The organism is Salinigranum salinum, assembly GCF_009176545.1.
Taxonomy (GTDB): Archaea; Halobacteriota; Halobacteria; order Halobacteriales; family Haloferacaceae; genus Salinigranum; species Salinigranum salinum.
In genome coordinates, this window is record NZ_VTOJ01000001.1 from 904,486 (window position 1) to 1,018,201 (window position 113,716).

The following is a 113,716-nucleotide window of genomic DNA, read 5'->3' on the forward strand; positions in this document are numbered from 1 at the left end:
CGCGGTCTCGAGGGTGTCGGCCGACTTCAGCCCCCGTCCCTCGACGAGCGCGGTGGTCCCGTCGGCACAGATCCGGACGACGGGCGCTGCGGGGGCGTTCGTGACCACGGCGCCGAACTCGTCGACGAGCGCCCGCGTCATCGACGCCGGCGCGACGGCGTAGTACCAGTCGAACTCGTGCGAGTCGAGGTGGTCGCGGACCCGTGCCGCGTCCTCGTTCGGATCGACGTTGATGCTGATCGCCACGAGGTCGTCCATCCGATCGACGAGCGTCGCGACCTCCCGCTGCTGGTTCGTACAGACGGGACACCAGACGGCGAAGAACTCCACGAGCACCGGCCGTCCGCCGAACCCCGCGACGGTGAACGACGTCCCCGTCTCGACGTCGGTCAACTCGACCGAGCGCCAGTCGTCCGCCGCGTCTGCCGTGGCCGCCGTATCTGTCGTGTCCGCCGTGGTCGTCCCCGACGATCCGTCGTTCGCGGGCCCTTCGGTCGTCGACGCGGTCGTCCCGTCGTCCCCCGTGGGGCGCGATCCCGACGTACAGCCGGCGAGGGCGGCGAGGAACACGCCCGCACCACCCTGGATCACGCTCCGCCTCGACCAGTTACCGGTCCCTGATACCATCACCGAGCAGACGCTTCCGATCGGTATAGCGGTTTTTCACACTCTGTTCCAAATCTCACTCGACTCTTTCGGATCGCGCGCGTCGCCGGCAGACGCCTCCGTCGCTCGGGGAGCTTGCCTCGGAGAACGAGTCCGCGTGGCGGACGATCCGGGTTCGATCGTTCGGCACGGTGGACGTACTGGACCGGACTGCGGCTCCGATCGGCCGACGGCGTTCGTCTACTGGCTGACGAACGTGTCGTGTCGGTAGTCACACACTTCACAGAAGAACTGAGCGAGGCCAGCGGGCTGGGTGCCGCTGAACAGCATCTCGGTTCCGCAGGAGGGACAGTGCTCGGGAGGGACGTCGCCGGGCCGTTCGATCTTCATGTGTGGTAACCTCTTGCGAACGCCCCTATTAAATCCTGTCTATCTTTCGTAGGATTATCGAACAGCAGGGGAACATTTTTTATTCAGTCTCGTGCGGTAAAAAGAGACACGCGCAGTCGTGACTGTCTGCCCTTTTTCACCGTCGTCCGTTCGAGATAGTCGGCTCTCCGTCCTCTCGGATCGACGTTGACGTACGCCCGCCCACGCCCGTCCACGGGGGCGTGAGATTCAAATCCACCCGTGACGAGTCGCACGTATGGACGAGACGGCCGCGTCGGAGTCGGCTGGGACGTCACCGGGTGCGGCCGGTGACGACGCCGGTCCCGGGACGGAACGCGAGGGGTTCGACCGGACGGCTCTCGGCTACGCGCTCCTGTTCTCCGTCCCCGTCTGGATCGGCGTCACGATGGCGATGCTGAAGGTGACGGGTGGCCGCCCGCTTTCGCTGGTGCTCGCCCCCGGTCTCGTGCTCGGTGGCGGCGTCTTCGCGTTCGTCGTGCTCGCGACCCGCGGCGGGTACTCGACGGCGTGACCGTCGGGCGCTCCACCCCGTCCCCTGGCGGCGGTTCGACCGTCTGTCACCCGGTCCCGGTTCCGTGACCGGGCTGGTGGCACTGTCGACCTCGCTGCCACCCGCCCGGCGACATCACAGCTGTGGCTCGGTTCGGAGACGAACCTGGTCGGTCGTGATCCGTTCGATGGCACCCACGTCGAGCGGCAGTCCCTCCTCGTCGCCGACTCGCTGCCAGCTGAGAGCCGACGTCACCTCACGCACGACGTCCGAGTCGAGGTCGACGTACGGTACGCCCTCGTTGACCGCACTGACCGTCCCCAGCACGGTTCCACGCTCGTCGACGACGTGCTTGCCGACGTCGGTGAGTGAGGGTCTTGGTCGTCTCATCACGAACTACTGTCGTCCCGTGTCCGAGTCGTCGTTCTGCTTGCACTCGCGCGACGCGATGGACGAACCCGACCGTGGCCCGGTGAGCTGAGCGAGCCCGGTGCGCCGGCATCGACGACACGGACGGCACACGACCGCGGTGGGCGGTCGCAGCCGACGCTCGTGGGGGCGAGGGTTGGTCGGCTTCGAGTAAAAGAACGGCCTGCTGGCGTCTGTGCGTCCCGTCCGCACCACGGCGAGACGGGCGGACGTCGAGCGTCCGGGTGCTCGAATTCGGCCGAGTCGTCCGAGCGCCCGTGCTCGTGCTCGTCGCCCGTGTCACCGTGGAACGCGCGTTCTGTCGTCCAACATCGGGCTAGACGTTCCGTGTCGCTTCTCTCGCAGGCGGGGGTGGCCGACGCCGGATCCGGATTACAGATCCGATCGGAGCCGAACCTGGTCGTCGGTGACCGTTGCGACGGCCTCCTCCTGGAGCGGGTAGCCGTTCTCGTCGTCGATGTTCTCCCAGCCGAGGGCCGTCGTGATCTTCGTGGTGATCCCGGGGTCGGGATCGATGTACGCCGTCCCGTGTTCGACTGCGCTGATTATTCCCACTTCGGCACCCTCGCCGTCGACCACTGTCTTGCCGACGTCACTGTCGGTGAACTGTGTCGTTTGCATCGCACCTCGACGTAGCGGTTCTGTTCATCTTCCCCTGTTGCTTGCCTGTGCGCCGGGCGGTCGTTCCGGTCGACGTTTCGGGCACGCTGACTCTCACCACTCCACTCACTGGTGTTTATCTGGCTCTGCGCAGATGCCACTTCTATGCCACCATTCGACCCTGAATTAGCGTCCGGCGACGCGAGCCAGCTCGATCACACGCGAGGCGACGAACTCGCTCGTTCCAATCACGACAGCCATTAAACGATTCCACGTCACCCCACACACGATGCCAACTATCGTATCCGGGAGGATCCCGGCGAGCGAGTTCGCGCTCGACTACTCGCTGGAGACACATCCGGAGCTGATCTTCGAGACCGAACGGATCGTCACCAGCGGTGACGAGGCGATAATGCCGCTGCTGTGGGTCCGCGGGGCGTCTCAGGAGGAGATTCAGGAGACGCTCGAGAACGACCCGACGGTCGACAACGTCACGCTCCTCGGCGACTTCGAGGACGAGTGGCTCTTCCAGATGGAGTGGGTCGGCCACGTCGATCTCATCGTCCAGATGTTGATCAACAGCGAAGCGACCATCCTCGACGCCGTCGGGCACGAAGACCAGTGGAAACTGCGGGTGTTGTACCCTCGCCGGTCGCTCTTCTCGGAGACGCACGAGTTCTGTGACGCACACGGCCTCAACTTCGAAGTCGAGTCGATCCGCGAACTCGACAGCGAACCGGCCGGTCGCTACGGTCTGACGGCAGACCAGTACGAGGTGCTCTCGACGGCGGCCGCGAAGGGGTACTTCGAGGTCCCCCGTGCGGTGACACTGCAGGAACTCGCCGAGGAGTTCGACGTCTCCCACCAGGCGGTCTCTGAACGCCTCCGCCGGGCGACGGACGCGCTCGTCGAGGACACGCTGTTCGTCGGACTGAACGAGTCCGACTTCCAGTGATCCGTCGCGTCGCGCCCGCCCACGCCACGCCGAACGTTTAATACTGGGGCATGGTATCGTCTCTCGTATGGCCGAGAACGCACTCGTCCCACTGGTCGGTGCCTCCGTGGGTGCCGTCGGGCTGGCGACCGTCCTCTTCATGCTGTACAGCCGTTCCCGTCCGAGCCTGCTGCAGGGGCCGCTGACGATCGGCGTCTCGCTGTTGACGATCACGGCCGGCGTGCTCGTCCTCTTGGTGGGTGAGGCGGCTCACGGTGCCGGGTCGCTTGTCTACGTCGGTGGCGTGGTCGCGCTCGTCGGCGTCGGCGCGCTCACCGGCATCGTCGCGTCGGTACCCCACCCAGAGGGCGAGGCGGAGTCCGGGCACTGAGCTCACCCCGCGAGACTGAACGCGATCACCGCGGAGATGATAAAGGCCGCGTACAGCGCGCCGAGGGCGAACATGACTTTCAGGTGGTAGACGAACAGGTCGTCGGACTCCTCGTCGGAGACGGCCTCGTACCGCTCTCGTTCGGCGTCGGTCGCCCGGTCCGGGTGTGCCTCCACGACGTGCAGCACCGCGTGTCTCTCACGGGCGAACGGCCGCTCACAGTACGGACAGGTCGCCGCGGGCGTCTCGTCGGGCGGGACGGCGGTGTCGGGAACGACGCGGGCGCGCGGTGGTGTCGATCTGTCCGTGGTCATGGTCGTGGCAGTGGGTGGTGGTGTCTGCGTGGTTCTACGTGATCGGCGCGGTGAACGGCTGGGCGACGATCCAGAGGCTCGTCATCGTGTAGACGATCATAACGACGACGAACGGGTACTGGCTCTGGATGGGCTGTAACCGCCCGGGGAACAGCTCGAACGCCCGGGCGTGGGCGATCCAGACCGCGAGGAGGTGGCCGGCGACGACGAACCCGAGCTGGAGGCTCCCGAACCACCCCGGCAGGGTGACGAGGGTGACGCTCGCTGGCGGGGTTACGGGCGAGGCGAGCACCCCCGCCAGCGCCGGCGCGAGCGAGAGGAAGTAGCCGAGGAAGTGCGCGACGTGGTAGCCCGCGGCGATGGGGACGAGCGCGGGCGCGAACCAGCCGGCGACGAACGGCGTGGTGACGTACGTCTCGGCCGTCCGTCTGACGTACCGCGTCGACAGCCGATACACCCCGAGGAAGAGGCCGAAGCCGACGACGACGGTGACGAGATGGGTGAAGAGCGGTGGGACGACGCCGGCGAGCGCGCCGACCACCCCGTTCCAGGTCGGGGTCGAGACGAGGCCGTCGTACGACGTCACCCAGAGGAGCGCGACGACGAACGCCACGTCGTCTCCGTCCATCGCACCCCGGTACCGGGCGAGCGCCGTCCCCGGCACCGAGAGCGTGGGCGTCGGTTCGTCTGGACCGCCGTCCCTCTCCTCGCTCTCGGCCGCTGACTCGCTCTCGGTCCGGGCTGTCACCCCGCGCGTCGCCGCGGAGTCAGCTTCGGACGCCGCGCGCTCCCGCGGGAGTTCGACCCCGCCGTCACCGGCGGCGACGTCCCGGTGTCGGCTCCCGCCGACCGTGCCCTCGCCGGGGTCGACCGCCGTCGGATCGTCCCGCTGGACCGGGGCCATGAGGCCGTACAGACGGAACACGCGGGCCACGGGGTCGACCCGCTCGAACCACGCCTCCCCGTACGCCGCCGCGCCGACGAGGGTGACGACGGTGTAGACGAGGACGACGACCGCGAGCGTGGTCGGGCGCTCGCCCACGGGGCTCACGACTTCGAGCCACACCAGCGTGAGGAGACCGATCACGCTCGGCCACGCGCCGACGGTGTCGGGAAGCGACCGCCCCTGGCTGGGAAGGAGCGACGCGAGCGTCCGCCAGGGGTTCACGAGCCACCAGCTGTCGGCGACGAGGTACGCCGACATGGTGTACCCCGCCCACCAGCCGACCCAGACGGTGAGCACCGCGAGGTTCAGGAGGGGATCGGACGGGCCGACGAGCCCGACGACCACGACGGCGACGAGGCCGACGACCCCGGCCACTCTGACGAGCGGAACGAGCCGACGGAGCGCGCCCACCGGCAGCACGAGCCGCCGGTCGTTGACCGCGCGGATGGTCTCGTGGTCGGTCACGAGCGTCGCGAAGAGGAACGAGGCCGCGACGATACCGCCGCCCGTGACGACGACGAGCCAGAAGGGTGCCTGGACGGAGCTGAGCGAGCCGCTGAGCGAGCCGGCGTGGGCGACGGCGGGGCGGGCGAACAGCGCGAGGCCGATCACCGCCCCCAGCAGGGCGACGACGGCGCGCGTGGACGGACGAGGGCCGGGACGCGTCGGTGTCATGTGGGTCTCGGTGGCGGGTTCACGGGCGTGAGTCGAAGCCGGGACGGAGCGCGAGCAGGGCGACGCTGGCGACGAAGACGGCGGTCGAGACGTCGACCGAGAGCGCCGAGAGCGCGGCGGCGACGCCCGTCCCGCCCGCGAGCCCGGCGGCGAGCGAGCCGACGATGGGGAGGCAGCTCAGACAGGAGCCCAGTCCCAAAAGGCCCGAGAGGGCCGCGCTGGCGAGATCGAGCACGGCCGCGTAGACGAGATACGCCAGCGCGAGGTAGCCGACGACGCGGAACGGGACGAAGTTGAGCGTGAGGACCGACCCGGCGTAGCCGACGCGCGGCCCCCAGCCCGGGGCGCTCATCGTCACCTGGAGGCCGTGGACGTGCGCGTGCGAGTGGCCGTGTCCGCTCCCGAGAAGCGCCGCGAGGTCGACGCTGATCAGGCCCGAGAGCAGACCGAGGACGACGAAGTAGCCCACGGCGACGGCTGCGGCGACGAATCGGGCGCGACGGTCTCCGCTCGGCGGCGTCACGTGGACGACGGCGAGCACGCCCACGTTGATCCAGACGAACGGGTAGAGCACGTATCTGACGGCCTGCACGCTGGCGTCCGTGAGCGCGAAGTAGCCGACGAGTCCGGCCGCCTCCACCGTCAGGAGGACGACGAGCCACCGCAGTTCGGGTCGGTGGAGCCAGTCCGTCCCGCCGATCGACCGCGTCTGATACCCCATCGGCGACGGCTCAGATCATCCCCATGAGCTTCACCACGAGGACGAGGATGAACGCGAGGCCGAGCACCCACGACCCGAGCATCGCGGCGGCGGCGTTGCCGAGACCGCGCCCGCGAGCCGCCATGAACGTCCCGAAGAAGAGATAGCCGATCGCCACGAGAGAGCTCGCGACGACGAGGACGACGCCGGCGGTCTGGACCACCGACTCGGGGAGCCCGGTGCCGCTGACGAACGCCACCGTCGCCCCACCGAAGACGAAGATCGCGGCGAGGAACGCGACGACCCAGACCGTCGGGTTCCCCGCTGCCGCCGACAGCGTGGAACTGTCGGGTCGGGACGAGCCGAATCCGAGCGTGGCCGGCGTGTACTGGCGCCACTCGCGGGCGTTCAACAATACGACGAGCGCGACGAGCACCGCCCCCGTCAGCAAACTGAGTAGGAACATCGACTGAGCCATGTGAACAACCCTCTCTGTCGATTGATTATTGCATACCAGGTCATAAATGGTTCGCTCGAACGCCGACAGTCGTCAGCCGTCACCGGCGGAGCTATGATCGACCGTGACCGGAGGGATCGTCCGTGCGCCCATCCCCGCCGACCGACCATCGAAACTCAAAGACCGGGTTGAGCTATGGACCGACTTTTCGGACGCGTGGCCGAACGTAGACGTATGCGGATCGAGGTCAACGGGAAATCGATCGTGGTAGCGGCGACGCGGGTGTACGCGCTGTTCGGCCTCGCGGTCAGACGGACGGTCGGCGTGGCGAGCAGATCGGTCTCGCGGCTGCTGTCGTGGGTGACGCTCGCCGGTCTGCTCGTCGTCTCGTCGGCACGGGACACGCTCGACTGGGCGACATCGGCGTACAGCGACGCGCCGATCCGCGAGACGTCGCGGCTCCTGTGGAGCGGACTCCTCGGTCGCCGTCCCGACGTCTCACTCCTCGTCGTCCTGCTCGCCCTCCCGCTGGCGCTCGTGACCAACTACTGGGCGGTCGGCGTCGGATACCCCCGGATCGATCGCTGGGTTCGCGGCACCTGGTTCGGCACGAACCCGCAGCTCGTCGTCTTCGTCGCGCTGGGGGCGCTCGTCGCGCTGGCTGTACTCAGCGCTGCGCTGAACTCGGGGCTGGTTCCGACGACGGTGCTCGTGACGCTGCCCCTGTTCGGGGTGGCGTTCAGTCGCTACGGGCAGACGCTCGAACCGTACGGGACGGTCGGCCTCCCGAACGCGGTCGGCGTCGGAGTGCTGCTCGCCGTCGGCTTCGGGGTTCCTATCGCCTGTGCCGGCTTCGCCCTCGGCATCGCTGCTCGACGAGTGACAGACGTGTTTCGGGGGCGGACCGACGAGAACGCGTGGACCGACGGTGGGCACGCACGCCGGTGACACGACCACCGCACGGTTCACGACGTCGGCGCATGCGCGAGCCACGCGGAGACGCGTTGCCGGCCGACGTCACGACCGACCTCCGCGCCCGTCTTGACGCGTCGCCGGGTCGTCGGTGCGACACGACGAGGTCGTGTGTCCGACCGACGAGCGGCTACTCGGTCACTTCGAGCGTGAAGTGGAACGTCGGCAGTGTCCGTCCGGGGTGGTCGTCCCGGTAGGAGAGCCGCGGCTCGTTGTCGCAGCTGGACATCGAACTCTCGTCGATCCCCCGGTAGACGGCTGGGTAGGGATCGTCGTGCGGTCGCTCGGCGCGCCGGCCGCCCGGAGCGGGATGGTCGCGTCACCCTGCGAATCGAACCCGCAGAGGTAACACTGATGAACGAACGTCCGGTCATCCCGGTCGACGGTGACTCTGCCCGCGTCGACGTCGGAGACCACGCCACGAACGGTCCACCGAGCGGACGCATACCTCTTTGGGCGTGCCGCTCCACCGGCTCTCCATGGCACTCCCACCCTCAGTACACCTCCTCCCGCTCGAGTTCGAGCACCGGGGCCGACCCGCGACGCTCTCCCCGGTCGCCATCGAGACCGATCGGGGACTCCTCCTCGTCGACACCGGGCTCGACTCGACGGTCGACCAGCTCGAAGCGCGGCTCGACGACGCGGGGTTCGGCCTCGAGGACCTCCGGCTCGTCCTCCTCACCCACCAGGACGTCGACCACGTCGACGCGCTCGCGACCATCACGGACCGGGTCTCCCCCGTCGTCGTCGCCTCCACGCACGCGGCGCAGATCATCGACGGACGCGAGGAGCCGCGTGGCGGTGTGGGTCGCGGCCGTCCCACACCCGTCCCCGTCGACGTCGAACTCGACGGGTGGGGGACGATCGACACGCGCGCCGGCCCGGCACGGGTGGTTCCGACGCCCGGACACACGCCCGGACACGTCTCGTTGTACTTCCCCGACGAGCGACTGCTCGTCGCCGCGGACGCACTCACGGCCGACGGCGGCGTCCTCCAGGGGCCGCGTCCCGAGATGAGCGAAGAGATGGAACTGGCGCTGGAGTCGGTCGGGCGTCTCGCGGAACTCGACGTCGACCACGTCGTCTGCTACCACGGCGGCTCCGTCGAGGCGGGGAGCGATCGCATCGCCGAGATCGCCGCGGGCGAGTAGGCTCAGGTCGCCGGCTACGACGTCTCGAGAGGGACACGGCGGCGTTCCACGGCTTTCGTCACCGAGTAGACGTGGAGGAGCGTACTGATCGGCACCAGGAAGAACGGCACGAGACCCAGAGGCCACCCCGTCGACGTCACGATTCGAAAATTGAAGTGAAGCTCGACGACGGCACGGTCGCCGCCGAGAGCCAGCGTGCCGAGATCGCAGAGCGGTGGAGGATCTGGGCGAGGAGAAAGCCACCCGACGAGGTGAACCCGGTGTGATCGTCCGCGCGGTGGGTCCGACGCCGACCGAACGGTGTGACTGCTGTGCCGTGGGTCCGACTACACGATGGACGACCGCACGACGTGACCGTCCGCGTGGCGTGATCGGTGCAGAGCCGGTGGGACCGACCACACCACCAGCGCTCTATTTACCGCGTCGGCGTCGACGAGTCGTATGCTCGTGGACATGAGCCTCCCACTCGAGGACGGGATGATACTGTTTCCCGGTCTGCCCCCGTTCGAATCCGAACGCTCGGTCTCGAGCGAGACGGGCGCCGTCACGCACCGCTTCTCCTCGAACACCCATCAGGGCACGCACGTCGACGCCCCCCGTCACTACGTCGACGACGGCGCGACCGTCGGCTCCTTCGCGGTCGACCGCTGGGTCGGCCCCGCGCGGGTCGTCGACCTGCGGGACCATCGGGGCGAGCCGATCGACGCCGACCTGCTGGAGCGCGCTGGCGACGACGTCTCTTCCGGCGATCGAGTCGTCCTGTTGACCGGGGACGTCGACCATCGCTTCGGCGACGCGGACTTCTTCGACGAGGCGGCCCACCTCACCGCCTCCGGCGCGGAGTGGCTGGTCGACCGCGACGTGGATCTGATCGCCAACGACTTCCTCACCGAGGCGCTCGACGATCCGGCGCGGCCGGTCCACAGGACGCTCCTCGGCGCCGGCATCCCCATCGTCGAGTACCTCTGCGAGGCCGACGCGGTCGCCCCGTTCGACCGCGTCGACTTCACCTGCCTCCCGCTCAGCATGCCGGCGTTCGAGGCCGCACCGGTCCGGGCGGTCGCCCGAACGGAGCCGTGACCGACGACTCCAGCCGGGACCGATCCCCGTGCCGGCCCCGGGAGCCACCGATCGCCGACGGCGGGCAGCCTGGCCGAGCGGATTCTGGGGACGCCGCGCTGGGCGTCCTGCTGCTCGACACGGCGTTCGACCGGGTGCCGGGCGACGTCGGCAACCCTGCGTCGTACGACTACCCGGTCTGCCTCGAGACCGTCCCGGGTGCGGATCCCGAACGAGTGGTCCGGGCGGGCGACACCGACCCCGCGCTCGTCGACCCCTTCGTCGACGCGGCGCGCCGCCTCGTCGACCGTGGGGCCGTCGCAGTCGTCACCAGCTGTGGCTTCCTTCTCCCGTACCAGACGACGCTGGCCGAGCGAATCGAGGTCCCGCTGTTCACCAGCAGCCTCCTCCAGCTCCCGCTGGTCGCGTCGACGCTCGCGTCCGACCGACGGATCGGCGTCCTGTCGGCCGACGAACGCTCGTTCGCGCGGCTGTCGCACCCGGTGCTGTCCGCACACGCCGACCGGCTGGTCGTCGAGGGCCTGGCCGAGAGTCGCCCGTTCCAGCGCGTGTTCGTCGAAGAGCGTCGCGAGCGCCCCGACGAAGGGGCGGTCGGTGACGACGTGGTCGCGGCCGTCGAACGGCTCCTCGACCGGGACGTCGGCGCTCTCCTCTTCGAGTGTACGAACCTCCGGCCGTACCTCGGTCGAGTGCGGGACGTGACCGACCTCCCGGTGTACGACTACCTCACGCTGGCGGATCTGGCCTGGCGTGCGGCCGGCGGGCACCACGGCTGAGCCGCGTTCGCGCTCGTTGGTCGAGCTCCGACCTACGGGAGCCGCATCCCCTCGCTCTTCGGCGTCAGCCGAAGTGTCGTCCCTCGACCACGCTCGCGGGCGCGTTCGTACACCAGGTGGGCGGCGGCGATGGTCTCGATCCCGGTGCCGCCCATGTCGAACACGGTCACCTGCTCGTCGTCGGTTCGGCCGGGGGCCGTCCCCGCGAGCACGGCCCCCAGGTCGGCGTGGACGTGCGACTCGTCGACCGCCCCCTCGGCGATCGCGCCCAGCAGTTCGCCCGACATCTCCAGCGCCTGCGCCCGCACGTCGGGCACGTAGCGACTCTTCGCGACCGTCGCCGCGTCGAGTTCCCGCCGCGTCGGGTGGGACTGTCCCATCGCCGTGACGTGGGTTCCCGGTGCGATGTCGGCCGCGTCGACGACCGGCTCGTGTGCCGTCGTCGCTGTCACGACCACGTCGGCGTCCCGGACGGCGGCGCTCGCGGTGTCGACCGCGACGACGTCGACACCGAGCGCGTCGGCCATCCGGTCGGCGAACGCCTCGCGGTTGGCCCGCGTGGGCGAGAACGCCCGGACCTCGCGCAGGTCGCGGACCGTCGCGATCGCCAGGAGCTGCGCGGCCGCCTGCGGGCCCGTCCCGACGATCCCGACGACGCTCGCGTCCGCGCGAGCGAGGGCGTCGACGCCGACCGCCCCGGTCGCGCCCGTCTTGTACGGGTTGATGCCGACGCTGTCGACGAGCGCCAGCGGCGCGCCCGTGTCGGCGTCCGCGAGCACGGTCAGGAACCACGCGTCGTCGTCGCCGAACCCACCCCAGTACGTGAACGTCCCCATCACGCCGGCACCGACGAGGATCGCCCCGTAGTACATGAGCATCCCGTCGGGCGACTCCCGGAAGAGTTTCACCTCCGACCCGAGCCGGTCCGCCTCGCCGAACGCGCGGTAGGCGTCGCGGACGGCCCCGACGACGGTCGGCACGTCGACCAGGTCCGCCACGTCGTCGCTGTCCAGGTACAGCAGCTCGGTCATACCAGTGGGTCCCCTGACGGGAGAATAACGCTGTCGCTCGCTCGGGTGTCGGTCTCGATCGTCGCCTCGGTTCGATTCGAGACCGGCAGTCAGGCCATCCCCTCGGGGTCGATCCGGTCCGTTCGCTCGAACCGATCGAGCGCGAGCTGGTCGACGTCGAACCGGTCGGTGCTGCCCGTCGCGAGCAGGTCGGCCATCGCCGCGCCGACGACGGGCGACTGCTGGACGCCGTGACCGGAGAAACCGCAGGCGACGTGGAACCCCTCGACGTCGGTCGGCCCGAGGATGGCGTGGCCGTCGGGCGTGTGTGACTGGACGCCGCCCCACCCGTTCACCACGTCGAGGTCGGCCAGCCCCGGGAGCAGGCGCTCGACCTTCTCCGTCGTCCGGAGGTAGTAGTCGTAGCCCACGGACCCCTCGGTGGCCGTGTCGGGATCGGCGACGTCGTGGACGTCCTGCGCCGTGTCACAGACGAGCAGCGAGCCGTTGCGTTCGGCCTCGACGTAACACTCCCACTCGGGGTCGATCACGAGCGGGCCGCTGGCCCCCTCCATGGGGCTGGTGACCATGATCCGCCGCAGGAAGAAGGACAGCGGGAGGCCGACACCGACCATCGCCCCCACGCGGGCGGCCCAGGGACCGGCGGCGTCGAGCACCGCGCCGACCGCGTACCGCCCGGCCTCGGTCTCGACGGCCACGACCGCGCCGTCCTCCACGACGACGTCGGTCACGGCGGTCTTGGTGTGGATCGTCGCACCTCGATCGACCGCCGCGCTGGCGAACCCCTGCGTCAGCGAGTGTGGGTCGACGTGTCCGCAGTCCGGGCCGTACAGCGCCCCCTGGATCGCCGCGGCGTCCAGTCCGGGGAACGTCTCGGCGGCGTCCGCGGCGGAGCGGATCTCGGCGGTGACGCCCTGCTCTCGGAGGTCGACCGCGAGGTCGCGCCAGCGGGCGGCCCACTCGTCGGTGTGGTACAGGTACATGTAGCCGTTCTGCCGGAAGTCGAGCGGCTCGCCGACGCGCTCCTCGAACGTCTGGAAGTAGTCGATCGCCCGGTTGCCGATCTCGACGTTGAGCGGGGTGGTGTACGTGTTCCGGACGCCCCCCGCGGCCTTGCTGGTCGACCCGGAGCCGAGCTGACCCTTCTCGAAGAGGACGCCGGCGACGTCGTGTTGTTCGGCGAGGTGGAACAGCGTGCTCGTGCCGACGGCACCGCCGCCGACGATGGCGACCGGCGCGGACGCGTCTGACATCGGTGTCCCAACGGACGGGGTGGTAAAGACGCTTTCCACGGTCCCGTGAGCCGGTCGGATCGGGTGGCGTCGACGCTCGGCGTGCCCGGTGACGACCCGTCAGCCGCGTGGATACATTGACGACCCGTGTGACCGATGTGCACACCATGCCAGACGGAGCGACACAGCTGGTCCGGAGCCTCGCAGCCCACGACGTCTCTCACGTGTTCGGCGTCTGTGGCGACACGAGCGTCGGCCTCTACCACGCACTCGCGGAGACCGACGCCGGGAGCGAGATCACCCACGTCCTCGCCCGGGACGAACGGGCCGCGTCGTTCATGGCCGACGCCTACGCCCGCCTCTCCGGTCGGCCCGGCGTCTGCGAGGGTCCGAGCGGCGGCGGCGCGACGTACCTGCTCCCCGGCCTCGCGGAGGCGAACGATTCGTGTGTGCCCGTCGTTGGCCTCAACACCACGACGCCGGTCCGACACCGCGGCCGTGGCGTCCTCACGGAACTCGATCAGACTGCGCTCTTCGCCCCCGTGACCAAGTGGAACGCCTCGGCCGACCACCCCGACCGGGTACCGGGACTGGTCCGCGAGGCGTTCCGCCGGGCGACCGCCGGACGACCCGGTGCGACCCACCTGGCGCTCCCGATGGACACGCTGGCCGACGAGTCTGACAGCGAGGTGTACGCGTCGGATCGGGCGACGCGCTGTCCGGTCACCCGCCCCCACCCCGTGCCCGAGTCGCTCGACCGGGCGGCCGACCGCATCCGGGCGGCCGACCGCCCCGTGATCGTCGCCGGTGGCGGCGTCCACACGTCGCGTGCGTGGACCGAACTCCGGACGTTCGCCGAGACGGCCGAACTCCCCGTGGCGGAGACGCTGACCAGCGTCGGCTGCATCGGCGACTCGCCCTGGGCGCTCGGGGTCGTCGGCGAGAACGGCGGCCGCGACTACGCCACCGACGTGGTCGTCGAGGCGGACCTCCTCCTCCTCGCCGGGACGGCCGTCGAGAGCGTCTGGACGGCGAAGTGGTCCCAGCCGCCGGACCGCGCGACCGAGATCGTCCACGTCGACGTCGCCCCCGAGTCGATCGGGAAGAACTACGAGACGACCGTGGCCGTCGCGGGCGACCTGCGCGTCGCGCTCGACGGCCTCCTCGACCGGATCGACGGCCCCGTCGCCGCGTGGGACGCCGACGATCTCCGTCGGCGCGACGAGGCGTGGCGTACACCCTACGTCGAGCGGTTCGACGCCGACGACTTCCCCCTCCGGCCCGAGCGACTGGTCGCCGGCGCGAACGAGGTCCTCGGCCCCGACGCGGTCCTCGTCTCCGACCCCGGCACGACGTGTCCGTACTTCGCGTCGCTGTACGAGTTCACCGAACCCGGTCGCCACTGGCTCACGCCACGGGCGCACGGGGCGCTCGGCTACGCCGTCCCCGGCGTCGTCGGGGCGCACTACGCACGCCCGGACGCCACCGTGGTCGGACTGACCGGCGACGGGAGCCTCGGGACGTGTCTCGGCAGTCTCGAAACCCTCGCCCGACTGGACGTCCCCGTCACCGTCGTCGTCGTCAACAACGACTCCTTCTCGTGGATCGAGGCGGGCCAGCGCAACTTCGCCGACTTCTCCTTCGGTGTCGACTTCGGGAGCGCCGACTACGCCGCCGTCGCGGCGGAACTGGGACTCGCGGGGTTCCGCGTCGACTCCGCCGCGGGGTACGAGGAGGCTCTCGCCGAGGCGGTCGCCTACGACGGGCCCGCGCTCGTCGACGTCCCCACGATGCCGCTCCCGGCGATCGACGACGTGCCCGTCGACTGGCTGGAACCCGGCGAGTGAGCGGGTGTTCGGTGTCGAACTGGGGCGGGACCGATCGACGGGTCGTGACGACACGAACAGCGGCGGGGGAGGAACGCGGTCGACGGCGGGAGGGGCCGCCCCAGTTTCGTCAGAAGACCGCGCCGCAACTCGGACACGTGCCCGCCTCGCGCCCGATCTCCGACTTGCAGTTGCTACAGTACCGCCTCGATCCGGTTCTGAGCCGTCGGCCGACTGGACGCTCGTCCTCGGGTCCGAGTTCGGCCCCGCACTCGCCGCAGTAGTTCTGCGCGTCGTCGTGCTTCGACGAACAGGTGGGACAGACGCGGACCCGCTCCGATTCCGGTTTCGGCTCCGCCGCCGCCTCCTCGTCGACCGGGTCGTCCGTGACCAGGACGACTACGCCGTAGACGATGGCCCCGAACAGTCCAGTAACGAAGGTCAGGACGGCCCAGAAGCCGCCGTGCCGACCGCGTCTGCTCGCGTCGATAGCGACGGCGAACGCGACTATCGCCCAAACGAACACGACGAGGACTAGCTCGCCGGCCATGATCGCCCTTCACGACGACGGGCAAAGGATCTACTCTCGACGAGTCGCCGGCAAAGAGTTATACCACGCTCGTCGGTGAGTAGGGACATGACCGACGACAACGAGATCGCCGTCGCCGACCCCGAACGTGCTGTCGAGGAGTGGTTCGCGGCGCTCGGCCGCTACTGTGCCGCCGTCGACTACGACTCGGCCCACGCCATCTTCGCCGACGACGTCCGGTCGTTCGGGACGAAGGCCGAGATCGTCAGCGGCCTCGAGAGGCTCCGACACAACCAGTGGGAGGGGATCTGGCCGAACATCGAGGGGTTCGGGTTCGATCTCGACGAGGTGGTCGCGTTCGGTGCGGACGACCACGCGTGGGGGGCCGCGGTGTGGTCGTCGACCGGCTTCGACGAGGACGGCGAGCCCTTCCACCGGCCCGGTCGGGCGACGGTCGTCCTCGAGCGGCGCGACGGCGTCTGGCTCGCGGTCCACACCCACTTCTCGCTGTACCCTGGCACGCCGCAGTTCACGTACGGCCCGTCGGGGCGGTCCGACTGAGCGGTCGCGGCCGTCGGTCGTCACGCCGGCACGCCTGTCGACCACACCTCGGTGTCCGTAGTGAACGTCCCGCGCGTTTCCGTTGCTGCGTGCGGGTGTCGTGTGGTCCGAGCAGCGACACTCACCGCGTCCCCAGTCGGCTCTGTTCGACCCGTCGGACGTCGGACGAATCGCCGTCATACCCGAGTCGACCACGGGTCCCGACGAGCAACACGGCGACGACCATCCAGAGGACGACGGTCGTGACGACGAGTATCGTCGTCGAATCGCCAGCACTGACGACCTCGAGCGGGAGTGGGACGAGCGTACTGTTGGCCGTGTTGAATCCGGTGTGCGCGAGGATGGCGAGCAGGACGCTCCCGGTCGCGTTGTAGATCCACGTCAGGACGAACGCGACCCCGACGATGTTCAGGATGCGGATCGCGGTCGTCGGTGCGAGCGCGACGAACGACGCCAGCCCGTGAAACTCGGTGGTGCCGGTCGCCAGCAGCGGGAGGTGCCACAGCGCCCAGACGACGCCGAGGACGAGCGTCGCTGGAACGGGCGCGTACTGTTCCTGTAGTTTCGGGAGTGCGAGCCCCCGCCACCCGGGTTCCTCGTTGCCGCCACCGACGAGTGCGATGCTCACGAACGAGACGAGGGCGAGCGAGACCCGACCGGGAAGCAGTCCGGGGTCGACCGAGCTGCCGAGGACGGCGAGTCCGACGCTCGTCAGCGCGACGACGAGGAGCGGGACGACGATCGCAGCGAGATACCACCGCGGGGCGACGCGCCAGTCGACGATCTGGCGTGCCCAGGCCCGGACCGAGTCACTCCCGAGCCAGGTGACGACGAGTGCTGCGAGGAAGGGACCGAACCCACCGACGACGAACCCGAGCGTCCCGAGCGGGTCGGCCAGGTCGAGGATGGGACCGAGCCACGCCACCCAGGAGATGGCGTAGGCGAGCACGAAGAAGGCTGCAACCGGGTGCGCGTCGACGGTTTCGCGAAGCTGCCGTTTCATGGTTCGATACTCTGACGGTCGAGTGGTGGGACTGAATACATGATCGTCGTCTCGAGTGCTACAGGGGGAGGACCCGGAGCAGGTACAGTTGCCAGGCGAACAGGAGCGCGAGGAGCGTCACAACCGAGTAGTGCACTCGGATGATTCGAGTCCAGTACTCCTGGTGCCACGCGAACCCGGTCGCGACGACGGCACCGACCGTTCCCACGAGGGCGACGTACCGGAGGACTTTCGCACTCTGGAGTGCCAGCGACGGCGAGGCCGCTTCGGCGTTGAAGTTGATCCAGGCGAACAGGAAGATCACCAGCACTCCCAGCCAGAGCAGACTCGTCGCGCCGAGGAGTCCGCGGGCGAGTCGCTCGCGACCACTCGGTGGCTCTCGGTCGCGTACTCGCCGCAACACGAAGCCACCGAGCCACACGAGGAGGACGGAGACGAACCCGACTACACCTGCACCGAGGCTCGCCTGCAGCACTACCAGGCGCTCGTACCACGGCACGCGTTCGTAGGTCGCCGGACCGAACGCGTGTCGGAACAGGTGCGTCGCACGCCCGCTCTCGTCGAATCCGAAGACGAGGAGGTCGCTCCCCCCGACTTCCTCGTAGACACCCGGTCGGCGTTCGACCCACGTCCCGGTTCCCGCGCCGACGGAAGTCGTCGTCAGATACCCCTCGTCGGTCGCCCCGACGGTGTACGTCCGTGTCATCAGGCCGAGGACGCGCTCCCACGAGGACTCCGAGACGGTCAGCGACCGGTAGTCACCGGTCAGTGCACGCGCTCGCTCGACCGCACCGTCCGGTGGCACCACGACTGGCGTGTCCGACCGTGGGTAGTACCGGTCGGTGAACGCCTGAAGGAGCTCGAACCGGGCGGGGCCGCCGCCGGGGCTGTTGTAGACGACGAACAGACCGACGTCGCGCTCGGGGTAGAGTGCGAGCAGGCTCTTGAACCGCGGGGTGTCACCCCAGTGGCCGACGATGCGCTCGCCGTTGCGGTCCATCTCGATGAACCCGTAGGCCATCCCGTTGAGTTCGGGGGCCTCCTGGGACTTCGTGAACTGTCGACTGTGCATCTCTTCGACCGTCTCGGCGTCGAGGATACGCTCAGAGCCGTCCCGCTCCTCGTTCAGGTGGGCGAGCATGAACCGTCCCATGTCGGCCGCGGTCGTGCGGAGCGACCCGCCCTCTGGCGGAAGCGTCCATATGACCGGGTCGTGTGGCGTGTACGCCCCGTTCTCGAACGTGTAGCCGACAGCACGCCGGGGTTCCAACTCCGCGGGAAGCGGCTGGGCGTAGGTCGTACTCTCCATGCCAAGCGGGGTGAAGATTCGCTCGTCGACGTACGCGGTGAACGGCGCGTCGGACTGCTCGGCGAGGACGTGTCCTGCCAGCGCCGTCCCGTAGTTCGAGTACGCGACGAACTGCCCGGGCGGTCTGACACGCGCTGGCTGGTGGGCGGCGAGAGTCTCTTCCATGGAGCGGATCTCGTCGGGACTGTCGGCGACCATCCCGACGAAACTGTCCTCGAAGCCCGCCGAGTGGGTACCGAGGTGTTTCAGCGTGATCGGCTCGGGATAGGTCTCCGGGACTGTGACGGCGGAGTCGGTCAGGTAGTCGTTGACGTCGCGGTCGAGTTCGAGTCGTCCGTCTTCGACACCTTGCATCACGGCCGTCCACGTCACGAGCTTGCCGGTCGAGCCGATGCTGAAGACGGTCTCGTTCGCGACGACCGGGCGCTGGGACGCGAGGTCGGCGTAACCGTACCCCTTCGCGAGAGCGACCTCGCCGTCCCCGACGACGACGACGGCTGCCCCCGGCACGTGGTGTCGTTCCAGCTGATCGGCCATCGTCTCGTCGAGCCAGCGCTCGAACTGGTCCCCGTCGGATAGGTCGGTCGGTTCGATCCGCTCGGCGGAATCGACCGAGTGAACGGTCGGCGTGGCGGCCGTCGCGATGGGCGGCGTACTCACGAGTACGACGACGAGCGCCAGCACGATGGCGGTGTGAGTCGAGGGGTGCTTCATGCGGGGGTCTCGTGGGGGCGATGGGTGGTCGGGAGTTTCGCCCCGGAACCGAGCGGACAGGGCGATTCTGGCACGGGACGTCGTGCGGGGTCGGAGCGCTTCCGACCGGGAGGTCAGATAGAGCACTCACGCAGCGGGCTGGGTGGGCATGTCTGCTCCCTCGCTCTTCGCGAGCAGGTAGCCCCCGAAGGCGACCAGCCAGAGCATCACGGGGTAGACGATCATCCGCTCGGTGCCCCCGTGACCGAGGGGTCCGAACGCCGACGCATTGCCGGCGTCGCCGAGCGCCATCAGCACGACGAAGACGAGGCCCACGCCCCCCGCGAAAGCCGACAGGGCTCGCATCGCACCGTCCAGGCGAGTGGCCGTCCCGAGCGCCTGGACGTTGAAGAACAGGAACGCCAGCAGCGCGAACAGGCCGTGGAGTCCACCGGTGTCGAGCGGGAAGAGCCCGGCACCGATCGCGCCGACTCCGGCGAGCGCGAAGACGGTCAGGAGCCACCGCTCGCCGTGGGTCCGATAGAGGAGGTACCCCCCTGCGAGATTCAGCAGACCGACGAGTACAAGTGAACCGTTAAACAGGAGCGCCGTCTCGGGGAACGTCCCGAGGTCGCTGATCGCAGCGCCCCGGAAGTCGTAGCCGGGGACCATCGCGGCCGCGAGCATGATGACCGTCACGAACCCTGCGGCGAGGACGAGGAAGGACGTCCCCGCCAGCTTTCGGCTGTCGAGCGCCAGCCCTCGAATCGAGAGAGTGGTTCGCTCGCGGGCGTCGAAGTGCGTCATGGGTGGCTCACGGGTTCTCGGACGTCCGCTGAGGAGATATACCGGCCCGTCAGTTCTCGTGGCACGGGAACGCCCTTCCGTCTCTATTGGAACCCTCGATCGGTGAACGGTCCCATCGTCCGTGCGACACACCGGGCGTGTCTGCCTCACGCCCGGAAGCCACGGACACGACTTCATCGTGTCTCCTCTCACCACTGTGAGCTACGGCCGGTATCTACGGCGTGTTCACGAACTCGCTCCAGACGTTCGGAATCACCCCACTGAGACGTCTCGTGCTGGCGCTCTCGATCGTCGTCCTCGGGACGTACGTGGGAGGTCTTGTCTGCAAGGAGGTCGGGGGGATGCAACCGAGCCGTACCCCCCTCAGATCCGCCCACCAGATTCCGAGTCACACCTCGTCGTGGACCAGCTTGGCGTCCGACGGCTCGACGACGATGCTGACGTCCTGCCCTTCGTCGAGCACCGGCTTGTCGGTCTTGCACTTGAACCTGATCTCGCCGACGTCGATGATGTTCTGGGTGAAACTCCCGCGGTAGAACTGGTGCGAGACCGTCCCATCCCAGCGGTTTCGCTCGTCGGCGACCGTCGCCCCGTCGGTGTACGCACCCGGTCGGACGTCCTCGGGACGGATGACGACGATCGGGTCCTTCAGCACCGACTCGTCTTGGAAGCTACACTCCATCTCGATCGTGGTGCCACCCGAGCGGACCTCACACTGCGCCACCCCCGCTGCCGCGTCGACGTCCCGCGCGGTCGCGTCGAACAGGTTCGCCTCGCCGAGGAAGTCCGCCACGAACGGCGACGTCGGGTTCTTGTACAGCTCCTGGGGCGTCCCCTGCTGAGCCTTCTGCCCGGTGTTCAACACGAGCGTCTCGTCGGAGATCTCGAACGCCTCCTCCTGGTCGTGGGTGACGTACACCGTCGTGATGCCGACCTCCTGGAGCATCTCGAGGAGGAGCCGTCGCATCCGTCGGCGCTGTTTGAAGTCCAGGTTGCTCAACGGTTCGTCCATCAACAGCACCGACGGCTCGTAGGAGACGGCCCGGGCGAACGAGATCCGCTGCTGTTGGCCACCGCTGAGTTCAGAGGGGTACCGCCCACCGATCTCCGGGAGCCCGACGAGTTCGAGCACTTCCTCGATCCGGTTCTCCCGGTCGTTCTTCGGCCAGTCGCGAGCCTTCAGCGCGTACAGGATGTTCTCCCGGGCAGTCATGTGCGGCCACAGGGCGTACGACTGGAAGACGAGACCGATGTCGCGGTGTTCCGGTTTGGTCGACTGCTTCGGTGTCGCGACCGTCTCGCCGCCGATCGATATCGTGCCGCCGTTGATCTGTTCGAGGCCGGCGAGACACCGGAGCGTCGTCGTCTTCCCACAGCCGCTGGGTCCGAGCAGTGTGAACAGTTCGCCCTGTGTGGCCTCGAAGCTGACGTCGTCGACCGCGACGACCTCCTCCTGGCCGCTGGAGTACTTCTTGGTGAGGTTCTCGACGGTTATCGTCATGGGTTGTGGGTGCGTTGCATGTGTGTAGATGACTCACATTCATAAACAGTCGGATACGGCCGCCCGAACTTGCCATTGTCCGCAGGGCGAACGAACCGCGACGGACGCGCGTGACCGCGTCCGCGTGGCTCACATCCGGGCATTGTACTTGCCCGCCCCGATGGACTCGTAGAAGAGCACGAACACGAGGATCATCAAGAACAACATCATCGACCCGGCGGCGACGGTCGGCAGTGCGCTGGCGTCCTGGCTGTACATCTGCAGGAGCAGGTTCGTGAGGACGTTGTTCCCCGCCGTGATCAAGAGGACGACCGCCCCGAGTTCGCGCATCGATCCGATGAACGAGTAGAGGAAGGCGTTGGTGACTCCGCCCTTGATCAACGGGACGATGACCTTCTGGAACGTGGTCGTCCACGACGCGCCGCTGATCGACGACGCCTCCTCGAGTTCGTCCGAGATCTGGATGAGGTTGCTGGTGATCATCCGGGTCCCGTGCGGGAGTCGCGTGAACACCAGCGCCAGCACCAGCGGGATGATGGTTCCGTACGTCGCGCTGACGCCCGGGAGGAGCAGCACGAGCCAGAAGATCGCCAGCCCGTAGACGATCGGTGGGAACCCCAGCGGGATCGTCGAGACGTAGTCGCCCAGACCGGTGAACCGATCGTACTTGAGGCTGGTGTAGGCGATGAACGTCGCGAGGATCGCCGTCAGCAGACCCGCCGCGAAGCCCGCCACGAGCGTGTTGACGACGACGTCAGTCAGCGACGGGATGCTGAACAGTTCGGCGTAGTTCGCGAGGGTGAACTGGAGGCTGAACATGGCGCTGATCCGCGGCGTCAACGACATGAACAGCATCCCGAGGAACGGGGCGACGAACGACAGCCCCCAGAGGGTGAGGCAGATGGCGATGGCGAGGTACTTCCACCGGCCGAGGTTGTGGACGGTCTGGCGTGATCCGCCCGACACCGTCTGGTACTTGTAGGACTTGCGCGTCGTCAGCCAGTAGATCGTGATCGCGATGAACGCGATCAGGACGTACACCAGGCTGTAGATGCCCGCGACGTTGTACTTGGGGATCGGCGTCCCACGGATCACCGCGAAGATCTCGGTCGCGAGGGTGTCGATCCCACCCTGCGACGCCCCCAGCAGGAACGGGTAGTCGAAGTTCCCGAGCGAGAAAATCATGACGAGCATGAACGTCGAGAACATCGCAGGGAACAGCAGTGGGAGCGTGACCCGGACGAACGTCCCGAGGAGTCCGCGGCCGGCGATCCGGGAACTCTCCTCCAGGCTCGGATCGATCGACCGCACGGCGGGCTCGGTTATGAGGAACGCCAGGGGCAACCCGCCGAACCCGATCGCGAAGATGATCCCCCAGATGGAGTAGATGTCGAACAGGATGAAGCCGAACGTCTCCCTGAAGAAGACGTTGACTATCCCGAACTGCGGGTTCAATACGGCGATCCAGCCGATGCCTTTCACGATGAACGGCATCGACAGTGGGAGGATGACGATGATCCTGAACAGCCGTGCGCCGGGCATGTCGGTGCGGATGACGAGCCACGCGTAGATGGCCCCGATCGCTGCCGAGATCGCTCCCGCACCGATCCCGATGGCGATCGTGTCCCGGATGATGATCGCCGTCTCGACGTTGAACAACACCTCCTGGATCTGCGCGAGCGTGATCCCGGTGTCCTCGCCGATCCCGAACAGCGTCGTCCCGGCGAACAGCGCGACGACCGTGGCCAGGAAGATGACCAGAAACCCCAGTGTGACGTACAGCGGGATCCACCGGGGATCCGCCGCCTCTCCCAGCCGTGAACGAATCTGATAGCCGTGTTCGGGTTGAAGGCTCACACTGCGCACCTACGGTTCGAGTCTTCGATCAACTATCTATAGCTGACGGATGTTCCCGACGAGATCGGCGTGAAATGAACCCCCGTTCCCCTCCTCTCCGGCGGAACCGCGCCGCGAAACGCCGGAGCAGTCAACCGAGCCTTCCGGAGCGAGACGAGCCAGCGAACCAGACGAGTCGATGGAACAGGTGAATCGAATCGGCGGACCAGACGAATCGGTGGAACCGATGAGTCCGTGGTAACATATCTTTATATAGATGCCTTCTGCAACACGTTATGTGAAATGGTATCACTAAACAGGAGGCGACTGCTCGCGTTGCTCGGGTCGACGGCCGGAACGGCAGCGCTCGCCGGATGCACCGGCGGCGACGGCGGCGACGGCGGTGACGGCGGCGACGGTGGCAGTGGTGACGATAGTGGTGGTGACGGCGGAAGCGGTGACGGCGATAGCGGCGACGACAGCGGTGACGGCGGTGAAGGCGGCGATGGAGGCGGTGGCGACGGTCTCGAAGCCCGTGCCCGCGAGGAGGGCTCGATGACGTTCTACTCGGTGATCGACGAGGCGGGGATGCGGAACACGATCCTCCCACCCTTCCGCGAGACGTACGACTGGATGGAGTTCAACCTCGTCTCGCAGGGCCCCTCGAACATCGCGTCGAGCATGTCGACGGAGTACCAGACGGGCAACGTCCAGTCCGACGCCGCGATCAACACCCAGGGGACGATGTCGCCACTGGTCGACGTCGGCGTCTTCCGGGAGCCCGATCCGGACGGCGAACTGATGCAGTTCGTCACGGAGAACTACCCGGACGACAGCTACACGCTCCCGGCGATCCCCGGCTACCTCTTCCCGATCCAGGTGATGTACCACACCGAGCGCGTGAGCGAGGACGAGATCCCGACCGGCTACGAGGACTTCGCGTCCTCCGCGCTCGAAGGACGCATCGCGATGGACAACCCGGCGATCCTCAACGTCTCCGGCGGCCAGCTGGCGACGCTCCGCGACATCTGGGGGGCCGACACGTGGCGGGAGAACCTGACCGCGATCAATGAGAACAACCCGGTGCTCACGGAGAGCTCCAGCGAATCCTCGCGGCTCCTCGTCCAGGGCGAGGTCGACGTCATCATCGGGTCGCTCAGCGACACCCTGGCGCTCCAGGAGGACGGCGAACCCGTCGAGGGGCTGTGGCTCGAACCGACGGTCGCGCTCAACCTGCCGATCTACCTGAGCGCGGACAGCGAGAACCCCAACGCCGCCGAACTGTTCGCCACGTGGTTCCTCAGCGAGGAGGGCCAGCGGGCGGTCGCCGAGACGGGACGGGTCCCGGCACGAGGGGACATCGCGGCCGAGGAGTTCGAGGGGACGATCCCCTCCGAGGTCGAGATCCTCCCCGTGGCGTACAACGACCAGTCGTACTACAACGACCCGGAGACCTGGATCGAGCGGTACGAGGAGATCTTCGGCTGAGCGCCGGGCCGTCGCTCGCTTGTCGGCCCGTCGTTCGTCCGAGTCGTCGGCGACCTCGGCCCCGACAACGACTGCGCGCGGTCGGGGTCAGGAACCGCCGACGGGTTCAGAGCACGGACCGGGACGATCCGCCCTCGATCAGTAGCGACTCGCCCGTGACGTAGTTCGCCCGCTCCGAACAGAGAAAGGCGACGACCGAACCGAACTCGTCGGGATCGCCCATCCGTTCGAGCGGCACGTCGTCGACCAGCGACGCGAGTCCCTCGTCGTACGATGCGTACGACCCGCGCTCGACCCCATCTTCGACGTGCGATCGGATTCCCGCCGTCTCGTGGGGCCCCGGCAGGACGACGTTGGCCCGCACGTCCGGCGCGAGCTCTCGCGAGAGGCTCTTGATCAACCCGGCGACACAGGGCCGCACCGAACTCGACAGCACCAGCGACTCGTGCGGCTCTTTCACGCTCCGCGAGCCGATCGAGACGATCGTCCCACCGCCGTCTTCGAGGTGTGGGATCGCCGCGCGAAGCAGTCGTACGACGCTCAACACCACCCCGTCGAACGCCGCCTGCCACTCCGCGTCCGAGAGCGACGTGAACGGCCCCGAGGGGATCCCACCGCTGTTCGTGACGACGTGGTCGAGGCCGCCGAACGAGTCGACGGCGGCCGTCACGAGCTCGGTCGCGGCTGCCGGATCGGTGAGGTCGGCCGCTACCGCCGCGACGCCGCCGCCCGTCGACATCGATTCGAGTTCCGTCCGTGCCGCGTCGAGCTTCGTCTCGTCGCGTCCGTTGACCACGACGTTCGCGCCCTCGCGGACGAACGCCCGTGCGACACCGTATCCGAGTCCGCTCGTCGACGCCATGACGACGGCCGTGTCGCCGTCGAGATCGAGATCCATCGTCCTCGATACGAGCGCAGGGACAAGGTTCTTTCTGCGGTCGGACGGTGCCGTGACCGGAGACGCCGAGCTACGCGTCGTCGGGTGTCGGGGAGTCGTCGACGGCGTCGCGAACGAGCGCCTCGAACTCGTCGGCCGCGATCTCGTAGACGGACCGCCCCTCCTCGTTTCGGACCCGCTCGACGTGCGCCACGGGACTGCGATCGACGAACAGCGTCCAGCCCTCGTCCGCGTCGCTCGTGATCCGTTTCCGCAAGCGGATCTCGACGCCCAGCTCGGATTCGAGCGTCTCGACGCGTTCGGGGAGCACCGTCCCGTCCGCGAACGTCGGGGGGCGGTACGGTCGCATCTCGTGATCGCGGAACGATTCGAGGTTCTGCCGCCACCACGACGGGAGGGCGTCGACGTCCGTGTCGGCGTAGGGGTCCTCCTCGTCGAAGCCGGGTGGGTTGTTCGCGAGCCGGGAGACGGTGTCGTCGGCGTCGGTGCTGTCGTCGGCGTCGGTCATCGGTTCTCGGGTCACTCCCTGACGACGTAGATCTCGCCGTCTTCGACCTCCGTCTCGAACGTCGGCACGCGGTACGTGGCGTCCCGGATGTTCTCGCCGGTCTTGATGTCGAACTTCCAGTTGTGCCACGGGCAGGTGACCACCCGCGGCTCGTCGTCGTACTGCCAGGTGAAATCCGGTGGCTCGGCCACCATCTTCCCCAGGAGGGCCCCCTCACACAGCGGTCCCGACTGGTGGACGCAGTAGTTCAGGACGGCGTGGTACTCCCCGCCCGTGTGGAACACGGCGATCTCGGCCCCGCCGACCTCGACGATGATCCGCTCGTTCTCCCCGATGTCGTCGGTGGAGGCGACTCTGTGCCTGACCATTACACGTCGATCCCGAAGACGTCGCGCGCGGTCTCGCCCATCATGCCGCGGACCTGGTCGTCGGCCAGTTCGCCCTTGATCGGCGTGAACAGCTCCTCGGGCGTGTCGAAGTCCGAGTGCGGGATGTCGGCCGCGTACATCAGGTTCTCCGGGCCCGCCATCTCGGCCAGCTGGGCGACGTGTTTCATCTCGCGGTCGGTGTGGCCGACCGGCTGCGTCGTGAAGTAGAAGCGTTCGTCGATGTACTTGCTCGGGAGCTTGTCGAGCATCGGCATCTCGTCGCCGAGCCCGAGGTGGTACCGGTCGAGCCGCATCCTCCAGTACGGGATCCACCCGATTCCGGCCTCCTGGATGACGAACGTCAGGTCGGGGTACCGCATCGGCACTCCCTCGTAGAGGAGCTTCACGAGGTTCCACATCTGCGAGAACGGGTGGGCGACGACCTTGTCCTGTGCGAACAGCTCGTGCCAGCGGTGTTGCAGCGGGAACCCGTGGCCGATCGCCGGGAACGAACTGTGGTACGTCACGGGGAGGTCCTGTTCCTGGGCGGCCGTGTAGATCGGGTCCCACCACTCGTGACTGACCGGAATGCGGTGGCCGGTCGCGCCGAGCTGGACGGCGACCACGCCGTCCTTCCCCCCCCACTTTCTGATCTCCTCGGCACCCATCGTCGGGTCCTGGCCGGGAACGACGATCGCCATCGACAGCCGGTCGGACTGGGTGACGAACGTCTCGTACACCCACTCGTTGTACCCCTGCGTCAGCGCCGCCGCCGCCTGCGGGTTGTTCACCGTCGGCAGCGCGACCATCAGCGTGGGGTTGATGATGCCGTGGTCGATGTCGAACTCGTCCAGCCGGAGCAGCTTCGTCTCCAGCTTGTCCTCGCCCTGTTGCATCACACCGTCCGCGCCGCCGTAGTTCGACGCCATCGCCGTGTTCGAGAACGGCGGGAGCGCCGTCGTCACGGAGAACAGCTCGCGCCAGGGCTCGCTCGACTGTTCGATGATCCGCTTGATCCCGCCGTATCGGTCCTCGTCGATGTACGGCAGGAAGTCCTCGACCGCCTCGCTCACGTGCTCGTCCGAGCTGACGATCACGTCGAGATCGCTGACGCGCTTCAGCGTCCGTTCGCTTGAGAGGGACATGCGTGTGAGAGCTATTCGCATATGCGTACTTATACTCTCGGGGGTGACGTCCGGCGACTGCAGGCGCGGCGAACCGGCCGCTCCGGTGGTACGCCTGCTCGTTTCGGTGACCGGCTGTCGCCGCCCGGATCGCGGCATCGCGGTTATTTTAGACGCGTCTAATTTATGAGTTTGTTCAGTAGCATTCTTATGTTGTCCTCTCTTATGTGACCGTGAGCATGACCGACGCGGAACCGTCGCCGACGCGACGACCTCTCTCACGACGGCAGGCACTCGCTGCCGGAACCAGTCTGATCACAGCCGGCCTCGCCGGCTGTACTGCCGGTGGGCGGGTCGAACAGGGGAGCAACGCCACCGCGGACGCGACCGACGACGGGGGGGGCCCGGTCGTCGTCGCCTCCTTCTTCAGCTTCTTCGACTTCGCCCGCACGGTCGCGAGCGACACGCCCGTCCGAGTGCGGAACCTCGTTCCCACGGGCCTCCACGGACACGGCTGGGAGCCCAACGCGAGCATCACGAGGGACATCATCGAAGCGGACGCGTTCGTCCACGTCGGCGAGAACTTCCAGCCGTGGGCCGACCGCGCCATCCAGACGCTGAAAGACGACGGCGTCGACACGCAGCTCATCAACGTCCGCGAGGGTGTCGAACTGGTCGACCTCGCCGCGAGCCTCGACCCGGAGGAGGAGGGCGTCGGTGAGGGCCGCGGGCAGGACCCGCACTTCTGGCTCGACCCCCAGCGCGCCAAACAGTCGGTGGACAACATCACCGAGGGGTTCGTCGAGCTCGCGCCCGAACACGCGGACACCTTCCGCGCGAACGCGGAGACGTACAAGACCGACGTGCTGGACCGGATCGACCGCGACTACCGGGCCATCTTCGACAGCGCTCCGCGGAACGTCGTCCAGCTGGCGGCCCACAACGCGTTTCAGTACCTCGGCGTCCGCTACGGCGTCGAGATGCGCCCCCTCGTCGTGAACCTCGCGGCGAGCGGCGACGTCAAACCCTCGGACATCACCGAGGCCAAACGCGTCATCGAGGAGAACGGTATCCGGTACATCGGTGCCGCGGTGTTCGAGACGCGCCGCCCAGCCCAGCAGCTGATCGCCGAGACCGACGTCGAGGCGTACTACCCGGTGACCCCGTACGCCGGCGTCCGGGAGGACTGGGTCGAGATGGGCTGGGGGTACGAGGAGATCGCGTACAACATCAACATGCCGACGTTCGAGGTCGTGCTCGGGAACAAGCCGCCCGAAGAAGCCGGCCCCGACGGCTGGGACGCGCAGTGGAGGAACTTCGAATGAGCGCCGCAGGGAGTCGGGAGAGGGACGTCACGGCCGGCGACGGCGCCGTGGTCGAACTCTCGGGAGTGGACTTCGGCTACACCGCCACCCCGGTCGTCGAGGACGTCTCGCTGCGGATCGATCCGGGCGAGTACGTCGCCGTCGTCGGCCCCAACGGCTCGGGGAAGTCGACGGTGATGAAGCTCATGCTCGGGCTGCTCCGCCCGGACGAGGGCACCGCGCGGCTGTTCGGCGAGCCCGCCCACCGGTTCGACGACGGCGCTCGTCTGGGGTACGTCGCCCAGCACGCCAGCGCGTCGAAGGAGATGCCCATCACCGTCCGCGAGGTGGTTCGGATGGGCCGATTCCCGCACGTCGGCTTCGGCCGACTCTCCCGCACGGACCGACGCATCGTCGACCGCGCGCTCGACACCGTGGGGATGACGGCGTTCGCCGACCGCCGCGTGACGCAGCTGTCCGGCGGCCAGCGCCAGCGCGCGTTCATCGCCCGGGCGCTGGCGAGCGAGGCCGACCTGCTCGTCCTCGACGAACCCACGGTGGGTGTCGACGCCGAGTCCGTCGAGGCGTTCTACGAACTGCTCAAGACGCTCAACTACGAGGGCATCACCATCGTGCTCATCGAACACGACCTCGGCGCCGTCACCGACCACGCCGAGCGGGTAGTCTGTCTCAACCGCGAGATCTACTTCGACGGCCCTACCGCGGAGTTCGTCGAGAGCGACGCGCTCGCACGGGCGTTCGGCACCGCGGCGTCGTTCCTCGGAGGGTCGCGATGACCGGGATGGCTGTCGGGGTCGAGTCCGACGCCGGTACCGGGACGAACGCCCTCGCCGTCGCGCTCCAGTCGGGCGGGAGCCCGCTCGACGCGCTGTTCGCCCCGCTCTACTGGCTGCTCTCTTGGTGGTCGGACGCCATGTTCCGGCTCGCGCGGCTGACCGGTCTCGAACTCCTGCAGTACCAGTTCATGCACCGGGCGATACTGGTGGGGCTGTGTATCGGGGTGATGGCCCCCCTCATCGGGACCTTCCTGGTGCACCGCCAGCTGGCGCTCATCGGCGACGCGCTGGCGCACACCGCCTTCGCCGGCGTCGCGGTCGGGCTCTTCCTCAACGCGGTGATCGATCTGGGCGTCTCCCCGTACCTCACGGCGGTCGTCGTCGCCATGATCGCGGCGCTGTTGATCGAACTCATCTCGGAGGTGACGGACGCGTACAACGACGTCTCGATGGCAATCGTGCTCTCGACGGGCTTCGCGCTCGGGACGACGCTCATCAGCATCAACGCCGGCGGCCTCGCCGTGGGGATCAACCAGTTCCTCTTCGGCAACCTCTCCACCGTCTCGGCGGAGAACGCCGCCATCCTGCTCGTCCTCTTTTCGGTCATCGTCGCCACGGTCGCGGTGACGCGAAACCAGCTGCTGTACGTCACGTTCGACGAGACTGCCGCCGCCGTCTCCGGCATCCCCGTCAAGTGGTACAACCGGATGCTCGTGATGTTGACCGCGATGGTCGTCGTGGGTGCGATGCAGATCATGGGCGTCATCCTCGTCGCCGCGATGCTCGTCGTGCCGGTGGCCGGCGCGGCGCAGGTGTCGCGCAGCTTCTCCGAGTCGATCGTCGTCTCCGTCGTCCTCGCCGAACTCGCCGTGCTCCTCGGCATGGGCGTCTCGTACTACGGCGAGGCCACCGCGGGCGGCGTCATCGTCCTCGTGGCGGTCGCCATCTACGTCGTCGCGGTCGTCGTCGGGAAGCTACAGACGGCGATGGGCGAGGACGCGACCCTGGAGATGGGACGGATCGCCCCCGACGAGACCGAGTCGCCGTCGGACTGAGACCGGGCAGCGTCGACGCGTCGACTCGCCTGCGATCCACCCGATTCCGTCGGTCGTGCGTCTGACGGAGCTTCAAGTAGCGGTGAGCGCTACCTCTCCGCACGCGGCCGAGGTAGACACACGATGGGTATTCTCGCACGACTCAAGTCCGCCCTCTTCCCGGATCCCGCACAGGTCCCCGCGACGATCGGGCTGTACGGGCCACCGAACGCCGGCAAGACGACGCTCGCCAACCGCATCGCTTCGGACTGGGCCGACGTCACCGTCGGCGACGCGAGCGAGGTCCCTCACGAGACCCAGCACGCCCAGCGCGCCGACGGGATCGAGATCGAACACGACGAGGGGACGGTCACGGTCGACGTCGTCGACACGCCCGGCGTCGCGACCGAGGTCGACCACGCCGCCTTCCGCGACCACGGGTTGAGCGAGGCCGACGCCCGGGAGCGGGCGCGCGGGGCGACGCAGGGGATCGGCGACTCGATACGCGTCCTCCGCGAGGAGGTCGGTGGCGTCATCTACGTGCTCGACGCGACGCGCGACCCCCACGAGCAGGTCAACGGGATGCTGCTGGGCATCGCCGAGAACCAGGGGCTCCCGCTCGTCCTCGTCGCCAACAAGATCGACCACGCCGACGCCGACACGGAGCAGGTCGCCGACGCGTTCCCCCACTACGACGTGGTTCCCGTCTCGGGGCTCACGGGCGACAACGCCGACGCGCTCTACGCGGCCATCGCCGATCGGTTCGGGTAGCGACCTCCGTTCTCGGGTGGGGTGGTCTCGCCGCTCCCTCCGACCGGGCCCTCGTTCTCGCGCTCGTCCCATCGAGGGCCCGCGGCGAAGCGGTTACGGGACGTCGGGGCGAACGTTTACACCGTGCCCTCCACTCGTTCGCGGATCGACTCGAGGACCGACGACGTGACGCCGCCGACAGACGACGTGACGCTTCCGGACGGCCGCACCCTCGCGTACGCGGTCGCCGGCGACCCCGATGGGACGCCGGTGCTCGTCCACCACGGAACGCCCGGTTCGCGACTGTTCGCGGCGCTCCTCGCGGACGCCGCCTCGGCAGTCGGGGTCCGACTCGTCGTCCCGGACAGGCCGGGGTACGGCCGTTCGTCGCCACCCCCGATGGGGTGGACGTGGGCGGACTGGCGGACCGACTGCGAGCGACTCCTCGCGGCCGAGTCGGTCGACCACGCGGCGAGCCTCGGCTTCTCGGGCGGCGGCCCGTTCGCCCTCGCGGCGGCGACGAGCGACCGGACGACGCGGCTGGGACTCGTCAGTGCCGTCGTCCCACCGATCGACGGGTGGCTCGCCACCCTCGCGCGGCTCCCGCTCGCGCTCCGTCTCCTCTTCGGCGTCTCGGACGCCGTCGCGCGGGTCGGCGGCCCGGCACTCGTGGTCGGCCAGTACACCGACCGGGACGTCGCGGACCCGGTCGCTGACGCGGTCGCGGCCGACTTCCACGAGGCGCTCCGTCAGGGGGCGCGAGCCCCGGCCCGCGAGAACCGTCTGTTCGCGGCGGATGCGACCGAACCGACCGTTCCGTCCGTGCCGATCCACGCGTGGCACGGCACGCGGGACGCGAACACTCCCGTCGACCCCGTTCGCCAGTTCGTCCGACACGCCGGCGGGCGGGTGGCGACCCGGGACACGGACCACCTCGGCACCCTCCTCGACTGCCGGCGGGACGCGCTGGCGTGGCTCGTCCACGACTGAGCCGGCGCGCGCGACGGGCGTCCCGCGGTGTCGGGGGGACACCGTCGACGGAGATGACCCGTTCGGGGCCGATTACCACGGTCGACGACCGCACGCGGGACGAACCGGCGATCGGCGTCGGAGTTATATATGATACGTGGTGTCTAGTCACACATGGCCCGAATGCACACGTCCGCGGACGTCGAACTGGGCGAGCACGGCGCTCCGCTATGCGACTGTGGGGCCGAGATGGAGCCGTTCATCGCGGGCACCCGGCGGACGGGTGGGCTGTTCAGCCCGCGCGTCGAGTACCGACTGTTCACCTGTCCGCGCTGTGGCGACGGCTGTCGACTCGAACGCGACCGCGGCGAGACCGAGTGGCACCGACTGACGCACGTGTCGACACCCGACTGACGCGCGTGTCGACGCCCCCCGGCTGATCCGACTACGCCTCGACCCACACGGAGTCGACTGACGCACCGTTTCCGTCCCTTCTCCCGCCCCTCCCGTCACGCAACTCGCTCTCGATCGTGAGCCAGCACCGCGTCACCGCCACACGAACAGCGCCGCGACGAGGAGGCTGGCCGCGAGGCTGCCGAACGCGAGGGTGTAGCCGGCGTAGGTGGCGACGATGCCGACGTACGCGGGGCCGACCGCGCTCGCGGTGAGGAACAGCGCACGTGCGGCTCCGAGGTCGGCCCCCATCCCGTCGGCGGGCGCGTCGTCCATCACGATGGCGTCGGCGAGCGGGAACTGCGTCTTGTACCCCAGCGCGAGGACGAGCGTGCTCGCCCAGACGACGAGCGACGAGTCGGCGACGACGATCACGGCGAGGGCGACCGCCGCGACGGCGAGCCCCGCCGCGGAGACGTCCTGTCGACGGAAGCGATCCGAGAGGCCGCCCGCCACCGGCTTCGTGGCGAACCCGACGACGAAGACGACCGCGAACGCGACCGACGCGAGGCTCTCGGAGAACCCCTTCGCCTGGGCGAGGTACGTCGGGAAGAAGTTGATGAAGCCGCCGACCATGAAGTAAAAGAGCGCGAAGGCGACGAGCGTCCGGCGCTGGTCACCGGAGGCGACGAGGCGGCGAACCGTGGTCGACACGTCGAGGCTGGCCGGCTCGACACGGTACGGTTCGTCCGACAGGCCGACGAAGACGACCGCCACGACGGCGAGCGCGACGGCGACGGGGACGAACGGGGCGTGCCACGTCGCCGACGCGAGGACGACGACGGCGGCGGCCGAGGCGAGCAGGCCGCCGACGTCGGTCCCGGCGGTGAAGACGCCCAGCGCGCGGCCGCGCCGCTCGACGTACAGGTCGGACACCAGCGCGCGCGAGGGGATGGCGAACAGCCCCTTGCCGAGGCCGATCACCACCGACGCGAGCACGAAGGGGAGGTACGACTCGACACCGCTCAGGAGGGCGAAGCCGACGATCATCACGACCAGTCCGGGGACGATGAGTGTCGCCCGCGACCACCGGTCCGAGAGGCGACCACTGGGATACTGTGTGAGCGCGTACACGCCGCCGAGCGCGGCGAACGCGATGCCGGCCGTCGCCTCCGTGATCCCGAGGTCGGCGATGATCGCCGGGAGCAGCGGCGAGAGGACGAACCGTCCGCCCTGGACGACCGCCCACCCTATCGAGAGCGTCACGAGCATCCGCCCGGCCCGGCCGCTCGTCAACCGCTCGCCGTCCGCCGACGTCCGTCCGTGACTGTCCACGCCTCCGCTTGGGCCGAGGGGGTTTTGACTCCGTCTGATCTCCGCCGATACCGTGTCGACGCCGACACTGCTACCGTGCCGACGCAGATACAGTATCGACGCCGACACCGTGTCGACGCTGACACCCTCGCGGTGATCTTCTCGCCGCACGAGAATGTCAACTAGTAATTATGTTGCTGCGGGTGTACCGTTCGAACATGTACCGACTACTCGTTCCAGTCGACCGCGACATCGGGCGCGCCGTCCACCAGTCGCGGTACGTAAACCGACTCGCGGAGACCGTCGAGGACGTCGAGGCGACCGTCCTCTTCGTGGTGACGCCGGAGACGTTCGGCCGCGCGGAGGACGTCGAGTTCGAGGAGGTCGACGCCGCGGTGGAGGCGGCCGACACCATCGAGGCGGCGGGGGTCGACGTCCGCCGGGTCGTCGACGACGGCGGGGCCGCCGAGCAGATCGTCCGCACCGCGGACGACCACGACGTCGACGAGATCGTCGTGGCCGGTCGCGACCGATCCGGCGTGGCGCGGGTGTTGCTGGGGAGCACCGTCAACGACGTCGTGGTCTCGACGGAGCGCCCGGTGACGGTCACGGGCGAGCGCGTCGTCCTCGGCGAGGGTGTGCGACACCTGCTCGTCCCGGTCGACCGCGACGTCGACCGCGCGCTCCGCCAGACGGCGTACGTCTCGAGCCTCCACGAGGCCGGCGGCGACGTCGAGGCGACCGTGCTGTACGTGTTCCCGCACCAGGACTACGCGGGCGCTCCGTCGCACGTGTTCGCGGAGGTCCAGTCCGCGGTGGAGGCGGCCGACGACCTCGAAGCGAGCGGGATCCCCGTCGAACGGGTCGCGGTCGGTGGCGAGGTCGTGAGCACGATCCTCGACGCCGCCGAGGAACGCGACGTCGACGGCATCGTCATGGGTGGGCGGAAGCGTTCGGGCGTCCAGAAGGTGCTCCTCGGGAGCACCTCGCTGGACGCCGTGCTCTCGGCCCAGCGAGCGATCACGATCGCGGGCTGATAGCACACACTGTCGTCGCCGTCGTCCCGACGATCTGATATCCGACCGCCGGCCGGTCGCGTGGTCGAACGAAACGTTTTCACGGCGACCGAACCGACACACGGCGCACGAATGGATGCCGAACTCGGTGGGTACGTCGACGTCCGGGCGAGTCTGCGTGTCGTCGGCTCCGTTCTCACGCGCATCGCCCTCGCCCCGTTGCTGCCCGCCGTCGTCGCGCTGTACTACGGCGAGAGCCCGCTCCCGTTCCTCGCGATGGCCGTCGTCGCGTTCGGGCTCGGCGTCGGCCTCGAACGACTCCACCCGCAGACGGAGATCGGTCACCGCGAGACGTTCCTCGTCGTCAGCCTCACGTGGCTCGTCGTCCCGATCGTCGGGACGATCCCGTACCTGGTCGCCGGCCAGGGGACCGTCGCCGACCCGGTGAACGCGCTGTTCGAGTCGATGTCCGGCTTCACCACGACGGGCGCGACCGTGCTCGGGGAGATCTCCTTCGAGCGACACACCCGGTCGATCCTCCTCTGGCGGCAGTTCACCCAGTGGTTCGGGGGGATGGGACTGCTCGTGCTCATGATCGCGGTGCTCCCCGAACTCTCCGTCGGCGGTGCCCAGCTGATGAACGAGGAGTCGCCCGGACTCTCGATCGAGAAGCTGACGCCGCGCATCCGGGAGTCGGCGGCGGTGCTCTGGAAGATCTACCTCGGGTTCACCGTCGCCGCCGCGGCGGTCTACTACGGGCTCCACCTAGCTGGTGTGGCACCGAACATGGGCGTCTACAACGCGGTCGCTCACGCGCTGACGACGCTCCCCACGGGTGGGTTCTCGCCCGAGGCCCGCAGCGCCGAGGCGTTCTCGCCGGCGGTCCAGTGGGCCATCATGCTGTTCATGATCGTCGCCGGGACGAACTTCGCGCTCTACTGGTACGCGCTCCGGGGCGATCCGGGCCGGTTCCTCCGGAACAAGGAGTTCCGGGCGTACCTCGGCGCGATGGGCGTCGTGGGTGTCCTGCTCGGCGGACTACTGTTCGCCGGTGTCGGCCTCGGGACGGTGCCGTCGAACGTCGGGACGATCCCGGGCAACGCCGAGCGGGCCCTCCGTCACGGGCTGTTCCAGTCGATCGCCATCGTCACCACCACCGGGTACGCGAGCATGGACTTCAACACGTGGGACCAGTCGACGCAGGTCGTGCTCATGCTCGCGATGTTCCTCGGCGGGTCGGCCGGCTCCGCCGCCGGGTCGGTCAAGATCGTCCGGTGGTACGTCATCCAGCGGACGATGTCCCGGGAGCTGTTCACGACGATCCACCCCGAGGCCGTCAGACCGGTGCGGCTCTCCGACGCACCGCTCGACGAGGAGACGGTCAGGGGCGTGCTCGTCTTCGTCATGGTCTTTCTGGCGCTGTTCGCCGTCTCCACGGTTCTGCTCTTCCTCGACGGGCTCCGGACGGGACTGGAGCTGTCGGCGATCGAGGCGATGAGCGTCGCCATCGCCACGCTCGGCAACGTCGGACCCGGATTCGGTCTCGCCGGACCGATGAACAGTTTCCTCCCCTTCTCCGACGCGGCGAAGCTCTACATGGTAGTGCTCATGTGGATCGGTCGACTGGAGGTGCTGTCAGTCCTCCTGATCTTCACGCCGGCGTTCTGGCGGCAGTGACCGGCCGACGGGCTCGTCGACCCGACGGCCGCCACCTGCTCTCATCTGGCGACACAAATCGAGAAATTACTTTCGGAATTCTTTTCTCGCCCCGAGCACGCCGCCCGCCCGTGTCTCCAAACACGCCGCTCGGCGAGCGACGCCGGCGACGAACCGTACTCCTCGGTTCCGGACGCCGACCGAACGTCCGTCACGCCGAAGACCGACCCGTTACGGGACGGTCCCTGCAGAACGAGCGACCGTGTCGAAGGAGTGACCGCGTCGGCCGAACGCGGGACGGCGTCGATCGACGGTCGCCCGCTGGGTGTTCCGACGGCGTTCGACGCTCGCCCCGAGATCGGCCGTCGAAGCCGCGTCGTCGTGGACGGCGAGTTAGAACTACTTACTCATCGAACCGTCGAGTCCGTGTCCTCTCACGGAGCGCGTGCAGTGCCGCGAGACTCCCGCCGGTCGCGGACGGGTTCGATCCACGTCCGAGCAGTGCGAGACGGTCACAAGAGTTTATATAAGGGTGTTGCGAAGCGAAGACAGGATGCGCTATCACCAGCTAGCGGTGGCGGGGGAACGTCGCCTCACCGCGACCGACGGTTCGCGGGCGTACGATCTGACGAGTGTCGACACCGACCTGCGGTCGTTCGGCGATCTGGCGCGTGCGGCGTCGCTGACGGGAGCCGCTATCGACGAGATCGCGGCCAGGCTCGTGGAGACCGCCGAGACGATCGACCCCGAACACGTCGAACGCACGGCGACGGTCCCGGTCGACGCCTCCGAGGTGTGGGCCGCCGGCGTCACCTACAAGATCAGCGAGGAGGCGCGCGAGGCCGAGAGTTCGATGCCCGACATGTATCTGGACGTGTACGACGCCGAGCGACCGGAGATCTTCTTCAAGGCGACGCCGTCGCGGACGGTGGGACCGAACGAGTCGATCGGGGTCCGCGGCGACTCCGAGTGGGACGTCCCCGAGCCCGAACTCGGGATCGTCCTGCGGCGGGGTGAGATCGTCGGCTACACGATCGGCAACGACGTGAGCAGCCGGTCGATCGAGGGGCAGAACCCGCTGTACCTCCCGCAGGCGAAGGTGTACGACCGCTGCTGTAGCCTCGGACCGTGCGTGGTTCCGGCCGATGACGTCGACCCACACGACCTCGAGATGTCGATGCGGATCCACCGTGACGACGAGATCGTCTACGAGGGCAAGACGAACACAGGGACGATGGTCCGCAGCTGCGAGGAACTCGTCTCGTACTTCACCCGTCACAACGCGGTTCCCGAACTCGCGGTGCTCCTCACCGGCACCTCGCTCGTCCCGGAGGAGTCGTTCGACCTCACCGTGGGGGACGTCGTGGAGATCGAGATCGAGGGGATCGGCACGCTCACCAACCCCGTCGTCGAGGTGTGACCCCACGGCTCCGGTGTCCCCGTCTCGATTCGTCGATTCGACGCCAGTGATGGCCGTACTGGCCCGTGACTCACGCCGACGTCACGACCCCCGCCGGTGTCCGACGACTACCGCCGATCGCTCGCGCGTCTCTCCCAGCCCGTCTTGAAGAGGTTGATCGTGTCGACGTTGTCACCCGTGTACGCGTGTTCGCGGACGACGTCGTCGTCGAGTTCGATCCCGAACCCCGGTCCGTCGGGGACGACGATCTCGCCGTCTTCGATCCGGATCGGCTCTGTCAGCAGGTCGTCGACCCAGTCGACGTCGTAGGTCTGGAACACTTCCTGGATGAAGAAGTTCGGGGTGGCGGTGTCGACGTGTGCGTTGATCGCCGTCGCGACGGGCCCCTGGGGACTGTGGGGGGCGACGCTCACGTGGTCGGCCTCGGCGATGGCGGCGATCTTCTTCACCTCCGTGGGCCCACCGGTGTTCATGATGTCCGGCTGGACGACGTCGACGTCCGTGCGCGTGACGAGCTCGAAGAAGTCGTGTTTGGTCATGTGGCGCTCGCCGGTCGCGATGGGGATCGGCGATCGACGCGCGACCTCGGCCAGGCTGTTGATCGAGTCCGGCGGGCACGGTTCCTCGAACCACGTGGGTCCGAACGCCGCGAGCTCGTCCGCGACGGTGAGCGCCTGACCGGCGGTGAAGCGGCCGTGACCCTCGATGAGCAGGTCGACGTCGGGACCGACGGCCTCGCGGACTGCCCGGACGACGTCGACCGCGTGGTTCAGCTCCCGTCTCGACATGCGCTGCCACGCGGCCCCGAAGGGGTCGAACTTCATCGCGTCGTAGCCGTCGTCGACGACCCGCTCGGCCGCCGCGGCGAAGCCCGCGGGCTCGCCGTCGGCGTCGGTGTACCACCCGTTCGCGTACGCGGGGATCCGGTCGCCGTGGACGCTCCCGCCGAGCAGCTCGTAGGCGGGTCTGTCGAGGAGCTTCCCCTTGATGTCCCAGCACGCCGTGTCGACCGCCGAACAGACCGTGGTGTTGATCACGTTCTTGGAGTAGACCTCGTCGCGGTACATCTCGAGCCAGATCGCCTCCGTGTCGAACGGGTCCTTCCCGACGAAGTACGACGACATCTCGTCGATCGCCGCGGCGACCGTGCGGGGTTTGCTGAGCGTCGTCGCCTCGGCGAGACCGCTGACGCCCGCGTCGGTCTCCAGCCGGACGAACACCCAGGGCTTCCAGGGGTTCGCGACGAGATACGTTTCCACGTCGACGATACGCACGTCTGACATACGACTCCCACGACCGAACGCGGTATTAAACCTGCGTACGTGACGACCACGACGCCCCGGTGTCTCTCGAGATCGGGATCGACGAGCGACACCCGTGGCTGGAAGTCTCCACGCTCTCACGGTCGACCGGTCGACGTCTGCGGACCGCATGTTCACTATCGATGAACACACTCTTCCACCCGCGTTCAGCACTCTCGGGATTCGAGTGAGAGTGCTCGGCTCGAATCGGAGAATTCCGACGTTCTCGGCCGTTTCCGGCCGTCGATCCGATTCGAGCGGGACGACGTCACGAATCGGGATTACACACGTACTGCTGTAATCTCTCTGTGTGGCGGTCACGTTTCGACACCACGCTGGCGTGTGACGATTCGACGGTTCGATCGCCGAACTGTCACGGCTTCAGTCTGTTCGGTATCGTTGCACGCGGTGTCACCGTTCGTCGACACCGCCGTCGCCCGCCGTCCGTCGCGCGTTCCCGCCGCTGCAGTGTGTCCTTCGTCTCGAGAGCGGCCGCACCGATCCACGGCGTCCGATCCGGACACGAACCCGACGGGACGTTCGGATCTTGGTGTCGACGGCTTCGACGGATCGTCCCACGACACGTGGTGTCATCTCTCTCGGACGTGCGACGATGCCGAACGAAAGTGGCGATTCGTGCGGTCGACTGGGCAGTGCGTCGTGGTGCACGGTCGCGGCCGGTGATCGTCCGGTTCGTCTCCCACGCGTGTCGACAGCTTGACCCGAACAGTTATCGCCCGTCTCCGTGCATTGGATCCATGGCCACGTTGCAGGAGTCGTTCGAACTGGCACCCGGGGTGCACCGACTCGAAACGGTCGAGGACGGCAAGATGCACGGCTACCACGTCGTCGAGGGACGATCCGGTCTCGCCGTCGTCGATCCGGGGTTCGCCACCGCACCGACGGACGTCTACGGCCCGTTTCTCGAGGAACAGGGCCGGGCGTGGGACGACGTGTCGATGGCGCTCGTCACCCACGTCGACCCCGACCACCACGGCGGCCTCCACGACCTGCGATCGCACGCGGGGACCGTCGTCAGCGCGGCCCACGCGGCGGACGCGCCGCTGATGGAGTCGGGCGAGCGGATGATCGACGAACGGCACTCGATGTTCGCCGCCGACCACGGCATCCGCTACGACGAGGAGGTGTACGACTGGCTCCGGGGGATGCTCGGTCCCGACGAACCGATCGACCTCCGCTTCACCGGCGGCGAGGAGCTCCGCCTCGCGGACCGCACGATGCGGACGCTCCACACGCCCGGGCACACCGCGGGCCACCTGATGCTATACGACCCGACCCACGACGTCGTGCTCGGCGGCGACGGCTTCTTCGGCCGGGGACTGTTCGACGTCGACGGCGAGTACCTCCAGCCGCCGCCGTACTACCTGTACCCGGCGTACGAACAGTCGATCCGATACGTCGAGGCGCTCGATCCCGACGTGCTGTCGTTCACCCACTACGACGTGTTGCGCGGCGACGAGATCGACGACTTCGTCGAGGAGTCGCTCGCGTTCGTCCGCGAGATCGAGACGCTCGCGCTCGACGTGCTCGACGACCACGGGACGATCACGCTCCGCGAGGCGATCGACGCGGTGGTCGACCGCCGCGGGAGCTTCGGGCTCGACGACGACCTCGCGTTCCCGCTGTCAGCGCATTACACCGACCACGCTCGCCGGGGCGACCTGGAGACGACGGCCGTCGACGGCGTCGTAGCGTGGCGACGCACCGACTGAGGATCAGAACGCGAAGTCCGTCCGGTAGCGGTCGAGCGTGTCGCGGTCGAGCGTCACGCCCAGGCCGGGCTCCTCGGGGACCTGCACCGTCCCGTCCTCGACGGGGAAGTCCTCCACGGTGACGTCCCAGCGGAGCGGCGAGTCCTCCACGCAGTACTCCAGCAGGGGCGCGTTGCGGTTCGCCGCGATGAGGTGGAGGTTCGCCGCGATGATGAGGTTCGTGCTGTAGCCGTGCGGGTAGAGGGGGATCCCGCGCTCGGCGGCCAGTGTGGCGATCTTCTCCATGTGGGTGATCCCGCCCGAGCGGGCGACGTCGGGCTGGACGCCGTCGACCTCGCCGCGGTCGACGAAGTCGCGGAAGCCGTACACCGTGTACTCCTCCTCGCCGCCGACCACCCGCGTCTCGCACGCGCGGCTGAACCGGCGGTAGCCGTCGACGTTGTCGGCGAAGACGGGCTCCTCGATCCAGAAGATGTCGTGGGCCTCGTCGACGGCGTTCGTCGTGCGGATGCCACCCTTCACGTCGTCCTGCCAGATCATCCCTGCGTCGACCATGATGTCGAACTCGGGACCGAGTTCCTCGCGCGCCGCGCCCACGAGGGCGACGTCGTCCGCTCGACGCCGCCCGAACCCACCCCAGCCGAACTTGATCGCGGTGAAGCCGTCGTCGAGGGCGTCGCGTGCCTCCCGGCGCATGTGTTCGGTGTTCGTGGGGTCGGCGGGGAAGAGCGTCGACGCGTACGCCCGCACCTCGTCGCGGTGTTTGCCACCGAGGAGCTGGTACACCGGCCGGCCCGTCGCCTTGCCCATGACGTCCCACAGCGCCATGTCGATCCCGCTCATGGCGTTGATCGCCGCCCCCTTCCGGCCGTAGAAGTACGACGCCTCGTACATATCGTTCCAGATGGCCTCGACGTCGAACGGGTCGCGCCCGAGTACCACGTGTTTCAGCCCCTTGCTCTTGTCGTGGGAGACCGGCGCGTTCACCACGGCGTTCATCACGGCGGGCGAGGAGTCGGCCTCGCCGACGCCCGTGATCCCCTCGTCGGTCTCGATCTCGATGACGCAGGCGTCCTGGGAGCCGTCGGCCTTCTCGCCCTCGACCTCGTCGAGCGAGAGCGTGTGGACGTGGATCGCGGTGACTTCCATGGCCGGTGCACACCCCCGGCCCACATTACCCTTCGGGTGCCGGTCGGGGGCGCTTGCCAGCCACCCCCGCGCCGCGCCCGCCGAACAGTTAAGCCGCCTGCCCGACAGGAGCGTGTATGACGATGCAGCGCAGGACGGTCCTCGCGTCGGTCGGGCTGGCGGTGGCGGGCACCGCCGGCTGTCTCGGCGGATCCGCGTTCGCCTCCGGCCCCACCGCGTCCGACGTCGACCGGACGGTGGGCGACGTCGCGACCGCCGCAGGGCTCCGCGTCGCCGTCACGGACGTCCGGACCGCGGCCCGGGTCGGCCGCGTCTACGACTGTCCTTGTGGGGAACCGGTCGAGAAAGCGACCGTCGCCGGTGACGGCGAGACGGTCGTCCTCACCCGGCTCGCGGTCGAGAACGCGGCCGACGCCCCTCGTGAATTCCCGGCCCGCGCCGTCGACGGCCCGGGCGACGTCACCCTGTTCGCACGCGGGGACGCACTCCCCATCGCCCGGCTCGGCACCTCGTACGCCCACCCGCCGCTGTCGTTCCGTCACGACGGCGACGACCTGCCCAGCTACCGACAGGCGATGAAGGACGCGGGCGCGTTCCCGGACGCGGCACCGGCAGGCACCCGCGCGGCCGGGTGGCTCTGCAACGTCGCCCCCGACTTCGATCCCGCGGCGACCGTCGTCGAGGTGGTCGTCGGGGAGGCCACGATCCGGTGGCGACTCGGCTGACCCGCCAGTCGGGGGGACACAACGCTTTTGCCGAGTCCTCGCGTGGGTCGGTCCATCATGGTACGCTCCTCACGGATTCGGGAAGTCGCCGGTCTGATCCAGTACGCGCCCGTCAATGCGGCTGCGGACGCGGAACGCCTCGACGCGCCCTGCGGCGTCGAGACCGACACCGGAGGCGTCGACGATGGCGAGTACTGAACCGTCCCCACGAATCGCCGTCGTCGGCAGTTACAACGTCGGGCTGACGATGGTCGTGCCACGCTTTCCGACGCCCGGCGAGACCGTCCTCGGCGACTCCTTCGCCGAGGGTCCCGGCGGCAAGGGATCGAACCAGGCGATCGGTGTCGCCCGCCTCGGCGGCGAGGCGACGTTCGTCGGCCAGGTCGGCGACGACAGCTACGCCGACGACGCGTTCGCCCTGTGGGACCGGGAGGGCGTCGACGCGACGCACGTGACGCGCAACCCCGAGACGCACACCGGGGTCGGCTTCGTCATCGTGAGCGAGGACGGCGAGAACGAGATCACCGTCGCCCCCGGCGCGAACGACGCGCTCGACGCCGCGGCCATCGACGCGGCCTCGTCGGAGTTCGCCGGCGTCGACGCCCTGCTCTGTCAGCTCGAGGTCGGCGACGAACCGATCGAGGCCGCCGTGCGGACCGCCTCGGCGGCTGGAGCAGACGTCGTGTTGAACCCCGCGCCCGCCCGCGAACTCCCGGCGGCAGTGCTCGAACGCGTCGACTACCTCACCCCGAACCAGAACGAGGCCCGGCTCATGCTCGGACTGGACCCCGACGCCGACCGCGACGACGAGAGCGTCGCCGCCGACCTCCGCGCGCTCGGCGTCGACACCGTCGTGATGACCCGCGGGGCCGCGGGCGCGCTCGTCGTCACCGACGGCGGGATCGAGGCCGTCGACTCGTTCGACGTCGACGTCGTGGACACGACCGGCGCGGGCGACTCGTTCAACGCCGCCCTCGCGGTCGCGCTCTCCGAGGGGCTGCCCATCGGCCGGGCCACGCGCTTCGCGTGCGCCGCGGGCGCGCTCGCGACGACCGCGGCCGAGGTCATCCCGGGCCTCCCCGACCGCGAGACGGTCGCGGCGCTCGTCGGCGAGTAGAGAGTCACGCTGTCCCCTCGCCGCGGTCGGGCGGTCGTGTGACCGTCCGAGCGGCGTCCCCCGCGTGACGACACCGGGACCCTACGTGTGATCGGCGGTGACCGCCGCCTCGTCCGCGACGAGTGACTCGACCTCCTCCTCGTCGTATCCGTGCTCGACGAGCACGTCCCGCGTGTGCTCGCCGAAGGTAGGGGGCGACCGGGAGACTTCGGCGGGCGTCTCCGACAACGACACCGGGACGCCCGTCGTCTTGAACTGTCCACCAGCCGGGTGGTCGAGTTCGACGACCATGTCGTTGTGCTGGGCCTGCGGGTGGGACTCGACGTCGGACGACTGGCCCACGGCGTTCGCCTGTACGTCGGCGTCGACGAGTGCGTCGATCAGGTCGGTCGTGCGCCACTCCTGGGTCGACTCCTCGATACGGTCGTGGACCTCGTCGCGGCGGGCGAACAGCTCCGCCTGGTCACCGTACTCCCGGAGGGCGTCGTCGTCGAGCACGTCCGCGATGTCGTCCATTGGGGCCATCCCGATGGCCGCGTAGCCATCCGCGGTCTCGTAGATCCCGTAGGGGGGGTAGAGGTACGGGTGTCCGTGTGTCTTCTCGCCGCGATCGAGGTCCTCACCCGTGTTCATGGCGTACGTGAGTTCGTTACACTGGAAGTCGATCGCCGCATCGAACAGCGACGTCTCCACCTTCTGCCCCGTGCCGGTCCTTGCCCGGTAGTAGAGCGCCTGTAGCGTATGCATCGCCGCGAGGGTGCCCGTGTGCTCGTCGACGACCGACGTCCCGGCCGGTGTCGGTGGGTCGTCCGCTCGACCGGTGTTGGCCGCGAGCCCGCTCACGGCCTGGTAGATCATGTCCTGCCCCGGACGGTCGGCGTACGGTCCGGTCGACCCGTAGCCGGAGACGTGGACGTAGACGACGTTCTCGTTGTACTCGACCACGTCCTCGTAGCCGAACCCCAGCCGCTCCATCGTGCCCGGCCTGAAGTTGTGCATCACCACGTCGGCGTCCGCGACGATCCGCTCTGCGGCCTCCTTGCCACCGTCGGACTTCAGGTCCAGGACGACGCTTCGTTTGCTGCGGTTCATCGTGAGGTAGCCGAACCCCTCCCCATCGAGATACTCCCCGCAGTAAGTCATCCGACGCTGCGGCTCGCCGTGCGGGGGTTCGATCTTGATCACGTCCGCGCCCATGTCACCGAGTTTCTGCGCTGCCCACGCGCCGGCCATCAACTGCGTAAAATCGGCGATCTTGATGTCGTCAAGCGGTCGCATAGTGAGACACACCCGCATGCACGGATTAACTCTTCCGGTACCGACCGAGCCACCGTCTACCCGGGACTGTCGGGAACACACACCGACGCGATGGGTTCGACGCGATCAGTTGTCCGACCACTCCGGGTCGCGGTCGCTGAAGAACGCGTCCATCCCTTCGAGCACGTCGTCCATGCTGAAGATGAGCGTCAGTGCGTTCACCGCTTCGGCTTCGTCACCGAGTCGGGAGTTGAGGATGCGTTTGATCAGCCGGGCGGACATCGGGGCCGTGCTGGCGATCGCCTCGGCCCGGTCGGCGACGACGTCGTCGATCTCCTCGGACGAGACGACTTCGTTGACCAGTCCGTAGTCGTAGGCCTCCTCGACCGACAGCTCCCTGTTCGTGAGCATCAACTCGCGTGTCCGCTTCAGGCCGATCAACTGCGGAAATCGCATCATTCCGATCCCGGGGACGGCCCCGACGAGCGACTCGGGAAGCCGGAACGAGGCGTTCTCGGTGGCGATCGTCACGTCCGGGATGACCGCGAGTTCGCATCCACCGCCGTGGGCGAGCCCGTCGACCTTGGCGATGACGGGCGTCTCGATGCGTTCGATCGTCAGTCCACACGACATGATGTGTCTGGCGTACGCGCGAGCGTCGCCGGCCGTCTCGAACTCGAAGTCGCCGATGTCGTCGCCGGAGCAGAACGCCTTGCCCGCACCCTGCAGGACCACGACGCGAACGTCCCGATCCTCGTCCGCCGCGACGAGCGCGTCCCTGAGGCCCGCCCACGTGGATTCGGCGAGCGCATTGAGCCGGTTCGGGCGGTTGAGCGTGATCGTCGCAGTCTGGCCCTCGATGTCGAACAGGAGGTCGTCGCTCATACCCCTACCTGAACGAGTCAGGTAATATACCCATCGGCAGGGGGGACGTCCGGACAGGGAGGCGGTGTGCGCCGAGCAGGGGGGTTTCTCCGGTCGTGTGCAGCGATCCTCCTGTCAGATCCCGGGTGAAAAACGGTGGGTCCCGGAGGTGTCCTCCTGTCGGTCAATCCGTCGCACGCCCAGCACGGACGTTCGAGGACGGCTCCGTCCCGGTGCCCGCCCACGACAGTATGCCGGAGGCGTTCGAGTACACCCCCGTGGATCGCGTGGATCCTCGCGCCCGCGGCCGGGGGCACCCACCGTCGTCGACGAGTCGACGGTCGTCCCCGTCACTCCTCGCCGTACATCTCGGTGTACCGTTCCTCGTAGGCCGGCGGCATCGACACCTCGTCGTCGGCGAACCACGCCTTCGGGTCGGTGCCGCACTGGATGACGATGTTCCCCCAGGGGTTGAAGTCGCCCGTCCGGACGATGGCTTTCGCTTCAGAACCGTACGCGAGTACGTCCTCGTGTGGGATGGTGTCGACCTCCGTGCCCGACCCTTCGCCGTAGACCTCGTTGACGAGGCGGTCGAGCGGCGGGTTCATCTCCGGCACGTCGTCGGCGTACAGCACCCGCTCGGCGATGAGTTCGTCGTCGACCGCGGTCAACACCTGTTCGATGGTCGGGATCCCCCGCGTGAGCGCGAGGTCGATCCGGTTCGCGTCGTCGGGGATGGGAAAGCCCGCGTCGACGATCATCAACACGTCCGTGTGACCCATCGCAGCGATCGCGCCGGCGAGTTCGGCGTTCAGGATCGAGGTGTCGTCTCGTTTCATACGGTGGTCATGCGACCGGGGCCTGCATGAAAGTATCCCCCGACCGGACTCCGGCCAGGCAGACGAGACCTGGCGACCGACGACGCGACACACCCCGGAGGGGGCCGACGCGGCACGCCAGCCACAATTAAGACGGTCGCCGTCGATTCGACTGACATGCAGGCAGATCGACACAGTGGACGGACCGTGATCGTGACCGGGGCCGCCAGCGGGATCGGCCGCGGCGTGGCGCTCCGGTTCGGCGAGGAGGGCGCGAACGTCGTCGTCGCGGACGTCACCCGGGAGCCGAAACGGGGCGAGCGGTACGACACGGACGTGACGACGCCGACCGACGAACTCATCACGGCGGAGACGCCGGGCGACGCGATCTACGTCGAGACGGACGTCTCGGACCCCGAGAGCGTGGCGGCGATGGTCGAGACCACGGTCGACACCTACGGTGGCATCGACGTGGTGGTGAACAACGCCGGTATCTACGTCCCCGGCGGGGCGCGGGAGATCTCGGTCGAGACGTGGAACGACGTGACGGGCGTCGACCTCGACGGGACGTTCTACTGCGCGAAGTTCGCCATCCCGCATCTCGTCGAATCCGAGGGGAGCATCATCAACGTCGGCTCCGTCAACGCCTCGGAGGGCGGCGGCGGGCCGCCGTACGCGGCGTCGAAAGCCGGCGTGGTGAACCTCACGCGCGACCTCGCGACGGAACTCGGCGCGGAGAACGTACGCGTCAACTGTATCAACCCCGGCTTCATCGAGACGCCGATCCAGGACTACCTCACGGAGGAGGACGTCGAGAAGATGACCCACCAGACGCTCCTCCCGCGGTTCGGGCTGCCGCGAGACGTCGGCGACGCGGCCGTCTTCCTCGCCAGCGACGAGGCGTCGTTCGTCACGGGCGAGCAGCTCCACGTCGACGGCGGCTGGACGGCACACCGGCTCTGAGACGCCCCGGAGAGCCGGAACGCACGGGCGGTGTCTGGATCGTCATCGCCGGGCAGTCTCGGGGTCGTCGGGCGGTGTCCGGATCATCGGGGGACGGGTGCCGAACCCGGCGCGGTCGTCGTCGGCCCCGAGTCAGCGGTTCAGAGGGTGACGCGTTCGCCCGTCTCCGCCGACTCGTAGATGGCCTCGATGGCCCGCATGTCGACGAGGCCGTGTCGACCAGTCGCTACCGGTTCCGTCTCGGTCCGGATGCAGGTCGCCACGTAGTCGAACTCCTCGGTCATCTGGTTCGCCTGCTCGAAGGAGATGTCGCCGCCGACGCCGTGCCCGCGGAGCGTCACCTCGCGGTCCTGCCACGGGTAGAAGATCGGGTCGAGGATCAGCTCACCCTCGGTCCCGAGGATGCGGAGGTGACTCGACGCGTACGCGTTGTGCGTCGCCGTGCAGACCGCGTCGACGTCATTCGGGAACTCGGCGGTGAAGGAGACGCGCTCGTCCACCTCCTCGAACGCCGGATGGAGCGTGTGGGTGACGCCGTACACCGCGGTCGGGTCGGCGTCGAGGACGAACCGGGCGGTGTTCAGCGGGTAGATGCCGATGTCGATCATCGAACACCCTCCCGCGAGGTCGGCGTTCAGCCGCCACTGGTTCTCGTCCGGGACGAGTTCGAGTAGCGGACCGGACATCCCGCCGTGGATCTGGACCGGGTCGCCGATGAACCCCTCGTCGACGAGTTCCTTCGCCCGTCTGACCGCCGGCTCCGTGTGCATCCGGTAGGCGATGTACAGGAAGACGTCCGCCTCGTCACAGGCCGCGATGAGCCGTTCGGCACGGTCGCTCGACGCCTCCATCGGCTTCTCGCACAGGACCGCCTTCTCCTGTTCGGCGGCGCTCTCGACGTAGTCGAGGTGGGTCGCGTTCGGCGTGCAGACGTACACCGCGTCGTACTGGTCGGCGTGGTCGCCCGCGTGGTACGCCTCCGCGGAGATCCCCTCGACGCCGTCGTGGTCGGCGGCGGCGTCGGCGGCCTTCTCGGCCGACCGGCTCACCAGGACGCTCGTCTCGCAGTAGTCGCTCTCGGCGATGGCCGGCATCGCCTGTTCGAGCACCCACCAGCCGAGCCCGACGAGCGCGAAGCGGACGGGCTCCGTCTCGTCTAGTCGATCCCAGTCTCGCTCGGTGAACGAATCGAAGTACGATCGTATCGACATCCGTGGGCAGTACCGAACGCGGTGTGATAGGTGTTGTGCCCCGCGCCACGGACCACGCACTCGACGCCGACCGGTTTCCGACAGGCGGTGCGACCGTCTCTCACAAACGTTTGCAAACATTTATATAAATCCCGTCAGTCAACTGTTCCATGCCAGCTCGTGACGATGTCATCGAGATTACGGTTGGTGCCGGTGTCTCACGGCGAAGTCTGCTGAAACAGGTCTCGGCTGCAGTGAGCGCCGGTGCGCTCACCGGCCTCGCGGGATGTGGGGCCCAGCAGGGCGAAGGGCCGGGCACGGCCACCGAGATGACGACCAACGAGGCACAGGAACAGACCGAGAGCGGTGACGGCGACAGCGGCGACGGCGGCGGTGGTGGCGGCGACAGTGAGGTGCCGAACTACCAGCTCATCAACCTCACGCCGCCGCCGACGGAGCTCAACTACAGCAGCGCCCCGCCGAGTCGCTCCATCACGATGGTCACGCACGACGCGAGTACCTCGTTCTTCGTGCCGACCATCGCCGGTCTGCACGACGCCGCCCGTCAGCTCGGCTGGGAGGCGACGTTCACGGGCCCGACGAGCGGCTTCGACGTCACCCGACAGGTCGAACTCATCGAGTCGGCGATCGACTCCGGGCCGGACGCCATCGCGACGACCATCGTCGATCAGAACGCGTACAACAACACCATCCCGCGGGCGTTCGAGAACGACATCCCCGTGGTGACGTACAACACGAACCCGCTCACGCGCGACCAGATGCGCGAGAAGTTCGGCCGTGCGCTCGCGTACACCGGCCAGGGCCAGGTCGGTGCCGGCTACGTCTGTGGGCTCGCGCTCCTCGAACGGCTCCCCGACGACGCCACGACGGTCACCATCGGGACGTGCTGTCCGGGGGCGAGTTTCTCCGCGAACCGCTCGCGCGGGATGGAGCTCGCGATCAGACAGAACTCCGATCTCGAACTGACCCAGATGGTCAACTACACCGGGCAGGCCTCCGAGGGTGTCTCCACGCTGGAGAACCACATCACCGCCAACCCGAACGTCGACGGGATCATCGGCACCGACGCGTTCACCTGGTTCATCGGTGACGCGATCGCCAACCAGGGCGCCGAGGACGACATCGTCGGCGGCGGGTTCGACCTGACGGGCCAGACGCTCGAGCACATCTCGGACGAGATACTCAAGTTCACCATCGGGCAGGACCCCTACTCGCAGGGGTACGTTCCGACGAACCAGATGTTCCAGTACCTCGACCGGGGAATCCCGGCGAAGAACTACCCGACGGGTGCGGAAGTCATCGACACCAGCAACATCGAGTTCGCACAGCGTCGCTCCGACTGGGGCACGCTGCGCGAGTGGCAGCAGTCGTAGACGGTCGCTAACGCGCCCCTCACGGGGATTCACTCAAATATGTCATCAGAGAAAATAATCGAGACCAGAAACCTCTCGAAGCACTTCGGGAGCGTCAAGGCAGTACAGTCCGTCTCGCTCGACGTCAGGAAGGGTGAGGTGCTCGCCCTCGTCGGCGACAACGGGGCCGGCAAGTCGACGATGATCAAGATGCTGTGCGGCGTCCTGCAGCCGACCGACGGCGAGATCGTCCTCCGCGGGGAGGAGACCTCGTTCAGCAACTACAACGACGCCCGACAGGCGGGCATCGAGACCGTCTACCAGGACCTGGCGCTCGCACGGGCACAGAGCGTCGCCGCGAACGTGTTCCTCGGCCACGAGGCGGTCCGGGACGACCTCCTCGGTCGCCTGTTCGGGTTCGTCGACGAGGAGCACATGATGCGGGAAGCCGAGAAGGCACTCGACCGGGTGAACATCCCCATCGACCCCGAGGCGAAGGTCCGTAACCTCTCGGGCGGTCAGCAGCAGGCGGTCGCCATCGCTCGCGCGCTGCAGTCGAACCCGGACATCCTCATCATGGACGAGCCGACGAGCGCGCTCTCGATCGAGGGCGTCCGCAACGTGCTCCGGGTCGTCGACGACCTGCGTTCGCAGGGGATCACCATCATCCTCATCAGCCACAACATTCGCCAGGTGCTGGCGACCGCCGACCGCATCAGCGTGCTCGCGCAGGGCCGCCTGATGGGGACGCGCGACGCCGAGGAGACCGACCGCGAGGAGATCGTCTCGATGATGATGGGCGTCGAGGACGGCGAGGAGATCCTCGACCTCGGTGACGAGGGCGACGAGACTGCGGTCGCCGACGGCGGGGAGGTCGCCTGAGATGGCCGACGGACAGGCGACGGCCGAGTCGACGGCCACGATCCGCGCACAGGAAGACGGCGTTGTCGGCCGGGTGCTCGCCCGGCGCGAGCTCGGCGTCTTCCTCGGCTTCCTCCTCCTGTTCGGGCTCATCGCGGTGACGCGGCCGGACATCTTCTTCAACTGGGACGCCATCTCGGGGATCATCTCCCGACTGCTCCGACAGGTGTCGTCGTACATCATCATCGGCGTCGGGATGACGTACCTCATCATCGGCGGGGAGTTCGACCTCTCGATCGGGTCGATGTTCGCCGTCGGCGGTCTCATCTTCGCCATCCTCCTGGGCGACGGCTACAGCGCGGTCGTCGCGATCCTGATCGTGCTCCTGGCCGGTGCGGGCGTGGGGCTCGCCAACGGGACCATCGTCACGAAGGCGGGCGTCCCTTCGCTCATCACCACCATCGGGATGCTGTCGGTGCTCCGGGGCGTCGCGTTCTTCCTCACGCCCGGCGGATCGCGGAGCGTCGATCAGGACCTCGGCCTCATCCAGATCTTCGGCGGGAGTCGCGACATCATCGGCGTCGAGGTCACCAACCAGGTGTTCTGGGCGCTCGCCGTGCTCATCGTCTTCGGGGTCTTCCTCCAGCGGAGCCGGTTCGGCTACCACGTGTACGCCGTCGGCGACGACGAACAGGCCGCGAGCAACGCCGGGATCGACACCGACCGCGTGAAGATCATCAACTTCGTCCTCACGGGCGTCCTCGCGGCGCTCGCCGGCGTCATCAGCATCTCGTACTTCGGGACGATGTTCGGCACCGCCGGATCGGGCTTCGAGCTGCTCGTCATCGCCGCGGTCGTCATCGGTGGCACCAACCTCTTCGGCGGGGAGGGCACGCTCCTCGGGACGTTCCTCGGCGCGCTCGTCATCGGCGTCATCCCCGTGTTGCTGGTGCTGAACGGCTTCGCCGTCGAGATCCAGGAGTTCCTCACGGGCGTCGTCATCATCGCCGCTGTCCTCGTGGACATCTTCATCCGTCGGCGCGGCTGATTTCGTCCCCTCGTTTTCGTTCTCCGTCCGTTCGCCTCCCGGTCGCGTCTGCTCTCCCGTTTCGGAGAGTCCCGTCCCGTCTCGTGATGTGCCGCCGCTCGCCGTCGTTCTCCGCCCCATCCCCCTCCACTGTTCGTCGCCTCGCTCGATACCCCAGGGACGGCGGTGTGTCGCACGAGCCGCCGGCTCAGTCGAGATCGACCGGTTCTCCGCGTTCGGCGCTCTCGTAGACGGCGTCGATGATCCGCATCACTCCCACCGACTCGGCGCGGTCGACGCGCGGCGTCGTCCCCGATTCGACACAGTCCGCGAACTGTTCGACCTCGCGGCGGTAGTGGTCGACCGCGTCGAACGTCTCGGTCACCTCGCGGCCGTCGACCGCGTACGTGAGCGTCGGTTGCTGGGACGGTCCAGCGGTGAACGCCGGTTCCACGCGCAGCCAGCCGTCCGTCGTCTGGACGCGGTAGTACTGGCTCTTCGGCGTGTCGAACGAGGATTCGACGCGGGCCGCGTGGTCGGTGTCGTACTCCAACACGCCGACCATCCGCGTGTCGACGCCGCAGTCGCGCGTGTCCGCGGTCGTGGCGTACACCCGGTCGGGCACGCCGAGGAACAGCCGGGCGGCGCTGATGGCGTAGCACCCGACGTCCATCACGCTCCCGCCCGCCAGGTCGGGATCGAGTCGGATGTCCGTCGCCCCCGGCGATATCCTGAACGAGAACGCGGACGTCACCGAGACCACGTCGCCGAGTTCGGTCTCGACGATCTCGTGGGCACGCTCGGTCCGGGGGTGGAACCGGTACATGAACGCCTCCATCAGCACGACGTCGCGTGCCTCGCAGTAGTCGAACACTGCCTCGGTCTCGGCGGCGCTTTCGGTCAGCGGCTTCTCGCAGAGCACGTGGAGTCCCTCGTCGGCGGCCCGCCGGATCCACTCCGCGTGCAGCCCGTTCGGGAGTGGGATGTAGACCGCGTCGAGACGTTCGTCCGCGAGGAGGTCGTCGTAACTGCCGTATGCGCGCTCGATCCCGAGGCGCTCGGCCACGGCCGTGGCTCGTGGCTCGTCCCGCGAGGCGATGGCGGCCACCTCGTGGTCGCTCGCCTGGACGGCGGGGATCACCGACTCGACACCGATGTCCGCAGTGCTGAGTACACCGAATCGCATACCCGTGTCTCATCGACCGCGGCTAAAAGCCTGCGGGGTCGGCTGGGAACGGCCGCCCGCTCTCTCGACGTGTGCTCCGCCGCCCGTCCGCGACCGTTCCCGCACGTAGTTATTTCACGTCTGCCGTCGTCGCTCACGACGATGCACGACGCAGAACTCGCTCGCCGGTTCTCCGAGCTGTACCCGGGCGCCGTCGCCGACACGCTCGACGATCAGGGCTACGACGACCAGGTCCTCCCGCCGTCGATCACGCCGCTGACCGACGACACCACGCTCGCGGGCATCGCCTACACGGTGATCGGCCACCCCGACCCGGGCGTCGAGTACGACGCGAACCTCCGCCGGTTCCTGCAGATGCTCGGCGAGGCGCCCGAACACAGCATCGTGGCGTACCAGACGAACGACGACGGCGCGGCACACCTCGGCGAACTCTCGACCACGGCGCTCGCCGAGCAGGGCTGTCGCGGGGCCGTCATCGACGGCGGGGTGCGCGACGTTCGCTTCATCCTCGACCAGGAGTTCCCGGTGTTTTCGCGCTACCGTACGCCGGCGGACGCACCGCCGCGGTGGCGTCTGGACGACTGGAACGTCCCGATCGAGATCGGTGGCGTCGACATCGAACCCGGCGACGTGCTGGTCGGGGACGTCGACGGCGTCGTCTGTGTCCCCCGGTCGATCGCCGCGACGGTGCTCGAACAGGCCGAGACGATGGTCGAAACCGAGAGCGACGTGCGCGCCGCGGTGAAAGACGGCGTCGCGCCGCTCGACGCCTACGACGAGTTCGGGAAGTTCTGATCCGGTTCGCTCGACCGCGTTCGGGGTCGGCTCACTCGTGCCCGTGCCTGCCGACGCCCCGACCGGTGGCTACGCTTTCATCAGTGGATACGCTGCGACCGTCGGACGGGTCTCGCCCGGCGATCACCGATGGGGGGACGGACCGCTCCCGAGACGGCGACCGTCCACGTCACCGCGGCTCGACCGTCCGGCGTCACGTCCATCGAACGCTCTCACGAGAACACATTTGGATAATAACAGGTCGTCTGATGTAATCTGAAAACAACATGTTCCGCGTCGCGCCGAACCGGGTGGTGACGCGTCCCATCTCGCAGCGCGCTCCGACGGGCGTAGCAACCGACCGGCCAGGACGGATGCCGAATCGAGAGTCGGACTGCATCACGGAATCGGGCCGACGACGGAGAAAACGCCCGGATCGCGGCTGAGAGCGGTGACCTGTCGAACGACACCGTCACGCTCGTCCGCTCTCGACCGGTTCGCGTCGACGAGACGCGGCTTCGTCGCGCTTCGAGCGCGAGAGACCGACTCACGACGCGGATACCGGCACCCGTGTCGGGCTTTCGAGTCGTTCTCGGGTTTCGTCGACGCGACCACGCCGAGCCGTGGTCGTTCTCTCGCCGCCGGTCGCCGACCGGCGTCCGGTCCGATCCGACGGAAGATCTATTCACAAATTGTCACTGTTTGAAAACAAGAACGTAGCCCTCGTCCACGCAGCCGATGGGGTGACCGCGATGGCTCCGGTCGCTCCTCCAGTCGCATGGACGAGCGTGCCGAGCGGAGCCGCCGACGTCGGTCGGGAGGTTCCTCCTCTCGGCCGCGGGGCCGACGTCTCGGAACGGAGTGGCCGGAAACGTGATACCTGATCGCCACGATCTCCCTGCTTTACACCTATAACAGTGTAACGAGGTATGGTCCGTGCGAGTCCCGGTGAACGAGCGTTGACGGGCCGTGTTCTCGACGAGAGGGCTGCCTCACGAGGACGTCGAGACAGTCACCGTGTCCCGTCTCGCATCCGGGGCCGAGCACGGATCGTCGAGCTACACGCCGAGGGCCGACTCTCTCGTCCGTCCCGGCCACTCCCTGTCGAGTGGACTGGACGCCGACGTCCACACGACACTGGGCGTCTCGTGGATCGAATCGGCTCCCCGTGACTCGTGCGGTGGACCCCGACACGTTCACGACTGCACCTCGACCGAACCGACACCGCGCAGCGCCGTGTCCCGAAGCAGCAGCCAGGTGTTCGCCCCCGTCGAACGGTCTCCACTCACGTCCGTCCGACGGACAGTCATCGGGCCGCGCCGGTGGAGACGGACGAACGTGTCGCTCGAGGTGCGTTAACGGTCTGTGGCGCCGAGCAGACGAGACAGCTGCTCGTCCCGTGCGGCGGCGCGTTCGCGTTCGCGCTCCAGGACGCCGACCAGTCGCTCGGCCATCGACTGGAAGTCGGCGTCCGGATCACCCTCTAACTCCTCGAAGAAGTCCCGGTTGCTCTCTTCACACTTGGCTATCCACTCGTCGCGGATCGCGCCCGCGCCGTGAAGCGCACCGGCGAGGCTCCCGGCGATCGTCGCCACGGCGTCGCTGTCCCGGCCGTAGTTCACTCCCTCGACGAGCGACCGGTTGACGTCGCCGTCACAGACGGCGAGCATCGCGACCGCGACGGGCACCACTTCGAGCGTGCTCGCGCTGAAGATCTCTCCCGCGTGGTACTTCTCCCGATCCCACCGGACGGCTGGCCACCGCCAGTCGAGGAAGCGGTCGTAGAGTACCTCGACGAGTTCGTCCGGAGAGTCCGCCTCCTCTGCGAACCCCAGCGCGAGGTCGAGCGCACGCTCGACGAGATCCGAGGACTGTTCGACCATCGTAGCGATGACGGACTCGACACTGCTCCCGGGCGTCATCGCCTCCGCGACTCCCGCTGCAACCGTGGCCGTCGCGTGACGGTCGTGCCCGTCCTGGAACATCGACGCCAGATTGAAGCCGTCCTGGTAGGCCTGATCCGGGTCGCCGACGTTCACGACGCCGACCGGCGTGATCGCAGCGGTGACCTTGTTGTCCGGGACCGTCCCCCGTCCCGCCGTCCACGGGTCGACCCCTGCGCTCAACTTCTTGAGCACGATCTCCTCGTTGATCCACACGCGGTTCGGATTGAGGTGTTCTTGGAGGACCGCGGCGAACGCTTCGGGCGTGACGCGCCCGCCGTTTTCGACCAGCGCCAGACAGAGGTAGTGTCGGAGCGTCGTGTCGCTCGTGATCGACCCCGGCTCCGTGTTCGAGTACGGCATGTAGTACTGCTTGAACTCCTCCAGTGTTCCGTACTCCTGCCGAATGCGTTCGTGCGTCCACCCCTCGACGGGAGCGCCGAGGGCGTCCCCGATCGCCCCTCCGATCAGACACCCGTACACCGCGTCCTCGACGTCCTCTCTCATGGCACGGACTCCTCCCCGGGCCCACTAAGCTGTTGGGATGGGAGATCCACGGCCGGCTCCTCTGTTCGATGCTATCGAATGTTCTCGGAAAACGGACGTCTCGACTACAGCTCCGCCACGTGGTCGCTCACGATCCGGGCGGCCTTCTGGACGTGGCCCGGGAGCTCGTCCGAGAACCGACGTGCCTTCGGGTGTTTGTACGGGTCGTCGATGCGGCTCTGCGTGTCGGTGATCCCGATCGAGCCGACCACCTCGTCGCGCCCGTCGAAGATCGGTGCGGCGATGCTACTCAACCCCGGCCGGTACTCTTCGGGGCTGTATGCGAAGCCGAGTTGACGGATCGTCGAGAGCCGCTCTTCGAGCGTCGCCCGACTCGTCAGCGTCTGCTCGGTCACTTCGCGCAACCCGGAGCCGGCGACGACGGTCTCGAGTACGTCTGCGGGGACGTGTGCGAGTATCGCCTGCCCGTACGCGGTACAGTGGAGGTCCACCGCTTCGCCCACTTCCGTCGGACAGTCGTCCCGCGTGCCGGGTGTCGACTTGTAGAGCCAGACGAGGTTGTTGCCCTCCTCGACGGCCACGTGTGCCACGGCGTCGGTCTCGGCCGCGAGGTCGTCGGTCGTCTGCTCGACGACGCCGGTGAGTCGATGCTTCCGGAGCGCGACGTTCCCGAGCCGAGCCATTCGGAGTCCGAGGCGCAGCCCGCCTTCGCCGCGTATCACGTAGTTGTCCCGCTGGAGCGTCCGCAGGTGGTAGTGGACGGTGCTCCGCGAACAGTCGACGGCGTCGGCGATCTCGGTGATGCTCGGTCTGTCACGCGCGGCGATCACTTCGATGATGTCGAACGCCGTCCGTGTCGATTTGATCGTCTTCTCTTCTTTGTGGTCTGTTTGCATACCCCATTCATGAACGTCCACGGTTATCAATCCTCCCCGTTCGCCACGGTCGAATAAGTAGTGTATTCGAAGTGTGCCCTCCGTGTCGCGTGCTCTCGACACGACGCCGGCCGTGGCTCCGCCGTCTCCCGACTGTCGCGTACAGAGGCGGTCCCGATACGTATCGAAATATATACAATAATGCATACACTTAATTACCGTGCGTCGGTTCGTGGGTGTGTCGTATGCAAATCGAAACAATCGAGCCCATCGTCCTCGAGAGCGCTATCGGTACCGTCTCCCTCCCCGGTGGGAAGGCCGCCTTCGACGCCACGGTCACACCGGTCGTCGCGAAAGTCCACACCGACGAGGGGGTCGTCGGTCTCGGCGAGACGTATCTCGACGACCCCTCCGGACACAAGGCGCTGACGGCGGCGAAGGGTATGGAGGCGCTCGGACACGAACTCGAGGGGAAGGACCCGCGCGAGGTGACCGCACGGTGGCACGAGATGTACGTCCACGTCAAGCGCGAGGGCTCATACCGGGCAATGAGTGCGATCGACGAGGCACTCTGGGACATCCTGGGGAAGGAGACCGGCAAGCCGGTGTACGAGTTGCTGGGCGGTGCGGTCGGCGAGGTCAAGGCGTACGCGACGTTCCCCCTCTCGAAGCCCGCCGAACAGCTCATCGACGACGCCCGCTGGCTCGCCGACAAGGGGTTCCCGACGATGAAGATCGTGGCGGGCCACGGCGTCCAGAACGATCGAGAGCGGATCCGGACCGTGGCCGAGAACATCCCGGACGAGATCGGGCTGGCGATCGACTCCAACACGACGTACACCGTCCAGGACGCGATGAAAGTCGGCGAGACGGCGAGTGAGCACGGTCTCGAATGGTTCGAAGAGCCCGTCTCGCACACGAACATTCAGGGACAGGCGCAGTTGAACCGCGACCTCTCGGTCCCCATCTCCGCGTATCAGAACCACGTCGCCCACTACCCGGCCGTCGACCACCTCGAGGCGAACGCGCTGGAGATCTACCAGCCGGCGCTCGACTACTGCGGCGGTATCACCGCGGCCGCCCGTGTCGGTACGATGATCGAACCCTACGACAAGCAGCTCGTCCCCCACGCCTTCGGCCCCGTCATCAACTACTCGGCGAGTCTCCACGTGGCCGCCGCGTCACCGGCCTGTTCGCTCATCGAGTTCGGCGTCTACTCCGACGAGATCGACGACCCCGGCGAGTACATCGCGAGTCCGTACGTCGCGAACCAGAGCGACGTGCACGTTCGGGACGGTGGCGTCATCGAGCCGCCGGACGCCCCCGGCCTCGGGCTCGAACTCGACGACGAGATGGTCGCGGAGTACCGACTGAACTGACGGACTGGACGGCTGGCTCCCGGTACACACTGCCCGAGCCACTCCGCCGATCGACAGCCACGGGCGTCTGTGCTGTCCACCGGGTATAGTCTTCGTCCTCACCACCGGGCCGGCTCGGACCGAAAGCGGGGAGTCGGCCGCGTCACCCGAGGCGACCCTCGGCGTCGTTCAGCGTCTGCCAGTACCTGATGAGCGCCGCGGCGTGTCCCTCGTCCGCCGTCGAGCGGCGAACGGCGGCCTTGTACGCCTCGTGGACGACGCCGTTGAGCGGTAACGCGGTCTCGTTCTCGTGCGCCACCTGCCGCGCGTACCCGATGTCCTTGTGCCAGATGGCCAGCCCACCCAGCCCCTCGATGGCCGGGGAGAAGTCGCCGGTGAAGTACTGCTCGAAGAGGTCGAATCCGAGGAAGTCGGTGAACGGCCGTGGATCGACGCCGTTGTCGCGACAGAACTCGACGATCTCGGCGTCGATCGCGTGGTGGCCGGCGTACCGCATCTGGAGCGCGAGTTTGAACACGGTCGCGTCGCCGGCGTCGCCGATGCGGACGTGGTCGGCACAGAGCACGTCGAGCACGTCGCTCGTCGCCTCGTAGTTCGCCTCGGTGCCGCCGACCATCATGTGATAGCCGTCGTGCGGTGAGCCTCCAGTGATGGGCGCTTCGACGAACCGGACGTCGCGTTCCGCACACCACTCCTCACAGGCGACGGACGTCTCCGGCAACGTGGTCGAGGCGTCGATCACCAGGTCGCCCGGGTCGGTGCCGGCGAGGAGGCCGTCCGTCCCCTCCATCGTGGCCTCGACCTCCGGCGATCCCGGGACCGCGATGACGACGACGGTCGACTCGCGGCCGACTGCGGCGGGTGTCTCGGCCGCCGTCGCCCCGCGACTGGTCGCGTACTCGACTTGCGCGTCGTCGACGTCGAACACGGTCACGGTGTGGTCGTCGTCGAGCAGTTCTTCGAGGAAGTGCTTCCCGATGTAGCCGACGCCGATGAGTCCAACTGCAGTCATGGATCGTCTCATACGTTCCTGTGGAGTGTGATAAACTTTGCCAGCGGCTCGGATCAGGGTGGTCGCCAGGTGTAGGGGGAGTCGTTGAGCACTTCGGGACCACGCTCGGTCAAGAGCACGAGCGTCTCCAGCCGAACGCCGAACTCGCCGGCGACGTAGATCCCCGGCTCGACGCTGAACACCATCCCCGGCTCGAGCACGTCGTCGGAGCCGGGCGCGATCGACGGTGGCTCGTGTGCCCGGAGGCCGACGCCATGACCGGTCCCGGTCGTGAACTGATCGCCGTAGCCGTGCTCGGTGATCACTTCCCGCACGGCAGCGTCGAGTTCGCCGCCCGTCGTCCCCGGTTCGACGCGGTCGATTCCCGTCTGGAGCGCCTCTCGCACGGCGTCGTGCGCTTCGACGTACGAGGCGGACGGCTCCCCGGCGAAGACCACGGTCCGGGTCTGGTCGCTCGCGTAGCCGTCGAAGAACCCGCCGAAGTCGAGGACGACCGGCTCGCCTCGCTCGATGGTTCGGTCGCCGTGACGGTACTGCGTCGGCAACGCCCCGTTCGGGCCCGATGCGACGACGACCGGAAAGGCGACCCCTTCGGCCCCCCGCTCGTGGAGTCGGGCCCGTATCTCGACCGCGAGTTCGCGCTCGGTCGTCCCGACGACGTCCGCACCCTCCTCCCTGACCGCGCGCGAAACCTCGTCGGTCAGTCGGGCCGCTCGACGGAGCGCACGGCGCTCCGACTCGTCTTTCGTCGCACGCATCGGCGTGACGACGGGACCGAGCAGATCCACGGTCGCGTCCGGGAGCGCTCGTTCGAGGTGGTACAGTTCGCCGGCGGAGAGCTCCTCGTCGATCAGGTACCGGCCGTGGCTCGCAGGGAGCCGTTCGGCCACTCCGCGGGCGACAGAGCGGGCGCTGTTGTGGGGAACCGAGTGCAGGTGGACGCCGTCCGCTCGTATCGCACGGCGGACCTGCCCCGTGTACTGTTCCGGTGAGACCGCCAGACGCTCGCCGTCCGGCGTGACCACGAACAGCAGCGCCCGGTCCCGCTCGCCGGCGAACCCCGTGAGGTAGCGTGCGTTCGATCCGGTCGCGACGACCGCGCCGTCGGCGTCCGCCGCTACCAGGGCGCGTTCGAGTCGCTCCAGTCGGGTATCGAATCGTGTCATACCCTGTCTCGTTCGAGAACACGAGTAATAACGTTACTCCGTCCACCGTCGACGACTGGCTCTCGAAGCGACCGACGGACGGCACGGTTCCCGGACGCCCGGCAGCCGACGTCGGACGGGGGTCGAAAATTCACGATCGTTGATGTATGGTAAAGGTTTAATAGTGTTGGATTGAAGTGCCCTGACATGGATAGTGATCCATGCAAAAGAGAGTCACAGTCACGGGTCTCGCGGCGGCGGTTCGCCCAGGCGGTGGGCGGATCGGCGCTCGTGGGACTGGCTGGCTGCCAGGGGCAGAGCTCGTCGTCGACGGGGACGACCGACGACAGCGGTGGTGACGGCAGCGGGGGCAGTGGCGGGCAGGACAGCGACGACGGCGGTGGCAGCACAGCCACCGACAGCGGCGAGTGGCCCGACCTGTCGGGCCAGGAGGTGCACGTGCTCACCGAGGAGTCCAGCACGCAGTGGCAGACGTTCTGGAACGAACTCAATACGGCCTTCGAGCAGGCGACCGGGGCCTCGGTGAACATCGAGTACGTCGGACTCGGGACTGGCTACCGCGAGCGACTGACACAGCTCCTGCAGGCCGGCGATCCGCCCGAGGTCACGCACATCGGCGTCCAGGACATCGTCACGTTCGCGACGAACGGCCAGGCGGGCGACGTCACGCCGGCGGTCGAGTACATCGAGGAGGAGTACGGGACGGAGATCAACACGGAGCGTGGGGCGGTCCTCCTCGACGGGACGCACCACATGGTGCCGCTGTTCATCAACGCCGACATGTACCACTACCGTGACGACATCGCGACGGACGTCGGCGACGACTTCCCGCAGAACTGGGACGACGTCCTCGCCATGGCCGAGGAGTACGATCAGGGTCGCGGTGGGATGCGCGCCGACTACTTCCCGCTCGGGCAGAACGACTGTGCGAAGTACTACATCCTCAGCCAGGCGTACATGGCGGGCGGGACGGTCTGCTCCCGCGACGACAGCGGCGAGCTCCAGATCACCATGCACGAGGGGTCGAACCGCGAGGCGTGGATCCAGGCGCTCGACTACTGGAAGGCGCGCGCCCAGTTCTCCGCGATCGACACCCAGGGCGACTGTGGTGCGTACTCGTCCGCGATCCCCTCGGAGACGACGTTCGCCGGTCACTACTTCGGCAACCGACCGAAGATCCAGTCGGTCGGCCAGGACCTGCCGTTTGCCGCAAGCGTCCGTGAACGACAGTGCCCCCGCCCGGAGGGGAAGGCGGACAACCCCGTGCTGGGACTCCTGCAGGGCGTCAGCACGTTCCAGAACGCGAACGTCGAGGCGGCGAACGAGTGGATCAAGTTCCTCGTCCAGCCCGACTTCCTCTTCGACTTCCTGATGCTCTCGCCGGTGCACAACGCCCCGATCGCCCCGGAGATCGTCCAGCACGAGGAGTACCAGAGCCGGCTCGCCGACCTCCCCGACGCGTGGACCGACCAGGACATCCAGGCCCACCTCACCGAGGAGAACCGCCGAGCGTTCCCCCACGAGACGGACCCGCCGAACCCCTACACCGGCCAGCTGTTCGCCGACGACGCGCTGTGGCAACTCGCGTGGGACGTCCTCCAGGAGGACATGGACTCGGGGCAGGCGCTCGACAAGGCCGCGACGACGCTCCAGGAGACGCTCGAAAGTGCAAAGTAGAAGTACTCACCCCACGATCACCACCCGATGAGCCTCCCCTCAGTCATCGAACAGCCCCGATTCAGACGGCTTCAGGACACCGTCTACGAGCACCTGTCGAACCGGTCGCTCATGATCGTGCTGACCGTCCTCCCGGTGCTCGTCCTGTTGACGTTCGTCCTCATCCTCCCGATCGCCTGGGCGATCAGGGCGAGCTTCTACGAGATCCCGCTGTTCCAGCCGGAGTGGGCGTGGGTCGGCGCGGAGCACTACGTCACGACCGTCACGGACGCCGAGTTTCAGGCGTCGCTCTGGCGCTCCGTGATCTTCGCGGTCGGGTCGGTCGCGATCCAGCTGGTGGTCGGGATCGGCATCGCGCTCGTGATCGCCCACGAGTTCCCGTTCAACAAGGGCGTTCGCGCGGTCGTGCTGTTGCCGTACCTCATCCCGACCGCGCTCCTGGGCTATCTCGGCCTGTGGATGTTCAACACCAACTGGGGTATCCTCAACTCGATCCTCATCCGGCTCGGCGTCGTCGAGTTCGGCGTGGAGTGGTTCGGAAACCCGGACACCGCGATGCTCGTGCTCATGATCGCCACTGCCTGGAAGTACGCGATCTTCGTGACGATCCTCGTGTTGGCCCGCCTGCAGTCGATTCCCGACGGCTACTACGACGCCGCCCGTGTCGCCGGTGCCTCGCGGTGGCAGCGGTTCCGCGACATCACGCTCCCGAACCTCAAGGGCGTGATCTTCATCGTGGTCCTGCTCCGTGGCGTCTGGATGTTCAACAAGTACGACATCATCGCCGTCATGACCAGCGGTGGCCCCGGTAACGCGACCAAGACGGCACCCATCTACGCCTACGACGTCGCCTTCGGAGACTACCAGCTCGGCCAGTCCGCGGCCGTGTCGGTCGTCCTGTTCACGATCCTCATCGCGGCCGCGATCGTCTACTTCCGGGTCTTCGAACCCGAGTCGGAGGTGCGAACGGAATGAGCGACACGGAACGAGCGTCAGAGTCCGAACTCGAGTTCGAGCCGCTGTCGGACGAGTTCAAGAGCGACACGCCGCTCTGGAACCGTCTGTCGTATCCGCAGCAGCGGCTGGCCCGGGAGGCGGGCTTCTACGGCCTGCTCCTCGTGATCGTCCTCACGATCCTCTTCCCGCTGTACTGGATGTTCATCACGAGCCTCCGGCCACGGAGCGAGGTGTTGACGCGACAGCCGACCGTCGTCCCGACCGAACTGACGATGGCCAACTACGAGCGGCTGTTCTTCTTCTCGGACTTCCTGCTGTACCTCCAGAACACGATCGTCGTCATGGTCGGTGTCGTGGTCATCACGACCACGCTGGCGACGCTCGGCGGCTACGGGCTGACCCGGTTCGACATCCCGTACCAGGACACGTTCGCCAGAGGGATCCTGTTCGGATACATGTTCCCGGCGATCCTGCTCGCGATCCCGATGTACATCCTCTGGAGCCAGCTCGGGATCATCGACAGCTACCTCGGGCTGATGCTCGCGGAGACCGCGCTGGCGTTGCCGTTCTCGCTGTGGGTCATGTGGAAGTTCTTCCAGACGGTTCCCCCGTCGCTGGAAGAGTCGGCGCGGATGGCGGGTGCCTCTCGGTTCCGGACGATGGTCGACGTCGCGCTCCCCATCGCGAAACCGGGCATCGTCGCGGTCGGCATCTACTCGTTCGCCGTCTCCTGGAACGAGTACACGCTCCCGAAGATCCTGATGCCCGGTCCCGACAGCTTCGTCATCACGACGGGCATCCAGGCCTTTACCGAGCAGAACACGGTGATGTGGAACCAGATCATGGGCGCGACGTTCCTCGCCTCGCTGCCGGCGTTCCTCTTCGTGTACGCCTTCCAGAAGTACCTCCTCAGCGGGTTCGACCCCAGTGATATCGGATGACGAGCGTACACCCTTCCCGAGCCAGCAACGCGTGCGACGGCTCGCACCGACGTGGAGGCGGGGGGCCGATCGAGGTCTCGATCCCCCGAGCAGTTAAGACGACAGACGTGACCAGTTACAACTCATGAGTACGATCAGCTTACACGACATCCGCAAGGAGTTCCCCGTCGAGAGCGGCGTCGAAGTCGCGGTCGACGGCGTCAGCCTCGACATCGAAGACGGGGAGTTCATCACGCTCGTCGGCCCGTCCGGCTGCGGGAAGACGACCACGCTCCGCTGCATCGCCGGGCTCGAACGACCGACGAGCGGCACGATCGTCTTCGACGGACAGGACGTCACCGAGGTGCCCGCGGAGAAGCGGCAGCTCGCGATGATGTTCCAGAACATCGCGCTGTACCCACACATGACCATCCGGGACAACATCGCCTACCCGCTGAAAGTCGACGGGCTCCCGAAGGCCGAACGGCACGAGCGGGCCCGCGAAGCCGCCGCTGTGATGCAGATCGAGGACATGCTCGAGAAGAAACCCGGCGACCTGAGCGGTGGGCAGCGACAGCGGGCCGCGCTCGCCCGGACCGTCGTGCAGGACCCCATCGCGTTCCTCATGGACGAGCCGCTGAGCGACCTCGACGCGAAGCTCAAGATCGAGATCCGCCGCGAGATCCTCAACGTCCACAAGCGGATCGGCCGCCCGACGATCTACGTCACGCACGACCAGGAGGAGGCGCTCACGATGAGCGACCGGATCGCCGTCATGAACGACGGGAAGATCGAGCAGTTCGGGACCAGAGAGGACGTCTACTACTACCCGGAGAACCTCTTCGTCGCGCACTTCATCGGCAACCCGAGCATCAACACCCTCGAGGGCGAACTGACCGACCTCTCCGACGACTCGGGCCGGGTCACGGTCCACGGCGAGACGATCGACTTCTCGGTCGACCGCCGGTTCGGCGACCGCACGTCGGGGGACGTGTTGGTCGGCTTCCGCCCGCAGAGCGTCTCCCTGGGGGATCGCGTCGAGTCGCCGCTGTTCGAGCTGGAACTCCTGCTCGTCGAGCCGATCGACGATCGGGCGCTCGCCCGGCTCGAGGGTCCCGAAGGCGAACTCCGGGCGCTCGTCCCCGCGCGGCAGTGGCTGGTGGAGAACGAGATCACGCCGGTCGGGATCGACCCCGACGGTATCTACCTCTTCGATGCAGCGACCGAGGAACTCCTCGCGACGAGCGGTGGTGCCTCGGCCACGGAGATCCCCACGTCGCTCAACGCCGAGTGAACTGTACCGATCACCTGGGCGTGCCGACTGAGTTCCCTCCGTCTCGCCGCCGGGGGGCTCTCGACCACCGTTTTCCTTCCCGCGGCTGCTGAGAGAACCCCGCTCGGACCGACTGCGCTTCGGTCCGTCGTCTCGTACTCCGGTTCATACTCCTCGGATAAGGACGTACATGCCGCAATTGGGACGGGCCGGCAGAACGGTGTACTGATCGAAGCCGATACCACACGCAGTAGTGGATAATATTGAGCATATTATACAATATTATCGATCGACGCTGTCGTTCGACTCCGACACGAGTAGACGCAAGAGAACCGACTGAGAAATCGATTCACGTCGACGACCTCCTCCGTTCGACCGTATTCTCCGAGAATTTTACGAAGTAGATTCGATAGCGCTGATAAAAAAACACGATCGAGAAATGACTCCGCAGCTACGACGTAGGTGTTCATTATTCTTGCATACCTGAACGAACAGTTAGATTACTACAGCAGACGTAAATGTATTTTATTCACAATATTATCCCGTCCAACGGTCGACTCAAGTGCTAGCTGAGAGAATCTCGATCGCATCGTTGATCAACGTACATTGTAGTAGAACCGTATCTCAGATCGAAACGAACCGGCTATCCAACCTCTGTACTCACGATCGACGATCGTGCGGCAGCTGACTCGTCGTCTGCGGCCCGTGGTTGTCCCCCGCTGTCGCCGTCACTCGGTCAGTCGGGAACGCCGCCACGACTCCAGGTCGGACACCTGATTGAACGTGTAGAGGTGGACGCCCCGTAGGTCGTACGTCGGGTCGCTGGCGTACGGTGCCAGTCCGTCCAGCAGCTCGTCCGGTGCGTACTTTCCACGCGAACTCACGAGCTGCCGGACGAACCCGAGGACGCCTGTCGTCTTCTTGAGAAACTTCACGGAGTCGCCCACGCCCACTTTCCGTGAGATCTGCAAGAGACGCTGGTACTTCATCACGCCCGGAACCCCCACTTCGACGGGGAGGTCGATCCTGCGTGTCCGGATCTCGTCGATCCAGTCGACGACCGCCTGCGGGTCGTAACAGAGCTGGGTGACGATGTACGTCGCGTACGGTGCCTTCCTCGCCATCGCCTCGGCCAGCGTCCGGTCGTCGATGAAGTCGTGGCCCTCCGGATAGCCGGTGATACCGACCTCCGCGAACGAGTAGTCGAGTTCGTCGAGTGCGACTAGCAGATCGTGCGCCGACTCGTAGGGTCCCGCCGGCTCCTCGCGGTCACCGCCCGGGACGAAGATGTCGGTCACGCCCGCATCGCGCAGGCGTCGAGCGACCTCCTCGAGCCGTGCCTCGTCCTCGACGTAGCGAGCGGCGACGTGTGGGACCACCTGGTATCCCTGCGCGGACGCGCGCTCGGCCCAGTCCACCGTCGCGTCGAGGCCCAGTTGCGGTGAGGTGGTGATCGCTACCTCCGCCCCGTCGGGGAGTTCTCGGAGTTGCTCGCCGAAGCTGTCGAACGGCATCAGTTCGTACCGGGGGCTCGTGAGCAACTGCGATGCGCCGTCTGTGGTCGCTGTCGATCGGAAGTCGAGTGACATGGTTCTGCGTGGGGCTGGTGGAACGCGGAGCGTTCTCTCTGCGGGCCGTCGCCGTACCAGCCGGTGACTGGGGAGGACACTTCAATCGTTCGCTCCGAGACACCGCTCCGACCGCTCCGACCGCTCCGAGTCGACTCCGCAGTCGCACCCGTGCGCCGAGTCCTGCGCGAGAGCGAGTGCGGGAACTGCCGATGGTCCGTGCGGAGAGACGGCAGACGGTAGCCTGAAGTAACCTCACCGAGAGCTACGGTACATGCGACGAGTCGTCGTCGACCAGGATATCACACCGACCGAATCTGTGCGTGAGGGGTTCCCGGCCGACTGGGACGTGTCCATCGGCATCGAAGGAACGATCGAGGGAGCGACCGACGCGCTGGCGGGGGCGGACGTGGCCCTCGTCACCTCGCGTGTCCCCCTCCCGGGTGACGTCCTCGAGCGAGCGGGCGACGTGGCGGTCATCGCCAAGCTCGGGACTGGGGTCGACAACATCGACCTGACGGCGGCGGCCGACCACGGCATCCCGGTGACGCACACGCCGGGGTACAACGCCCTCTCGGTGGCCGAACACGCGCTCTGTCTCGTTCTCTCGACTGCTCGTCGGCTCACCGAGGCGCGGTCCATCATGGAGGGCGGCGGGTGGCGCGACGAGTTCACGCTCGCGACCCGCCTCTCGGGGAAGACGGTCGGGATCGTCGGGTTCGGCGACATCGGCCGCCGGTTCGGATCGCTCCTCGGTGGTTTCGACGTCGACATTCAGATCACCGACCCGTACGTCCCGGAGCTCGACGCCGAACTCGTCCGTGGGTCGATGACGTCACTGCCCGAGTTGCTGGAGACCAGCGACGTGGTCGTCCTCACGACCGAGCTGACGCCGGAGACGACTGGTCTCATCGGCGGACCGGAGCTCGACCGTATGCGATCGTCGGCCGTTCTCGTCAACACTGCACGCGGGCCGGTGATCGACGAGGAGGCCTTGATCAGGGCCCTCGAGACGGGACAGATCGCGGGGGCCGGTCTCGACGTGTTCGAGAACGAACCGCTCGGGATCGACAGCCGACTGCTGGACCTCGACACCGTCGTCGCCACCCCGCACACCGGCGCACTGACCCGCGAGAGCCGGCTCGAGAGCATCGACCGCCTCACCAGCAACGTCGTTCGGCTCCTCGACGGGGCGGCGGTCTCGGAGCGATACATGGCGCGTCCCGAGTAGATGTCGACGTCGATCGAATCCGGCCCCTGACGAGAAATCTTTATTATCACTCGCTCTCGACGCGTCAAGCGTGATTGGAAAGATCGACCACATCGAGATAGAGGTGAGTGACGCGGACGAGATGGCGGAGTTCATGGAGAAGCTCGGCTACGAGCAGCTCCGTGAGACCGAGCACCACGGCACCTCTTACGAGTACGTCCCCGCGGACGGCGAGGGACCGCTGTTCGAGATCCACACCGTCTCCGGTGAAGAGGTCCCGGGCATCAACCACATCGCGTTCGGTGTCGACGACATCGAGGCCATCACCGACCAGCTCGAAGCCGAAGACGTCGACTCCATCGTCGGCCCGTACGACGTGGACAAGACGGGGCGCACGATCACGAACTTCCGCGACCCCGACGGCAACCGCTTCCAGGTCGTCTCCGACGACGAGGACGCTGCCGGCGACGACGCGTAACCTCGCGACCACGACGCCCGATTTTTTTGCCCCGATCTCCCCGTCAGCGGCGGCGCTGGTGACGACTGGTGCGACCACAATACGTAAGACGGTGGGCGAGACAGGTGAGGACGAGATGCAGCAGTCAAACAGCTTCCGGCACACGATAGCGGAGGGTGGCGTCGTCTACGGCGCGCGCTCGTCGACGTTCTCCCCGACGGTCATCGAGGTCTTCGGCTCGCTCGGCATCGACTTCGTCTGGCTCGACTTCGAACACATGGGGCCCAGCCCGTACGACAGCACGGTCTTCGAGGAACTCACCCGGGCGGCAGAGGCCGGGGGGACCGAACTGTTCGTGCGTCTCCCCTCGGGTGACCCGCCGCTCGTCAGGAAGGTCCTGGACGCGGGGGTTCGCAACCTCCTGATCCCGCGCGTCGACTCGGCCGCCGAGGTCAGAGCGGCCGTCGAGGCGACACGGTTCGTCTACGACGGACGCCCCGGTCAGCGTGGGAAGGCGAGTGGTCGCTCGAGCAACTGGGGGGCCGCCTCCGACTACGTCGAAACCGAGGACGAGGAGGTGTGTCTCGGCGTGATGATCGAGAAGACGACCGCCGTCGACGAGCTCGACGAGATCCTGTCGGTCCCGGAGCTGGGGTTCGTCTTCATCGGCCCCTCCGATCTCTCGGTGCAGATGGGGCACCCGACGAACAAACAGCATCCGGAGGTCACCGCGCAGATCGAGGCGATCAGAGAGCGCGCCCTGGCGGCAGACGTCCCCCTGGGCGGCATCGCGAACGATCCGGACGCCATCGCGGAGGCCGAGGAACAGGGCTATCAGATCATCAGGATGGGTGGCGACCTCGGGGCGATCGAGGAGACGCTCGGCGAGCGCCTGGCCGCGATTCGGTGATCGCCGGAGCGGTCGGTCTCGTTCGCGGTCAGTTTTATTACGCGTGCCGAGAGCATGTGTCTGTATGGAGCCAGCAGTTGCACGACTCGGACACGTCGCGCTCGAGACGCCCGACCTCGCGGAGTCGCTGTCGTTCTTCCACGACGCGGTCGGCCTCGAAGAGGTCGAACGGGTCGACGGGACGGTCTACCTCCGGGCGGTCGACGAGTGGGATCACCACTCGCTCAGTCTCACAGAGGCGGAGACGGCCGGCATCGACCACATCGGGTGGCAGACGGCCGAACCAGACCATCTCGAACCGTTCGCCGACCGCTTCGAGACGCAGGGAATCGACGTCGAGTGGGTCGACGCCGACACCGAACCGGGGCAGGGAGAGGCGATCCGGTTCGAGGTACCCAACGGCCACCGCTTCGAGCTGTACGGCGAGATGGCGAAGCCCGACCCGCCCGAAGAACGGAACTCGAAGCTCAAGAACCGTGTCTACGACACGACGGGGAACAACCCCATCGCGCCACAGCGCATCGACCACGTCCAGATCTGGGATCCGAACGGGAAGGAGTGTGCGGACTGGATCCGCGAGAACCTCGGCTTTCAGGCGCAGGAGTACTACGACAACGCCGACGGGTCGCGCTGGGGGACGTTCCTGAGCGCCTGTGAGGTAAAGATCGATCTGGCCGTCGTCCAGTCGACGAGCGAAGACGACGACCCCGCAGTCCATCACGTCGCCTACACGGTGGACTCGCCGAACGACCTGTTCGACGCGCACGACGCGATGAACGAACGTGGCCTACCGACCGACGGCATCGGCCAGCACTCCATCTCACGCGGGCAGTTCCTCTACGCCCGGGATCCGGTGAGCACCCATCGCATCGAGTTCAACACCGGGAGTTACCTCACGCTCGACCCGCACTGGGTGCCGGTCGCGTGGGAAGAGGGTGACCTCGAGGACCGGCAGTGGATCGGCGCGATCCAGTCCCGCGAGCGGAACACGTACTGAATCCGGCCGACGCCTCGTTACCGGCGTTCCCCGTCCTCGACGTTCCTCGTCCCCGTTTCCGACGTTCAGTTCCCCGTTCGCGCGCGCTGACGCGACCTGTCCCCTGCGACGTCGATCACTGGCGAGACCGTGCTCACCGTGTGGTCCGGCTGTCGGAGAACGGTGGGGTGTCCGTGTCGACGGGGTGTTCACCACCCGGCCTCGCCGCGGAACCTGGGCGGGTGTCCGACAGGGTTCGGGTCCGCAGTGGGACTGAACGGTCACGCGTCCCGACTCTCCCTCTACTCGGAGTCGTCGGTCGTCAGCGTGCGTCGTCGAGGTAGGGGCTGGGGGCGACCGTCGCCTCGATGTACGTCTGTTCGTGTGGTTCGACCAGCGGGTTCTTGGTCTCGCCGTCGCCCCACAGCAGCGTGACCTCGGTGCCGGGGTCGCTGTGCTCGACGTCGATGGAGCAGATCGAGATCACCTCGCGGTCACTGTAGGAGTAACAGAAGCTCTTCGAGTGACCCACGACCTCGCCGTCGACGAGCACCTCGTCGTGGTGGCCGCCCCAGCGGTCGCGGGGGAGGTCGAACGTCTTCTTGGGCGTCCCCTCGTCCAGCAGCGAGGCGAAGAGGCCGGTGACGTCGTCGTCCTCCCACACGAGGGTGACACGGGTTCGACGAGGGCTCTCGACCTCGGCTTCGAGCGCCTCGCGCCCGACGAAGTCGTGGTCGAAGGCGATCATGTGGTCGTAGCCGATGTCGACCGGGCTCACGTAGTAGTCGGTGATGTCGTCCGACGAGAAACTGCCGGCCACCGAGTACTTCGCCTCGTAGGAGTCGGCGCCGAGCCACTCGCGGTACTCGCGCATCTCCTCGCCGGTGTAGATGGCGGGCACGTGGGTCGTGACCCAGCCGAGTTTGACACTCAGTGGTTCGTACGCGCGCGTCCCGAGTCGGCGGATGTCGTACTCCTGGCCGACCTCGAGGATGGCGTCTTTGATCTCCTCGCCGTACTCGTAGGGTCCCTGCAGTTCGAAGCCGACCTCGCCGGCCATGCCGTGACGGAGTGCGCGGATCTCGTGTCCCTCGATGGTCACGGTCCCGAAGTTGAAGAACGGGACGTCCGGCAGCGGACCCTCGGTGACCTCTTGCATGACGTCCAGCGCGTTCGGACCCTGGACCTGGTAGGTGAAGAAGTGGGGGTCGTCGGGGTTCACCGAGGACTTAGGGTAGATGGTCTCCGTCGCGTCGTAGTCGCCGGTGTCGATGTGGTAGGCGACCCAGTTCGCGGCCGGGTCCTTCCCGCTCATCACGAACGTCTCCTCGCCGATGCGCTGGAGCACGCCGTCGCCGATGAACTTCCCGTCGGGGTTGCACATGATGGCCTGCTTGGCCTTCCCGATCTCGAACCCCTCGAAGCTGTTCGTACACAGGTGCTCCAGGAGCGCCATCGCGTCGGGCCCCTCGATGACCTGATCCATCTGGTGGTGTGAGAGGTCCGCGAGCACGCAGCTCTCCCTGACGGCGCGGAGTTCGTCCATCCAGTTGGTGTACTCGCGTGCGACCTCGCGCGGCCAGACCCACCGACCACCGGCCTCCTGAAGCATCTCTACCGGACTGTCGGCTTCGTTGAGCGCTGCCTGTAAGCTCTGCTGTTGCGCTTGCGTCGACATGGATCTTGAAATTCACCGACTTCAGATAAACCTTTGGCCACGCCGGCGTTCAACTATCCCGAATGGGGGATAGTGCGTCGTCACGGTCGTCCCCCACGGCCTCGTCCGGCGACGCTCCCCCGATCATCCACGGTGGTGAACGCTGGAACACTTCGTTGGGTGGACGGGCAGTCGTCGACCCCGACCAAACTGTTCAAATATGTTGCACAGTAACTGTACCGAAAGACCGTAATGTATTTGCGACGGGTGGTGCCAAGACATTACAAACATACAGTTGTAATAATTGTTCGTCGACGGGGGTCAGGCGAGCGGGATCACTACCTCGTCGCCCCCCTGCATTTACACGTGTACAGCTGTAAGTAACGGCCGTCTCGGAGGAGAGAACACCGACGACAAGAAGGGTCGTGGCCGGATTAGATACCGCTCTGCGAGTAGGTGAGCCGGAGTTCGAGTTCGTTCGCCGCACCGGTGACGAGCTCCGGGATGGTCTGTTCGTAGCGTTCGCCGACGAACCTGTTCGCCGGCCCGGCGAGGTTGATGGCCCCTTCGACCCGGTCGTCCGGGGTGATCGGAGCCGCGACGGCGCGCATCCCCTCGACGGACTCCTCGTCGGAGTACGCGTACCCCCGCTCGCGGATCCGTGCCAGTTCCTCGAGCAGTTCGGACCGGTCCGCGATGGTCTTCGATGTCCTCTTCTCGAGCCCGGCCGCGATCACCTCTTGGACGCGTTCCTCAGGGAGGTGAGCGAGGATCGCTTTTCCGCTCGCCGTACAGTGGAGTTCCGTCCGGTCGCCGATCGAGAGATCCTGTCGAATGGACCGCTCGCCCTCGACGCCGTAGATGTACACCGCATCGCCGTCCTCCTCGACGAAACAGCCGGCCAGTTCGCCGGTCGACTCCGCGAGTTCTTCGAGTTTCGTACGCACCTCCGGGTAGACGGGCACGTTGTGCAGGGCGAAGACGCCGTACTCGAGGAACCGCAGCCCGATGACGTACTGGCCGTCGTCCTTGTTGACGAAGTTGTGTTCGTAGAGGGTGTTGAGATACACCTGGGCGGTGCTCTTCGGGATGTCCAGGTCGTTCGCGAGCTCCGTGACTGTCTTGCCACCCTCCGTCTTCAAGTGTTCAGCTATCTTGAACACCTTACCGGCCGATTTGAGCACGTTGCGTGGCTTTGACATACATATGCCTTAGAATCGGTGGCGTAACAAAGTTTCGCTGTCGAATCCAGATCAAACCTGTATACAATATGGTTGAACAGATCTTGTGAACGTCTCCCACTGGCACCGGCCGGGCTTGACTCACGCCCACGTGTTCGTGTACCGGTGTGAGCGGCGCTAGTCGGTGTTTCCGACGCAACGGCATGTCGAGCTGGAGTGAGTGATCCCAGGGGGTGTCTCGGGAAGCGGCCGAAACACTTTAGTGATACGAGTCAACACGAAAAGGCAGACATGAGTGCCGGTGACAGTCAAGCGACCAGGCGAAAGATACTCAAAACGTTCGGCGCCGGTGTCGGCCTCGCCGGACTCGCGGGATGTACAGGTGGCGGTGGCGGCGGTGGCAGCGGTGATGGCGGGAGCACGTCGTCGAGCAGCGGCGGGTCGTCCGGTGGCAGCGACTCGTCGAGCGAGGGTTCCAGCGGCGGGAGCGACGTCGCGCTACGCGTCGCCGGTGGTGGCGGGAGCTGGGGCGAGAACCGTCGCAAAGCGTTCACCGAGCCGTTCGCGAACGGCGAGATCGCGTGGGACTCGAAACACAAAGTCGAGTACACCTCCGCCGCCTCGAACCAGTACATGGCCGAACTGCAGCGGGATCCGGAACAGCCGGCGTACGACGCCATCGAACTCGACGGGCAACGAGCCGCGATCCTCGGCGAAATCGGTGCCGTCAGGAAACAGACCGACATCGAAGGCTTCGACGACATCGCCGACGCGTACAAGAACGAGTACATGGGCGGGACGGTCGCGTTCCCCCGTGGTATCGCGGCGCGGAACGACATGACGGACAAGACTTTCGAGACGTGGGACGATCTCATCGACCCCGACCTCAAGGGGAAGGTCGGCTTCGAACCGTGGGCCAACGCGGGGTCGAAGTACTTCTACGTCATCAACAAGAAAGAGGGCGGGACTCTCGACAACATCGAGCCGGGTCTGGAGTGGATGCGCGAGTTCGTCGAAGTGACGGACCCGATCATCTTCGACCAGATCGACCAGGCACTGAAGCTCTTCCAGAACGGTGACATGGTCGTCGCCCCGTTCCTCTCTGCCCGTACGGAGAACCTCGAACTCGACGAGGGGCTCGACATGGAGTTCACCGTGCCGGAAGCCGGTGCCCCGCTCGACTTCTGGGGATACCCGATCACGAAGCACGTCGACGACGCCCACAAGGCGGTGGCCGACGAGTACGCCCGTGGCTGCCTCCACCCGGAGGTACAGGCCACGTTCGCCGAAGTGATGGGCTACCCGCCCTGTGCACCGGGTGCCTCGGAGTACATCTCCGAAGAAGCCAAGGAGAACCACCCGATGATGAGCCCGAGCGACGAGCAGATCGAGCGCTACAACGTCGGCATCGACTGGGTGCAGGCTGCCAAACAGTCGAACGCCGACGGCGAACAGTTCCGGAAGGTCCTCGCGGGCGGGTAACACGGCCGCACCGTCAGCGTATCGCCCGGCCGAACGCGGCTCTCGATTCCGATACCGCCGCGCCCGGTGTAGCGTTTACCACACACGTGGCGCACTTTTTTGCCAGTTTCTCACGCTACGAGCACGTCTTTTGCCAGTACTCGCCACGACTGTCCTCCACAAAACATAAATACTATAACCACAATTAGCGGGTAGGACCGGAACATGGCGTCAGTCAGTATCACAAACCTTCGAAAAGCGTACGACGACGTCGTTGCCGTCGACGACGTGTCGATTGACATCGATGACGGCGAATTCGTATCGATACTAGGCCCGTCCGGTTCGGGGAAGACGACGATGTTGAAGTCCATCGCGGGCTTCGTCGACCCCGAGGGTGGGAGCATCACCGTGGCCGACGAGGAGATGATCGGTCTCCCACCGGAGGACAGGAACATGGGGCTCGTGTTTCAGCGACTGGCGCTGTTCCCGCACATGTCCGTGTTCGATAACGTGGCGTTCGGACTCCGCCACCGCGAGAACCTGAGCGAGTCGGAGATCGAGTCACGCATCGAGGAGATCCTCGACATCGTCTCGCTTCCCGGCTACGAGGACCGAAACATCCAGAATCTCAGTGGCGGTGAACAACAGCGGGTCGCACTCGCCCGCGTGCTGGTGCTCGAACCGGACCTGTTGCTCTACGACGAGCCGTTGTCGGACCTCGACCGCCAGCTCCGCGAGCAGATGCGTCGCGAGATCAGGGACCTGCACGACCGACTGGGCATCACGTCTATCTACGTCACCCACAATCAGCGAGAAGCGCTCACGTTGTCGGACCGCGTGCTCGTTCTCCACGAGGGTGAGATGGTCCGGTGTGCCCCGCCGTCGGAGATCTACAGCGATCCGCAATCGTCGTTCTGTGCCGACTTCGTCGGTGACTCGAACTTCCTCGAAGGCACCTTCGATCGGACCAACGGCACCGTGACGTTCCGAGACGACACGGGGTCCTTCTCGCTCCCGTTCGCGGACGACCCCGGGGACGACGCTCCAGGAGTGCTCTACATCCGTCCCGAAGACATCAAACTCAACGACGACGGGGGAGAGGGCGAGGTGTTCGAGGGGACGATCAAGAGTACGGTCCACCTCGGCTCGGTCACCGAATATCAAGTCGAGGTGGCCGACACCGAGTTCCTCGCGACCGACCTGGGTGCGCCACAGTACAGCGAGGGTGAGACAGTGACGGTACGATTCGATCACTACGGGCTCGTGGAGGCCTGAGATGATCGGCGCCATAACGGAGACGACAGACGACCTCTACACCCGCCTCACCGGGCCGGGATCGGTCGGGGAGCGGCTCGACGACTACCTGCCAGCGATCCCGACGGCGGTGTACCTGCTGGTGTTCCTGATCGTACCCATCCTGTACGCGGTCTACATCAGCTTCTTTACGTTCAGCCCGACGCGGATCATCGAGTGGACGTTCACGCTCACCCACTACGAGAAACTCCTGTTCGACTCGTTCTACCGTGGGTTGCTCTGGTACACGATCAGGCTGTCGCTCATCGTCTCGGCCGTCTGCATCGTCGTCGGCTACCCGGTGGGATACTTCATCGCGCGCACGACGCCGATGCGGCGGCAACTCGCGCTGTTCGCCGTGTTCCTGCCGTTGATGGTCGGGACCGTCGTCCGTATCTACGGGTGGATCGTCCTCTTTTCGACCAACGGCATCATCAACAGCATCCTGCGGGCGGTCCTGGGGACGGAACTCCAGTTGCTGGGTAACACCCTGTCGGTGACTATCGGTCTCGTGGGTGTCTACCTGCCGCTTGTCGTCCTCCCGGTGTACTCCTCGGTGGAGGACATCCCGGACTCGCTGGTGATGGCCGCGCGCAACCTCGGGGCCAACAGGCTCGAGGCGTTTTTCAAGATAACGTTCCGCCTGAGCCTTCCGGGGCTGGTGACCGGGACGATCTTCGTCTTCGTCCTCACGATGAACTCCATCGTCACGCCCGACCTGCTGGGTGGACGCACCGACCTGACGATGGGGCTGTTGATATACGACCAGGCCATCTCCGGTGGTAACTGGCCGTTCGCCAGCGCCATCGGGACCGTGCTCACGCTGGCGACCACTGCACTGGTGTACATCTACTTCAAGGTCATCCGCGACCGTATGGGGGTGCAAGAATGGGACTGATGACGCTGTTGACCGGCCGTAACTCGCGGTCGCTCTCGCCGGCGGCAGTCGCCGCCGGTCGGGCGCTCTACTACGGACTGCTGTCGCTCGGCTTCGGCGTGCTCGTGTTGCCCATCGTCTTCGTCGTGGCGATCTCGTTTAGCCCGACCGAGTCCCAAGCGTTCCCGCCGTCGGGGATCTCCCTGCGCTGGTTCAACGAGTTCTTCGCGAGTTCGTTCTTCGAGGCGTTCTTCTTCGTGAGCCTGCCCATCGCCATCGCGGCGGGGCTGGTCGCTACGATCCTCGGCGTGACTGCGGCGTACGTCGTCGCGCGCCGCGAGATCCCCTTCGAGAACGAGGCCGTGATGTACTTCATCCTGCCGTTGATCATCCCGCCGGCGATCATCGCGCTCGCGCTGTTGATCGTCCTCGACGCCAACCCGCTGAGCTTCGTCCCACAGTATCTCAAAATCGTGGTCGGTCACGTCGTTATCACCATCCCGTACACGTTCCTCACGTCGATGACCGCCCTGCAGTCGCTGGACGACGAACTCGAACAGGCGGCACGGAACCTCGGAGCGAGCCGCTTCCAGACGTTCCGGAAGGTGACGCTGCCCCTCATCCGGAGCGGTGTCGTCTCCGGGTTCCTGCTCGCGTTCATCCTCTCGTTCACCGACTCGGTCATCTCGCTGTTCTTCTCCGGGCAGAGCTCCACCACGCTGCCGGTGGAGATCTTCACCTTCCTCCAGTACGACTCCTCGCCGCTGATCGCGGCGACCGCCACCATCCAGATCCTGCTGGTGCTGGTGCTGGTGCTCATCATCGGCCGGCTCGTCGGGTTCAAAGCGGTCGCCGCCGACGTGTAGGGACGCGGTTTCGTTTCCACCGGTCCCTCTGCCGGTCCAGCGATCTCACCCGTGTCGAGGGCGCATCGTTTCACGGTCGACCACGTGTCCGACTGAGACCTGTCGAAGTCGCGTTCGTGTCGGTGGCGGTACGCACGACGTGAACCCTGTCCAACGCCGATCCGGCGTGTGATGCGTGCGGTACGGTGACTCATACTGATGTGATCGGTGCTGGCCCCTTCGACAGCACGTCTCTTCGAGCCCACCGAGTCCGTCGGTGAACCGGAGCCGGTTTGATGACACTGTCTTCGACGCGTCCGCTCGATTCGGAGAGTGGAGGCTTCACACTGCCAAAACAACAGCGTCGTGACGTCCACCCGGATCGAGTCGGTCTCCCTCACTTTCGACTGACCGAGACACCCCCGATCCTGTTCTGGTGAGTGCGTTAAATATAAACACCGAACGTGGGATCTACCGGTATGTCAACCACGACAGTCGGAGTCGTCGGACTCGGCAGGATGGGCGGCAACATGGCCAAGTGCCTCATCGACGAGGGACTGGACGTCTACGGACACGACGTCGACCCCGCGGCACGCGAGGCCGTCAGCGAGTACGGCGGGACCGTCACGGAGAGCGCGCGGGACGTCGCCCGCGCGAGCGACGTGACGATCACGAGCCTCCCGAACTCGGACATCGTCGAGGCCGTGTACACGGGCGAGGCCGGTCTCGTCGGCGACGACGTCGAGACGGTCTTCGTGGAGATGAGTACGATCGCGCCGCCGACGACCGAGGTCCTGGCAGACGCGATCGCGGACACGCCCGCGGACCTGCTCGACGCGCCGGTCACCGGCGGCCCGGAGAACTCCCGGGACGGGACGCTCACGGGACTGGTCGGTGGTGAGCGGGCCGTCTTCGACGCCGAGGCGCCGCAGGACGTCCTCACGACCCTCTGTGCGGAGGTTCACTACGCCGGGTCGTCCGGCGCGGGTCACGCGATGAAACTCCTCAACAACACGATGTCGATGGGGAACCTCCTGCTCGCGATGGAGACGGTCGCGCTCGGCTCGCGGTACGGGATCGACGGCGAGCGCCTGTGGGAGGTCCTCGGTAACGCCAGTGCGACGTCGGTCGCTTTCGAGAGCCGGATGCCGCGCGTCCTCGAGCGGGACTTCGAGGCCGGCTTCACCGTCGATTTCGCCCGGAAGGACGTCGGTCTCGCCGTCGAGATGGCCGACGCCGAGGACTCCCCGATGATCATGGGGAACCTGGTCCACCGGATGTACACGCAGGCCAGCGACGAGGGTTTCGGCCAGGAGGACGTTGGCGCGGTCGTCAAGCTGTTCGAACAGGAACTGGCCGACCAGGTCGGCGGGGACGACTAACCGACGATGGGTCACGCACGGCAGTGACGGGGCCGGGGATGCTCGACGGACGAACTCGCATCGGTGGTGGGCCTGCAACCCGCAGGTCACGCCGACGGGTGCTTACTCCTCATCCAGCAACGTGTACAGGTCGTCGGCCTCGATGGTGTTGCGGTCTCGCGCGTGGATCGACTGCTCGGTCGACGTGAAGTTGGACTCGAAGTTGACGTAGCGGTCGAGTTTCTCGGAGGCGTCCTCGAACACCGGTGTCCCGTGATTGAGGAGCGCCACGTCGAACTCGTAGTCCAGGAGTTTCTCCAGGTTCACCTCGGCCTCGACAGCGGCCTCGGCGGGCTGGTTCGTGTGTGTCGCCTGCGGTGGGTGGAGGAGGTACCCCGGTGGGAGCCCCCGGCGGTCGGAGCCACAGACGGTGTCCGCACAGTGAGCGAAGCCGGCTTCCTCGTCGACGAGCACCGAGTTCCCCGGCGAGTGGCCAGGGACGTGAACGGTCTCGAATCGGCCGATCCGCTCGCGGTCGCCGAAGAGGTGATCCGGCTCGGTCTGAATGTCGATCCCGTAGTCGTCGATCTCGACGACGTTGTCGTCCTCGGGGACCCACGTCTCGAGGTCGTACCGCTCGACCACCTCGTCGAACGCGCCGATGTGGTCGAGGTGTCGGTGCGTGATGATCAGGCGTTCCGGTTCGACCCCGGTCCGTTCGATGCCCTCGAAGAGGTAGTCGGCGCGGTTCTGGAAGCACGTATCGACGAGCGTCGGGACGTCTCCCGGCAGGTCGAAAAAGTACGTCCGATGACGCTCCCCGCGCGTGATGTCCGGTCCCTCATCGGCCGTCTGCCACGTGATGTCGTAGACGGTGTCGGCGACGTTCAGTTCCCGAACGACGGGTGCACTCTCGGCCATACAGCCACCATTCCGGGCCGGATATAAATCACATACGGTGCAGTGGCACGGTCCACCACGAGATAGCGAGACGCACCAGCGGCGAGCACGACCGAGGCTCCGACGAGGGTACTCCAGTCGACGTGGTGTCGTGATGGCGTCGTGACTGATCGGTGTGGTCAGACTTAATACACGGTCGTCTGTGGGTTTTTCACAGGAGCTGTCATGATCGACGACACCAACGACGACGCACGACGACTCCACGAGTTCGCTCAGGGTCTCCACGACGCCACGGCGGAGACTGTCGCCGAGCACCTCTCCGGGTACTACCACGAGGACGCGATCCTCCACGGGCCGGCCCCGCTGGGAGAGCTGCGAGGCCGGGACGCGATCGCTGCGGAGTACTGGCGGCCGCTCCTCCAGTCGTTCCCCGATCTCGAGCGAACCGACTACGTCCTCTTCGGTGGCGAGTTCGAGGGCAACGAGTGGGTGTGTGCCACCGGCAACCTGGTGGGGACGTTCGCGGAGGACTGGCTGGACATCCCCGCGACGGGCCACGCCACCTGGCTGCGCTACGGCGAGTTCCACCGGTTCGAGGACGGGCGGATCGCCGAGACGCGCGGATTCCTCGACGTGCTCGACCTCCTTCGACAGGCGGGCTGCGACTTCTTCCCCGCGCTGGCCCCACAGGTGGTCATCCCGGGTCCCGCGACGCAGGACGGCGTCCTGCCCGACGAACAGGACGACGACGCATCCGCGAGGACGCTCCAGCTGGTCGAGGACATGATCTTCGAGGGGCTGGAGTCCTTCGAAGACGAGGGCCTCGACGGGATGGGGATGGAGGAGTACTGGCACGAGGACTTCATGTGGTACGGGCCGGCCGGCATCGGGACCACGCGCGGCATCGACGGCTTTCAGGAGTTCCACCAGGGACCGTTCCTCGAGGCGTTCCCCGACCGACACGCCGGTGCGGACGACGTGCGGTTCGCGCAGGGGACGTACTGTGCGTGGTCGGGCTGGCCGAGTCTGCGAGCCACGCACACCGGCGACGGCTGGCTCGGTCTTCCGGCGACCGGGACGGAGGTGACGATGCGAGTGATGGACGTGTGGCGGCGCGAGGACGACCGACTGGTCGAAAACTGGGTGTTCATCGATATGATCGACCTGCTCCAGCAACTGGGCGTCGACGTCCTGCAGCGGGTCCGGGACGACCAGCAGTACTTCTGACTGTCGGGACCCGATCGGCGTTCCGACACCCGACACCCGACACCCGACACCCGACGCTCGCGGTTCACCGACAGGATTATGATGGACTCTGCGGAAGCATTCGACAACCGTTCTCCCACTACGCATGCCCGGAACCGATCACAAGCAGTCGATTCACGAGTTCTCCACCACCGTCCACGAAACGACCCCCGACGACGTCGAGGACCTCCTCGCGGAACACGTTCACGACGACGTCGAGTGGCACGGGCCAGCCCCGATCGACGGACTCGACGGGCGGGACGCGCTCGCAACCGAGTTCTGGGAGCCGCTGCTGTCGTCGTTCCCGGATCTCGAGAAGAACGACTACGTGCTGTTCGCCGACGAGTTCGAGGGTGACGAGTGGGTGTGTGCCACGGGGAACCTGGTGGGGACGTTCGCGGAGGACTGGCTGGACATCCCCGCGACGGGCCACGCCACCTGGCTGCGCTACGGCGAGTTCCACCGGTTCGAGGACGGCCGAATCGCCGAGACGCGAACCATCGTCGACGTGCTCGACCTCCTCCGACAGGCGGGTTACCGTCCCGTCCCGTCTCTCGCTCCCGAAGTCGTCATCCCGGGGCCGACGACGCAGGACGGCGTCCTCCTCGACGAGCAGGACGAGACGGCGTCACGAAAGACGATGGACCTCGTCGAGGGGATGCTCTTCGACGGACTGAACTCGTACGAGGAACAGGGGCTCGAGAACATGGGAATGGAGGAGTACTGGCACGAGGACTTCATGTGGTACGGACCGGCCGGTATCGGAAGCACGCGCGGCATCGATGGTTTTCAGGAGTTCCACCAGGGGCCGTTCCTCGAGGCGTTCCCCGACCGGGAGGTCGGACACCACGACGCCCGACTCGCAGAGGGTCCCTACTGTGCATCGACGGGGTGGCCAGCAGTCGTCGGCACGCATCTAGGTGACGGCTGGCTCGGCCTCCCCGCCACCGGGAACCACGTCGACATGCGCGTCATCGACGTCTGGCGGCGCGAAGGGGATCTGCTCGCGGAGAACTGGGTGTTCATCGACATGATCGACCTGCTGGACCAGATCGGCGTCGACGTCTTCGAACGTCTGCGGACGAACCCGTCGTCCATCCAGCGCAGCGGGTCGCCGTAGGGACGCTCCTCCTGCGGTCGGGATCGGTAGCTATTTCATCCGTGTTAGCAACTGTCCCACTCGAGTCCAATTCACATGACGACCGAACGAAAGCAGTTGGTCCACGACTTCTCACAGCGGATTCACGGATCCTCGGCCGCGGACGTCGGCGACCTGCTCGCCGACTACTACCACGAGGACGCCGAGTGGCACGGACCCGCACCCATCGACGAACTCCACGGCGTCGGTGCCATCGCCGATGGATACTGGGAACCACTCCTCCGGTCGTTCCCTGACCTCGAGAAGAACGACTACGTGCTGTTCGCGGGTGAGTTCGAGGGCAACGAGTGGGTGTGTGCCACGGGGAACCTGGTGGGGACGTTCGCGGAGGACTGGCTGGACATCCCCGTGACGGGCCACGCCACCTGGCTGCGCTACGGCGAGTTCCATCGGGTCGAAGACGGCCGGATCGCCGAGACGCGGCACCTCGTCGACGTGCTCGACGTCATGCGGCAGGCCGGCTACGAGTTCTTCCCGGCACTCGCCCCGGAAGTTGTCATCCCCGGCCCCACGACCCAGGACGGCGTCCTCCTCGACGAGCAGGACGAGACGGAGTCCGACCGGACGCTCCACCTGGTCGAAGCGATGATCGAGGGGCTCCACGAGTACGAAGCGGAGGGGCTCGACGGCATGGGGATGGAACGGTTCTGGCACGAGGACTTCATGTGGTACGGGCCGGCCGGTACCGGAACGACCCGTGGGATCGACGGCTTTCAGGAGTTCCACCAGGGGCCGTTCCTCGAGGCGTTCCCGGACCGAGAAGGTGGCGACCACGTCGCGCGCTTCGCCGAAGGGCAGTACTGCGCGTCGACCGGGTGGCCGTCGATCGACGCGACACACCTCGGCGACGGGTGGATGGGACTCCCGGCGACCGACGAACCCGTCACGATGCGGGTGATGGACGTCTGGCGGCGCGAGGGTGACCTGCTCGCGGAGAACTGGGTCTTCATCGACACGGTCGACCTCCTCTCACAACTCGGTGTCGACGTCTTCGACCGGCTACGAAACGATCGGCAGTACTTCTGAGACCATCACCCGGCGGACGTCCGTGGGTCGAGCGGGGGGCAGGTGGGTCGGGGTGAGGTGGTGTGTGCTGACCGGCACGCTGGCGGTATTTTTATCACAGGATGCGTGAAACGGGGAGACGTCACAGCATACCCATGAGCAGACCACGTGAATTCACGGCAGATTCCGTCACGACGAGCGACCGAGCCCCGACACGCGAGGTGGTCCACCGTGACTGAGGACTGGCGCACCGCCGACGAACTCGACGTCGAACGGATGATCGAACAGAGCACCCACGAAATCTGGGACCAGAAGCTTGTCGGCAAGATCTACGACTACTACGCCGACGACGTGGTCGTCCACGCCGCCGGTGGCGACATCGTGGGTTCGGAGGCGCTCGTCCAGGACACGCTGGCTCGTCTGCACGCCTTCCCCGAGACGGAGATGAACATCGAGAAGGTCATCTGGGAGGGCAACCCCGAAGACGGCTACTACACCTCGATGGTCCGCACCATCACCGCCGAGAACACGGGGCCGACGGAGTACGGCCCGCCGACGGGCAAGACGATGGAGGAGAACCTCGGCATCGCCAACTGCCTCATCCAGAAGGTCGACGGCGAGTGGAAGTACGTCGAGGAGTGGATCGTCTACGACAAGATCGGGTTCATCAAGGCCTGTACGCCGGACGACGCCCCGATCCACGAGTACTGAACCGGCCGATCTCACGCCCGTTACGTCTTCAGTTGAACCGGTTCCTGGCGAGTGCAGTCCCCCCGCCAGACTGAGACTCTCGACAGCTCCCTGTTCGTGAAGACGTGTCTCCGTGCCGTCCCTCGCGACGACCGTCTCCCACCTGACGGTCGTTCCCGGTCGGGTCGACTCGTAGTGGTCGCTCCCGCCCGCCCGCCGATCGTCACCGTCCCGCCCGATCGTGTCGTTGCGAGCGCCTCCCCCGGACGAAGGGATCCCGGCGCGGTCGCCCGCGTGTTTCGCTGTCTGTCGGGACCGTACCGATCTGGGGCGGCTGGCTCACCACGAACGGTACCTTTACCACGAGAGAGACGTCTGCTACGCGTACACAGCGTTCACGGGTACCGATCGGTCGACACCCCCAGTTGAGAGCCATGGTCCGCACGTACACTGTCCGTCTGGAGCTCGCAGACGACCCGTCCCAGCTCCTGCACGCGCTGGACGTCATCGCGAACCACGGTGGCAACGTGTGCTCGGTTTCGTACGACCGTGACACCGTCACCCCACGGGGAAACGTCCCGGTGGAACTCGCGATCGAGGTGGACCCCGACCGTCTCGACCCCCTCGTCACCGGGTTGGAGGAGTCGGGCGTCGACGTGGTAGACGCCGACGGAGCACAGCGTGCCACCTCGGTCACGGTACTGTTCGACGAGTCACCCACCGAGACAGCCCTCGGGACCGTCCTGCAGGCCGTCGGCGAGGAGCGTCACGTCTCGCTCTCGACGCTCTCGTGGACGGCGACCGAGGCGGCCTCGGGCCGTTCGTGCACCCGGATTCGGCTCGTCGCGGAGCCGACCGTCGACGGCGACCCGTTCCAGGTGGTCCGCCGTCTCGCGGAGGGGTGTTCGTACCGGCTCGTCGAGTAGGCGACTTCGACCGTTCGACGTGGGTCGTCCGGATGCGTCGTTCAGATCCGTGTCGTCACCGGAGACACCGACGGGGGGATACACACCGTCCCTGACGAACGCACTTCACTAACTATTTGGATACGAACCGCGACTCTGATCGTCGACGAACTGTGTCCGGAACTTCCGCGGTGGTCGAGCGGAAACGACCAGTTCCACCTACTATCCGTCGACCGTCCGGTGGATGCCAACGTCCTACCGATCGTTCGTCGACACGGTCCGTCCCCACTCGTCGATCGGCAGCGGTCGTCCGAGGTGTGCTGTCGGACCGGGAACGTCCGTGCGACCGATGGGTGTCTTCGTCATCTGATTCCGGCTCTCGGGAGCGCCTCCCGGAGTCTGAAACCACGCGCGCACAGGTAGTCGTGAACCGTCTCGCGCTGAGACGGCCGCAGGTCGTTCGAGGAGAGAACGAGTGCCTCCCTGCTCGGACCTCGGTGAATTATCCAAGCAGTTCTGATCCGCGGGCGAGCGTACGCTGCCGCACACGGCGCCGACCTCGGACGTTCGATCTCCCGAACGCAGTCAGACTGACCGTCGTCGCCGGCACCGAGCGAGTCGCCCCCGTCCGTCCACTCTCCCCGTGCTCGCCCGCTCCCCCTCTCGAGAGATTCGTCGCCACCGCCGTGACACGAATCCACGTCTCATCCTACGTCACGGCTATGTGCCCCCGCCCCGTTCGTCGTTCCATGTCCCCGACACCCCGACGTTCGCTCGTCCGACTCGGTGCGTTCGCCGTCACGGGCCTCCTCGCCGGCTGTGCCGGCGTCCCACCCCGGGCCGACGGCGGCCAGGACGACGCGAACCCACGGGTCTCTCTCAGTTCCGTCGACGACGACCCCGACCTCCCGGTCCGACCGGGCGTCGAGGTGGTCCGCGCGACGGCGACGAGCGATCACCCGCCACGGCTCCGGACGACGCTCGCGAACACGACCGACGAGCCCGTGCGTGTGGGCGAGGGCCGTGCCGTCCACTTCGAGTACGTCGCCGACGACGCGCGGGACCTGCTGTTGCTTCCGAGTGAGACGGAGCGGGAGTACCCCGCCGAACCGAGGTGCTGGCGGCTCACGGACGGCATCGCGGTCACTGAGGAGTATCGGACGTTCGCGGTCGACCCCGCCGAACCCAGTTCGCGGCTCGTCGACCTCTACGCTACTGCTGGGGGCGAGGGCTGTCTCCCCACGGGCGAGTTCCGCTTCGAGACGACGATCGCGGTGCTCTCCGACGAACTCGAACCGCGGGCGTCGGCGACGTGGGGGTTCGTCGTCGAGCTGGCGTGACGGGAGGAGTCGGGTCGAGCGCTGTCAGTCACTCAGTGTGCTGCAAGTCGGAGCGTCGCACGGGTCTCTCCGCGCTTCGATCGGATCGTGAGATCGAGCACGACCCCCACGAGGACGGTCTCGTTCGCTCGCTCCTGGACGACGACCCCGCCGTCGGCACGACAGGGGCCGAAGTCGCGTAGCTCCCCGCCTGGACAGTCGTCGTCCGCCCACGCGTCCGCCAGCGCCTCGTTCTCGCGCACCACGAACACCCGTCCGCGTGTGGCGTCGCTCCGCTGGAGGTCGGCGATCGCTTCCCGGACGGCGTCCCGGACGTCCGAGACCGTGGTGTTGCGCGCCACCCACGGTCGGGCCGTGTCGACTGCGGCCGCGTCCACGGTCGCCTGTAGCCGATGTTCCGCTATCACTACCGGCTCTTCGGCTCCGATCGCGGTGGTGGTCCGGACGTCACCGTGGTAGCCGAGCCCGTGATACGCCGTCGACATCGCCACCAGCGCGACGGCGACGACGACCGCGGCGAGGAGGACGACCTGTCCTCTGTCTCCTGCGACGGTCATCGGAACCACACCCGGATCGTCACGTCACCACCCGCCACGTGTCGTCGCGCCCGACCGATCGGACGGGTGTGTGGGAGCGGGTCGCCGATCACCCCGTGCGGCGTCTCGACCCGGTACCGGACGCTCGGCGGATAGATCGCACGGAGCTGTGCGTCGGCGTCACTCCGTTCGCGGACGAAACTCGACTGATCGCGTGCGAGTGCGGTCAGCCGCGACGCACCGTCCTCCGCGGGGGGTGTCGCGTCGAGGACTGTCAGCCCGTCGGCGGCGAGGACGCGCAGTTCTGCCGCCTCGGAACCGGGATCGGAGAGTCCGACGAGGAATGTCGTCGACGCGGCGAGGACCACGAGCAGCCCGACGACTGCCTCGACGACCGACAGGGAGACCTGACCACGTTCTGGTGAGGAGTCAGCCATCGACGGTCACCACCAGCGTCGCCGGCGCTCCGCTGACCGTGGTGTACGACACGTCGACACGCCCGCGCGGTTCCGGTGCCGGCGTCGTTCCGGACGTGTCGGTGGTGTTCGCCTCCTCACTCGGCGTGACGGACGTCTCGAACCGGAGTTCGGTCGTCCGCCGGACCGACGTCGGGACGATCGCCTCGCCCGCCAGTCCGCTGTCGTTGTGCAGGACGACCCGGCCGTTCACCCGCACCGTGTGGATGGTCGTGTTCGGTCCCGGATAGAGCCCGAGCGTGACGGCTGTGGTCCGGTCGTCGAGCGTCTCGACCTCTGCCGTCGTGAGGTTGACCGCCGCGGTTCGGCTCACCGGTGTCCCGACCACGACGCCTCGACGGACGGTGACTCCCCCGCTCGCGTCTCCACGCTGGAACAGCGTCCGTCCGTCGAGTTCAACCCTCACGGCGGCCCCTTCGAGCGCCGGCACCAGTCGATCCACTCTTTCGCCCGACAGCGTCTCCCTGGCTCTGACGACGCCACGTGGGGCGGCCGTCGGCGTGTCGGCTGCGAGTCGGGCTGCCAGCGTCGCCGCGGCGTGCCGGTCCACCGGGTCACGTGCCTCCGTCGCGTCGACCAGCACGCTCTCGGCGATGGCGATGCTCGCCCCCAGGACGCTCGTCAGGAGCACGAGTGCGACGGCGACGGCGATCAGGTTCGCCTGTCCACGTCGATCGGCTTCCTTCCCGCGTCGACGTCCACACGTCTCCGTACGAGTCGGTGCCTCGGGTCCGTCGATCACTGGAGTCTCACCTCGAATCGCCCGTCCGGCCGTCTCGTGACCGTCACGGTGGGTGACGCTCCGCTCCGGAGCGTCCCGTTCACTCCGGCGACGCGCGGCGGCACCGCCAGCGCCGTCTCACCGCCGATGGCCGCGTTCGCGTGGTCGAGCACGAGCGTCGGCGTCCCGTTCGTGGTCGTCGCCCGGACGGCGTACGTCTCGCCACGGATCGTCCTCGGAAGTGAGATGGCGACCCGCCGGTCGATCACCTCGTCCGGTGTTCTCGCGGCCTCTTCGATCTGTCCGGCCACGGCGACGAGCGCCCGTTCGCCGACCTCCGCACCGGCGGCGGTTCGGTACGTGGGGACGACGCTCCCGAACAGCGCCGCGCTCACGAGTCCGACGAAGACGACCAGCACGGCGACCTCCATCGCCTTGCCCACGACGGGGGCGCTGGCTCTGTCATCCACGGCGGATCACCATCCGGAGATCGTGAATCGCGAGGTCGACGACCCGCTCGCCGGGCACGCTCGCCACGACGCTCGGGACGCCGTCCTCGTCGAAATCACGGCGGGAGAGTTCGGCTCCCGTCGCGCCGAACGCCCGCTCCCACGCGGTCGGTGTCGCCGTCTCCACGGCGACCGCGTACTGAGCCTCCCTGAACGTCCGGTACTCGCGTGTCGGTCGTGTCCGAATCGTCACGGCCGTGGGCTCCGTGCCGCCGACTGCGGACGGTCCAGTGGCGTTCAGCGCGACCAGATCGACGAGGAGACGGTCGTCGCCGACCACGACCGGAAGTGGCCCACGGAGACGGGATCGGTCGTGTTCCCCCTCGACGAGTACGCCTCCGAGCCGCGTGATGCGCCGCCCACGGTTCTCGTAGACGAGCGCGTCGGCTTCGACGGTCACGACCGACCCCTCGCCACGGAGGAGCCTGATCGTCCGGGGCTCGACACTGAGCGTCCCGCGGCTGAACTCGACACGGGTCAGCCCGCCTCCCTCGAGTCCCGCGAGGTCGTCCGCGACCCGCTGGGTGTTCGCGGCCGCGACGCCGTCCTCAACGAACGTCCCCGCCGCCATCGTGAGCGCCCCGATGCTGAGAGCCGTCACGGCCACGAGGACGGCGACGCCGATGATGCTGGACTGGGCGCGGATCGACCGTGGCCCCGTCACACCAGACCGACCCCCCGGTAGACGAGGTAGCAGGCGACGACGAGCGCACCCGAGTGGAGGAACGCCTCGTACCGGTCGCGACTGGCGACACCTGCGAACCACCCCGAGGCGAGGACGGTCGCCTGCGTCACGACGTACACTCGGAAACGGTCTCGCTCGAGGTCGATCGCGTCGGCGACGAGGATCGTCGACGAATCCGACAGCGCCGACAGCTGGGCGAAGCCGTCGAAGACGTAGACGCTGACGGCGACCGTGATCCCGACGACGAGGATCGCCGTGGTCCACCCGACGGCGACGTACGCGAGCAGCGCCGCGCGGAGCGCGCGTTTCTCGTGGTACAGCCGACCGACCTCCGTCTGGAGCGTCTCGAACACGGTCTCTGTGTCGCTGCCGGCGTCGAGCGCCCCCGTGACGAGCCCGACGGTCTGCTCGGCGAGCGGGGTCCCGACCCGGGCGACGAAGCGGTCGAGCGCGGCCGTCCGGACGTTCTCGTCCGTCCCCGCCGCGGGACTCGTCAGGTTCAGGTTCAGCGCGAGGTCGGCCACGTCGGGATCGAGCGGTCCGAGGTCGATCTGCGTCGCGACGAGTTCCACGGCCTTCGGAAAGGGACGGCCGAGCGTGACGTGTCCCGATACCGCGTGGACGAAGTCCTTCAGTTCGCGGTCCTTGGCGTCGTCGAGCCGTGCTCGCCGTGCGGCGACGAATCCGACCGGCAGCGCGTACGCCGCGTAGCCGAGCAACGCCACGTCGACTGGACGGACCCCGAGAGCGCCGAGACCGACCACGACTGCGACGGCGGGAACGATCGCCACGACCGCCGCGCTCGCGGGGTTCAGCGTCGCGGATCGGACGACTGCGCCCGCGCCGGACGGGCGAGCGTACGTGATCCGCTGATCCGGCGGCCGGAGATCGGCGACGACGCCGCTCGCCGCGACGCCGACGACGAGGATGAAGGCGGCGCTGGCGTAGACGACGACGCCCCGGACGGTCGTCTCTCCCGCGGGGGTCGACACCGACGCGGAGAGGCCGGGTGAGATGACGCTCATCACGGTGAGCACGATGACGAGGAGCGCGGGCAGGACGAGGAGGACGATGAACAGTTCGGCCAGGAGCTGGAGGAACCCCTCCGCACGCTGGCGGGCACGGTCCTGCTGGAACCCGAGCATCCGGCTCTCCATCCGGAGATAGTTCCCGAGCGCGTCGGGGCCCTGGTTGGCGTGTTCGCGGAACTTCAGGAGGAAGGGGGCGAGGCTGTCCCGCGAGGGCGTGTCGCGGGCGACCCGTCGCAGTCCCTCGCCGACGCTCCCGGTGAGCGCGGCCGTGTTGAGCGCCTTGCGGAAGGCGACGGCCGTCTCGCCGTACGCGTCGGTGTCGGCGACGCGACGGAGCATCGTCGCGCGGTCGTCGCTGCCCGACGAGAGCACGTGCAGGTACCGGACGGCTCCGGGGAGCGTCCGTTCGATGTTCTCGCGTCTCGCGGTCGCCTGCCACCGGAGGTACTGTCGTCCGAGCGCCAGCGTCGCTCGTCTCGTGCCCGCCGCGGCGACGACACCGCTGCCAACGAGCAGGACCGGCCCGGGGACCACGACGTCCGCGATCCTGGCCGTCGGCACCTGGATCGAGAGGACCGCGAGCACGCAGAACACCCCGACGACGCCGGCACAGAACCACGAGAGTCCGTAGACGCGGGCGAGGTAGAGATCGAAGCTCGTCCGCAGATCGGTCGCCCGGTAGCGATGTCGGTCGCGGTCGTGGCGCGGCGTGTCGGCGTGCCGGGCGAACAGCGCGTAGAGCGCACGGTCGAGCACCGACAGCGTGTGAGTCTCGTCGCTCGTGCTGGACCCGCTGTACGTGGTCGCCGCCGGCTCACGGCTCACTCTCTCCCCCCGCTGGTCTGGACGGCATCGCTATCCTCCATCTCTCGATCGGCCATCCGCCCGCGTCTGACTCGCTCGACGGTCGCAGCCTCGTCGGTCCGGAGGTCGGAGATGAAGTCGAACAGGTCGTCGAAGTCGACGACGCCCTCGTCGACGAGGTACTGGACGTACCGGTGTTTTCGGTGGAATTCGGTCTCGACCGCTTCGGTCGATCTGTCGGTCGCTGCGGCAACGCGGTCGAAGAACCGGTGGCCGACGTCGCGTGGCTCACCGTCGTGTTGGGGGTGGTGGTAGTCGAACGCGAGCGTCCCGTCGGTGGTGCGCCGGGCGACCGTGTTCCAGAACATCTCTGTCCCACCTTTCTCGATGACACCGCACGCCCGCTCTGGTGGCTGGTCCGCACCGTCGTCGTCGCGGCCGTCGAGCCGCCGGAACGCCGGTTCGTCGACGAACTCCACGACCGACGAGACGTACCGTTGCCCGTCGACGTGGTGGGGGAAGACGACGAGGTCGATCTCGCGGAGGAGGTACGGCGGGAGTCCCTGTTCGATGACGCGGTTGACGAGCGTCTCGACGTCCTCGGCGTGGGTCGTCCCGATGACGCCGTGGCCCGTGTTCAGCGTCTCGGCGAACGTCTGGAACGACGCGGGCGTGTTGATCTCGGCGATGACCTCGACGTCGGGGTTGAGGTAGTTCGCCTCGGTCATCAGGTCCGCCATCGTGACGCGTTTGTGCTCGGACTCGTGGTCGCGCGTCGTGAGCGAGACGCCGGTCTCGTGCGGGAGGTGCACTTCGCGAGACCCCTCGTCGATACTGATCGGCCGGTCGTCGTACGGGATGAACGGCATGTGGGCGTTCATCAGCGTGGTCTTGCCCACGCCCGTCGGGCCGGAGAAGAGCACAACACGGTGGTGTTCGTACGCCAGCCACAGCAGCGTCACGAGTTCGGTCGACAGTGCTCCCCCATCGACGAGGTCGACCGGCGTCATCGGATCGGCCGCCTGCTTGCGGATGGAGACGTGTGGGCCGTCCTCGGAGATGACCGGCAGGGCGACCGCACACCGGACCGTCTCCTCGACGCCGGGCGGCGAGAGGTTCACCTTCGCGCTCGGCACCGACGCCGACAGTTCTGTCCCGTCGGAGGCCGCCAGTTGGGTGACGACGTTGACGAACTCCGTCTCGTCCCCGAAGGTGAGGTTCGTCGGCACCCGCCCGCCGACCCCGCGCGGGATGACCTTCACCCGCTCGCCCACGCGGTTTGCCTCGACGTCCTCCAGATGCGGGTCCCGGATCGGCACCGTCAGGATGCCCTCGCCCACGTAGTCGCGAAGGACGTAGTAGACGAGGTCGTCGAGACGGTCCTCCGCGTAGCGCGAGTCCACGGGTGGCACTCCGAAGCCGTACGCGGCGAGCGCGCCCCTGAGACGGTAGTCGAGCGCGTCGAGCCACGCCCTGGTGTTTCGAGCCGTGAGCCGACGCGAGAGGAACTGCCGGGCGCGGGCGCGGACGAACTCCTCGCGCTCGGTCACGACCTCGTCGACGTTCGCCTCCCAGATCCGCTCCTTGCACTCCTCGACGAGTTCGTCGTCGCCGGGCAGGAGGTCGGGTTCGAGGACGGCGTACTTCGTCGTGAAGCGGTCGTCGCCGAGGAGGTGCTCGCGGTAGACGACGACGTCCACCTCGAAGCCCGCGAACGCCACGGTGTACGACGTGAGGCGTTCGCCGGCGGCCCGGGCGGCGTAGTCGGTGTCGGCGGCGTACTCCGTGGTCGCCGGCGCGTAGTCGGCCGTGTGGATGACGAGCCGGTCCGTCGCCTGGTCGCCCACGTCGACCACCTCCACGCGGTCGTCGAGCGCCAGCGGCGTCAGTTCGTCGAGGAGCCGCAGGTCGCGGAGCGTGTAGTACTCGATGCACCGACGACCCGTCGGCGTCACGTCGAGCAACCGGTCGAGCACCCGCCGGTATTTCGGTTCGAGTCCCGCGTGTGCGCGGGCAGCAGTCCCCTCGCGAGTGAGTGGTCGACGTCGCTGGACTGCGCTGAAGTGGTCCCGGACCGCGTCGAGCGCGTCGGCGTCGGCCGGCGTGAGATCGGGTTCTCTCGTGCGATACTGGAACCCGAACTCCGACTCCTCGATCGTCGCGACGACGCCGGGGTAGACCTCGTACTGCGCCCGCACCGCGGGCGCGTACCACGCCTCGGGACTGCCAGGTGCCGCCGGTGCGGGGACTGCATATCGGCCCGTTCGGAGACGGTCGGTGGCTTCCGTCTCCCTTCCGTCTCCCCTCGGCGATTCCATTGAACAGGAGTGTCTCTGTTCGCTACATAAACGTTGTACTGACGGTACTATATTTGAGAACCGGTTGAGCCTGACTTGCGAACTCGGCTATCGGTTTCCGCTCCACGAACTCCAGGTCGATCCACTCGGAATTTCGGCCGAAGTGGTCGTTCTCGAGCGTGGAGCACTCGAAAATCGACCGCCTCACTCTAAACTCAACTTGACACGACCAACCGTGGGGAGCGGGTGTTTCGAGAGGAACAGGGCGAGTGCCTCGATGTCCGACCCCGAGGCCGTTCTGGGATGGCTCACGCAGTTCTCGGTCGAGTGAACAAGCTAGTGACGACGGTCTCGGTTCGATGGGGTCCGTTGGGTTCACGAAATAGATAAAATAAATTGGAAACAGTCGACCAGGATTCGGCTGGCGCTGGAGGTGACGCGCCGGCATTCATCGGGGAACCGTTCGGTGCTGACGACTCGCTCCCACGCTGCCGGTGGTCGAGCGAGAACGCGGGATAGCGTTCTCCGAACCCTCTCGAACGGCAACCGAATTCAATAACCGAGGCCGAAACGGATCTCTCGAACCCCACGATCGGACGGAGGGTTGTCCCGGACCTCTCCGGTCACGATCAACGCACAGTACGAGTGTAGGACCGTACTGCGTGGGTCCACGTCTCGCGGCTGTCTGTCGAACTCTCTGACTACTCCGACCGGACGTGCTTGCTCGGCGCGATCGCCGAGGACGGCATTCGATTCCTCTCACGCTTCGGAGGGAGGATCCCACCGATCACGTGAAACGCGTCGATCTCGCCGTGCACTAGATCCAACGAAATACATGAGTACACTCGTCGGAACACTGTGCTCTTGGCCGATATTTATCAGATTTTTATGTTTTTGGTGATCACGTTCTCCCGAGTCACCGGCGTCTCGCCCGATCGACGCCTGGGTCGAGGTGGATTACTGTTCGCCCTCAGTAGCCGATTCGTCGACCCTCCCGATCAGCTGCCGACAGCCGTGAATGCGGGTCTCGGTCACGTCCCCGTCTCGAGAAGCGAGCAGTCGTTTCATATGGGTGAACCTATAGTATGCCGGCGTCATAGCACAACCGGGACGATCAACTCATGGATCCACAAACAGCGTTCGTAGGGACGTACAGTGACGGGGCGAGCGAGGGGATCTACACGTGTGAGATCTCGGTCGGAACGGAGCCGGCGCTTCGAAGCCGAGGCGTGACCGAAGTCACGGACAACCCCTCGTTTGTCACCATCCATCCGACCCAGCAGTTCCTCTACACCGTGCACGAGATCGAGACGGGGGCAGTGACGGGGTTTGCTATCGACGAGAACGACGAACTCACGCGGCTCAACCGAGTCGAAAGCGGTGCCAGCGGTCCCTGCCACTGTCAGGTCCACCCGTCGGGGCGGTTCCTCTTCGTCGCTCATTACACCGGGGGTGCCGCCTCGGTCGTTCCGATCCGCGAGGACGGGCGGCTCGACACGCCGACGGACGTCGTCCATCACGAGGGGTCGAGCGTGCATCCGGAACGGCAGACGGCTCCGCACCCTCACGCGGTCGAATCCGGTCCCGACGGGAAGTACGTGTACGTCCCTGACCTGGGAACCGACGAGATCGTTCGATACGAGTTCGATCCGACGGCCGGACGGCTCCAGCGGGTGGGTGCAGTCTCAGCCGCAGCCGGCGCCGGGCCACGACACCTCGCCTTCCACCCGGACGCGCCGTTCGTATACGTCATCAACGAACTCGACTCGACGATGACTGCTTACACGCGAGCCCCCGAAACCGGCGAGCTCGACGAGATCACCACCGAACCGACTCTTCCGACCGACTACGGCGGCGAAAACATCACTGCCGACGTCCACGTCCATCCATCCGGTCGATGGGTGTACGGCTCCAACCGCGGCCACGACTCGATCGTCATATTCGAGGTCGACTCCCGGACCGGCGGGATCTCACCTATCGGGCACGAGCCGACGGGGGGAGAGTGGCCACGAAACTTCGCGATCGACCTCACCGGGTCCCTCTTGCTCGCCGAGAATCGGTACACTGACGACATCTTCGCGTTCGAGATCGACGACGAGTCCGGCGAACTCACGGAGACGAGCGCGACTCTCTCGATCCCCAGCCCGGCCTGTATGCAGATCCGGCGGGAGTCCCCATAGCGTCGCTGTGGCCCAACAGTACGGTGAGGTAGCAAGTGGAACGAGATGGATCGGGTGGCCACGGGCAGGATCGCCAGAACGAACCGTGTTCGAGAGCCGAACCGTTACCACGGCCGGGGCCGGTCAGGCACCGGTCTGGCTGAACCCTTCGGCGAACTGTTTAGTGAAGGCGATGTAGACTAACAGCGTGGGCAACGCCGTCAGGAAGCCGGCAGCCATGATGATGCTGAAGTCCTGAACTTTACCACTCGCGATGCCAGCGAAGGCGACAGTCACCGGTCGTGCCTCCGGGCTCGAGACGATGACGAGCGCGAACAGGAGGTCGTTCCAGACGGTCGTGAACTCCAGGATCATCACGACGACGAACACCGGTTTGGAGAGCGGCAGAATGATCCGTCGATAGATGGTTCGCATCTTCACGCCTTCGAGGCGTGCTGCCTCGATCATCTCGTCCGAGAGGTCCTTGTAGTGTGAGCGGAACAGAAGCGTCGCGAGTGGGATCCCGAACGAGATGTGGGTGATGGCAAGTTGGATGAACTCCGCCTGATGGCGGCTCGTCATGGGAAGTTCCCAGACGTTCAGCGGTCCGAGGTTCGCCAACAGGCCGACGAGGTCCACCATCTGCCAGATGATGGCTAGCGGAACGAGCACCGCCTGCAGCGGAATGAAGATGCCGATGATGAAGAGGGTGTAGATCAGGAGCTGACCTCGCCAGTCCGTAATCGTGAGCCCGAACGCGGCGAGGCTTCCGAGAACGGGCAAGATGACCATGGCCGGGATGACGAACATCGCGCTGTTTACGATCGTCGACCGAAGGAGGTCCCAGGCTTCGATCCACCCCGCCAGCGTCGTTTGGTCCGGCGGCGGCGGCGAGAACGGGAGCGTGTTCGCGAAACCCGATGCGGTCTTCAGTGACGTCATCATGGCTGCCTCCAGCGGCAGTAAGAAGAGGCCGGCCATCGTGAACAGCGTGACGTACAGCGCGATACGGCTGCGTGACAGTTCACCGGTCGCCCCGTCGCGAAGGGAGGCGAGTCGGTCGACGAGGGGAAGCGAGGTTCGCTGGCTCATGGTTACAACAACTCCTGTCTGTGTTGGTAGTACAGATACGGGATCAGTGCGACGAGTACCCCGACGAGAAGTACGACGGCGATCGCCGAACCGTAGGCCCAGTTGTTCGCCGCAAACGCTTCCCGATACATCATCACGGGCAAGATGTCGGTACCGGGCCCGGGGTTCGGGCCGAACAGCACGAAGATGAAGTCGAACGCCTTGAGCGAGAAGAGCAGGAGAATCACGGTCGCCGAGAACAGCGAGGTCTTCAGTTGCGGGATGATGACCTTCAGATACCGGATCCGGATCGGGGCGCCGTCCATCCGGGCCGCCTCGTACTGCGAACGCGGAATCTTGCGCAGGCCAGCGAGGAGGATGATCATCGCTAACCCGCTGAACTGCCAGACGAGCGCGACCATGATCGCCAGTAACTGAACCTGTGGATCGCCCAACCAGTCGACGGCGAACACGTCGAGCCCGATGGCGCGGAGGAAGACGTTGACGACTCCGTTGCTCGTATTGAACATCCATGCCCAGAAGATCGACGTCACCACGAATGAGATGCTCATCGGAAGGAGGTATATCGTCCGGATAGTCCCCTCGAACTTGATGTCGCGGTCGACGAGGATCGCCAGTCCCATTCCGACGAGCAGACAGAGGATCGTGAAGCCGACGATGAGAACGACCGTGTTCTGGGCGGCAGTGATGAACTGCGAATCCTCGAGCATCTGCGCGTACATACTGACCCCGAGATCGGAGTAGTCCGGGTCACCGAACCCCTCGAATTCGGTCAAAGAGAGCAAGAGATTCCAGAGAATCGAACCGTAGACGAAGACACCGATCAGGAGTGCCGGCACGATCAGGAACGGAAGCGATCTGACGAATTCACTCCGCCGCAGCGTGGTCAGGCGTGTCTCGAGCGTATCCGCTCCCCCCCCGATAGTAGCGGTTGCGTCGGTCGAGTTCTGATCGGACATGAATGATGGGCCCTTCGATGAGTGTTACACTTCGAAGGCTTCGACGATCCCGTTGTACCCTTTCTCGACGTCGTACGACCCTTTGAACGTGGAGAAGACGTCGTACATGTTGGTCTTGATCTGGGGGACGACGACGTTATTGTGTGCAATCGTACCGTTCAGATTGCTCGCGTTCAGGAAGTCTTCGTACTGGGATTTCTGATGGGCGTTGAACGAGAACTCGTCGTCGTCCATCGGCGCGTCCTTCCGACACGGCACGCCACCCTTGATCGAGTTGAAACGGATCTGTGCTTCCTTGGTCCCTGCGTACCGCAGCCATCTGATCGTCGACTCGGGCGCGGGGTTGTTCGCTGGGTACATGAACGAGGCGGCCTGTCCCAAGAACGCGTCGCCGCTGCCCGGGAACGGGACGTGCTGCCACTGTTCGTCGTACTCGAAGCCCTCTGCACGATTGAAGTTCCCGACGGCCCAGTCACCTTGGTGGTAGAAGGCGGCCTCACCGGCGATCAACGTGCTCGCCGACTCGTTGAAACTGATCGATCCGGCGTCCTCGTTGAAGAACTGGCGGTAATCCTTGTACACTTCGAGGGCACCCTTGATCTCCCCCTCGATACTCTCGATGTCGCCGTCGAGATACGTCGTGTAGACGTCGTAGCCGTACTCGCCGAGGAGGATCGTCTCCCACAGCTGGAAGACCGTCCACGAACCCTTCGAGGACTGGGCCATCCCGACAGCGTCCGTTTCGCTCTGGACCTGTTCCATCGCCGCCACCAGGTCGCTCGGGGCGGAGATACTCGACGGATCCACACCCGCCTCCTCGACGATCTCGACGTTGTAGAAGAGGTTGTTGAGTCGATTGAACTCGATCGGAACGCCGATGTGGCCGATTCCCTCGAAGCGATGCAACCGATCAATGTACTCCGGGAAGACTTCTGAGAAGTTGCCCTGTTCCCAGACGGAGTCCGTGACCGAGGCCAGCAACCCGGCCTCCGCGAACGGTGCTAGATCGTTCCCCGGGAAGAAGCCCCACGTCCCGGGTGGATTGTCGTTGAACAGCCGGGTGTCGAGGGCGGTCGCGAGGCCCGTCCCCGCACCACCGGGGTTGTCGTTGATTTTCGTCGGGACGTCGGGGTACTCCTCTTTGAACCCGTTGTGGAGGGCTTCGAACGCAGCGGCGCCGTCTTCGCCCGTCCACGCGATCATAATCTCGAGCTCGTTGAATTCGGTCTCTCCCGACGACGACGATGTGGACGTCGATGTCGATCCGCCACCACCGGACGAACCGCTGCTCCCTGAACAGCCAGCCAGTGCCGCGGCCAGACCGGTACCTGCGGCCGTTACGTACCTCCGCCTCGATATCATGATCGAACGTGTAAGTCCCACTTGCTTAAATCTTTTCATGAGACGCACGGTACGGAAGAGATTCCGCAGAGACGACTGAACCCGAGGGCGCTGATCGGGGGATTCGAAACCAGGGGGTCGCGTAGCCGAGCAGCTTACGAATCCGCTTGCTGGGGGGTCCGGTGGATCTTGTCCGTGCCGTCGGCAGTCGCGTTTCGGAGTACGTCGCCAGTCCGGGCGTCGAATAGATGGATGGCCGCTTCCGATATTCGGACCGTTACCTGTTCCCCACCCGTGAACGCTGGCCGCCCCTCGACGATCGCTGTCAGTTCGTCACTGGTTCCCGAAACGGTGACGTGGACGTTGCTCTCCCGACCGAGGTGTTCGACGACGTTCACCTCTGCGTGGAACTCGGTGGGAGCGGATGGGTCGCCATCGGAGAGCTCGACCGCTTCGGGTCGGATTCCCACGATCACCTCGCCGTGACCGCCAGCCGTGGTCAGCGACGAGTCAGTCTCACACTCGAAGTAGGCAGACGTGATACGGCCATCGTCCAGTTCCATCTCGATGAGGTTCACGGAGGGCTCCCCGAGGAACTCGGCCACGAAGGTGTTCGAAGGCTCGTGGTAACACTCCGCCGGCGTCCCGAACTGCTGGAGGCGACCGTCTTTCAGGATCGCGATCTTGTCTCCCATCGTCATCGCCTCGGTCTGGTCGTGGGTAACGTAGACGGTCGTCGTTCCGAGCTCTTCTTGGAGTTCCTGAAGATAGGTCCGCATCTCCGCTCGCAGTTTGGCGTCGAGGTTACTGAGAGGTTCGTCCATCAGGAACGCCTTGGGATCGCGGACGATCGCACGGCCCAGCGCGACGCGCTGTTGTTGCCCACCGGATAGGTCTGCCGGTTTTCGATCGAGCAACTCCCCGATTCCCATCATCCCTGCAGCCTTCTGAATGCGTTCTTCGATGTAGTCGGCACCGTGGTCGGTCGCGTATTTCAGGCCGAATCCCATGTTCTCCCGGACGGTCATGTGCGGGTACAGCGCGTACGACTGGAACACCATGGCGATATCACGGTCCTCCGGCGGGGTGTCCGTTACTCGCTCACCTGCCAGATGTATGTCTCCATCGGTCACCGTTTCGAGGCCGGCGATACACCGCAGGGTCGTCGTCTTACCGCAACCGCTCGGCCCGACGAAGACGACGAAATCACCGTCGTCGATCTCGAGGTCCAGTTCGTCGACGGCCACAACCGTTTCTCCGCCGTCAGGGAAATGCTTCGATAGCTTTTCGATCGTGATTGCGGCCATAATACCATCTAATCATCGAAGCCGCTACTTATGATTTTTGCACCCCGTGTCTGCATCTGTGCTGTACTCGTCCACGGGTGGCAGTTCGCCTCGACGTGTCCGATTGCTGCCCATCGAACACCGAACTGGTATTCCCAAATGTTTTAATCGCTTGTCGAAGAATAGCTCCGGCATGACCGGTGGTAATCGCCAGAACGGTCTACCCAGCAACGTCGACGAACTGCCAATGCGGGCGGGGCTCGGCACGTTCATGGATCCCGATCCCGACCGGCTCGAGTTCATCAAACAGATCGGGGTCGACGACATCCTCCTAAACCTCTGGGGCGCCCCGGAGGCTGGCTATCCGAACCTGCCGCTGACCGGGCAACAGGAGTGGTCCTTCCAGAACCTCGTACAACTGCGAAACCGAATCGAGGACGCCGGACTGCGCTTGGTTGCTCTCGAGAACTTCCCATACTCGTTCTACGACGACGCGATGCTGGGTGGCCCACGACAGGAAGAACAACTCGAACACCTCAAGAACACCGTCCGCGCAGTTGGACGGGCGGGTATTCCCTACATGGGTTACAACTGGATGCCCAATGGGGTCTGGCGGAGTTCGACGACGCACCGTCTCCGAGGTGGCGCTGAGACGAGCGCGACGAACATGGCCGACCTCGAGCAGGCACCCGACACGCACGACCGAGAGTACACGGAGGATGAGATGTGGGCGAACTACGAGCGGTTTCTCGAGCAAGTGCTGCCCGTTGCGGAGGAGGCTGGCGTGAAGCTGGCTATCCACCCCGACGACCCGCCGGTCGAGTCGCTGGGTGGCATTCCGCGCATCCTCCGGAGCTTCGAGAGTTTCAAACGAGCGATGGAACTCGTCCCCAGCGACAATCACGTCCTTCAGTTCTGCCTGGGGAACTGGTCCGCGATGGGGGCAGACCTCCCCGAGGTAATCGAGTACTTCGGCGAGCGCGACAAGCTCGGGTACGTCCACTTCCAAACGATATCGAACCCCCTGCCGGATTTCAACGAAGTCTTCATCGATCAAGACGGCTACTACGACCCGTACGAGATAGTCGCGAAACTCGACGAGGTGGGTTTCTCCGGGATGATCATCCCGGGTCATGTACCGAAACTGACTGGTGACGGGCAGTATCTCGACCACGACGACCGGTCGGATCTCGACGTCGAGGGGCACGGGGGGTGGAAAGAGCGCGGCCGTGCCTTCACCATCGGTTACCTCAGGTCGCTTCTCGAGACCTATGGTCGGGAGACTGGTCGGGAAACCGCGATCTATCGACCCGAGTAGGACGGCGCGGGCTCGTTCACCTCGACACAGTCGTGACGGAGAACAGAGTGAGGAGGACACACGCCCTGGGCGAGGGAGCCGGCGGTGCGATGGGGCTGGAATCGGATCCGTCCACGAACCTCGGTTCAGTGGTGGACCACACGGATTCGTGGCCGCCGCTGGCGTTCGGTTCGACGACTCCGAGAGAATCTGGCCGGATCGGTTATTCGGGATCTGTTTCCGCCATTGTCGGGGCTGTTCCAACGATAGCGGAATTAAGAGTCCTCTGTTCGAGATAATTCCACGGTGACTGGAATCAGGGGTGGTATTATCCCTCATTAGAGGAGGAGGACCGCGACTCCGATCGGTGTGTGGTGTCGATTCTCGACGGTCTTTCGATGAGACTGTGGCCCAGCCCTGTCACACGAGGCCTCCCTTCGATCAGGAACCGGAGTGTTCGAGCAAAATCATTACACGAGTACGTCTGTAATTTTATGTGGTATGTCGCCTCACGACATGGGATCCGTTCGTAGGTAGCAGATCAACGATAATCCATGAAGGACAAAACTCAAAACCAATATTCCGATATTAGAAAAACTAAAGAACTCTAATCCAATAATAGCGAATCTAAATTTCGTTTTCCACAATAGTTAGATACACTGCGCATCGGAGAGCCACATTTATATATCTCCTCCACAGTCACGTCCCATGGCTGGTGAGCAGGCGACAGGCAATTCGATACAGTCTCTCGAACGCGCATTCGAGATCTTTCGGACACTTCAGGAACAGCAACCACTGACGCTGACGGAACTGTCGCACGCCCTCGATCTCCCGACGAGTACCGCCCACGTGTACTTGAAGACGCTCGAGGGTGGCGGTTTCGTCGTCAAGGAAGGGCGACACTACTACAATAGCCTCAAATTCCTCGAATATGGCGGTCACGTCCGCCAGCGATACGAGCTATTCCACGCCTCTCGGCACGTCATGACGGAACTCGCTCTCCAGACCGGCGAGCGTGTCGGTCTCGGGGTCGAAGAGAACGGGAAGCGCGTCATGATCGCCATCCGAGACGGAAAGAACGCGATCAGCGACAACGTCCCGGTCGGCGAATCGACGGAGATGCACTGGACGGGACTCGGAAAGTGCATCTTGGCGAACCTCCCTGAAGAGCGTCGCGACGAGATCATCGAATCGAGCGAGTTGCCTCGGGCAACGCCAAACACGATCACGGATCCGACAGCCCTTCGCGAGGAACTCGCTACGATCCGAGACCGGGGGTACGCGGTCGAGAACGAGGAACGTCGGAAGGGGATCCGCGGGCTAGACGTGCCCATTCTCGTCAGCGACGGCGAGGTCCTCGGTGCGATCGGTCTGACCGCTCCGGTCAATCGGTTCGACGCGTCCCGGATCTCCGAATACCTCGAACTCCTCCAGGACAAGGCTAACGTAATCCGATTGAAGACGATTTACTGAGCCGGATGTGCTCGCGTCGTTCCTCGGGAGGGCGTGCGTTTTCGCCCGCGGACCGGACACTCAACGATAGCGTCTGCTGGTTTGACCAGCCTCATCGACCGGAATCGTGTCGACTGACTCACCGCACATCCCTCACTCACGCCAGGAGAACCTCCACGACACCAGCTGTCGGGAGACCCGAAAACGGCTCGTGCGAACGTTTAACAGACAGCCACCCATCTGTTGCCCACGAACCTCATGAGTAGAACGCGCCATGCGGATCGGACCGTGATCGTCACCGGTGCATCCAGTGGGATCGGTCGAAGAATCGCCCAACAGTTCGGCCGCGAGGGAGCGAACGTCGTCTGTGCGTCACGGAGCAACGAACCCAAACAGGGAAAATATCACGATGCTGATGTATCTGTTCCCACCGAGGAGTACATCAAGACGGAGACGGACGGTGACGCGACGTTCGTCTCGACGGATGTGTCGGATCCAGATACCGTGCGGAATCTGATCGACGAAACCGTCGACATGTACGACGGCATCGACGTGTTGGTCAACAACGCCGGCATCTCCGTAGCGGGCGACTCTCAGTCGACGTCTATCGAGGACTGGCGGAGGATGATCGGGGTCGACCTCGACGGGACGTTCTTCTGCTGCAAGTTCGCCATCCCCTACCTCAAAGCATCCGAAGGACATATCGTGAACATCGCTTCGGTCAACGCCACCGAAGGCGGTTCAGGTCCGGCGTACGCAGCGGCCAACGCTGGCCAGGTCAACCTGACCCGAGACCTCGCCACCGAACTCGGCGCGGACAGCGTGAACGTCAACTGTGTATCCCCAGGATATATCAAAACGCCAATACAGGACTACCAAACAGAGGAGAGCATCCAGGTGAGTCGCGAACAGACGCTTCTCCCAGAACTTGGCGAACCCGAAGAGGTCGCGTCGGTGGTCACGTTTCTCGCGAGCGAGGAGGCCAGTTACATCCACGGTGCGGACATCTACGTTGATGGTGGCTGGGCTGCTCACCGTGTTTGATCACTCAGTGGAACAGAAGTTGATGGCGACAGCGTCTGGCACGACTCCGTCGCGACTGACCGAGACCAGCTAGTGACATCCACGCTGGAGGACTCAGCGCGATGAACTCGTCCGCGGATATCCAGCGGTGAGTTCGAGTGACGATCGCACTCGAAACTCCATATTTACCATATCACTGATACTGATTGATTAAGTGATTGATCCGGGACGATCGTGCATTCTGAGCAGGACTACCCTCGTATTTTGTATGCGATATCGCTCCGTGATCCCTGCTCGACACTGCTCTCTCCGTCTCGCGAAACTCTGTCGACAGACTGGATCAGTCTCTGGCCAGAACGAAGCACGCTTGACTCCCGATAACCGACATCACCTCCGATCTCGGGGCGTGTCGCCATGGCTCTCGCAACACCACTAAAATTATATGATATTTGATGTTCTTTCAAAATTTCCCGTTCTCGAATACGTTCTCATATTATGGCTGCCGATCGGAGACTCGTGGTCGGACAGCGATGGCTTCGAGCCACGATCCCGCTGGCCGACCCGTGAGGCGACCCGGAACGTTCTGCCATAGATGCTCGAATTTTTCGTCGGTGGTCTCGACTCGACGATACCGATCACGAGACGGCACCCACGCCCGTGTCGTCGTCACCAGCCAGATCGACTGCCCGGTGTCTGTCGACATCGGCCACGGGGTTTCACCCCATGCGTGGCGTGTCTCCCACGGATTCCTGCCCATCCCAAAGGTAATCTGCGTGCACTCCGAATTCGCTCCGATGTTCGACGAAACGACGGCGTTCGTTACAGGTGCGAGCCGCGGAATCGGTCGGTCGATCGCAGAACGGGTGGTCGAGGGGGGTGGTAACGCCGTCATCGCGGCTCGAAGCGACGCGATCTACGACGTCGCCGCCGAACTCGGAGAGGATGCCGCACTCGCGGTCGAAACCGACGTGTCCGATGAACGCAGCGTCTCCAGTGCGATCGAGGCGACGGTCGAGGAGTTCGGCGGGCTCGACGTCCTGGTGAACAATGCTGCGGTCGCGGGGCCAACGGCACCGGTCGAGCAGGTGCCAACGGACGAATGGAAACGAACGCTCGACGTCAACCTCACGGGAGCGTTCCTGTCGATCAAACACGCAGTTCCGTCCCTCAAACAGAGCGACTGCGGGACGATTGTCAACATCTCATCGATAACGGGCAAGCGACCGCTCCCCAGTCGAACGCCGTACGCTGCCACGAAAATCGCCCTCATCGGTCTCACGCGGACGCTCGCGTTCGAACTCGGCGAGTACGGCATCACGGTCAACACCATCTGCCCCGGCACGGTTCGGACCGAGCGGCTTCGACGAGTCTTCGAGCGACATGCCGAGGAGATGGGGGTGAGCTTCGAGGAGGCGTTGCAGGAACTCGTCCTCGACGACTGTGCCATCGACGAAGTACAGGAACCCGAGGAGGTCGCGGGGCTGGTGGCGTTTCTCGCCAGTGACCACGGACGCCACGTGACCGCCCAAGACATCAACCTCGACTCGGGTGCGACCTGGTACTGAGGACGGCTGCTGTGGCTAGTTTCTGGTCCCTCGCTGACCACTCCGGTAGAGAACGGTACTGATCGACAACCTACGGACACCATCGGCGGAATCACCGTCGGTCCCGACGGCGGTGCACCACGGATCAGCATAAACGTTGATAACAGTCCGCACCACCAGGTCAATCATGGTCATCGACACCCATGCACACTGCTGGGGACCGCCGAGCGAAGCGCACCCGTGGACGAACTCGCAGATCGTCGGGGGGTCGGACGAGTACGCGAGCGGCGATTTCCTGCAGGATTTCACCGTCGACCTCGTCTACACGGGAGAGAAACTACTGGCCGACATGGACCGACTCGTCGTCGAGGACGCCGTGGTGGTCGGATATCCCATCTGTCCGTGGACGGACAACTGGTACACGGTGAAGGTGGCCGAGGAGTACGATCGGCTCACGGGGGTCGTGATGATCGACCAGTTCGCCGACGACGCCGTCGATCAACTCGAAGACGTGATGAGCGCCGAGGGGATCATCGGCATCCGGCTCGGGGCTGGCTGTCCGTACGACCGGATGTGGCAACGGTTCGATCCCACCGTCGACTGGCTGCTCGACGCCATCGACGAAACGGAGTTCTGGGCGGCCGCCGAGGCTCTCGATGCGGCTGTCCACATCTGGACGCTCCCGCCACAGCTCGATCAGGTTGTCGAGTTCATCGAGACGTATCCGGAACTCACGTACGTGATCGACCACCACTCGTACATCCGGGGGGACGTCCGGCCGGGTGCGGAACCCTTCGAACAGCTCGCGACCCTCGCGGCACACGACAACGTCCTGGTGAAGCTGTCGGGTGTGGTGACACTCTCGGACGAGGAGTATCCCTACTCGGACAAACACGACCACGTGCTCTGGCTGCTCGACCAGTTCGGGCGAGAGCGGATCGCGTGGGGGTCCGACTGGCCGAACGAGAGCAACGACGCCACGTACCTGGAGACGCTGACCTGGCTCAACCACGTCGACGAGCTGTCCCAGTCGGATCTGGAGTGGATCACGGACCGATCGTTCAGACAGCACGTCGGCATGGACTAGTCAGGAGAAACGGTCCGGGGCGGGGACCTCCCGAAGGTCGTCGTACGCGCGCGACCGGATCGCGTTCGCCGTCGCGGCATCGGCCCGTTTGACGATGTCCGCCTCGAGCGTCGCCGGCTCGACGTCGGTGACGTCCGTGTGCGACAGCACGATGTGCTGGATCTCCACCGGCAGTCCCGCTGTCCGAGTCAGGTAGACCCCGTAGTAGGGGTGACCGAGCAACGTGCCGAGCCGTGTCCACTGCTCCCCATCGCACTCACCGAGCTGACTGACGTCGTGAACGAGCGTACCCGCGACGACTGTATCGAGGTCGATGTCCATCCCCCGGCGGCTGACGAACGCCTCCGCAATCCCAACCGCGGCGGCGGTAACGTCCCGAATGTGATCGACCAGCAACTCGTCTGAGAGGCCGAGTTTCGACTGATATGGCCCAAGCCACGAAACGGACGAGAGCGTCGGCTCACCGTTCTCCTCCAAGGCAACCGCCCAGGCGTCGACCACGCCCCTCCGTAGCTGGTCGTCTTCGATCTCGGCTAACTCTGGGAACGCCTCGTTGATCTCTGCTCGAACACCCATGAACGCCCATTCGATCAGTCGGGTCAAAAATCATCGGGACGCCCGGCCCGGTCCTCGACGGGAGTCGGAGCCCCCAAACATTGAATATCGGTGGCCGTAACCTTCTTTCGGGAGTTGCATGAAAGAGTATGACACACACGATTTCACTCACCGTCAACGGTGAGGATCACGAGGTGACCGTCAGTCCGGAGCGACTATTAGTACACGTTCTGCGGGAGGATCTCGGCTACACGGGAACCAACATCGGGTGCGAGACGAGCCTCTGCGGGGCCTGTACCGTCCACGTCGATGGAAAAGCGATGAAATCCTGCACGATGCTCGCGGTCCAAAGCGACGGTCGGGAGATTCAGACGGTCGAGGGGCTCGCAGACGGCAGCGAGCTCCACCCGATTCAGGAGAGCTTCAAAACGGAACACGGCCTGCAGTGTGGCTACTGCACACCGGGCATGATGATGACGTCCCTGGAACTCCTTGAGGACAACCCCGACCCGGACCGCGAGGAGATCCGGCACGCGCTGGAGGGCAACCTCTGTCGGTGCACTGGCTATCAGAACATCATCGACGCCGTCGAGGAGACCGCCCGGAAGCTCAATACCGCGACGGACGGGGGCTGTGATGTCGAGTGAACTCCGGCCCGGTGACCGCTCAGGTGAAGGTAGAATCGGCGATCCGGTCGATCGGCTGGAGGATCCTGCACTCCTGAAAGGAACGGCGACGTTCGTCGACGACATCACCGAACGGGGAATGCTCCACATGGCCATCCACCGGAGCCAGTTCGCCCACGCGAGGATCGACGAGATCGACACCACAGCGGCCGAGGCGATGGACGAGGTGGTCGCGGTGTACACCGCTGAGGATCTGGAGGCCGCGGGCGTTCCCGGTCACATTCCGCCAGTGTACCGGGTTCCCGACATGGTGGAGCCCCACCACCCCATCCTCGCGAAGGAGCGGGTCCGCCATCAGGGCAAGCCCGTCGCACTGGTCGTCGCCGAGGACAGATACGTCGCCCACCGGGCGGCAGACCGGATCGACGTGGAGTACACCCGACTCGACGTCGTCACCGACCCGCTTGCCGCGATGGACGAGGCGGCTCCGACTCTTCACGAGGACGCCCCGGACAACCTCTGCTTCGAGTACGAGGACGGCGACCAGGAGGCCACCGAGAACGCGCTGAACGAGGCGGACCACAGGGTGGAGTTGAGTTACTCCTATCAGCGCCTCGCGCCGAGCGCGATCGAGCCGCGCGGCATGGTGGCCGACTACGACAGCGCGACGGACGACGTGACGATCCGGATGCCGACGCAGAACCCGTTCCTCCACCAGACGGTCATGTCCGACGTCCTCGACCACCCGCAGCGAAAAGTACGCGTGATCACGCCGAACATCGGCGGGAGCTTCGCCTCGAAGTCGATGATCCATCCGGAGGAGAACCTCACGGCGTTCTGTGCGATGCAACTCGAACGGCCCGTGAAGTACGTCGCCAACAGAACCGAGTCCTTCCAGGCCGACGAACACGGTCGCGGCCTCGAAATCGACTGTGAGATCGGCGTCGACGAGGACGGAACGATACGTGGCGCGAAGGTGTCCGCAGTGTGTGGACTCGGGGCGTCGCTCTCGACGAAGGGGACGACCGGTCCGACCGCCGTGTTCGGCCCGATGATCTCGGGCCAGTACACCATCCCTGCGCTGTACTATCGTGGGAGAGGCGTGTTCACCAACGCGACCCCTGCCTCGGCGTACCGGGGCGTCGGGCGGGCACCGGCGTCGTTCACCATCGAGCGCCTGGTGACGCTCGCCGCTCGCGAGATCGGCATGGATCCGGCGGAGCTCCGGCGAAAGAACTTCATTCCGGAGGACGAGTTCCCCTACGAGACGGCCGTTGGGGCCGTCTACGACAGCGGGACGTACGAGCAGGCGCTCGACCGCGCCATGGTGCTGGCCGACTACGAACGGCTCCGTGAGCGCCAGGCTGAACTGCGCGACGAGGGACGGTACCTCGGGATCGGCATCTCGTCGTTCGTCGAACCGGGCGGATTCGCGCCCTCGTTTTACAGCGCAGCGCTCCGGATGACCGAGGAGGACGCGACGGCTCGGACGAGCTTCTGGGAGAACGGTGGCGTCCGCATGCACGAAACCGGCGAGGTGACGGTGAACGTCGGCACGGCGAGCCCCGGAACAGGGACCAAGACAGCCATCGCCCAGATCGTTGCCGATACGCTCGACGTCGATTTCGACGACATCACGGTCCTCGAGGGGACCGACACGCGGACCTCGCCGCAGGGAGCCGGCACCTCGGGGAGTCGAAACGCCGTCATGGGTGGAAACGCGGTGTACCGGAGCGCCGAGAAGGTCCGGGAGAAGGCCCGCCGGATCGCCGCTCACCAGCTCGAAGCCGCCGATGAGGACATCGACTTCACCGACGGCGAATTCCGGGTCGCTGGAGCCCCCGACCGATCGATTGCCATTGCCGAGGTGGCCGCACAGGCGTATCTCGGTCACAACCTCCCGGAGGAGATGGAGCCGGGCCTCGAAGCGACGACCGGGTTCAATCCACCGAACATCACTTGGGCCCACGGGACCCACATCGTCGTCGTGGAGGTCGATCCCGACACCGGCGAGATCGAGTTCGAGAACTACGCCGGCGTCGACGACTGCGGCGTTCGGATCAATCCCAAGATCGTCGAAGGGCAGGAACACGGTGGCGCCGTCGCCGGCATCAGTGCGGCCCTCTACGAGGGAATCCGGTACGACGACAGCGGGAACCTGACGACCGCCTCGTACCAGGACTACGCGCTGGCGAGAGCCCACCAGCTGCCCGAACTGACTCTCGACCACACCGAGACGCCCTCGCCCTCGAACCCGCTCGGCGTGAAGGGCAAGGGTGAATCGGGCGCGATCGGCACGCCACAGGCCGTCGTCAACGCGGTGACCGACGCGCTCCAGCCGTTCGGCGTCGACCACATCGAGATGCCGCTCACCGCCGAGCGCGTCTGGCGTGCTGCCAACGGCGAGCAGGGGGGATCGTAATGTTTCCCGACGGGTTCATCTACAGGCGCGCCGAGAGCGTCGACGACGCGATCGACCTGCTCGCCGAACACTCGGCGGCCGAGACGGTGCTCCTCGCCGGCGGCCACAGCCTCCTCCCGACGATGAAAACCGGGCTGGCGAGCCCCGATGTCGTCGTCGATATCAGCCGGCTCGACGACGCACGCGGCATCGATACCACCGACGGCACGATCGAGATCGGTGCGCTCACCAGCTACGCGGCCATCGAGGGTTCCGCGGAGCTCCGACGCGACTGTCCGGTCGTCGCCGAAGCTGCCGCCGAAGTCGGTGACGTCCAGGTCCGCAACGCGGGCACTATCGGCGGTAACCTCGCGCACGCCGATCCGGCGTCCGACATGACTGCCAGCGTCCTCGCCGCGGATGCGACGATCACCGTCCGAGGCCCCGACGGCTCGCGATCGATCGCGGCCGAGGAGTTCTTCCAGGGGATCTTCGAGACCGATCTCGCGGAGGGAGAACTCCTCACGGGAATCGAAGTCCCGACCGACGCCGCGAACACGACCAGTGCGTACGTCAAGCGACCGAGTCCGTCCTCGGGGTATCCCATCGTCGGTGTCGCCGCAGCCGTCGAGACGGCCGACGACACGGTCGAGAACGCTCGTCTGGCAGTCACGGGTGCGACGGATCACGCGGTCCGTCTCGGGGCTGTCGAGGAGGCGCTGACGGGCGAGACGCTCTCGTCGGATACCATCGCGACGGCCGCCGAACACGCGACTGACGATCTCGGGTCGGCGACCCTGATGGACAACGATCGGGCCTCGAGCGAGTTCCGTGCACAGCTCCTCGAACAGTACACCGAACGCGCACTGGGACAGGTGTCCGAACACGTATGATATCCTCCCCGGCGTGAACGCCGGGATTTCCTCACGCTGTGGGTACAGACTACCGACCCACGGAGGCAACTTGCGGGTTCGTATGTTCCTCGTTGGGAACTGAGCGTGATGACGACGACCGGTACACGGTGCCAACAGGCCGTGTCAGTCCGCCGATCCGAACGGTTTGAGGATGTCGTGGTTCAGTTCGACGCCGAAGCCCGGGTCGTCGCCGAGGTCGATGCTGCCGTCCTCCGGGAGTGGTTCCCCCTCGATGGCGTCGAAGATGGGGCGGACCTCGGTGCCGTCCGCGACGGTCAGATACTCGGCGTACGGCGCGTTTGTGTGGGCCATCACGAAGTGGTAGTTGTACACGCTCGCACCGTGGGGGCAGATGGGGAGGCCGTGGCCCTTGCACATCTCTGCGATGCGGTGTGCCTCCGTGAGACCGCCACACCACTGCAGTTCGGGCTGGATGATGTCGCCCGCCCCTGCGTCGAGTAACTGGTGGTAGGCCTTGTAGCCGAACTCGAGATTGCCGACCGCCATCTGGATGGGGTGGATGTCGTGGCGGATGTCGCGGTACTCGGTGACAGCACCGGGGTGCAGCGGGTCCTCGATCCACTTCACGTCGTACGGACGGAGCCGTTCGGCGACGCGGACCGTGAACTCCTTGTCCCACGCCATGTAGGCGTCGATCATCACGTCCGTATCCTCGCCGAACAGCGCCTGGGTCTCAGCAACCATCTCCTCGGTCTTCCGGAGGCCGGCCTTGCCGTCGGCGGGGCCCCACGGGGCGGCGAGTTTGACACCGAAGAAGCCCTCTCCGGCCATGTGCTCCATCACGTCCATGTGAGTCGTCACGTAGCAGGGAATCTCGTCCATCGAGCGGCCGCCGAAGAGGTTATAGACGGGCTGGTCGGTGATCTTCCCGATGAGGTCGTACAGCGCGAGGTCGACACCGCTGATAGCCATCATCGAGATACCGCGCTGGCCGTAGGGTAGTTGTGACCGGTACATCTGCTCCCAGATCCGCTCGACGTCGAACGGATTCGCGCCCTCGAGGAAGCGGCGGTAGTGGGTGTCGATGACGTCACACGCGTAGCGTCCGCCGCCGTAGTTCGCGCAGAACCCGACGTCGCCCTCGTCTGTCTCCAGTTCGACGACGAACGGGTCCTGTCCCGGCCCCATCCACGACGTGCGCGAGTCGCGGTACTCCTCGTAGATCGACATGGGGTTCGCGATGAGCGCGTCGGTCTGCCAGCCCCCACCCCAGTACTGCGACTCCCCCGCGTCGGCCCCGCGCTGTCCCTGTGTCCCCTCCGCAACGGTGTACAGTCTGACGTCTGTAATTTCCATGGCGCTAGAGACTCTCTGCGAACTTGCAAATAGTTTGTGACGAACCTGGCGACCGACCGGACACCCGCTCAGGTCGCTCGTGACACGGGCAACTGTGACCACTCCGGGCCTCTGCCGCGTCGAGCCCGCGATGGCTTCTCTGGTGTTGGCCGCCCGTGAGAGCGCGACGCGGTGTCACCGGCTACGGCCGGGGCGACAGAAACTATTTGGCTCGGGCA

General features: G+C 66.3%; 107 protein-coding genes (1 of these 107 cut by a window edge). 58 read left to right on the forward strand and 49 right to left on the reverse strand.

Going from position 1 to position 113,716, the window contains the following annotated elements:
* Positions 1–627, reverse strand: partial view of a TlpA family protein disulfide reductase gene (locus FZP69_RS04280; RefSeq protein WP_152040112.1) — the 5' portion only. Its footprint begins 15 nt before the window's first position; the window shows 627 of its 642 coding nt (coding positions 1–627); it begins with the start codon at positions 625–627; its stop codon lies off the left edge, out of view.
* Positions 628–846: 219 nt separating this feature from the next.
* Positions 847–996, reverse strand: a complete 150-nt coding sequence (locus FZP69_RS22360; protein ID WP_192918564.1) for an HVO_2142 family zinc finger protein — start codon at positions 994–996, stop codon at positions 847–849.
* Between the two features lie 256 nt (positions 997–1,252).
* Between FZP69_RS22360 and FZP69_RS04285 the strand changes: the two genes are divergently transcribed.
* The gene (locus FZP69_RS04285; protein ID WP_152040113.1) at positions 1,253–1,528 is read left to right on the forward strand and encodes a hypothetical protein; all 276 of its coding nucleotides are present in this window, start codon (positions 1,253–1,255) and stop codon (positions 1,526–1,528) included.
* A 114-nt stretch (positions 1,529–1,642) separates the two neighbouring features.
* Here the strand turns inward: FZP69_RS04285 and FZP69_RS04290 are convergent, their stop codons facing one another.
* Together FZP69_RS04290 and FZP69_RS04295 are read right to left on the reverse strand one after the other, a co-directional pair.
* The gene (locus tag FZP69_RS04290) at positions 1,643–1,897 is read right to left on the reverse strand and encodes a PRC-barrel domain containing protein (protein WP_152040114.1); all 255 of its coding nucleotides are present in this window, start codon (positions 1,895–1,897) and stop codon (positions 1,643–1,645) included.
* A gap of 411 nt (positions 1,898–2,308) precedes the next feature.
* On the reverse strand, positions 2,309–2,557 hold the full coding sequence (locus FZP69_RS04295; protein ID WP_152040115.1) for a PRC-barrel domain containing protein: 249 nt from the start codon (positions 2,555–2,557) through the stop codon (positions 2,309–2,311).
* A 268-nt stretch (positions 2,558–2,825) separates the two neighbouring features.
* Here FZP69_RS04295 and FZP69_RS04300 point away from each other — a divergent pair, with 268 nt between their 5' ends.
* On the forward strand, positions 2,826–3,491 hold the full coding sequence (locus FZP69_RS04300; RefSeq protein WP_152040116.1) for a helix-turn-helix domain-containing protein: 666 nt from the start codon (positions 2,826–2,828) through the stop codon (positions 3,489–3,491).
* Positions 3,492–3,558: 67 nt separating this feature from the next.
* Entirely contained in the window at positions 3,559–3,861 is a 303-nt protein-coding gene (locus tag FZP69_RS04305) for a hypothetical protein (protein WP_240137460.1), read from the forward strand.
* 2 nt (positions 3,862–3,863) lie between these two features.
* Here the strand turns inward: FZP69_RS04305 and FZP69_RS04310 are convergent, their stop codons facing one another.
* From FZP69_RS04310 to FZP69_RS04325, 4 genes are read right to left on the reverse strand one after another with little or no spacing between them, the layout of a single operon-like run.
* Positions 3,864–4,175, reverse strand: a complete 312-nt coding sequence (locus tag FZP69_RS04310) for a DUF7410 domain-containing protein (RefSeq protein WP_152040117.1) — start codon at positions 4,173–4,175, stop codon at positions 3,864–3,866.
* 34 nt (positions 4,176–4,209) lie between these two features.
* A complete protein-coding gene (locus FZP69_RS04315; protein WP_152040118.1) occupies positions 4,210–5,796 on the reverse strand; it encodes a hypothetical protein in 1,587 nt (528 codons plus the stop codon).
* Between the two features lie 19 nt (positions 5,797–5,815).
* Complete coding sequence (locus FZP69_RS04320; RefSeq protein WP_152040119.1) at positions 5,816–6,517, reverse strand: DUF7546 family protein; 702 nt, start codon at positions 6,515–6,517, stop codon at positions 5,816–5,818.
* Between the two features lie 10 nt (positions 6,518–6,527).
* Positions 6,528–6,974, reverse strand: a complete 447-nt coding sequence (locus FZP69_RS04325; protein ID WP_192918459.1) for a hypothetical protein — start codon at positions 6,972–6,974, stop codon at positions 6,528–6,530.
* 213 nt (positions 6,975–7,187) lie between these two features.
* Between FZP69_RS04325 and FZP69_RS04330 the strand changes: the two genes are divergently transcribed.
* The 5 genes from FZP69_RS04330 to FZP69_RS04350 all read left to right on the forward strand — a co-directional run bounded on the left by FZP69_RS04330 (position 7,188) and on the right by FZP69_RS04350 (position 10,932).
* Complete coding sequence (locus FZP69_RS04330; protein WP_152040121.1) at positions 7,188–7,901, forward strand: hypothetical protein; 714 nt, start codon at positions 7,188–7,190, stop codon at positions 7,899–7,901.
* Between the two features lie 503 nt (positions 7,902–8,404).
* Positions 8,405–9,076, forward strand: coding sequence for an MBL fold metallo-hydrolase (locus tag FZP69_RS04335; protein ID WP_152040122.1), 672 nt, complete (start codon positions 8,405–8,407; stop codon positions 9,074–9,076).
* Positions 9,077–9,147: 71 nt separating this feature from the next.
* On the forward strand, positions 9,148–9,342 hold the full coding sequence (locus FZP69_RS04340; RefSeq protein ID WP_152040123.1) for a hypothetical protein: 195 nt from the start codon (positions 9,148–9,150) through the stop codon (positions 9,340–9,342).
* A gap of 187 nt (positions 9,343–9,529) precedes the next feature.
* The gene (locus FZP69_RS04345; protein WP_192918460.1) at positions 9,530–10,156 is read left to right on the forward strand and encodes a cyclase family protein; all 627 of its coding nucleotides are present in this window, start codon (positions 9,530–9,532) and stop codon (positions 10,154–10,156) included.
* Positions 10,153–10,932 (forward strand): aspartate/glutamate racemase family protein, encoded by a 780-nt coding sequence (locus FZP69_RS04350; protein WP_152040125.1) that lies wholly within the window; start codon positions 10,153–10,155, stop codon positions 10,930–10,932. Before FZP69_RS04345 ends, FZP69_RS04350 begins: the two co-directional genes overlap by 4 nt.
* A 32-nt stretch (positions 10,933–10,964) precedes the next feature.
* Here FZP69_RS04350 and FZP69_RS04355 read toward each other — a convergent pair whose 3' ends face one another.
* Positions 10,965–11,963 (reverse strand): ornithine cyclodeaminase family protein, encoded by a 999-nt coding sequence (locus FZP69_RS04355; protein ID WP_152040126.1) that lies wholly within the window; start codon positions 11,961–11,963, stop codon positions 10,965–10,967.
* An 89-nt stretch (positions 11,964–12,052) separates the two neighbouring features.
* Positions 12,053–13,216, reverse strand: a complete 1,164-nt coding sequence (locus FZP69_RS04360; RefSeq protein ID WP_152040127.1) for an NAD(P)/FAD-dependent oxidoreductase — start codon at positions 13,214–13,216, stop codon at positions 12,053–12,055.
* Positions 13,217–13,362: 146 nt separating this feature from the next.
* On the opposite strand from FZP69_RS04360, the gene FZP69_RS04365 reads away from it, so the two are divergent.
* Positions 13,363–15,042: a thiamine pyrophosphate-binding protein gene (locus FZP69_RS04365; protein ID WP_152040128.1), complete on the forward strand. Its 1,680-nt coding sequence runs from the start codon at positions 13,363–13,365 to the stop codon at positions 15,040–15,042.
* A gap of 109 nt (positions 15,043–15,151) precedes the next feature.
* Here FZP69_RS04365 and FZP69_RS04370 read toward each other — a convergent pair whose 3' ends face one another.
* On the reverse strand, positions 15,152–15,571 hold the full coding sequence (locus FZP69_RS04370) for a double zinc ribbon domain-containing protein (RefSeq protein ID WP_152040129.1): 420 nt from the start codon (positions 15,569–15,571) through the stop codon (positions 15,152–15,154).
* 87 nt (positions 15,572–15,658) lie between these two features.
* On the opposite strand from FZP69_RS04370, the gene FZP69_RS04375 reads away from it, so the two are divergent.
* The gene (locus FZP69_RS04375) at positions 15,659–16,111 is read left to right on the forward strand and encodes a YybH family protein (RefSeq protein WP_152040130.1); all 453 of its coding nucleotides are present in this window, start codon (positions 15,659–15,661) and stop codon (positions 16,109–16,111) included.
* Positions 16,112–16,232: 121 nt separating this feature from the next.
* Here FZP69_RS04375 and FZP69_RS04380 read toward each other — a convergent pair whose 3' ends face one another.
* From FZP69_RS04380 to FZP69_RS04400, 5 genes are all read right to left on the reverse strand, one after another.
* Complete coding sequence (locus FZP69_RS04380) at positions 16,233–17,114, reverse strand: type II CAAX endopeptidase family protein (RefSeq protein WP_152040131.1); 882 nt, start codon at positions 17,112–17,114, stop codon at positions 16,233–16,235.
* A 58-nt stretch (positions 17,115–17,172) separates the two neighbouring features.
* Positions 17,173–19,137: a serine hydrolase domain-containing protein gene (locus FZP69_RS04385; protein ID WP_152040132.1), complete on the reverse strand. Its 1,965-nt coding sequence runs from the start codon at positions 19,135–19,137 to the stop codon at positions 17,173–17,175.
* Between the two features lie 126 nt (positions 19,138–19,263).
* Complete coding sequence (locus tag FZP69_RS04390; RefSeq protein ID WP_192918461.1) at positions 19,264–19,923, reverse strand: DUF998 domain-containing protein; 660 nt, start codon at positions 19,921–19,923, stop codon at positions 19,264–19,266.
* Positions 19,924–20,311: 388 nt separating this feature from the next.
* Positions 20,312–21,424, reverse strand: a complete 1,113-nt coding sequence (locus FZP69_RS04395; protein ID WP_152040133.1) for an ABC transporter ATP-binding protein — start codon at positions 21,422–21,424, stop codon at positions 20,312–20,314.
* Positions 21,425–21,553: 129 nt separating this feature from the next.
* Entirely contained in the window at positions 21,554–23,281 is a 1,728-nt protein-coding gene (locus FZP69_RS04400) for an ABC transporter permease (protein WP_152040134.1), read from the reverse strand.
* A gap of 282 nt (positions 23,282–23,563) precedes the next feature.
* Here FZP69_RS04400 and FZP69_RS04405 point away from each other — a divergent pair, with 282 nt between their 5' ends.
* Positions 23,564–24,748, forward strand: a complete 1,185-nt coding sequence (locus tag FZP69_RS04405; RefSeq protein WP_152040135.1) for an ABC transporter substrate-binding protein — start codon at positions 23,564–23,566, stop codon at positions 24,746–24,748.
* Between the two features lie 106 nt (positions 24,749–24,854).
* On the opposite strand, the gene FZP69_RS04410 is transcribed toward FZP69_RS04405, so the two are convergent.
* From FZP69_RS04410 to FZP69_RS04425, 4 genes are all read right to left on the reverse strand, one after another.
* Positions 24,855–25,646: an SDR family oxidoreductase gene (locus tag FZP69_RS04410; RefSeq protein WP_152040136.1), complete on the reverse strand. Its 792-nt coding sequence runs from the start codon at positions 25,644–25,646 to the stop codon at positions 24,855–24,857.
* 70 nt (positions 25,647–25,716) lie between these two features.
* Positions 25,717–26,154 carry a hypothetical protein gene (locus tag FZP69_RS04415; RefSeq protein ID WP_152040137.1) on the reverse strand — a complete coding sequence of 146 codons (438 nt, stop codon included), beginning with the start codon at positions 26,152–26,154 and terminating at the stop codon, positions 25,717–25,719.
* Positions 26,155–26,165: 11 nt separating this feature from the next.
* Entirely contained in the window at positions 26,166–26,522 is a 357-nt protein-coding gene (locus FZP69_RS04420) for a Rieske (2Fe-2S) protein (protein ID WP_152040138.1), read from the reverse strand.
* Complete coding sequence (locus FZP69_RS04425; protein ID WP_192918462.1) at positions 26,522–27,667, reverse strand: amidohydrolase family protein; 1,146 nt, start codon at positions 27,665–27,667, stop codon at positions 26,522–26,524. Before FZP69_RS04425 ends, FZP69_RS04420 begins: the two co-directional genes overlap by 1 nt.
* A gap of 218 nt (positions 27,668–27,885) precedes the next feature.
* On the opposite strand from FZP69_RS04425, the gene FZP69_RS04430 reads away from it, so the two are divergent.
* The 6 genes from FZP69_RS04430 to FZP69_RS04455 all read left to right on the forward strand — a co-directional run bounded on the left by FZP69_RS04430 (position 27,886) and on the right by FZP69_RS04455 (position 32,914).
* Positions 27,886–28,971 (forward strand): metal ABC transporter substrate-binding protein, encoded by a 1,086-nt coding sequence (locus FZP69_RS04430; protein ID WP_152040140.1) that lies wholly within the window; start codon positions 27,886–27,888, stop codon positions 28,969–28,971.
* Positions 28,968–29,747 (forward strand): metal ABC transporter ATP-binding protein, encoded by a 780-nt coding sequence (locus FZP69_RS04435; protein WP_152040141.1) that lies wholly within the window; start codon positions 28,968–28,970, stop codon positions 29,745–29,747. Before FZP69_RS04430 ends, FZP69_RS04435 begins: the two co-directional genes overlap by 4 nt.
* A gap of 5 nt (positions 29,748–29,752) precedes the next feature.
* Positions 29,753–30,802, forward strand: coding sequence for a metal ABC transporter permease (locus tag FZP69_RS04440; RefSeq protein ID WP_152041515.1), 1,050 nt, complete (start codon positions 29,753–29,755; stop codon positions 30,800–30,802).
* A 123-nt stretch (positions 30,803–30,925) separates the two neighbouring features.
* On the forward strand, positions 30,926–31,552 hold the full coding sequence (locus FZP69_RS04445) for an Era-like GTP-binding protein (protein WP_152040142.1): 627 nt from the start codon (positions 30,926–30,928) through the stop codon (positions 31,550–31,552).
* Positions 31,553–31,717: 165 nt separating this feature from the next.
* Complete coding sequence (locus FZP69_RS04450; RefSeq protein WP_152040143.1) at positions 31,718–32,521, forward strand: alpha/beta fold hydrolase; 804 nt, start codon at positions 31,718–31,720, stop codon at positions 32,519–32,521.
* Between the two features lie 153 nt (positions 32,522–32,674).
* Positions 32,675–32,914 carry a hypothetical protein gene (locus FZP69_RS04455; RefSeq protein ID WP_152040144.1) on the forward strand — a complete coding sequence of 80 codons (240 nt, stop codon included), beginning with the start codon at positions 32,675–32,677 and terminating at the stop codon, positions 32,912–32,914.
* A gap of 132 nt (positions 32,915–33,046) precedes the next feature.
* Here FZP69_RS04455 and FZP69_RS04460 read toward each other — a convergent pair whose 3' ends face one another.
* A complete protein-coding gene (locus FZP69_RS04460; RefSeq protein WP_152041516.1) occupies positions 33,047–34,165 on the reverse strand; it encodes an MFS transporter in 1,119 nt (372 codons plus the stop codon).
* A gap of 260 nt (positions 34,166–34,425) precedes the next feature.
* On the opposite strand from FZP69_RS04460, the gene FZP69_RS04465 reads away from it, so the two are divergent.
* From FZP69_RS04465 to FZP69_RS04475, 3 genes are all read left to right on the forward strand, one after another.
* Complete coding sequence (locus FZP69_RS04465) at positions 34,426–35,244, forward strand: universal stress protein (RefSeq protein WP_152040145.1); 819 nt, start codon at positions 34,426–34,428, stop codon at positions 35,242–35,244.
* Between the two features lie 111 nt (positions 35,245–35,355).
* Entirely contained in the window at positions 35,356–36,900 is a 1,545-nt protein-coding gene (locus FZP69_RS04470) for a TrkH family potassium uptake protein (protein ID WP_152040146.1), read from the forward strand.
* Between the two features lie 532 nt (positions 36,901–37,432).
* Positions 37,433–38,299: a fumarylacetoacetate hydrolase family protein gene (locus FZP69_RS04475; protein ID WP_152040147.1), complete on the forward strand. Its 867-nt coding sequence runs from the start codon at positions 37,433–37,435 to the stop codon at positions 38,297–38,299.
* A gap of 107 nt (positions 38,300–38,406) precedes the next feature.
* Here FZP69_RS04475 and FZP69_RS04480 read toward each other — a convergent pair whose 3' ends face one another.
* Entirely contained in the window at positions 38,407–39,582 is a 1,176-nt protein-coding gene (locus FZP69_RS04480) for a mandelate racemase/muconate lactonizing enzyme family protein (protein ID WP_152040148.1), read from the reverse strand.
* A 776-nt stretch (positions 39,583–40,358) separates the two neighbouring features.
* On the opposite strand from FZP69_RS04480, the gene FZP69_RS04485 reads away from it, so the two are divergent.
* Positions 40,359–41,333 (forward strand): MBL fold metallo-hydrolase, encoded by a 975-nt coding sequence (locus FZP69_RS04485; protein ID WP_152040149.1) that lies wholly within the window; start codon positions 40,359–40,361, stop codon positions 41,331–41,333.
* A 3-nt stretch (positions 41,334–41,336) separates the two neighbouring features.
* On the opposite strand, the gene FZP69_RS04490 is transcribed toward FZP69_RS04485, so the two are convergent.
* A complete protein-coding gene (locus tag FZP69_RS04490; RefSeq protein ID WP_152040150.1) occupies positions 41,337–42,482 on the reverse strand; it encodes a mandelate racemase/muconate lactonizing enzyme family protein in 1,146 nt (381 codons plus the stop codon).
* Between the two features lie 116 nt (positions 42,483–42,598).
* Here FZP69_RS04490 and FZP69_RS04495 point away from each other — a divergent pair, with 116 nt between their 5' ends.
* From FZP69_RS04495 to FZP69_RS04500, 3 genes are read left to right on the forward strand one after another with little or no spacing between them, the layout of a single operon-like run.
* Positions 42,599–43,207 carry a hypothetical protein gene (locus tag FZP69_RS04495; protein WP_152040151.1) on the forward strand — a complete coding sequence of 203 codons (609 nt, stop codon included), beginning with the start codon at positions 42,599–42,601 and terminating at the stop codon, positions 43,205–43,207.
* A gap of 57 nt (positions 43,208–43,264) precedes the next feature.
* Positions 43,265–43,405 carry a hypothetical protein gene (locus FZP69_RS22365; RefSeq protein WP_192918463.1) on the forward strand — a complete coding sequence of 47 codons (141 nt, stop codon included), beginning with the start codon at positions 43,265–43,267 and terminating at the stop codon, positions 43,403–43,405.
* Complete coding sequence (locus FZP69_RS04500; protein ID WP_152040152.1) at positions 43,392–44,324, forward strand: ribokinase; 933 nt, start codon at positions 43,392–43,394, stop codon at positions 44,322–44,324. The genes FZP69_RS22365 and FZP69_RS04500 overlap by 14 nt, the downstream gene beginning before the upstream one ends.
* An 81-nt stretch (positions 44,325–44,405) precedes the next feature.
* On the opposite strand, the gene FZP69_RS04505 is transcribed toward FZP69_RS04500, so the two are convergent.
* The 3 genes from FZP69_RS04505 to rbsD form a co-directional block, all read right to left on the reverse strand.
* Positions 44,406–45,602, reverse strand: a complete 1,197-nt coding sequence (locus tag FZP69_RS04505) for a CaiB/BaiF CoA transferase family protein (RefSeq protein WP_192918464.1) — start codon at positions 45,600–45,602, stop codon at positions 44,406–44,408.
* 105 nt (positions 45,603–45,707) lie between these two features.
* The gene (locus tag FZP69_RS04510) at positions 45,708–46,466 is read right to left on the reverse strand and encodes an enoyl-CoA hydratase/isomerase family protein (protein WP_152040154.1); all 759 of its coding nucleotides are present in this window, start codon (positions 46,464–46,466) and stop codon (positions 45,708–45,710) included.
* A gap of 329 nt (positions 46,467–46,795) precedes the next feature.
* Positions 46,796–47,284: a D-ribose pyranase gene (rbsD, locus tag FZP69_RS04515; RefSeq protein ID WP_152040155.1), complete on the reverse strand. Its 489-nt coding sequence runs from the start codon at positions 47,282–47,284 to the stop codon at positions 46,796–46,798.
* Between the two features lie 156 nt (positions 47,285–47,440).
* Between rbsD and FZP69_RS04520 the strand changes: the two genes are divergently transcribed.
* A complete protein-coding gene (locus FZP69_RS04520; protein WP_152040156.1) occupies positions 47,441–48,226 on the forward strand; it encodes an SDR family NAD(P)-dependent oxidoreductase in 786 nt (261 codons plus the stop codon).
* Positions 48,227–48,366: 140 nt separating this feature from the next.
* Here the strand turns inward: FZP69_RS04520 and gfo6 are convergent, their stop codons facing one another.
* Positions 48,367–49,437 carry a D-xylose 1-dehydrogenase Gfo6 gene (gene gfo6, locus FZP69_RS04525; protein WP_152040157.1) on the reverse strand — a complete coding sequence of 357 codons (1,071 nt, stop codon included), beginning with the start codon at positions 49,435–49,437 and terminating at the stop codon, positions 48,367–48,369.
* Between the two features lie 149 nt (positions 49,438–49,586).
* On the opposite strand from gfo6, the gene FZP69_RS04530 reads away from it, so the two are divergent.
* The 3 genes from FZP69_RS04530 to FZP69_RS04540 are packed head-to-tail and all read left to right on the forward strand — an operon-like array spanning position 49,587 to position 52,698.
* Entirely contained in the window at positions 49,587–50,810 is a 1,224-nt protein-coding gene (locus tag FZP69_RS04530) for a substrate-binding domain-containing protein (protein WP_204959906.1), read from the forward strand.
* Between the two features lie 39 nt (positions 50,811–50,849).
* The gene (locus FZP69_RS04535) at positions 50,850–51,671 is read left to right on the forward strand and encodes an ATP-binding cassette domain-containing protein (protein WP_152040158.1); all 822 of its coding nucleotides are present in this window, start codon (positions 50,850–50,852) and stop codon (positions 51,669–51,671) included.
* 1 nt (position 51,672) lies between these two features.
* Positions 51,673–52,698, forward strand: coding sequence for an ABC transporter permease (locus tag FZP69_RS04540; protein WP_152040159.1), 1,026 nt, complete (start codon positions 51,673–51,675; stop codon positions 52,696–52,698).
* Between the two features lie 187 nt (positions 52,699–52,885).
* Here the strand turns inward: FZP69_RS04540 and FZP69_RS04545 are convergent, their stop codons facing one another.
* Entirely contained in the window at positions 52,886–53,863 is a 978-nt protein-coding gene (locus FZP69_RS04545) for a Gfo/Idh/MocA family protein (RefSeq protein WP_152040160.1), read from the reverse strand.
* A 141-nt stretch (positions 53,864–54,004) separates the two neighbouring features.
* Here FZP69_RS04545 and FZP69_RS04550 point away from each other — a divergent pair, with 141 nt between their 5' ends.
* Entirely contained in the window at positions 54,005–54,658 is a 654-nt protein-coding gene (locus FZP69_RS04550) for an RraA family protein (RefSeq protein ID WP_152040161.1), read from the forward strand.
* Between the two features lie 1,334 nt (positions 54,659–55,992).
* Here FZP69_RS04550 and FZP69_RS04555 read toward each other — a convergent pair.
* Together FZP69_RS04555 and FZP69_RS04560 are read right to left on the reverse strand one after the other, a co-directional pair.
* Complete coding sequence (locus tag FZP69_RS04555) at positions 55,993–57,087, reverse strand: ADP-ribosylglycohydrolase family protein (RefSeq protein ID WP_152040162.1); 1,095 nt, start codon at positions 57,085–57,087, stop codon at positions 55,993–55,995.
* 104 nt (positions 57,088–57,191) lie between these two features.
* The gene (locus tag FZP69_RS04560) at positions 57,192–57,983 is read right to left on the reverse strand and encodes an IclR family transcriptional regulator (RefSeq protein WP_152040163.1); all 792 of its coding nucleotides are present in this window, start codon (positions 57,981–57,983) and stop codon (positions 57,192–57,194) included.
* 224 nt (positions 57,984–58,207) lie between these two features.
* On the opposite strand from FZP69_RS04560, the gene FZP69_RS04565 reads away from it, so the two are divergent.
* Positions 58,208–59,341 (forward strand): mandelate racemase/muconate lactonizing enzyme family protein, encoded by a 1,134-nt coding sequence (locus FZP69_RS04565; protein ID WP_152040164.1) that lies wholly within the window; start codon positions 58,208–58,210, stop codon positions 59,339–59,341.
* A 142-nt stretch (positions 59,342–59,483) separates the two neighbouring features.
* Here FZP69_RS04565 and FZP69_RS04570 read toward each other — a convergent pair whose 3' ends face one another.
* Both FZP69_RS04570 and FZP69_RS04575 read right to left on the reverse strand, forming a co-directional pair.
* A complete protein-coding gene (locus FZP69_RS04570) occupies positions 59,484–60,353 on the reverse strand; it encodes an NAD(P)-dependent oxidoreductase (protein ID WP_152040165.1) in 870 nt (289 codons plus the stop codon).
* 53 nt (positions 60,354–60,406) lie between these two features.
* Entirely contained in the window at positions 60,407–61,519 is a 1,113-nt protein-coding gene (locus FZP69_RS04575; protein ID WP_152040166.1) for a M24 family metallopeptidase, read from the reverse strand.
* 186 nt (positions 61,520–61,705) lie between these two features.
* Here FZP69_RS04575 and FZP69_RS04580 point away from each other — a divergent pair, with 186 nt between their 5' ends.
* From FZP69_RS04580 to FZP69_RS04595, 4 genes are all read left to right on the forward strand, one after another.
* Positions 61,706–63,196 (forward strand): ABC transporter substrate-binding protein, encoded by a 1,491-nt coding sequence (locus FZP69_RS04580; RefSeq protein ID WP_152040167.1) that lies wholly within the window; start codon positions 61,706–61,708, stop codon positions 63,194–63,196.
* A 27-nt stretch (positions 63,197–63,223) separates the two neighbouring features.
* On the forward strand, positions 63,224–64,171 hold the full coding sequence (locus tag FZP69_RS04585) for a carbohydrate ABC transporter permease (RefSeq protein WP_152040168.1): 948 nt from the start codon (positions 63,224–63,226) through the stop codon (positions 64,169–64,171).
* Positions 64,168–65,094: a carbohydrate ABC transporter permease gene (locus FZP69_RS04590; protein WP_152040169.1), complete on the forward strand. Its 927-nt coding sequence runs from the start codon at positions 64,168–64,170 to the stop codon at positions 65,092–65,094. The genes FZP69_RS04585 and FZP69_RS04590 overlap by 4 nt, the downstream gene beginning before the upstream one ends.
* A gap of 124 nt (positions 65,095–65,218) precedes the next feature.
* On the forward strand, positions 65,219–66,367 hold the full coding sequence (locus tag FZP69_RS04595) for an ABC transporter ATP-binding protein (protein WP_152040170.1): 1,149 nt from the start codon (positions 65,219–65,221) through the stop codon (positions 66,365–66,367).
* Positions 66,368–67,074: 707 nt separating this feature from the next.
* On the opposite strand, the gene FZP69_RS04600 is transcribed toward FZP69_RS04595, so the two are convergent.
* Positions 67,075–67,935, reverse strand: a complete 861-nt coding sequence (locus FZP69_RS04600; RefSeq protein ID WP_152040171.1) for a methylenetetrahydrofolate reductase — start codon at positions 67,933–67,935, stop codon at positions 67,075–67,077.
* Positions 67,936–68,188: 253 nt separating this feature from the next.
* Here FZP69_RS04600 and FZP69_RS04605 point away from each other — a divergent pair, with 253 nt between their 5' ends.
* The 4 genes from FZP69_RS04605 to FZP69_RS04620 all read left to right on the forward strand — a co-directional run bounded on the left by FZP69_RS04605 (position 68,189) and on the right by FZP69_RS04620 (position 71,488).
* Positions 68,189–69,145, forward strand: coding sequence for an NAD(P)-dependent oxidoreductase (locus tag FZP69_RS04605; RefSeq protein WP_152040172.1), 957 nt, complete (start codon positions 68,189–68,191; stop codon positions 69,143–69,145).
* Between the two features lie 70 nt (positions 69,146–69,215).
* The gene (locus tag FZP69_RS04610; RefSeq protein ID WP_152040173.1) at positions 69,216–69,602 is read left to right on the forward strand and encodes a VOC family protein; all 387 of its coding nucleotides are present in this window, start codon (positions 69,216–69,218) and stop codon (positions 69,600–69,602) included.
* A gap of 115 nt (positions 69,603–69,717) precedes the next feature.
* A complete protein-coding gene (locus FZP69_RS04615) occupies positions 69,718–70,491 on the forward strand; it encodes an HpcH/HpaI aldolase family protein (protein WP_152040174.1) in 774 nt (257 codons plus the stop codon).
* A gap of 64 nt (positions 70,492–70,555) precedes the next feature.
* Positions 70,556–71,488, forward strand: coding sequence for a VOC family protein (locus FZP69_RS04620; RefSeq protein ID WP_152040175.1), 933 nt, complete (start codon positions 70,556–70,558; stop codon positions 71,486–71,488).
* Between the two features lie 301 nt (positions 71,489–71,789).
* Here FZP69_RS04620 and FZP69_RS04625 read toward each other — a convergent pair whose 3' ends face one another.
* Entirely contained in the window at positions 71,790–73,145 is a 1,356-nt protein-coding gene (locus FZP69_RS04625; RefSeq protein WP_152040176.1) for an aminomethyltransferase family protein, read from the reverse strand.
* Positions 73,146–73,558: 413 nt separating this feature from the next.
* Entirely contained in the window at positions 73,559–74,326 is a 768-nt protein-coding gene (locus FZP69_RS04630) for an IclR family transcriptional regulator (protein ID WP_152040177.1), read from the reverse strand.
* A gap of 270 nt (positions 74,327–74,596) precedes the next feature.
* On the opposite strand from FZP69_RS04630, the gene FZP69_RS04635 reads away from it, so the two are divergent.
* From FZP69_RS04635 to FZP69_RS04655, 5 genes are all read left to right on the forward strand, one after another.
* The gene (locus FZP69_RS04635; RefSeq protein ID WP_152040178.1) at positions 74,597–75,787 is read left to right on the forward strand and encodes an ABC transporter substrate-binding protein; all 1,191 of its coding nucleotides are present in this window, start codon (positions 74,597–74,599) and stop codon (positions 75,785–75,787) included.
* Positions 75,788–75,991: 204 nt separating this feature from the next.
* Positions 75,992–77,041: an ABC transporter ATP-binding protein gene (locus FZP69_RS04640; RefSeq protein ID WP_152040179.1), complete on the forward strand. Its 1,050-nt coding sequence runs from the start codon at positions 75,992–75,994 to the stop codon at positions 77,039–77,041.
* A gap of 1 nt (position 77,042) precedes the next feature.
* Positions 77,043–77,957 (forward strand): ABC transporter permease, encoded by a 915-nt coding sequence (locus FZP69_RS04645; protein WP_152040180.1) that lies wholly within the window; start codon positions 77,043–77,045, stop codon positions 77,955–77,957.
* Positions 77,948–78,802 carry an ABC transporter permease gene (locus FZP69_RS04650; RefSeq protein ID WP_152040181.1) on the forward strand — a complete coding sequence of 285 codons (855 nt, stop codon included), beginning with the start codon at positions 77,948–77,950 and terminating at the stop codon, positions 78,800–78,802. Before FZP69_RS04645 ends, FZP69_RS04650 begins: the two co-directional genes overlap by 10 nt.
* A 458-nt stretch (positions 78,803–79,260) precedes the next feature.
* Positions 79,261–80,163: an NAD(P)-dependent oxidoreductase gene (locus FZP69_RS04655; RefSeq protein ID WP_152040182.1), complete on the forward strand. Its 903-nt coding sequence runs from the start codon at positions 79,261–79,263 to the stop codon at positions 80,161–80,163.
* Positions 80,164–80,265: 102 nt separating this feature from the next.
* On the opposite strand, the gene FZP69_RS04660 is transcribed toward FZP69_RS04655, so the two are convergent.
* A complete protein-coding gene (locus FZP69_RS04660; protein ID WP_152040183.1) occupies positions 80,266–81,063 on the reverse strand; it encodes an MBL fold metallo-hydrolase in 798 nt (265 codons plus the stop codon).
* Between the two features lie 204 nt (positions 81,064–81,267).
* Between FZP69_RS04660 and FZP69_RS04665 the strand changes: the two genes are divergently transcribed.
* The 6 genes from FZP69_RS04665 (at position 81,268) to FZP69_RS04690 (ending at position 87,386) form a co-directional block, all read left to right on the forward strand.
* On the forward strand, positions 81,268–82,269 hold the full coding sequence (locus FZP69_RS04665) for an ester cyclase (RefSeq protein ID WP_152040184.1): 1,002 nt from the start codon (positions 81,268–81,270) through the stop codon (positions 82,267–82,269).
* 124 nt (positions 82,270–82,393) lie between these two features.
* Positions 82,394–83,407: an ester cyclase gene (locus FZP69_RS04670; RefSeq protein WP_152040185.1), complete on the forward strand. Its 1,014-nt coding sequence runs from the start codon at positions 82,394–82,396 to the stop codon at positions 83,405–83,407.
* A 75-nt stretch (positions 83,408–83,482) separates the two neighbouring features.
* Positions 83,483–84,472, forward strand: coding sequence for an ester cyclase (locus FZP69_RS04675; protein ID WP_152040186.1), 990 nt, complete (start codon positions 83,483–83,485; stop codon positions 84,470–84,472).
* Positions 84,473–84,682: 210 nt separating this feature from the next.
* Positions 84,683–85,162 carry an ester cyclase gene (locus FZP69_RS04680; RefSeq protein WP_152040187.1) on the forward strand — a complete coding sequence of 160 codons (480 nt, stop codon included), beginning with the start codon at positions 84,683–84,685 and terminating at the stop codon, positions 85,160–85,162.
* 413 nt (positions 85,163–85,575) lie between these two features.
* Positions 85,576–86,067 (forward strand): hypothetical protein, encoded by a 492-nt coding sequence (locus FZP69_RS04685; protein ID WP_152040188.1) that lies wholly within the window; start codon positions 85,576–85,578, stop codon positions 86,065–86,067.
* 728 nt (positions 86,068–86,795) lie between these two features.
* Positions 86,796–87,386: a hypothetical protein gene (locus FZP69_RS04690; RefSeq protein ID WP_152040189.1), complete on the forward strand. Its 591-nt coding sequence runs from the start codon at positions 86,796–86,798 to the stop codon at positions 87,384–87,386.
* Positions 87,387–87,418: 32 nt separating this feature from the next.
* On the opposite strand, the gene FZP69_RS04695 is transcribed toward FZP69_RS04690, so the two are convergent.
* The 7 genes from FZP69_RS04695 to FZP69_RS04725 are packed head-to-tail and all read right to left on the reverse strand — an operon-like array spanning position 87,419 to position 94,466.
* The gene (locus FZP69_RS04695) at positions 87,419–87,943 is read right to left on the reverse strand and encodes a DUF7261 family protein (protein ID WP_152040190.1); all 525 of its coding nucleotides are present in this window, start codon (positions 87,941–87,943) and stop codon (positions 87,419–87,421) included.
* Complete coding sequence (locus tag FZP69_RS04700) at positions 87,940–88,359, reverse strand: DUF7262 family protein (protein ID WP_152040191.1); 420 nt, start codon at positions 88,357–88,359, stop codon at positions 87,940–87,942. Before FZP69_RS04700 ends, FZP69_RS04695 begins: the two co-directional genes overlap by 4 nt.
* Complete coding sequence (locus FZP69_RS04705) at positions 88,352–89,140, reverse strand: DUF7263 family protein (protein ID WP_152040192.1); 789 nt, start codon at positions 89,138–89,140, stop codon at positions 88,352–88,354. Before FZP69_RS04705 ends, FZP69_RS04700 begins: the two co-directional genes overlap by 8 nt.
* Positions 89,137–89,589 (reverse strand): DUF7266 family protein, encoded by a 453-nt coding sequence (locus tag FZP69_RS04710; protein WP_152040193.1) that lies wholly within the window; start codon positions 89,587–89,589, stop codon positions 89,137–89,139. The genes FZP69_RS04705 and FZP69_RS04710 overlap by 4 nt, the downstream gene beginning before the upstream one ends.
* Positions 89,582–90,292 carry a DUF7289 family protein gene (locus tag FZP69_RS04715; protein WP_152040194.1) on the reverse strand — a complete coding sequence of 237 codons (711 nt, stop codon included), beginning with the start codon at positions 90,290–90,292 and terminating at the stop codon, positions 89,582–89,584. Before FZP69_RS04715 ends, FZP69_RS04710 begins: the two co-directional genes overlap by 8 nt.
* Positions 90,289–92,169 (reverse strand): type II secretion system F family protein, encoded by a 1,881-nt coding sequence (locus FZP69_RS04720; RefSeq protein ID WP_152040195.1) that lies wholly within the window; start codon positions 92,167–92,169, stop codon positions 90,289–90,291. The genes FZP69_RS04715 and FZP69_RS04720 overlap by 4 nt, the downstream gene beginning before the upstream one ends.
* Positions 92,166–94,466, reverse strand: a complete 2,301-nt coding sequence (locus FZP69_RS04725) for a type II/IV secretion system ATPase subunit (RefSeq protein ID WP_152040196.1) — start codon at positions 94,464–94,466, stop codon at positions 92,166–92,168. The genes FZP69_RS04720 and FZP69_RS04725 overlap by 4 nt, the downstream gene beginning before the upstream one ends.
* Positions 94,467–95,566: 1,100 nt before the next feature.
* Here FZP69_RS04725 and FZP69_RS04730 point away from each other — a divergent pair.
* Positions 95,567–96,625 carry a lactonase family protein gene (locus FZP69_RS04730; RefSeq protein WP_152040197.1) on the forward strand — a complete coding sequence of 353 codons (1,059 nt, stop codon included), beginning with the start codon at positions 95,567–95,569 and terminating at the stop codon, positions 96,623–96,625.
* Between the two features lie 123 nt (positions 96,626–96,748).
* Here FZP69_RS04730 and FZP69_RS04735 read toward each other — a convergent pair whose 3' ends face one another.
* From FZP69_RS04735 to FZP69_RS04750, 4 genes are all read right to left on the reverse strand, one after another.
* Complete coding sequence (locus tag FZP69_RS04735) at positions 96,749–97,696, reverse strand: carbohydrate ABC transporter permease (protein WP_152040198.1); 948 nt, start codon at positions 97,694–97,696, stop codon at positions 96,749–96,751.
* A 2-nt stretch (positions 97,697–97,698) separates the two neighbouring features.
* A complete protein-coding gene (locus FZP69_RS04740) occupies positions 97,699–98,655 on the reverse strand; it encodes a carbohydrate ABC transporter permease (protein ID WP_152040199.1) in 957 nt (318 codons plus the stop codon).
* A 24-nt stretch (positions 98,656–98,679) separates the two neighbouring features.
* Positions 98,680–99,858, reverse strand: a complete 1,179-nt coding sequence (locus FZP69_RS04745) for an ABC transporter substrate-binding protein (protein WP_192918466.1) — start codon at positions 99,856–99,858, stop codon at positions 98,680–98,682.
* Positions 99,859–100,151: 293 nt separating this feature from the next.
* The gene (locus tag FZP69_RS04750; protein ID WP_152040201.1) at positions 100,152–101,303 is read right to left on the reverse strand and encodes an ABC transporter ATP-binding protein; all 1,152 of its coding nucleotides are present in this window, start codon (positions 101,301–101,303) and stop codon (positions 100,152–100,154) included.
* Between the two features lie 172 nt (positions 101,304–101,475).
* Here FZP69_RS04750 and FZP69_RS04755 point away from each other — a divergent pair, with 172 nt between their 5' ends.
* The 5 genes from FZP69_RS04755 (at position 101,476) to FZP69_RS04775 (ending at position 107,685) form a co-directional block, all read left to right on the forward strand.
* A complete protein-coding gene (locus FZP69_RS04755; protein WP_204959908.1) occupies positions 101,476–102,600 on the forward strand; it encodes a mannonate dehydratase in 1,125 nt (374 codons plus the stop codon).
* A 687-nt stretch (positions 102,601–103,287) separates the two neighbouring features.
* The gene (locus tag FZP69_RS04760; RefSeq protein ID WP_152040202.1) at positions 103,288–104,052 is read left to right on the forward strand and encodes an IclR family transcriptional regulator; all 765 of its coding nucleotides are present in this window, start codon (positions 103,288–103,290) and stop codon (positions 104,050–104,052) included.
* 237 nt (positions 104,053–104,289) lie between these two features.
* Positions 104,290–105,075, forward strand: coding sequence for an SDR family NAD(P)-dependent oxidoreductase (locus tag FZP69_RS04765; RefSeq protein WP_449329021.1), 786 nt, complete (start codon positions 104,290–104,292; stop codon positions 105,073–105,075).
* 773 nt (positions 105,076–105,848) lie between these two features.
* Positions 105,849–106,619, forward strand: coding sequence for an SDR family NAD(P)-dependent oxidoreductase (locus FZP69_RS04770; protein WP_152040204.1), 771 nt, complete (start codon positions 105,849–105,851; stop codon positions 106,617–106,619).
* A 166-nt stretch (positions 106,620–106,785) separates the two neighbouring features.
* Positions 106,786–107,685 carry an amidohydrolase family protein gene (locus tag FZP69_RS04775; protein ID WP_152040205.1) on the forward strand — a complete coding sequence of 300 codons (900 nt, stop codon included), beginning with the start codon at positions 106,786–106,788 and terminating at the stop codon, positions 107,683–107,685.
* Here the strand turns inward: FZP69_RS04775 and FZP69_RS04780 are convergent, their stop codons facing one another.
* Positions 107,686–108,261, reverse strand: a complete 576-nt coding sequence (locus tag FZP69_RS04780) for an HD domain-containing protein (RefSeq protein ID WP_152040206.1) — start codon at positions 108,259–108,261, stop codon at positions 107,686–107,688.
* 128 nt (positions 108,262–108,389) lie between these two features.
* On the opposite strand from FZP69_RS04780, the gene FZP69_RS04785 reads away from it, so the two are divergent.
* From FZP69_RS04785 to FZP69_RS04795, 3 genes are read left to right on the forward strand one after another with little or no spacing between them, the layout of a single operon-like run.
* Positions 108,390–108,887 (forward strand): (2Fe-2S)-binding protein, encoded by a 498-nt coding sequence (locus FZP69_RS04785; RefSeq protein WP_152040207.1) that lies wholly within the window; start codon positions 108,390–108,392, stop codon positions 108,885–108,887.
* Positions 108,877–111,288 (forward strand): xanthine dehydrogenase family protein molybdopterin-binding subunit, encoded by a 2,412-nt coding sequence (locus FZP69_RS04790; protein WP_152040208.1) that lies wholly within the window; start codon positions 108,877–108,879, stop codon positions 111,286–111,288. The genes FZP69_RS04785 and FZP69_RS04790 overlap by 11 nt, the downstream gene beginning before the upstream one ends.
* Positions 111,288–112,160 (forward strand): FAD binding domain-containing protein, encoded by an 873-nt coding sequence (locus tag FZP69_RS04795; protein WP_152040209.1) that lies wholly within the window; start codon positions 111,288–111,290, stop codon positions 112,158–112,160. Before FZP69_RS04790 ends, FZP69_RS04795 begins: the two co-directional genes overlap by 1 nt.
* A 144-nt stretch (positions 112,161–112,304) precedes the next feature.
* On the opposite strand, the gene FZP69_RS04800 is transcribed toward FZP69_RS04795, so the two are convergent.
* Positions 112,305–113,498, reverse strand: a complete 1,194-nt coding sequence (locus FZP69_RS04800) for an enolase C-terminal domain-like protein (protein WP_152040210.1) — start codon at positions 113,496–113,498, stop codon at positions 112,305–112,307.
* Positions 113,499–113,716: the final 218 nt, after the last annotated feature.

Excerpts from the sequence above, each read along its gene's own strand:
- FZP69_RS22360 (WP_192918564.1), bottom strand. The coding sequence starts at position 996 with ATGAAGATCGAACGGCCCGGCGACGTCCCTCCCGAGCACTGTCCCTCC.
- FZP69_RS04285 (WP_152040113.1), top strand. The coding sequence starts at position 1,253 with ATGGACGAGACGGCCGCGTCGGAGTCGGCTGGGACGTCACCGGGTGCG.
- FZP69_RS04290 (WP_152040114.1), bottom strand. The coding sequence starts at position 1,897 with ATGAGACGACCAAGACCCTCACTCACCGACGTCGGCAAGCACGTCGTC.
- FZP69_RS04295 (WP_152040115.1), bottom strand. The coding sequence starts at position 2,557 with ATGCAAACGACACAGTTCACCGACAGTGACGTCGGCAAGACAGTGGTC.
- FZP69_RS04300 (WP_152040116.1), top strand. The coding sequence starts at position 2,826 with ATGCCAACTATCGTATCCGGGAGGATCCCGGCGAGCGAGTTCGCGCTC.
- FZP69_RS04305 (WP_240137460.1), top strand. The coding sequence starts at position 3,559 with ATGGCCGAGAACGCACTCGTCCCACTGGTCGGTGCCTCCGTGGGTGCC.
- FZP69_RS04310 (WP_152040117.1), bottom strand. The coding sequence starts at position 4,175 with ATGACCACGGACAGATCGACACCACCGCGCGCCCGCGTCGTTCCCGAC.
- FZP69_RS04315 (WP_152040118.1), bottom strand. The coding sequence starts at position 5,796 with ATGACACCGACGCGTCCCGGCCCTCGTCCGTCCACGCGCGCCGTCGTC.
- FZP69_RS04320 (WP_152040119.1), bottom strand. The coding sequence starts at position 6,517 with ATGGGGTATCAGACGCGGTCGATCGGCGGGACGGACTGGCTCCACCGA.
- FZP69_RS04325 (WP_192918459.1), bottom strand. The coding sequence starts at position 6,974 with ATGGCTCAGTCGATGTTCCTACTCAGTTTGCTGACGGGGGCGGTGCTC.
- FZP69_RS04330 (WP_152040121.1), top strand. The coding sequence starts at position 7,188 with ATGCGGATCGAGGTCAACGGGAAATCGATCGTGGTAGCGGCGACGCGG.
- FZP69_RS04335 (WP_152040122.1), top strand. The coding sequence starts at position 8,405 with ATGGCACTCCCACCCTCAGTACACCTCCTCCCGCTCGAGTTCGAGCAC.
- FZP69_RS04345 (WP_192918460.1), top strand. The coding sequence starts at position 9,530 with ATGAGCCTCCCACTCGAGGACGGGATGATACTGTTTCCCGGTCTGCCC.
- FZP69_RS04355 (WP_152040126.1), bottom strand. The coding sequence starts at position 11,963 with ATGACCGAGCTGCTGTACCTGGACAGCGACGACGTGGCGGACCTGGTC.
- FZP69_RS04360 (WP_152040127.1), bottom strand. The coding sequence starts at position 13,216 with ATGTCAGACGCGTCCGCGCCGGTCGCCATCGTCGGCGGCGGTGCCGTC.
- FZP69_RS04365 (WP_152040128.1), top strand. The coding sequence starts at position 13,363 with ATGCCAGACGGAGCGACACAGCTGGTCCGGAGCCTCGCAGCCCACGAC.
- FZP69_RS04370 (WP_152040129.1), bottom strand. The coding sequence starts at position 15,571 with ATGGCCGGCGAGCTAGTCCTCGTCGTGTTCGTTTGGGCGATAGTCGCG.
- FZP69_RS04375 (WP_152040130.1), top strand. The coding sequence starts at position 15,659 with ATGACCGACGACAACGAGATCGCCGTCGCCGACCCCGAACGTGCTGTC.
- FZP69_RS04380 (WP_152040131.1), bottom strand. The coding sequence starts at position 17,114 with ATGAAACGGCAGCTTCGCGAAACCGTCGACGCGCACCCGGTTGCAGCC.
- FZP69_RS04385 (WP_152040132.1), bottom strand. The coding sequence starts at position 19,137 with ATGAAGCACCCCTCGACTCACACCGCCATCGTGCTGGCGCTCGTCGTC.
- FZP69_RS04390 (WP_192918461.1), bottom strand. The coding sequence starts at position 19,923 with ATGACGCACTTCGACGCCCGCGAGCGAACCACTCTCTCGATTCGAGGG.
- FZP69_RS04395 (WP_152040133.1), bottom strand. The coding sequence starts at position 21,424 with ATGACGATAACCGTCGAGAACCTCACCAAGAAGTACTCCAGCGGCCAG.
- FZP69_RS04405 (WP_152040135.1), top strand. The coding sequence starts at position 23,564 with ATGGTATCACTAAACAGGAGGCGACTGCTCGCGTTGCTCGGGTCGACG.
- FZP69_RS04410 (WP_152040136.1), bottom strand. The coding sequence starts at position 25,646 with ATGGATCTCGATCTCGACGGCGACACGGCCGTCGTCATGGCGTCGACG.
- FZP69_RS04415 (WP_152040137.1), bottom strand. The coding sequence starts at position 26,154 with ATGACCGACGCCGACGACAGCACCGACGCCGACGACACCGTCTCCCGG.
- FZP69_RS04420 (WP_152040138.1), bottom strand. The coding sequence starts at position 26,522 with ATGGTCAGGCACAGAGTCGCCTCCACCGACGACATCGGGGAGAACGAG.
- FZP69_RS04425 (WP_192918462.1), bottom strand. The coding sequence starts at position 27,667 with ATGTCCCTCTCAAGCGAACGGACGCTGAAGCGCGTCAGCGATCTCGAC.
- FZP69_RS04430 (WP_152040140.1), top strand. The coding sequence starts at position 27,886 with ATGACCGACGCGGAACCGTCGCCGACGCGACGACCTCTCTCACGACGG.
- FZP69_RS04435 (WP_152040141.1), top strand. The coding sequence starts at position 28,968 with ATGAGCGCCGCAGGGAGTCGGGAGAGGGACGTCACGGCCGGCGACGGC.
- FZP69_RS04440 (WP_152041515.1), top strand. The coding sequence starts at position 29,753 with ATGGCTGTCGGGGTCGAGTCCGACGCCGGTACCGGGACGAACGCCCTC.
- FZP69_RS04445 (WP_152040142.1), top strand. The coding sequence starts at position 30,926 with ATGGGTATTCTCGCACGACTCAAGTCCGCCCTCTTCCCGGATCCCGCA.
- FZP69_RS04455 (WP_152040144.1), top strand. The coding sequence starts at position 32,675 with ATGGCCCGAATGCACACGTCCGCGGACGTCGAACTGGGCGAGCACGGC.
- FZP69_RS04460 (WP_152041516.1), bottom strand. The coding sequence starts at position 34,165 with ATGCTCGTGACGCTCTCGATAGGGTGGGCGGTCGTCCAGGGCGGACGG.
- FZP69_RS04465 (WP_152040145.1), top strand. The coding sequence starts at position 34,426 with ATGTACCGACTACTCGTTCCAGTCGACCGCGACATCGGGCGCGCCGTC.
- FZP69_RS04470 (WP_152040146.1), top strand. The coding sequence starts at position 35,356 with ATGGATGCCGAACTCGGTGGGTACGTCGACGTCCGGGCGAGTCTGCGT.
- FZP69_RS04475 (WP_152040147.1), top strand. The coding sequence starts at position 37,433 with ATGCGCTATCACCAGCTAGCGGTGGCGGGGGAACGTCGCCTCACCGCG.
- FZP69_RS04480 (WP_152040148.1), bottom strand. The coding sequence starts at position 39,582 with ATGTCAGACGTGCGTATCGTCGACGTGGAAACGTATCTCGTCGCGAAC.
- FZP69_RS04485 (WP_152040149.1), top strand. The coding sequence starts at position 40,359 with ATGGCCACGTTGCAGGAGTCGTTCGAACTGGCACCCGGGGTGCACCGA.
- FZP69_RS04490 (WP_152040150.1), bottom strand. The coding sequence starts at position 42,482 with ATGGAAGTCACCGCGATCCACGTCCACACGCTCTCGCTCGACGAGGTC.
- FZP69_RS04495 (WP_152040151.1), top strand. The coding sequence starts at position 42,599 with ATGACGATGCAGCGCAGGACGGTCCTCGCGTCGGTCGGGCTGGCGGTG.
- FZP69_RS22365 (WP_192918463.1), top strand. The coding sequence starts at position 43,265 with ATGGTACGCTCCTCACGGATTCGGGAAGTCGCCGGTCTGATCCAGTAC.
- FZP69_RS04500 (WP_152040152.1), top strand. The coding sequence starts at position 43,392 with ATGGCGAGTACTGAACCGTCCCCACGAATCGCCGTCGTCGGCAGTTAC.
- FZP69_RS04505 (WP_192918464.1), bottom strand. The coding sequence starts at position 45,602 with ATGCGACCGCTTGACGACATCAAGATCGCCGATTTTACGCAGTTGATG.
- FZP69_RS04510 (WP_152040154.1), bottom strand. The coding sequence starts at position 46,466 with ATGAGCGACGACCTCCTGTTCGACATCGAGGGCCAGACTGCGACGATC.
- rbsD (WP_152040155.1), bottom strand. The coding sequence starts at position 47,284 with ATGAAACGAGACGACACCTCGATCCTGAACGCCGAACTCGCCGGCGCG.
- FZP69_RS04520 (WP_152040156.1), top strand. The coding sequence starts at position 47,441 with ATGCAGGCAGATCGACACAGTGGACGGACCGTGATCGTGACCGGGGCC.
- gfo6 (WP_152040157.1), bottom strand. The coding sequence starts at position 49,437 with ATGTCGATACGATCGTACTTCGATTCGTTCACCGAGCGAGACTGGGAT.
- FZP69_RS04530 (WP_204959906.1), top strand. The coding sequence starts at position 49,587 with ATGCCAGCTCGTGACGATGTCATCGAGATTACGGTTGGTGCCGGTGTC.
- FZP69_RS04535 (WP_152040158.1), top strand. The coding sequence starts at position 50,850 with ATGTCATCAGAGAAAATAATCGAGACCAGAAACCTCTCGAAGCACTTC.
- FZP69_RS04540 (WP_152040159.1), top strand. The coding sequence starts at position 51,673 with ATGGCCGACGGACAGGCGACGGCCGAGTCGACGGCCACGATCCGCGCA.
- FZP69_RS04545 (WP_152040160.1), bottom strand. The coding sequence starts at position 53,863 with ATGCGATTCGGTGTACTCAGCACTGCGGACATCGGTGTCGAGTCGGTG.
- FZP69_RS04550 (WP_152040161.1), top strand. The coding sequence starts at position 54,005 with ATGCACGACGCAGAACTCGCTCGCCGGTTCTCCGAGCTGTACCCGGGC.
- FZP69_RS04555 (WP_152040162.1), bottom strand. The coding sequence starts at position 57,087 with ATGAGAGAGGACGTCGAGGACGCGGTGTACGGGTGTCTGATCGGAGGG.
- FZP69_RS04560 (WP_152040163.1), bottom strand. The coding sequence starts at position 57,983 with ATGCAAACAGACCACAAAGAAGAGAAGACGATCAAATCGACACGGACG.
- FZP69_RS04565 (WP_152040164.1), top strand. The coding sequence starts at position 58,208 with ATGCAAATCGAAACAATCGAGCCCATCGTCCTCGAGAGCGCTATCGGT.
- FZP69_RS04570 (WP_152040165.1), bottom strand. The coding sequence starts at position 60,353 with ATGACTGCAGTTGGACTCATCGGCGTCGGCTACATCGGGAAGCACTTC.
- FZP69_RS04575 (WP_152040166.1), bottom strand. The coding sequence starts at position 61,519 with ATGACACGATTCGATACCCGACTGGAGCGACTCGAACGCGCCCTGGTA.
- FZP69_RS04580 (WP_152040167.1), top strand. The coding sequence starts at position 61,706 with ATGGATAGTGATCCATGCAAAAGAGAGTCACAGTCACGGGTCTCGCGG.
- FZP69_RS04585 (WP_152040168.1), top strand. The coding sequence starts at position 63,224 with ATGAGCCTCCCCTCAGTCATCGAACAGCCCCGATTCAGACGGCTTCAG.
- FZP69_RS04590 (WP_152040169.1), top strand. The coding sequence starts at position 64,168 with ATGAGCGACACGGAACGAGCGTCAGAGTCCGAACTCGAGTTCGAGCCG.
- FZP69_RS04595 (WP_152040170.1), top strand. The coding sequence starts at position 65,219 with ATGAGTACGATCAGCTTACACGACATCCGCAAGGAGTTCCCCGTCGAG.
- FZP69_RS04600 (WP_152040171.1), bottom strand. The coding sequence starts at position 67,935 with ATGTCACTCGACTTCCGATCGACAGCGACCACAGACGGCGCATCGCAG.
- FZP69_RS04605 (WP_152040172.1), top strand. The coding sequence starts at position 68,189 with ATGCGACGAGTCGTCGTCGACCAGGATATCACACCGACCGAATCTGTG.
- FZP69_RS04615 (WP_152040174.1), top strand. The coding sequence starts at position 69,718 with ATGCAGCAGTCAAACAGCTTCCGGCACACGATAGCGGAGGGTGGCGTC.
- FZP69_RS04620 (WP_152040175.1), top strand. The coding sequence starts at position 70,556 with ATGGAGCCAGCAGTTGCACGACTCGGACACGTCGCGCTCGAGACGCCC.
- FZP69_RS04625 (WP_152040176.1), bottom strand. The coding sequence starts at position 73,145 with ATGTCGACGCAAGCGCAACAGCAGAGCTTACAGGCAGCGCTCAACGAA.
- FZP69_RS04630 (WP_152040177.1), bottom strand. The coding sequence starts at position 74,326 with ATGTCAAAGCCACGCAACGTGCTCAAATCGGCCGGTAAGGTGTTCAAG.
- FZP69_RS04635 (WP_152040178.1), top strand. The coding sequence starts at position 74,597 with ATGAGTGCCGGTGACAGTCAAGCGACCAGGCGAAAGATACTCAAAACG.
- FZP69_RS04640 (WP_152040179.1), top strand. The coding sequence starts at position 75,992 with ATGGCGTCAGTCAGTATCACAAACCTTCGAAAAGCGTACGACGACGTC.
- FZP69_RS04645 (WP_152040180.1), top strand. The coding sequence starts at position 77,043 with ATGATCGGCGCCATAACGGAGACGACAGACGACCTCTACACCCGCCTC.
- FZP69_RS04650 (WP_152040181.1), top strand. The coding sequence starts at position 77,948 with ATGGGACTGATGACGCTGTTGACCGGCCGTAACTCGCGGTCGCTCTCG.
- FZP69_RS04655 (WP_152040182.1), top strand. The coding sequence starts at position 79,261 with ATGTCAACCACGACAGTCGGAGTCGTCGGACTCGGCAGGATGGGCGGC.
- FZP69_RS04660 (WP_152040183.1), bottom strand. The coding sequence starts at position 81,063 with ATGGCCGAGAGTGCACCCGTCGTTCGGGAACTGAACGTCGCCGACACC.
- FZP69_RS04665 (WP_152040184.1), top strand. The coding sequence starts at position 81,268 with ATGATCGACGACACCAACGACGACGCACGACGACTCCACGAGTTCGCT.
- FZP69_RS04670 (WP_152040185.1), top strand. The coding sequence starts at position 82,394 with ATGCCCGGAACCGATCACAAGCAGTCGATTCACGAGTTCTCCACCACC.
- FZP69_RS04675 (WP_152040186.1), top strand. The coding sequence starts at position 83,483 with ATGACGACCGAACGAAAGCAGTTGGTCCACGACTTCTCACAGCGGATT.
- FZP69_RS04685 (WP_152040188.1), top strand. The coding sequence starts at position 85,576 with ATGGTCCGCACGTACACTGTCCGTCTGGAGCTCGCAGACGACCCGTCC.
- FZP69_RS04690 (WP_152040189.1), top strand. The coding sequence starts at position 86,796 with ATGTCCCCGACACCCCGACGTTCGCTCGTCCGACTCGGTGCGTTCGCC.
- FZP69_RS04695 (WP_152040190.1), bottom strand. The coding sequence starts at position 87,943 with ATGACCGTCGCAGGAGACAGAGGACAGGTCGTCCTCCTCGCCGCGGTC.
- FZP69_RS04700 (WP_152040191.1), bottom strand. The coding sequence starts at position 88,359 with ATGGCTGACTCCTCACCAGAACGTGGTCAGGTCTCCCTGTCGGTCGTC.
- FZP69_RS04725 (WP_152040196.1), bottom strand. The coding sequence starts at position 94,466 with ATGGAATCGCCGAGGGGAGACGGAAGGGAGACGGAAGCCACCGACCGT.
- FZP69_RS04730 (WP_152040197.1), top strand. The coding sequence starts at position 95,567 with ATGGATCCACAAACAGCGTTCGTAGGGACGTACAGTGACGGGGCGAGC.
- FZP69_RS04735 (WP_152040198.1), bottom strand. The coding sequence starts at position 97,696 with ATGAGCCAGCGAACCTCGCTTCCCCTCGTCGACCGACTCGCCTCCCTT.
- FZP69_RS04740 (WP_152040199.1), bottom strand. The coding sequence starts at position 98,655 with ATGTCCGATCAGAACTCGACCGACGCAACCGCTACTATCGGGGGGGGA.
- FZP69_RS04745 (WP_192918466.1), bottom strand. The coding sequence starts at position 99,858 with ATGATCGCGTGGACGGGCGAAGACGGCGCCGCTGCGTTCGAAGCCCTC.
- FZP69_RS04750 (WP_152040201.1), bottom strand. The coding sequence starts at position 101,303 with ATGGCCGCAATCACGATCGAAAAGCTATCGAAGCATTTCCCTGACGGC.
- FZP69_RS04755 (WP_204959908.1), top strand. The coding sequence starts at position 101,476 with ATGACCGGTGGTAATCGCCAGAACGGTCTACCCAGCAACGTCGACGAA.
- FZP69_RS04760 (WP_152040202.1), top strand. The coding sequence starts at position 103,288 with ATGGCTGGTGAGCAGGCGACAGGCAATTCGATACAGTCTCTCGAACGC.
- FZP69_RS04765 (WP_449329021.1), top strand. The coding sequence starts at position 104,290 with ATGAGTAGAACGCGCCATGCGGATCGGACCGTGATCGTCACCGGTGCA.
- FZP69_RS04770 (WP_152040204.1), top strand. The coding sequence starts at position 105,849 with ATGTTCGACGAAACGACGGCGTTCGTTACAGGTGCGAGCCGCGGAATC.
- FZP69_RS04775 (WP_152040205.1), top strand. The coding sequence starts at position 106,786 with ATGGTCATCGACACCCATGCACACTGCTGGGGACCGCCGAGCGAAGCG.
- FZP69_RS04780 (WP_152040206.1), bottom strand. The coding sequence starts at position 108,261 with ATGGGTGTTCGAGCAGAGATCAACGAGGCGTTCCCAGAGTTAGCCGAG.
- FZP69_RS04785 (WP_152040207.1), top strand. The coding sequence starts at position 108,390 with ATGACACACACGATTTCACTCACCGTCAACGGTGAGGATCACGAGGTG.
- FZP69_RS04790 (WP_152040208.1), top strand. The coding sequence starts at position 108,877 with ATGTCGAGTGAACTCCGGCCCGGTGACCGCTCAGGTGAAGGTAGAATC.
- FZP69_RS04795 (WP_152040209.1), top strand. The coding sequence starts at position 111,288 with ATGTTTCCCGACGGGTTCATCTACAGGCGCGCCGAGAGCGTCGACGAC.
- FZP69_RS04800 (WP_152040210.1), bottom strand. The coding sequence starts at position 113,498 with ATGGAAATTACAGACGTCAGACTGTACACCGTTGCGGAGGGGACACAG.